91 protein-coding genes, 2 pseudogenes and 2 riboswitches are annotated in these 105,768 nt (G+C 69.9%); of the genes and pseudogenes, 63 read left to right on the top strand and 30 right to left on the bottom strand.

All coding sequences use genetic code 11. The annotated features are described in order from the left end of the window. Positions 1-626 precede the first annotated feature (626 nt). Positions 627-902, top strand: coding sequence for a hypothetical protein (locus AB0H21_RS37630; RefSeq protein ID WP_358526378.1), 276 nt, complete (start codon positions 627-629; stop codon positions 900-902). A 42-nt stretch (positions 903-944) separates the two neighbouring features. Here the strand turns inward: AB0H21_RS37630 and AB0H21_RS37635 are convergent, their stop codons facing one another. Next, the gene (locus tag AB0H21_RS37635) at positions 945-1,673 is read right to left on the bottom strand and encodes a LysR family substrate-binding domain-containing protein (protein WP_358526379.1); all 729 of its coding nucleotides are present in this window, start codon (positions 1,671-1,673) and stop codon (positions 945-947) included. Between the two features lie 55 nt (positions 1,674-1,728). Here AB0H21_RS37635 and AB0H21_RS37640 point away from each other — a divergent pair, with 55 nt between their 5' ends. The 5 genes from AB0H21_RS37640 (at position 1,729) to AB0H21_RS37660 (ending at position 6,712) form a co-directional block, all read left to right on the top strand. Next, positions 1,729-2,100, top strand: a complete 372-nt coding sequence (locus tag AB0H21_RS37640) for a DUF5997 family protein (protein ID WP_358526381.1) — start codon at positions 1,729-1,731, stop codon at positions 2,098-2,100. 527 nt (positions 2,101-2,627) lie between these two features. Beyond that, positions 2,628-3,395 (top strand): hypothetical protein, encoded by a 768-nt coding sequence (locus AB0H21_RS37645; protein ID WP_358526383.1) that lies wholly within the window; start codon positions 2,628-2,630, stop codon positions 3,393-3,395. Positions 3,396-3,947: 552 nt separating this feature from the next. After that, positions 3,948-4,793 (top strand): peptidoglycan-binding protein, encoded by an 846-nt coding sequence (locus AB0H21_RS37650; protein ID WP_358526384.1) that lies wholly within the window; start codon positions 3,948-3,950, stop codon positions 4,791-4,793. A gap of 40 nt (positions 4,794-4,833) precedes the next feature. Then, positions 4,834-5,727 (top strand): peptidase inhibitor family I36 protein, encoded by an 894-nt coding sequence (locus AB0H21_RS37655; protein ID WP_358526386.1) that lies wholly within the window; start codon positions 4,834-4,836, stop codon positions 5,725-5,727. A gap of 34 nt (positions 5,728-5,761) precedes the next feature. Then, positions 5,762-6,712, top strand: a complete 951-nt coding sequence (locus AB0H21_RS37660) for a SpoIID/LytB domain-containing protein (RefSeq protein ID WP_358526388.1) — start codon at positions 5,762-5,764, stop codon at positions 6,710-6,712. A 60-nt stretch (positions 6,713-6,772) separates the two neighbouring features. Here the strand turns inward: AB0H21_RS37660 and AB0H21_RS37665 are convergent, their stop codons facing one another. Both AB0H21_RS37665 and AB0H21_RS37670 read right to left on the bottom strand, forming a co-directional pair. Beyond that, a complete protein-coding gene (locus tag AB0H21_RS37665; RefSeq protein WP_358526389.1) occupies positions 6,773-7,828 on the bottom strand; it encodes an NBR1-Ig-like domain-containing protein in 1,056 nt (351 codons plus the stop codon). 444 nt (positions 7,829-8,272) lie between these two features. Further along, the gene (locus tag AB0H21_RS37670; protein ID WP_358526390.1) at positions 8,273-9,292 is read right to left on the bottom strand and encodes a serine hydrolase domain-containing protein; all 1,020 of its coding nucleotides are present in this window, start codon (positions 9,290-9,292) and stop codon (positions 8,273-8,275) included. 942 nt (positions 9,293-10,234) lie between these two features. Between AB0H21_RS37670 and AB0H21_RS37675 the strand changes: the two are divergent. Then, positions 10,235-11,464, top strand: a pseudogene (locus AB0H21_RS37675) (BTAD domain-containing putative transcriptional regulator); the annotation flags it as partial. A 1,689-nt stretch (positions 11,465-13,153) separates the two neighbouring features. Here the strand turns inward: AB0H21_RS37675 and AB0H21_RS37680 are convergent. Continuing rightward, positions 13,154-13,990 (bottom strand): ABC transporter permease, encoded by an 837-nt coding sequence (locus AB0H21_RS37680; protein WP_358526392.1) that lies wholly within the window; start codon positions 13,988-13,990, stop codon positions 13,154-13,156. Further along, on the bottom strand, positions 13,987-15,012 hold the full coding sequence (locus AB0H21_RS37685; protein ID WP_358526394.1) for an ATP-binding cassette domain-containing protein: 1,026 nt from the start codon (positions 15,010-15,012) through the stop codon (positions 13,987-13,989). The genes AB0H21_RS37680 and AB0H21_RS37685 overlap by 4 nt, the downstream gene beginning before the upstream one ends. A 441-nt stretch (positions 15,013-15,453) precedes the next feature. On the opposite strand from AB0H21_RS37685, the gene AB0H21_RS37690 reads away from it, so the two are divergent. The 3 genes from AB0H21_RS37690 (at position 15,454) to AB0H21_RS37700 (ending at position 18,328) form a co-directional block, all read left to right on the top strand. Beyond that, the gene (locus AB0H21_RS37690; RefSeq protein ID WP_358526396.1) at positions 15,454-16,908 is read left to right on the top strand and encodes an MDR family MFS transporter; all 1,455 of its coding nucleotides are present in this window, start codon (positions 15,454-15,456) and stop codon (positions 16,906-16,908) included. 10 nt (positions 16,909-16,918) lie between these two features. Next, positions 16,919-17,149, top strand: coding sequence for a hypothetical protein (locus tag AB0H21_RS37695; RefSeq protein ID WP_358526397.1), 231 nt, complete (start codon positions 16,919-16,921; stop codon positions 17,147-17,149). Positions 17,150-17,266: 117 nt separating this feature from the next. Beyond that, a complete protein-coding gene (locus tag AB0H21_RS37700) occupies positions 17,267-18,328 on the top strand; it encodes a mechanosensitive ion channel family protein (protein WP_358526399.1) in 1,062 nt (353 codons plus the stop codon). Between the two features lie 277 nt (positions 18,329-18,605). Here AB0H21_RS37700 and AB0H21_RS37705 read toward each other — a convergent pair whose 3' ends face one another. Continuing rightward, complete coding sequence (locus AB0H21_RS37705; protein ID WP_358526401.1) at positions 18,606-18,812, bottom strand: hypothetical protein; 207 nt, start codon at positions 18,810-18,812, stop codon at positions 18,606-18,608. 211 nt (positions 18,813-19,023) lie between these two features. Here AB0H21_RS37705 and AB0H21_RS37710 point away from each other — a divergent pair, with 211 nt between their 5' ends. Continuing rightward, on the top strand, positions 19,024-21,150 hold the full coding sequence (locus tag AB0H21_RS37710) for a prolyl oligopeptidase family serine peptidase (protein ID WP_358526403.1): 2,127 nt from the start codon (positions 19,024-19,026) through the stop codon (positions 21,148-21,150). 16 nt (positions 21,151-21,166) lie between these two features. Here AB0H21_RS37710 and AB0H21_RS37715 read toward each other — a convergent pair whose 3' ends face one another. Next, positions 21,167-21,838, bottom strand: coding sequence for a hypothetical protein (locus tag AB0H21_RS37715; protein ID WP_358526405.1), 672 nt, complete (start codon positions 21,836-21,838; stop codon positions 21,167-21,169). A 206-nt stretch (positions 21,839-22,044) separates the two neighbouring features. Between AB0H21_RS37715 and AB0H21_RS37720 the strand changes: the two genes are divergently transcribed. From AB0H21_RS37720 to AB0H21_RS37730, 3 genes are all read left to right on the top strand, one after another. Next, positions 22,045-23,223 (top strand): HupE/UreJ family protein, encoded by a 1,179-nt coding sequence (locus AB0H21_RS37720; RefSeq protein WP_358526406.1) that lies wholly within the window; start codon positions 22,045-22,047, stop codon positions 23,221-23,223. 118 nt (positions 23,224-23,341) lie between these two features. Beyond that, on the top strand, positions 23,342-24,901 hold the full coding sequence (locus AB0H21_RS37725; protein ID WP_358526407.1) for a metallophosphoesterase family protein: 1,560 nt from the start codon (positions 23,342-23,344) through the stop codon (positions 24,899-24,901). A gap of 157 nt (positions 24,902-25,058) precedes the next feature. Further along, entirely contained in the window at positions 25,059-26,096 is a 1,038-nt protein-coding gene (locus AB0H21_RS37730) for a DUF916 domain-containing protein (RefSeq protein ID WP_358526408.1), read from the top strand. Between the two features lie 88 nt (positions 26,097-26,184). Here AB0H21_RS37730 and AB0H21_RS37735 read toward each other — a convergent pair whose 3' ends face one another. Then, the gene (locus tag AB0H21_RS37735; RefSeq protein ID WP_358526409.1) at positions 26,185-26,424 is read right to left on the bottom strand and encodes a hypothetical protein; all 240 of its coding nucleotides are present in this window, start codon (positions 26,422-26,424) and stop codon (positions 26,185-26,187) included. A gap of 233 nt (positions 26,425-26,657) precedes the next feature. Here AB0H21_RS37735 and argG point away from each other — a divergent pair, with 233 nt between their 5' ends. Continuing rightward, positions 26,658-28,106, top strand: coding sequence for an argininosuccinate synthase (argG, locus tag AB0H21_RS37740; RefSeq protein ID WP_358526411.1), 1,449 nt, complete (start codon positions 26,658-26,660; stop codon positions 28,104-28,106). Between the two features lie 128 nt (positions 28,107-28,234). On the opposite strand, the gene AB0H21_RS37745 is transcribed toward argG, so the two are convergent. From AB0H21_RS37745 to AB0H21_RS37760, 4 genes are read right to left on the bottom strand one after another with little or no spacing between them, the layout of a single operon-like run. After that, a complete protein-coding gene (locus tag AB0H21_RS37745; protein WP_358526413.1) occupies positions 28,235-30,202 on the bottom strand; it encodes an ABC transporter ATP-binding protein in 1,968 nt (655 codons plus the stop codon). After that, complete coding sequence (locus AB0H21_RS37750; RefSeq protein ID WP_358526414.1) at positions 30,199-30,483, bottom strand: hypothetical protein; 285 nt, start codon at positions 30,481-30,483, stop codon at positions 30,199-30,201. The genes AB0H21_RS37745 and AB0H21_RS37750 overlap by 4 nt, the downstream gene beginning before the upstream one ends. Continuing rightward, on the bottom strand, positions 30,480-31,277 hold the full coding sequence (locus AB0H21_RS37755) for a hypothetical protein (RefSeq protein WP_358526416.1): 798 nt from the start codon (positions 31,275-31,277) through the stop codon (positions 30,480-30,482). The genes AB0H21_RS37750 and AB0H21_RS37755 overlap by 4 nt, the downstream gene beginning before the upstream one ends. A gap of 5 nt (positions 31,278-31,282) precedes the next feature. Further along, a complete protein-coding gene (locus tag AB0H21_RS37760; RefSeq protein ID WP_358526417.1) occupies positions 31,283-32,185 on the bottom strand; it encodes a hypothetical protein in 903 nt (300 codons plus the stop codon). A 663-nt stretch (positions 32,186-32,848) separates the two neighbouring features. Here AB0H21_RS37760 and AB0H21_RS37765 point away from each other — a divergent pair. Together AB0H21_RS37765 and AB0H21_RS37770 are read left to right on the top strand one after the other, a co-directional pair. Then, entirely contained in the window at positions 32,849-33,796 is a 948-nt protein-coding gene (locus AB0H21_RS37765) for a DUF2218 domain-containing protein (protein WP_358526418.1), read from the top strand. A 429-nt stretch (positions 33,797-34,225) separates the two neighbouring features. Next, the gene (locus tag AB0H21_RS37770; protein WP_358526420.1) at positions 34,226-34,951 is read left to right on the top strand and encodes a hypothetical protein; all 726 of its coding nucleotides are present in this window, start codon (positions 34,226-34,228) and stop codon (positions 34,949-34,951) included. 121 nt (positions 34,952-35,072) lie between these two features. Here AB0H21_RS37770 and AB0H21_RS37775 read toward each other — a convergent pair whose 3' ends face one another. From AB0H21_RS37775 to AB0H21_RS37785, 3 genes are read right to left on the bottom strand one after another with little or no spacing between them, the layout of a single operon-like run. Further along, positions 35,073-36,680, bottom strand: a complete 1,608-nt coding sequence (locus tag AB0H21_RS37775) for an ABC transporter permease (RefSeq protein ID WP_358526422.1) — start codon at positions 36,678-36,680, stop codon at positions 35,073-35,075. After that, the gene (locus tag AB0H21_RS37780; RefSeq protein ID WP_358526423.1) at positions 36,677-37,588 is read right to left on the bottom strand and encodes an ABC transporter ATP-binding protein; all 912 of its coding nucleotides are present in this window, start codon (positions 37,586-37,588) and stop codon (positions 36,677-36,679) included. The genes AB0H21_RS37775 and AB0H21_RS37780 overlap by 4 nt, the downstream gene beginning before the upstream one ends. After that, complete coding sequence (locus tag AB0H21_RS37785; protein ID WP_358526425.1) at positions 37,581-38,288, bottom strand: TetR family transcriptional regulator; 708 nt, start codon at positions 38,286-38,288, stop codon at positions 37,581-37,583. The genes AB0H21_RS37780 and AB0H21_RS37785 overlap by 8 nt, the downstream gene beginning before the upstream one ends. Before the next feature lie 339 nt (positions 38,289-38,627). Here AB0H21_RS37785 and AB0H21_RS37790 point away from each other — a divergent pair, with 339 nt between their 5' ends. Next, the gene (locus tag AB0H21_RS37790; protein WP_358526426.1) at positions 38,628-39,155 is read left to right on the top strand and encodes a DUF1697 domain-containing protein; all 528 of its coding nucleotides are present in this window, start codon (positions 38,628-38,630) and stop codon (positions 39,153-39,155) included. Positions 39,156-39,185: 30 nt separating this feature from the next. On the opposite strand, the gene AB0H21_RS37795 is transcribed toward AB0H21_RS37790, so the two are convergent. After that, entirely contained in the window at positions 39,186-39,566 is a 381-nt protein-coding gene (locus tag AB0H21_RS37795; RefSeq protein WP_358526428.1) for a hypothetical protein, read from the bottom strand. Positions 39,567-40,010: 444 nt separating this feature from the next. On the opposite strand from AB0H21_RS37795, the gene AB0H21_RS37800 reads away from it, so the two are divergent. Continuing rightward, the gene (locus AB0H21_RS37800; protein WP_358526429.1) at positions 40,011-42,545 is read left to right on the top strand and encodes a germacradienol/geosmin synthase; all 2,535 of its coding nucleotides are present in this window, start codon (positions 40,011-40,013) and stop codon (positions 42,543-42,545) included. Between the two features lie 108 nt (positions 42,546-42,653). On the opposite strand, the gene AB0H21_RS37805 is transcribed toward AB0H21_RS37800, so the two are convergent. Continuing rightward, on the bottom strand, positions 42,654-43,586 hold the full coding sequence (locus AB0H21_RS37805) for an NADP-dependent oxidoreductase (RefSeq protein ID WP_358526431.1): 933 nt from the start codon (positions 43,584-43,586) through the stop codon (positions 42,654-42,656). A gap of 95 nt (positions 43,587-43,681) precedes the next feature. Between AB0H21_RS37805 and AB0H21_RS37810 the strand changes: the two genes are divergently transcribed. Then, positions 43,682-44,122, top strand: a complete 441-nt coding sequence (locus AB0H21_RS37810) for a helix-turn-helix domain-containing protein (RefSeq protein ID WP_358526433.1) — start codon at positions 43,682-43,684, stop codon at positions 44,120-44,122. A 116-nt stretch (positions 44,123-44,238) separates the two neighbouring features. Here the strand turns inward: AB0H21_RS37810 and AB0H21_RS37815 are convergent, their stop codons facing one another. Then, the gene (locus AB0H21_RS37815; protein WP_358526508.1) at positions 44,239-45,138 is read right to left on the bottom strand and encodes a LysR family transcriptional regulator; all 900 of its coding nucleotides are present in this window, start codon (positions 45,136-45,138) and stop codon (positions 44,239-44,241) included. A 184-nt stretch (positions 45,139-45,322) separates the two neighbouring features. Here AB0H21_RS37815 and metE point away from each other — a divergent pair, with 184 nt between their 5' ends. Then, entirely contained in the window at positions 45,323-47,650 is a 2,328-nt protein-coding gene (gene metE, locus AB0H21_RS37820; RefSeq protein ID WP_358526434.1) for a 5-methyltetrahydropteroyltriglutamate--homocysteine S-methyltransferase, read from the top strand. Here metE and AB0H21_RS37825 read toward each other — a convergent pair. Beyond that, positions 47,620-47,877, bottom strand: coding sequence for a hypothetical protein (locus tag AB0H21_RS37825; RefSeq protein ID WP_358526435.1), 258 nt, complete (start codon positions 47,875-47,877; stop codon positions 47,620-47,622). The two genes, metE and AB0H21_RS37825, sit on opposite strands and share 31 nt — an antisense overlap. Positions 47,878-48,130: 253 nt before the next feature. Between AB0H21_RS37825 and AB0H21_RS37830 the strand changes: the two genes are divergently transcribed. From AB0H21_RS37830 to AB0H21_RS37855, 6 genes are all read left to right on the top strand, one after another. Then, on the top strand, positions 48,131-49,741 hold the full coding sequence (locus AB0H21_RS37830) for an ATP-binding cassette domain-containing protein (RefSeq protein WP_358526437.1): 1,611 nt from the start codon (positions 48,131-48,133) through the stop codon (positions 49,739-49,741). Between the two features lie 105 nt (positions 49,742-49,846). After that, positions 49,847-50,668, top strand: coding sequence for an FxLYD domain-containing protein (locus AB0H21_RS37835; RefSeq protein ID WP_358526438.1), 822 nt, complete (start codon positions 49,847-49,849; stop codon positions 50,666-50,668). A gap of 98 nt (positions 50,669-50,766) precedes the next feature. Next, a complete protein-coding gene (locus tag AB0H21_RS37840; RefSeq protein ID WP_358526440.1) occupies positions 50,767-51,873 on the top strand; it encodes a saccharopine dehydrogenase in 1,107 nt (368 codons plus the stop codon). Between the two features lie 413 nt (positions 51,874-52,286). Beyond that, positions 52,287-53,852: a sigma-70 family RNA polymerase sigma factor gene (locus tag AB0H21_RS37845; RefSeq protein WP_358526442.1), complete on the top strand. Its 1,566-nt coding sequence runs from the start codon at positions 52,287-52,289 to the stop codon at positions 53,850-53,852. 15 nt (positions 53,853-53,867) lie between these two features. Further along, a complete protein-coding gene (locus AB0H21_RS37850; RefSeq protein ID WP_358526444.1) occupies positions 53,868-54,518 on the top strand; it encodes a hypothetical protein in 651 nt (216 codons plus the stop codon). A gap of 57 nt (positions 54,519-54,575) precedes the next feature. Next, positions 54,576-55,220, top strand: coding sequence for a C40 family peptidase (locus tag AB0H21_RS37855; RefSeq protein WP_358526446.1), 645 nt, complete (start codon positions 54,576-54,578; stop codon positions 55,218-55,220). Here the strand turns inward: AB0H21_RS37855 and AB0H21_RS37860 are convergent. Next, positions 55,166-55,696 carry an inorganic diphosphatase gene (locus tag AB0H21_RS37860; RefSeq protein WP_358526447.1) on the bottom strand — a complete coding sequence of 177 codons (531 nt, stop codon included), beginning with the start codon at positions 55,694-55,696 and terminating at the stop codon, positions 55,166-55,168. The genes AB0H21_RS37855 and AB0H21_RS37860 overlap by 55 nt on opposite strands. Positions 55,697-55,794: 98 nt before the next feature. Here AB0H21_RS37860 and dacB point away from each other — a divergent pair, with 98 nt between their 5' ends. The 11 genes from dacB to AB0H21_RS37915 all read left to right on the top strand — a co-directional run bounded on the left by dacB (position 55,795) and on the right by AB0H21_RS37915 (position 65,832). Continuing rightward, entirely contained in the window at positions 55,795-57,204 is a 1,410-nt protein-coding gene (gene dacB / locus AB0H21_RS37865; RefSeq protein ID WP_358526448.1) for a D-alanyl-D-alanine carboxypeptidase/D-alanyl-D-alanine-endopeptidase, read from the top strand. Between the two features lie 28 nt (positions 57,205-57,232). Then, positions 57,233-58,324 carry a zinc-dependent metalloprotease gene (locus AB0H21_RS37870; protein ID WP_358526450.1) on the top strand — a complete coding sequence of 364 codons (1,092 nt, stop codon included), beginning with the start codon at positions 57,233-57,235 and terminating at the stop codon, positions 58,322-58,324. Between the two features lie 151 nt (positions 58,325-58,475). Further along, the gene (tilS, locus tag AB0H21_RS37875) at positions 58,476-59,453 is read left to right on the top strand and encodes a tRNA lysidine(34) synthetase TilS (RefSeq protein ID WP_358526451.1); all 978 of its coding nucleotides are present in this window, start codon (positions 58,476-58,478) and stop codon (positions 59,451-59,453) included. 13 nt (positions 59,454-59,466) lie between these two features. After that, positions 59,467-60,024, top strand: coding sequence for a hypoxanthine phosphoribosyltransferase (gene hpt / locus AB0H21_RS37880; protein WP_358526452.1), 558 nt, complete (start codon positions 59,467-59,469; stop codon positions 60,022-60,024). Between the two features lie 277 nt (positions 60,025-60,301). Then, entirely contained in the window at positions 60,302-62,323 is a 2,022-nt protein-coding gene (gene ftsH / locus AB0H21_RS37885) for an ATP-dependent zinc metalloprotease FtsH (RefSeq protein WP_358526453.1), read from the top strand. A 3-nt stretch (positions 62,324-62,326) separates the two neighbouring features. Continuing rightward, a complete protein-coding gene (gene folE, locus AB0H21_RS37890) occupies positions 62,327-62,914 on the top strand; it encodes a GTP cyclohydrolase I FolE (protein WP_358526454.1) in 588 nt (195 codons plus the stop codon). Between the two features lie 97 nt (positions 62,915-63,011). Further along, positions 63,012-63,869, top strand: coding sequence for a dihydropteroate synthase (gene folP / locus AB0H21_RS37895; RefSeq protein ID WP_358526455.1), 858 nt, complete (start codon positions 63,012-63,014; stop codon positions 63,867-63,869). Next, positions 63,866-64,306: a nuclear transport factor 2 family protein gene (locus AB0H21_RS37900; protein ID WP_358526456.1), complete on the top strand. Its 441-nt coding sequence runs from the start codon at positions 63,866-63,868 to the stop codon at positions 64,304-64,306. Before folP ends, AB0H21_RS37900 begins: the two co-directional genes overlap by 4 nt. After that, on the top strand, positions 64,299-64,661 hold the full coding sequence (gene folB, locus AB0H21_RS37905) for a dihydroneopterin aldolase (protein WP_358526457.1): 363 nt from the start codon (positions 64,299-64,301) through the stop codon (positions 64,659-64,661). Before AB0H21_RS37900 ends, folB begins: the two co-directional genes overlap by 8 nt. Continuing rightward, positions 64,658-65,164, top strand: a complete 507-nt coding sequence (gene folK, locus AB0H21_RS37910) for a 2-amino-4-hydroxy-6-hydroxymethyldihydropteridine diphosphokinase (RefSeq protein ID WP_358526458.1) — start codon at positions 64,658-64,660, stop codon at positions 65,162-65,164. The genes folB and folK overlap by 4 nt, the downstream gene beginning before the upstream one ends. A 203-nt stretch (positions 65,165-65,367) precedes the next feature. Continuing rightward, a complete protein-coding gene (locus tag AB0H21_RS37915) occupies positions 65,368-65,832 on the top strand; it encodes a DUF3180 domain-containing protein (protein ID WP_358526459.1) in 465 nt (154 codons plus the stop codon). Positions 65,833-65,898: 66 nt separating this feature from the next. On the opposite strand, the gene AB0H21_RS37920 is transcribed toward AB0H21_RS37915, so the two are convergent. Continuing rightward, positions 65,899-67,071, bottom strand: a complete 1,173-nt coding sequence (locus AB0H21_RS37920) for an NADH-quinone oxidoreductase subunit D (RefSeq protein ID WP_358526460.1) — start codon at positions 67,069-67,071, stop codon at positions 65,899-65,901. 17 nt (positions 67,072-67,088) lie between these two features. Then, entirely contained in the window at positions 67,089-68,381 is a 1,293-nt protein-coding gene (locus AB0H21_RS37925; protein WP_358526509.1) for an aminotransferase class V-fold PLP-dependent enzyme, read from the bottom strand. A 98-nt stretch (positions 68,382-68,479) separates the two neighbouring features. Further along, positions 68,480-68,595: riboswitch (SAM riboswitch) on the bottom strand. A gap of 320 nt (positions 68,596-68,915) precedes the next feature. On the opposite strand from AB0H21_RS37925, the gene fxlM reads away from it, so the two are divergent. The 10 genes from fxlM to AB0H21_RS37975 all read left to right on the top strand — a co-directional run bounded on the left by fxlM (position 68,916) and on the right by AB0H21_RS37975 (position 79,899). Then, entirely contained in the window at positions 68,916-70,136 is a 1,221-nt protein-coding gene (gene fxlM, locus AB0H21_RS37930) for a methyltransferase, FxLD system (protein ID WP_358526462.1), read from the top strand. 37 nt (positions 70,137-70,173) lie between these two features. Beyond that, positions 70,174-70,308: a hypothetical protein gene (locus AB0H21_RS37935; RefSeq protein WP_358526463.1), complete on the top strand. Its 135-nt coding sequence runs from the start codon at positions 70,174-70,176 to the stop codon at positions 70,306-70,308. 87 nt (positions 70,309-70,395) lie between these two features. Beyond that, a complete protein-coding gene (locus tag AB0H21_RS37940) occupies positions 70,396-73,302 on the top strand; it encodes a lantibiotic dehydratase (RefSeq protein WP_358526465.1) in 2,907 nt (968 codons plus the stop codon). After that, positions 73,299-74,447, top strand: coding sequence for a lanthionine synthetase C family protein (locus AB0H21_RS37945; protein WP_358526511.1), 1,149 nt, complete (start codon positions 73,299-73,301; stop codon positions 74,445-74,447). Before AB0H21_RS37940 ends, AB0H21_RS37945 begins: the two co-directional genes overlap by 4 nt. Before the next feature lie 16 nt (positions 74,448-74,463). Continuing rightward, positions 74,464-75,249: a thiopeptide-type bacteriocin biosynthesis protein gene (locus tag AB0H21_RS37950; protein ID WP_358526467.1), complete on the top strand. Its 786-nt coding sequence runs from the start codon at positions 74,464-74,466 to the stop codon at positions 75,247-75,249. An 81-nt stretch (positions 75,250-75,330) separates the two neighbouring features. Further along, positions 75,331-75,519 (top strand): hypothetical protein, encoded by a 189-nt coding sequence (locus AB0H21_RS37955; protein ID WP_358526468.1) that lies wholly within the window; start codon positions 75,331-75,333, stop codon positions 75,517-75,519. 12 nt (positions 75,520-75,531) lie between these two features. Beyond that, complete coding sequence (gene hisS / locus AB0H21_RS37960) at positions 75,532-76,821, top strand: histidine--tRNA ligase (protein ID WP_358526470.1); 1,290 nt, start codon at positions 75,532-75,534, stop codon at positions 76,819-76,821. A 5-nt stretch (positions 76,822-76,826) separates the two neighbouring features. Continuing rightward, positions 76,827-77,630 carry an FkbM family methyltransferase gene (locus AB0H21_RS37965; RefSeq protein ID WP_358526472.1) on the top strand — a complete coding sequence of 268 codons (804 nt, stop codon included), beginning with the start codon at positions 76,827-76,829 and terminating at the stop codon, positions 77,628-77,630. 238 nt (positions 77,631-77,868) lie between these two features. Next, on the top strand, positions 77,869-78,639 hold the full coding sequence (locus tag AB0H21_RS37970) for a TerC family protein (protein WP_358526473.1): 771 nt from the start codon (positions 77,869-77,871) through the stop codon (positions 78,637-78,639). Between the two features lie 57 nt (positions 78,640-78,696). Further along, a complete protein-coding gene (locus tag AB0H21_RS37975; protein WP_358526474.1) occupies positions 78,697-79,899 on the top strand; it encodes a cytochrome P450 in 1,203 nt (400 codons plus the stop codon). A gap of 64 nt (positions 79,900-79,963) precedes the next feature. Here AB0H21_RS37975 and AB0H21_RS37980 read toward each other — a convergent pair whose 3' ends face one another. After that, positions 79,964-80,869, bottom strand: a complete 906-nt coding sequence (locus AB0H21_RS37980) for an SAM-dependent methyltransferase (RefSeq protein ID WP_358526476.1) — start codon at positions 80,867-80,869, stop codon at positions 79,964-79,966. Positions 80,870-81,105: 236 nt separating this feature from the next. Here AB0H21_RS37980 and AB0H21_RS37985 point away from each other — a divergent pair, with 236 nt between their 5' ends. The 5 genes from AB0H21_RS37985 (at position 81,106) to AB0H21_RS38005 (ending at position 87,182) form a co-directional block, all read left to right on the top strand. Continuing rightward, entirely contained in the window at positions 81,106-81,996 is an 891-nt protein-coding gene (locus AB0H21_RS37985; RefSeq protein ID WP_358526512.1) for a DUF2520 domain-containing protein, read from the top strand. Between the two features lie 88 nt (positions 81,997-82,084). Continuing rightward, positions 82,085-82,960, top strand: a complete 876-nt coding sequence (gene panC / locus AB0H21_RS37990) for a pantoate--beta-alanine ligase (RefSeq protein ID WP_358526478.1) — start codon at positions 82,085-82,087, stop codon at positions 82,958-82,960. Positions 82,961-83,071: 111 nt separating this feature from the next. Then, complete coding sequence (locus AB0H21_RS37995) at positions 83,072-85,651, top strand: L-aspartate oxidase (RefSeq protein ID WP_358526479.1); 2,580 nt, start codon at positions 83,072-83,074, stop codon at positions 85,649-85,651. Next, positions 85,651-86,433, top strand: a complete 783-nt coding sequence (locus AB0H21_RS38000; protein WP_358526480.1) for a type III pantothenate kinase — start codon at positions 85,651-85,653, stop codon at positions 86,431-86,433. Before AB0H21_RS37995 ends, AB0H21_RS38000 begins: the two co-directional genes overlap by 1 nt. A gap of 584 nt (positions 86,434-87,017) precedes the next feature. Further along, positions 87,018-87,182, top strand: coding sequence for a LuxR C-terminal-related transcriptional regulator (locus AB0H21_RS38005; RefSeq protein WP_307837838.1), 165 nt, complete (start codon positions 87,018-87,020; stop codon positions 87,180-87,182). A gap of 205 nt (positions 87,183-87,387) precedes the next feature. Here AB0H21_RS38005 and AB0H21_RS38010 read toward each other — a convergent pair whose 3' ends face one another. Next, positions 87,388-88,455, bottom strand: coding sequence for an NlpC/P60 family protein (locus AB0H21_RS38010; protein ID WP_358526482.1), 1,068 nt, complete (start codon positions 88,453-88,455; stop codon positions 87,388-87,390). Between the two features lie 5 nt (positions 88,456-88,460). Next, positions 88,461-88,662: riboswitch (cyclic di-AMP (ydaO/yuaA leader) on the bottom strand. A 403-nt stretch (positions 88,663-89,065) separates the two neighbouring features. Between AB0H21_RS38010 and AB0H21_RS38015 the strand changes: the two genes are divergently transcribed. The 6 genes from AB0H21_RS38015 (at position 89,066) to AB0H21_RS38040 (ending at position 96,957) form a co-directional block, all read left to right on the top strand. Next, positions 89,066-89,611, top strand: a complete 546-nt coding sequence (locus AB0H21_RS38015) for an amino-acid N-acetyltransferase (protein WP_358526484.1) — start codon at positions 89,066-89,068, stop codon at positions 89,609-89,611. Positions 89,612-89,727: 116 nt separating this feature from the next. Continuing rightward, the gene (locus tag AB0H21_RS38020; protein ID WP_358526486.1) at positions 89,728-91,008 is read left to right on the top strand and encodes an RDD family protein; all 1,281 of its coding nucleotides are present in this window, start codon (positions 89,728-89,730) and stop codon (positions 91,006-91,008) included. Positions 91,009-92,170: 1,162 nt separating this feature from the next. Further along, positions 92,171-92,314: a hypothetical protein gene (locus tag AB0H21_RS38025; protein ID WP_358526488.1), complete on the top strand. Its 144-nt coding sequence runs from the start codon at positions 92,171-92,173 to the stop codon at positions 92,312-92,314. A gap of 117 nt (positions 92,315-92,431) precedes the next feature. After that, positions 92,432-92,764, top strand: coding sequence for an Lsr2 family protein (locus AB0H21_RS38030; protein WP_358526489.1), 333 nt, complete (start codon positions 92,432-92,434; stop codon positions 92,762-92,764). A gap of 308 nt (positions 92,765-93,072) precedes the next feature. Then, a complete protein-coding gene (locus tag AB0H21_RS38035) occupies positions 93,073-95,628 on the top strand; it encodes an ATP-dependent Clp protease ATP-binding subunit (protein ID WP_358526490.1) in 2,556 nt (851 codons plus the stop codon). A 384-nt stretch (positions 95,629-96,012) separates the two neighbouring features. Then, positions 96,013-96,957 (top strand): TIM barrel protein, encoded by a 945-nt coding sequence (locus AB0H21_RS38040; protein ID WP_358526492.1) that lies wholly within the window; start codon positions 96,013-96,015, stop codon positions 96,955-96,957. Positions 96,958-97,131: 174 nt separating this feature from the next. Here the strand turns inward: AB0H21_RS38040 and AB0H21_RS38045 are convergent, their stop codons facing one another. Continuing rightward, positions 97,132-98,001: an A/G-specific adenine glycosylase gene (locus tag AB0H21_RS38045; protein ID WP_358526494.1), complete on the bottom strand. Its 870-nt coding sequence runs from the start codon at positions 97,999-98,001 to the stop codon at positions 97,132-97,134. Positions 98,002-98,148: 147 nt separating this feature from the next. Between AB0H21_RS38045 and AB0H21_RS38050 the strand changes: the two genes are divergently transcribed. Beyond that, positions 98,149-98,856 carry a hypothetical protein gene (locus tag AB0H21_RS38050; RefSeq protein WP_358526496.1) on the top strand — a complete coding sequence of 236 codons (708 nt, stop codon included), beginning with the start codon at positions 98,149-98,151 and terminating at the stop codon, positions 98,854-98,856. A gap of 83 nt (positions 98,857-98,939) precedes the next feature. Here AB0H21_RS38050 and disA read toward each other — a convergent pair whose 3' ends face one another. The 5 genes from disA to AB0H21_RS38075 all read right to left on the bottom strand — a co-directional run bounded on the left by disA (position 98,940) and on the right by AB0H21_RS38075 (position 103,070). Next, positions 98,940-100,028 carry a DNA integrity scanning diadenylate cyclase DisA gene (gene disA / locus AB0H21_RS38055; RefSeq protein ID WP_358526498.1) on the bottom strand — a complete coding sequence of 363 codons (1,089 nt, stop codon included), beginning with the start codon at positions 100,026-100,028 and terminating at the stop codon, positions 98,940-98,942. A gap of 77 nt (positions 100,029-100,105) precedes the next feature. Then, positions 100,106-101,539: a DNA repair protein RadA gene (radA, locus tag AB0H21_RS38060; RefSeq protein WP_358526499.1), complete on the bottom strand. Its 1,434-nt coding sequence runs from the start codon at positions 101,537-101,539 to the stop codon at positions 100,106-100,108. Positions 101,540-101,600: 61 nt separating this feature from the next. Then, the gene (gene trxA / locus AB0H21_RS38065) at positions 101,601-101,915 is read right to left on the bottom strand and encodes a thioredoxin (RefSeq protein WP_358526501.1); all 315 of its coding nucleotides are present in this window, start codon (positions 101,913-101,915) and stop codon (positions 101,601-101,603) included. Beyond that, positions 101,912-102,292: a MerR family transcriptional regulator gene (locus AB0H21_RS38070; protein WP_358526503.1), complete on the bottom strand. Its 381-nt coding sequence runs from the start codon at positions 102,290-102,292 to the stop codon at positions 101,912-101,914. The genes trxA and AB0H21_RS38070 overlap by 4 nt, the downstream gene beginning before the upstream one ends. 79 nt (positions 102,293-102,371) lie before the next feature. Continuing rightward, positions 102,372-103,070, bottom strand: coding sequence for a methyltransferase domain-containing protein (locus AB0H21_RS38075; protein WP_358526504.1), 699 nt, complete (start codon positions 103,068-103,070; stop codon positions 102,372-102,374). A 105-nt stretch (positions 103,071-103,175) separates the two neighbouring features. Between AB0H21_RS38075 and AB0H21_RS38080 the strand changes: the two genes are divergently transcribed. The 3 genes and pseudogenes from AB0H21_RS38080 to AB0H21_RS38090 form a co-directional block, all read left to right on the top strand. Continuing rightward, on the top strand, positions 103,176-103,991 hold the full coding sequence (locus AB0H21_RS38080; RefSeq protein WP_358526505.1) for a sugar phosphate isomerase/epimerase: 816 nt from the start codon (positions 103,176-103,178) through the stop codon (positions 103,989-103,991). A 16-nt stretch (positions 103,992-104,007) separates the two neighbouring features. Next, positions 104,008-104,640: a TetR family transcriptional regulator gene (locus AB0H21_RS38085; RefSeq protein ID WP_358526507.1), complete on the top strand. Its 633-nt coding sequence runs from the start codon at positions 104,008-104,010 to the stop codon at positions 104,638-104,640. 190 nt (positions 104,641-104,830) lie between these two features. Next, a pseudogene (locus AB0H21_RS38090) lies at positions 104,831-105,768 on the top strand (Fe-S oxidoreductase); the annotation flags it as partial.

Consider the following 105,768-nt stretch of genomic DNA (forward strand, 5'->3'; position numbering starts at 1 on the left):
GAACAAGAACAATCCAAAGAACGACCCTCAAGATCATGGACAACGGCGATGTCGCCGTACGCCTCCTACGTACTCAACCTGAGTGTCGTCCTACAGCAGGGGGACGACTTCCGGTGGGCGGTTTCCCTACGGTGTGCGCGATATCTGAGCTCACCATGAGGGGGTGGCCGATGCGACGCATCGCGGAGCGGGGAACGTGGCTGGCGGTCGGGGCCGTGCTGGGAGTGCTGGCCAGTGGCGTGGGAGTGGCCGTCGCCGTGACCGATCGCGCAACGGAGATCGTGGCCTGCGTGGGGCCGGACGGGGTGTTCCGGTTTCCGGAGGAGCCCGGAGAAACCTCGCTCACCGGCGTGGCCGTGCCGACGCCGACCGGCCGGCTGCCCACCCCGGATGTGTGCCCACTGGGATCACGCGAGCTGTCCTGGAACCAGGTCGGCCCACGCGGGCCGGTCGGACCGACCGGAGCCACCGGAGCCCAAGGACCGGCCGGACTACAGGGACCCGCCGGCCCTGAAGGCCCCGCCGGGCCTTCCGGACCCCCCGGACCTACCGCAACCCCCGGTCCCGCCAGCCCTACCGCAACCCTCGGTCCCAGCCCTACCGCAACCAGCGGCCCGCCCGAACCCATGAGCGGCCCGGAGCAGATCACCGATGTGCGGGTCATCCCCCCGAACAACGGCATCAGCATCGGTTTCGCGTGCCCGCTCGGAAAGTTCCTGGTCCACGGCGGCCACAGCATCGACTCCAAGACGGACCGGATCAACCCGAACGACATCTCGTGGGGCCAGTACATGGCCATCAACGGCAGCACACTGAACAACTACTACCGGCTCCACCTGCCGATGAACACAACCAACTCCACCCTGACCATCACAACCACGATCGTCTGCGCCAAGGCCTGACGGCAGGGCCCTAAATCCGAACCGGAGGTTCGGGGCTGCAGGTCACCGAGACCGGTAGCCCTTCCTCTTACGGCTGGCTGGCACGGCCCGGCGACCGGAGCCATTCTGCGCGGGTTTTTGTGCCTGCCGCCGTGCTGGTTTCTCTGCGGGGGAGGCAGGGGCACGGCCCCGTGAGCTGTTCACCGTCCGGCCGCGGACGACGCCGATGAAATCTTCCACCAGGTCAGTGGTCGCGTCCGTGGGCCAGGTCAGCGCGACCTGAGACTGCGGCGCGTCCAGCACCGGCCGGTAAGTGAGATCCCTACGGTGGTAGAGGCGTGCCAGCGACTGTGGAACCAGGAGAATCCCAGTGCCGGCCGCTACCAGCTCGACCGCGTCCGCCGTTGTGGCTGGGCGGGTGAACGCGCGCAGTCCGGGCCGGACCGTCCACTCGATGGTGTCGTCCAGAGGATGGAACACCTCGTCGTCGATAAGGTCGGCGATGGACACCTCGTCGACGGCGGCCACCGCGTGGTCCTTGGGTACCACGACCACCGTGGTCTCCACGTAGAGAGGAATCACGCTGAGCTCGTCCCGGTCGACCGGCAGCCTGGCGAATCCGGCGTCGGCACCGCCATTTCGCAGGAGTCCCACCACCTCGGCGGCGGGAACCGCGACCAGGGTGACCGGCACGTCGGGCATCCTCTCGGTCCAGATGTTGACCCATTTCGCGGGTGTCACCCCGGGCACGTACGCCAGCCGAAACACCCTGCCGGTCTCTCCATCAGTCACTTCCTCAGGCTACCGATGTCATGGAACCCGTTCCGACTGACTACTCTTGACGTTCATGACCTCGCCCAAACCGAAGACCATCCAGACGATGAAACCCGCGACCGCGGCCAAGAAGCTGGGTGTCCTCCTCTCGGCCACTCCCGCCGAGTTCCAGGCGGGTGTCGTCTCCAGGGATGAGCTGAACGAGTTGCAGTCGACGCCACCCGCCTGGCTCGTTGACCTGCGCCGCAACGGCCCGCACCCCAAGCAGGTCATCGCCGCGAAGCTCAAAGTCTCCATTTCTGGCCTGATCAGAGGTGGGATCACCGGACCGCTCACCACCGCTGAGATCGATGCGCTGAAAGCGGAGAACCCGGCGTGGCTGGAGCACGAGCGGTCCATCCAGGCCGAGGTCCGCAAAGAAGCACTCCGTCTCAAGCAACGCTAGACAGCTGAGATCCTGCACGTCTCCAACCCCAGACGCGTCTCCAGGCTGCCGCCACCCTCGCGCACCCGACCGGGGACGCGCCGCCGCCGCGCAGGCGCAGCCATACGGTTGGGTGCGATGGCTGCGCCGTGTGCGAGCTCCGGCATCAGAGGGCGTACACGGTTGGCCCTGGGGATGTGGAGGGCCTCGGCCGGCAGCGAGGGCGGACCGTCATCCCTTCAAGCCTGTGTGCGCCAGCCCTCGATGAACTGGCGCTGGGCCAGGACGAACACGACCAGGATCGGCAGTGCCGTCAGCGAGGCCGCGGCGAGCTGGATGTTCCACATGGGCCCGCCGTAGGCGTCGACGAACTGGGTGAGGGCCTGGGGCCGCGATACCGGCCTCGGCCGGCCGCTCCGGCAGCGGGCCGGTCCGTGGCGGTGGTGAAGGTGTCGGCCAGGTACGAGATGGGCCAGGTGGGGCGGTATGACTCACACTGGTAACCGTCCAATTTTTCTGACACCCGCGATTGATCGGCAGCCGCTTACATGAGCAACGAAGATTCCAGGCCGCAGTCCACATATGTGTGGGAGTCCGCCACGGTGCGCTGCCTGGGTGGACCGCTGCTCGTCTGTGAGGTCGACTCCTTCTCGGACTGGGGCGGTGCGGTGCACAGCCCTGACTACGAACTGGATCCTGCCTGCGACTATGCCCGTGCCTGGTCGGCGGTCCACCCGGACGACGATGACCTCGAAGCCGCGTTTGTGCGTTTCGGCGAGCATAAGGAACATGCCGGCCTCATCTGGGAAATGGACCGAGAGGGCAGCGCGGAGATTGCCTACGCCCGGTACCAGAAGGGCCTTGTCGGTGACGACGACAACTTTCTGATGCGCTCATGGATCCCCCACGGTAGGACGGATGCGCCACGTCGGCGCGCAGCCGGGGCGTCCGCGGCCGAAGAACAGGAAGTAGGAGAGCTTGAGCTCCGCAGCGGCCGGGTCGTTGTCGTCTGGGCAGCAGTAAACGCTCATGAGACCGGCTCGTACGCGACACCGCAGGAAAGAGCCGCGTCAATCAAGGCCTTGGCCCGGCTGAATCCCCCTGTCCAACTCAACCTGGACGGCCAAGGAGGCCTCGGTACGGTGCTGTGGGTCAGGCCCGGCACGTATCGTGTCACCTGCGGATGGCACGAAGGAACTCGGGGACAGTACATGTCCACGGAAGAGATGTACGGACCAGCACAGTCATATGCGGACGACGACTGGAGCTGTCGCTGGGTCCGCTTCACCCGGTCCGACGACTCCGTAGAGGCGTGAGCCCACGTACGAACGGCGCGCGATCGTTGACGGCTTCTTCGGGCCGTAGCCCAGCGAAGTACAGCGTTGCGAAGAAGGGCATGAGCAAGGGGCGCTTGGCTTGCGCTTCTCGATGGCGCTGAGCAGGGCGCGGGTTTGCTCGGGGTTCACGACCGAACGGCGGTCCACCTGAAACGTGGCCTTCGACGGGTTCCACTTCAGGTCCGTGATCGGGTTCTTCTCAAGCAACTTCAGTTCTACGGCGTACGCCATAGCGCTGGACACGATGACACGGTGACGCTGGTTCGAGCCCGCGGTTACGCGCTTGCCAGCAATCCGGACGTAGCCGTGCTGAGGAGCGCTAGCGCGTCGACCTGCCCAAATACCGCCCTGCGCCGTTGCGGGGTGTGCGTTTCGCTCGCCATCGGATGACCTGTCAGGCGGCGCGTACGCCTGTACGGGGAGCCTGTCGGACAGGCTGACAACACGATCTTGTTGTGGACAGCGTGAGCGATCCGAAACCGTGGATTCCGCCGCAGGAATCACCCCCAGCATCCGAAACCAGGAGAAACGATGAAGCTGCCTTCATGCGCCGCTGCCCTCGTGGCGGCCACCCTGCTCGCTTCCTTGACCGAAGCGTCCGGGATGTCGGCGGCACAGGCGGCCGACGCCAGGGCCCTTCCGAGCGTGAACATGGAGGCCACTGTCAAGGCGGCCCAGATCGACCCGCGGCGGTCTGACGGCGAGCTGACCCCGGGCGCCAAGGCCGGCGTGCTTCTCGTTGAGCGGGCGTTGCACGACCGGCACCTGCTCGACGCGAAGTGGGTGGACGGTTACTTCGGCTCCACAACGGTCGCCGCCTTCGCGAAGTTCCAGAAGTCGCTCGGCCTCACGGGTCTCGCCGCCAACGGACTGCCGGGCAAGGCGTCGCTCGCCAGGCTCGGAGCCGGCCGCTTCAGGGTCACCCACATCATCGGCCCGGGTGCCCGGGTGTCCGCCGGCGGCGTCGTCATCGACACCCGTACGCGGAGCATGCTGGCCGAGGCGAAGCGGCTGCTCCGCCGCGACCTGGTGCTGTTGCAGGGTTCGTACAACCGCGGCGGTGACCCCACGTCCGCGGGCACCCACGACGGCGGGGGCGTCGTCGACATCTCGGTCAAGGGGATGAATTCCGCCACCCGCACCGCGGTCGTCCGCGCGTTGCGACGTGTCGGCTTCGCGGCATGGGTGCGTAGCCCAGATCAAGCGGACTGGCCGTGGCACATCCACGCCGCCGCCATCAACGACACCGACCTCTCCAGCCAGGCCCAGCACCAGATCGGTGACTACTACCTCGGGCTGAACGGGCTCGCCGGCCGTGGCCCGGACGACGGCCCGAAGGTGACCATCCGCACCTGGGAGGAGTATCAGCGCCGCTGACCATCCGAAACCCAGGCCGCACTGACACAAGGAGAACACCATGAGAACGCTCGACAAGATCCTCGCCGTGGCCGCCGCGATGGTGGTCGGCGGGACGGTGCTCGCCACCGCCTCGCCCGCCTCGGCGGCCGGCCGCAACGGTGTCTGCGAGACCGGCGAGTTCTGCTACTACTTCAACAGCAACAACCAGGGATCGCTCTCCGACTTCACCGGATCGGCCGGCGACTACGGCACCAAGCAGCCCTCCTGCTTCGACTTCAAAGGACCCGGCGCCGGCAAAGGTAAGTGTGTCAAGAACTCCGCCGCCTCCGTCTGGAACCGCACCGGCAACACCGTCCGGGTCTACTTCAACAGCAACTACGGCGGCAGCATCTACCAGGACTTCAAACCCGGCGCCAAAGGCAACCTCATAGCCGCCCTCAAGAATCAGAACGCCTCGCACCAGTTCGGCCCGTCGTCTTCGGCGCGCGTCAACATGTCGTACGCGCTGTACAAGACCGGCGGCGGCCACATCAGCTGCGCCTTCGACGGTTACACCCACACCCCCGGCCGGCATGAGGGCATCGACTTCGCCCGCACAGTGGGCTCGGATGTCCACGCCCTGCTGAGCGGTCAGATCATCTACCTCGTGCACGGGCGCAACGGCGGCTCGGGGCTGTCCACGATCTCCATCTACAACGCCTCGTTGAACAAGACGATCATCTACCTGCACTCCGCTCCGCTGTCCTCCCTGCGCGTGGGCCAGCAGATCTCGCGCGGTCAGACCATCGCGGACGAGGCGTGGCACGGGGTGTCGTCCAGGAAGGCCGCGCACACCCACGTCGAGATGCGCCCTGGACGGCAGAAGCTCGCCGCCAAGAGCGTCGGCGATCCGACTCTGAGCAACCCGAACCCGAACTCGTTCTGGATCTCCCAGGGCTACAACGTCCGCTAGCGCACCGCGGCCTCGGACGAAGAGGAAGGCAACTGTGTCTCCACGAACTGCACGGCTGATTTCGCGGTTCGCCGCCGTGGCCGCCGCGATGGTGGTCTGTGGGACGGTGCTCGCCACCGCCTCGCCCGCCTCGGCGGCCGGCCGCAACGGCGTCTGCGAGACCGGCGAGTTCTGCTACTACTTCAACAGCAACAACCAGGGATCGCTCTCCGACTTCACCGGATCGGCCGGCGACTACGGCACCAAGCAACCCTCCTGCTTCGACTTCAAAGGACCCGGCACCGGCAAAGGCAAATGCGTCAAGAACGCCGCAGCCTCCGTCTGGAACCGCACCGGCAACACCGTCCGGGTCTACTTCAACAGCAACTACGGCGGCAGCACCTACCAGGACTTCAAGCCCGGCGCCAAAGGCAACCTCAAGGCCGGCCTCAAGAACCAGAACGCCTCGCACCAATTCCTGAGCTCCACCCCGTCGACCGGGTGCAAGACCGACGGCACGCACAGCAAGCTGCCCACGACGATCCTCGTCTACCGGAAATCCCTCAATCGCGTGGACCGGGTCGAGTTCAAGACCTACATCAAGAACGTCCTGCCCAACGAGTGGCGGTCGCACTGGCCGAGGGAGTCCCTCAGGGCCGGGGCGATCGCCGTCAAGAACTTCGGCTGGTACTGGGCGCTGCGTTCGGCGAGCAAGACGCCGAGCGGCCAGTGCTACGACGTCTCCGACCACACGTCCAGCCAGGTGTACAAGCCCGGCTCCGCGACGGCGGCGACGAACGCCGCGGTGGACGCGACGTGGGGCATCCGGATGACGCGCGATGGGAAGATCTTCAAGGCTCAGTACTGCTCCACGACGACGGCGTGCGGTCACTGGGTCACCGGCGACTGGATGTCGCAGACCGGCTCTCGCGATAAGGCCAATGCGGGCTGGAGCTACTCCAGGATCCTCAAGTACTACTACAAGGGGATCGTTCTCAAATCCTGAACCCCCGGAGACCGTCCGTCCCTGGTTCCCCGCCGTCTGACGCACGGCGGGGAACGGGCGTCAGCCGACGATGACCTGGAAGTTGAGCGGCCGGCCTCCGGGGAATGCGACCCGTCCCGAACCATCCATCATCTTGAACCGCACGTAGCACAAGCCTGGGTTCCTTGGCGTGGTGATGTCGGTCCGGATGTCGACGAGCTCTCCGGGTCGCGTGTCCTTGATCGGTACGTCGGAGATGGTCTGGCATTGATCAGGTTGCTGCGGGAGGTCGAGGCGATGCAACGAATATCCCTTCCACGGCACGGTTCCAGCGTTCTTGAGCCGCCATACCTTGGGCTTGGTCTGGCCGGGGCCCACGCGTGTGCAGTCTGGCAGCGTGATGTCGCCGATGAACACTGCCGAATCACCCTCGTTCGCAGCCGGAGCCCACGGCGGGTTGGTCGCACGCACCGGGCAGTCGGCTGCCGACGGCGCGGCCTTCGATGGGCCGCCGGACGGGTTCAAGCCGCGCCCGTCGGTCCCGGAGCCGCGATCGACGGCGGTCATGATGAAGGCCGCTGTCCCCACACCGACGGCCGCTGCCGCGAGCGCGGCCGCAGCCGGGCGGGTCAGTCGGAATCGCCCTCGGCCCCCCGGCGCAGGGAGGACCGGCTGGACGTCGCCCGCGATCTCGTCGGGCGGTGGCGGCGGCGTAGGCACAGATGCCGAGATCTCACCAGCCGACGATGGCGCTTGCGACCCGACGGCGCTGTCCACGGTTCGACCCTCCGCGGCGCCTGGGGCGGAGGTTGCGAGTCCACCAGGCGGACGGGCCACCAGGGTGCCTGCGCGGATCGAAGGATCTCCGGCGTTCGCCGATCTGACCGCCAGGTTCGCCCTCTCCCAGCGTTCGCGGTACGCGGCCGGGTCCGCGCCGCACGCCTTGACGAACTCGACGGTGGTCTCCCAACTCGGGAGCCGGTTACCCTTCGTGGCTTCGTGCAACGTCGTGTGCGAGATCGCCCCCGACCGGCCAGACATCTCCCGGAAAGGTGGATTGCCGACCGATTTGCGAAGTTCTCGCAGCGCCGCCGCGAAGTCCTCGATCGCCTCCGCCCGTGCAGGCAAGTCGTCCACCGGGTGACGCTAACAGCACACACGGTATTCACTCAAGCTCGAACCCACAGTGGCGGGCGAAGTCAGGCGAGCCGGTAATTCTGGGCCAGAAGATCGTTTGGGGATCTACGGATCAGAAGGTTAGGGGTTCGAGTCCTCTCGGCCGCGCCACAGGCCAAGGGCCACTCCCGATCATCGGGAGTGGCCCTTGGCGTGTTTCCGGGACGCTCTGTGACTTGAGGTGCCGGTTACTCCATCCTTCTCGCAGACGGGCTCATGCGCATGCCATGCATTTGCTCAGGAAGCCGCATGTCGGCCTGATATGGGGCTTTCACAAGATCCCCAGCGGGCGCCGGGCTTGAGGCGGCCTCATCACAGCACCTTGCCGAGTCGGCACCTCTACCCCATGTCCGTCGACTTGTACGGCGAGGTCGTGGGGCCGCGAGGTGGGGTTTCGCGCTGCACTCATGAGGCGCACTCGGAAGACTCGAGGGCCATCGTGGCGAGGTGGCGGGCGATGGCGTTGGTGTCGGTGTTCTGCACGTTGCTGAGCACGACCACCGCGATGTCGTCATTGGGCAGGTACATGTTGCTCGCGGCGTAGCCCTGGAGAAGACCTGGGTGGTAGCGGAGTCGGTGCCCGTCGAGCCGGTCGACGAGCCAGCCGAAGGCGTACGCGGTCGACGGCAAGTTGAGGCAGCCATTGGAGGGGCACGCGGCCTGTGGCGTGAACGCCTGCTTGACGGTGGCGGGTGGCGCGACCAGGTGCGCGCCGAACGCCCGGTCCCAGCGGGCGATGTCGTCGACGTTGGAGTAGATGCCGGTCGCGGAGAACGCCTGGGAGCCACTGATGGGCGGGGCCGGTGTTCCCACCGTGAAGTAGCCCTTCGCGTACCCGTCGGGCGGGTTCCCCCTGCTGTAGCCGGTGTGCTGGAGGTCGAGCGGGCCGGCGATCATCTCCTGCAGCACGGTGCCGTACGGCTTGTGGGTCACCTTCTGGATGATCGCCCCGGCCAGGATGTAGCCGGAGTTGCTGTACTGCCAGCAGGTGCCGGGCTTGAAGTTCAGTGGCTTGTGCACGAACCGCTGGATGAGCGCCCGCGTCGTGGTCGGTTCCGAGAGCTTGGCATAGTAGTCGGGAAACTCCTGGATGTTGGGGATGCCCGAGGTGTGGATGAGGGTCTCACGGATCGTGATGGGCCCCCACGCCTTCGGGCAGGTCTTGATGTATGTCGGGACGAGATACTGGCAGACCGGGTCGTCCAGGCCGAGCAGTCCACGGTCGCGCAGCTTCAGCACGATCATCGAGGTGAACTGCTTGGTGACCGAGGCGATCCGGAAGACCGTGTCCGGCTGGTTGGGGATGTGTTTCTCCTCGTCGGCCTCGCCGGCGGCGAAACGCACCAGCACCTCTCCGCGTCGTACCGCCAGCACCGAGCCGGTGAACTCCTTCTTCGCGGCCAGATCTTGCAGGTACTCCCGCATCGCCTTAGCGGTCTCATCGTCCTGCCGTGCTGGTGAGGTGGCCGGCGGGTCCGATTTCTGGGTGGTCGCGCCGCGATCGACAGCGAGGCCGGTCGCGACGGTGTCCCCGGCGGTTACGGCGTTGGCAGGAGTGGCCGAGGGTATGGAGCCGCCAGTCAACGCGGCGCTGATCACAAGAAACTTGACAACATTAGGACACTTGGGCATTTCTCTCCCTTGAACGTACCGCTGCCCCGAAATTCCGGCATTTCTTCGAATCGAGTGAGTCTCGTTCGAGAACGCCCCAGCGGCCATTCTTGTGAGGTCTGCCTTCCGTTCCTCAGAGTCACAAACGGTGATCGACGCCTTTTTCCTTACGTATATCTCTTTGTTGACACTGCTCGGTGATCGCTGGCCACATCGGGCAAAATGACGGCATTTTCCGGGCTCGGTCGCAGCCGCCCGAAATCACGCGCTACGGAAGATTCGACTCGTCGGCGTAGTCGGCCTCCTTGAGGAGAGGGCGGAGGACGGCGTATAACTATCGCAAGGGGTGGGAATCTCGTCGCCGTAAGACTCGTCGAAGTTCTCCGAACCTGATCGCGCGGTCGAACGGCTGCGGCTTGACCGCGGCCGCGTGGGCTTCGATCCACTCGCCGAGATACACCGAGATGTACATGGTCACGCTCCTCGACTGCCACCCGTCCGTAGGCTGACAGTGTGTCCCCCGCACTCGTCCTGCTCGACGGCGTCCGCTGGCAGGGTGCGCGCGTGGTCGGCGAGCGCGCGCAGACCCTGCTGGCCGTGCTCACCATGCTCGCCATGCACGGGCGTGCGGGGGTCGGTGACGAGCGCCTGGTCGAGGAGTTGTGGCCCGACGAGGCGCCGGCCAACCCGACGAAGGCGCTGCAGGTGGTCGTCTCGCGGACCAGGGCGGCGACCCGCGCCGACGTCGTGGTGCGGATGCCGCGTGGTTACCGGCTCGGGCTGCCCGCCGGTCAGGTGGACGCGCTGCTGCTCGGCGCGCTGGTGGAGCAGGCACGGGCCGCACTGGGCGAAGACGACATGGCGCTCGCGGGTCGCCGCGCCGAAGAGGCCATGGGTCTCGCGGCCGGCGGCTTGGACGGTGCCACGGGCCCACTCGCCGAACTGAGGAGCGTCGCCGGAGGGTGGGTGGCCGAGGCGCGACGGGTGGCGGCGATCGCGCGGGGCCGGAGCGGCGCTCACGAGGGCGCGCTGCCGCTGCTGGAGGAGGCGGCGGCCGATCGGCCGCACGACGAGGAACTGCTCGCCTGCCTGCTGCGCAGCGAGGCCGCCGTACGAGGCGTCGCCGCCGCTCTGGAGCGCTACGGGCGGTATCGCGCGGGTCTGGCCGAGCGGCTCGGCACCGAACCAGGGCCTGAGCTCGCCCGCGTGTACGCCGGACTCCTCGCCGCCGATCGGCCGGTGCGCGAGGGCATCCTGTTCGACGGTTCCTCGCTGCTCGGCCGCGACGGCGACATCCGTGCGGTGCACGCCCTGGTGCAGACCAACCGGGTGGTCTCCATCATCGGCCCCGGCGGGCTGGGCAAGACGCGGCTGGCTCACGTCGTCGGCAGGAACGCCGCGCAGCCCGTCGCCCACTTCGTCGAACTCGTCGGCGTCTCCTCGCCGGAGGGCGTGGTGGGCGAGGTGGGCTCGGCGCTCGGGGTCCGGGACTCGGTCCGCGGGCGTCGTGCGCTGACCGCCGCGCAGCGCTCCGACGTTCGCGCCCGGATCGCCCAGCATCTCGACCAGGCTCCGGCGCTGCTGATCCTGGACAACTGCGAGCACGTGGTCGAGGCCGTCGCCGATCTGGTGGCGTTCCTGTCCGTGACGACCCGCGACCTGCGGGTGCTGATCACCTCGCGCGCCCCCTTGTCGATCCCCGCCGAACGCGTCTACCTGCTTGGCGAGCTGCCCACGGGGGACGCGGTGGAGTTGTTCCGCCAGCGCGCCACGGCCGCCCGCCCAGGTGTCCGGATCGACGAGGATGTGGTCGAGGGGGTCGTCACCCGCCTCGACGGCCTGCCGCTCGCGATCGAGCTGGCCGCGGCCAAGGTGCGGATGATGTCGGTGGAGGAGATCGCGCGGCGCCTGGCGGACCGGTTCGCCCTGCTGCGCGGCGGGAACCGTACGGCCCCCGACCGGCACCAGACGCTGCTCGCGGTCATCGACTGGTCGTGGAATCTGCTGGACGAGCCGGAACGGCAGGCGTTGCGGTGGTTGTCGCTGTTCGGCGATGGTTTCACGCTGGCCGCGGCCGAGCACGTACTCGGCCCGGAGGCCCTGCACGCCGTGGACGCGCTGACGGAGCAGTCGGTGCTGAGCGTCCGCGAGACGACGTACGGCCTCCGCTACCGGATGCTGGAGACCGTCAGGGAGTTCGGGCGGATGCGGTTGACCGAGTCCGGCGAGGAGGCGCCCGCCCGGGCGGCGCAGCGGGCCTGGGCGACGGCGTACGCCCTTGACCAGGCCTCCCAGCTGTTCGGCCCGGCGCAGTTCGCGGCGGTCGACGCGTTGCGCGTCGAGGAGGGCAACCTCGCCGATCTGCTCCGGCAGGCTCTCGGCGAGCCCGATCCCGTCACGACGGTCCAGTTGCTGGCCGGCGTCGGAGCGCTGTGGTCGATCCGTGGCGACCACTCCCGGATCCTCGTTCACTGGGACGCGATCACCCAGGTGATCTCCGGCTGGGTGCCGCCGCCGCACGTCGTCGAGGTGGCCAGGGCCGCCATGCTGATCGCCCTCATGAACAACGTGTTCATCACCGATCGCCGCAGCGATCCGTTGCGTGACCTCCTCCGTACGCTGCCCACCAGTGACGCGACGGATCCCCGCGTGGCGGCGACGGCCACCGTGATGCTCGCGTGCGACGTGACCGACGGCGCCGAGGTGCGCCGTCGGCTGTCGGAGTTGTGCCGGAGCACCGACCCTGAGATCGCCCTGGCGGCGACGCAGATGAGCGTCCACGTCCTGGAGAACGGGGGAGACGTGACCGGGGCGATCGAGGCCGCCGAGCGGACCCTGGCGATGTTCCGCGAGGACGAGGGGCCGTGGCTCCCGGCGATCATGCACGCCATACTGGCCCACTTGGTCATGCGGCTCGGCGACCGCCGCCGGGCGGTCGGGCACGCGCGGACCGCCATCCCGGTGCTGAGCCGGCTAGGCGCCACCGACGACGAGACCCAGCTACACGCGGTGCTGTTCACCGCCGCGCTCGCCGATGGCGATCTTGACACCGCGGAGGCCGAGCTCGCCGAGATCAGCCGGATCAACGACACCGAGGCGGTGTTCGGCGGGAGGGCGATCGTCTCGTTGTGCGCGGCCGAGCTCGCCCTCGCCCGCGGCGAGACGGCCGCCGCGCTCGCGGACTACCGCCTGGCCGTCCAGCGGGCCCGCGATCTGCGCCTGCCCGGGGTGCCGCGCGCGGAGCTCACGCCGTGGACGGTGATCGCGGTGTCGGCCACGTTGACGGCGTACGCGTACCACGCCACGCCGGAGGACGTCCGGTACGGCGAGGATTTGTTCTCCGCCGTCCGGAGTTACGACCTGCTGGCCGCGGAACACCCCCTCCTCGACTACCCGGTGTGTGGCTCGATGCTGTTCGGGCTCGGCGCCTGGGGGTTGCTGCGGGGAGCCGTGGCCCCCGGCGACGCGATCAGGTTGCTGGTGCTGGCCGAGCGGTTCTCGTACAACAGCGGCATGCCCAGCATGACCTTCGAGCGGATCGAACCGTACGCGGAGCGGGCCGCGCCCGGGATGATCGCCGCCCTGAGGGCCGAGTACGGCGATCGACGCGGCTCCGACCTGCTCGACGAGGCGCGGAGCCTCGTCGAGCGGGTTTCCGGCCGCGACGGACGGAGGTCACATGTGCCGTTTGTAGCTGCGTACCGACAGCGGCGCGAAGATCGCGATGACGATCAGGCACGCCAGGAGCGTCCAGGCCACCTCTCCGCTGACGAGGGCTCTGTTGGCGAGGTCGCGGGTGGCCGTGACCAGGTGTGAGACCGGGTTGATCCGTACGAACGCGGCCAGCCAGCCGGGCAGGGTCTCGACGGGGACGAACGCGTTCGACAGGAACGTCAGCGGGAACAAGATCATCATGGACATGCCCTGCACGGCCTGGGCGCTCCGGCCGATCGTGCCGATCCAGGTGAAGACCCACGCCAGCGACCAGCCCGTGAAGATCGCCAGCAGGATCGCGGCGAGCACGCCGCCCGCTCCTCCGCCCGGGCGGTAGCCCATCACCAGGCCCATGGAGAAGGTCAGAGTGGTCGCGATCGTGTAGCGCAGCAGGTCGGCCACCATCGGGCCGGCGAGCGGCGCGATCCGGGCGATCGGCAACGACTTGAACCGGTCGAAGACCCCCTTCTCCATGTCCTCGCGGAGTTGCGTGCCCGTGGCCATGCACGACGTCAGCACGGTCTGCGCGAGGATGCCGGGGATCATCAGAGGGAGGTAGCTCCCCACGTCGCCGGCGATGGCGCCGCCGAAGATGAAGGCGAACATCACGGTGAACAGGATCGGCTGCAGCGCCACGTCGAAGAACTGCTCCGGGTTGCGGCGCATCTTCTTGACCGCCCGCCACGCCATCATCAGGGTCTGGCCGAGCGTCTCCCCGATGGAGACGCGCCGCCGGGCGGCCGCCACGCGGTCGGTGGCCCGGACCGCCTCGCGGGCGGGTGCGATCATGGTGCTCATCGGTTCTCCTCCGTGCCGGTCTCGTCGTCCCCGTCCGTCTCGTGGCCGGTGAGGGCGAGGAACACCTCGTCAAGGCTGGGCTTGGCCACGCTCACCGAGGAGATCGACACCCCGGAGGTGCGCAGCGCGATCAGTACGTCCGCGGCCAGGTCGGCCTGGTCGAGGGCGACGTTGAGGCGGCCCTGCTCCGGGCTGAGGACCGGGTCGGAGCCGAGGACGCGCCGCACGACCTCCACGGCGGCGGGCACCTGGCCCGGCTCGGCGAGCAGCAGCTGGAGGGTGGAGTCGCCGACCGCGGTCTTCAACTCGTCGGGGGTGCCCTCGGCGACTTTGCGGCCGTGGTCGATGACGGCGACGCGGCCGGCGAGCTGGTCGGCCTCGTCCAGATACTGCGTGGTCAGCAGCACCGTGCAGCCGTCGGCGACCAGACCGCGGATGGTGTCCCACATCTGGCCGCGCGTGCGCGGATCGAGGCCGGTGGTCGGCTCGTCGAGGAAGATCAGCGGTGGCCTGGTGATCAGGCTGGCCGCCAGGTCGAGGCGCCGGCGCATGCCGCCGGAGAACTGCGCGATCGGCTTGTCGGCGGCGTCCTCCAGGCCGAACTGGCCCAGCAGCTCGGTGGCGATGCGCCGGGCGCGCGGCGCGGCGATGCCCTGCAGGCGGCTGAAAAGCCAGAGGTTCTCGCGGGCGGTCAGGTTCTCGTCGACCGACGCGTACTGTCCGGTGACGCCGACGAGCTGGCGGATCACGTGCGGGTTGCCGGCCACGTCGACCCCGAAGATCTCGGCACGGCCCGCGTCGATCTTCAACAGGGTGGCCAGCATTCGTAGCGTGGTGGTCTTGCCGGCGCCGTTCGGGCCGAGGACGCCGAAGATCTCGCCTGGGCGTACCTCCAGGTCGATGCCGTCGACGGCGCGGTGCTCGCCGAACGTCTTCACAAGCCCTTCCGCACGTACGGCCGGATCGGTGCCCCCGCCGAGGGCCGGGCCGCCCCCGGTACGTCCGAGTTCTGTGATGCTCATGGCTTCACTCTCGGTGGCGCCGGTTTCACGGCACCCTCGACCGGGTTTCACCGATTGCCGGGAACCACCGGGAACCACCGGGAACCACCGGGAACCACGCGGACGCGCGATCGCGGTTCAGCCCGTCGCGTAACCGAGAGAACGCACCGACGTCGAGCACGTGGACGAACCGCGGGGACCATCCATCATGCGGTACCCCACGGGGACGCCCATCCTCAACGAGCGGATCCGTATTACCGCAGGTAACGGGGTAGATGGGGTTGTCAGTGCACATCGTAAAATCGGGTGACATTTCGTATCGCCGGCCGGAAGGCTGGGCATGAACCATCAGTTTTGTCGGTGGCGCCTGTCAGTCTTCCCGTGACCGCAACTTCTCGTGAGACCCACGGCTGGGACGCCAGCCATGACCACGTCTAATCCGATGACCCCGATCGAGGTGCCGTGTCCGTCCCACAGCTCGACTCACCCGCCAAGCCCGCGACCGTCGTTTCAGGTCGTACCCCGGTCGTGATCCGGCTGCTGGTGCTCGCCACGTTCGTGGTCATCCTCAACGAGACGATCATGATCAATGCGATCCCGCGGCTGATGGGCGCGCTGCACATCACCGAGCAGACCGCGCAGTGGCTCTCGACCGCATTCATGCTGACCATGGCCGCTGTCATCCCGATCACCGGATGGTTCCTGAAGCGGGTGTCCACCCGCCGCGCGTACACCGCCGCGATGGCTTTGTTCCTGCTCGGCACGGCGTTGGCCGCCGTCGCGCCGACGTTCGAGGTGCTGCTGGGCGCCCGCATCATCCAGGCGTCCGGGACGGCCGTGATGATGCCGTTGCTGATGACCACGCTGATGCAGGTGGTGCCCGAGACAGACCGGGGCCGCGTGATGGGCAACGTCTCGCTGGCCATCTCGGTCGCGCCCGCGATGGGCCCGACGATCTCGGGGGTGATCCTCCAATTCGGGTCCTGGCGCCTGCTGTTCGTCGTGGTGCTCCCCATCGCCGCCGTGATCACATGGAGTGGACTGAAGCAGCTCAAGAACGTCGGCGAGCCCGAGTTCAGCACCATCGACTGGTTGAGCGTGGTGACCGCCGCCGCCGGCTTCGGCGGCCTCGTCTACGGGCTCAGCCTGTTCGAGGGCGGTGACGTCGGCGTTGCCGCGGCGATCGTGGCGGCCGGCCTGGTCGCCATCGCCGTCTTCGTCCTCCGCCAGCTGTCGTTGCAGAAGCGCGGCGTGCCGCTGATGGACCTGCGTACCTTGCGCAACCGCACCTACACGGTCGCGCTGACCCTGATGTCGGTGGCCTTCATGGCGATGCTCGGCTCGATGATCTTGCTGCCGCTGTACCTGCAGAACGTCCGCGCGCTCAGCCCCCTGGAGACCGGGCTCCTCGTGATGCCGGGCGGCCTCGCGATGGGGCTGCTCGGCCCGACCGTCGGCCGCCTGTTCGACCGGTTCGGCGGCCGGGTTCTGGTCATCCCCGGCGCGATCGGGATCACGCTCGCGCTCGTCGGCTTCACCCAGGTCACGATGACCATGCCGTTCTGGCAGCTCCTCGGTCTGCACGCGCTGCTGATGGTGAGTCTGGCCGCGACCTTCACCCCGGTGTTCACCCTCGGGCTCGGAGCGGTTCCCCCGCAGCTCTACTCCCACGGCAGTTCGATCCTGAGCACGCTGCAACAGGTCTCCGCGGCCATCGGCACCGCGCTCGTGATCACCGTGATGAGCGCGCGAGCCGATGCCGTGAGATCCGCAGGGGCCACGGAGGCGCTCGCCCTCCTTGACGGCATGCGGCTGGCCTTCATCATCGGCGCGGTGCTGTCCGTGGTCGTGGTCGTCACCGCCTTGCTCCTACCGGCCCGAGCGGACAGCGCCGGCGAGTTCGGGGGACACGGCTGATGAAACCGGCGTGACGGCGGTGGAGTGGGACGCTGTAGTTGCTTTGTCGCGCGGGTTGTGCCTGCCCGACGGCCGGCGGATCAAGTTCGCCGCCGCATATAACGGGCGGACCGTGACCATCTGGGCCGATGCCCGCAGATCATGGCCGCAGGTGCGGGTGGCGGTGCGGGTGCTGTCGATGGGGCGTCTGGTCGTCCTGGTCGTCGGTGGTCGTTCGGTTGATATGATCATGCTTCCGTGAACATCGACAGAAGTCGCATTCAAGCACGGATACAGGCATTCGGACGGGCTGCCGGCATCTCTGACGGCCTCGGCTCAAAGATGCGGGAAGGCTCGCGGGTGACCGCCGGGATCGCTGATGGCTGATCGAACCGACCTCGCATCCATTGCCATCGCGGTCGGTTGCATCGTGGGCGGTGTTCTCGTCGGCCTCGCACTGCGTGCCATGTTCAGCCGCCTTGCACGGCGGGCGGCCGGTACGGCGACGTCGTGGGACGATGTGTGGTGGGATCTCCTGAAGGGCGTCGCACTGCCGGCCACGGCTATCACCGGTGTGTGGTGGGCGGCGGAGGTTCTGCGGCTGCGATCGCCGGTCCGCGAGTTCGTGGAGCGCATCCTCCTCGCGGTGATCGTGCTCACGGTCGCGTTGACCATCGCCAGCCTGGCCGCGAGCCTGGTCCGCTCGATCACCGTCTCCCGGTCAGGGGTCGCGCAGTCGGCGAGCATCTTCGTCAACGTGACCCGGGTGATCATCCTCGGTGTGGGCGTACTGGTGCTCCTGCAGAGCATCGGAATCTCGGTCACCCCGGTGCTGACCGCGCTGGGCGTGGGCGGCCTCGCCGTCGCGCTCGCCCTGCAGGACACCTTGGGCAACCTGTTCGCCGGCATTCAGATCCTGGCCTCCAAGAAGGTCCAGCCAGGTGATTTCGTCCGCCTGTCCAGCGGCGAGGACGGTTATGTCGTAGACATCAACTGGCGGAACACGACGGTCCAGCAGTTGGCCGGAAACATCGTGATCGTGCCCAACTCCCATGTCGCCGACGCGATTCTCACCAACTACCACCAGCCTCAGCAGGACACGTCCGTGCTGGTACAAGTCGGCGTCGGCTACGACAGCGATCTCGAACAGGTGGAGCGGGTCACCATTGAGGTGGGATGTGACGTGATGCTGACCGTGGAGGGTGCCGTGCCCGACCACGAACCGGTCGTCCGCTACCACACCTTCGGCGAGTCCGGGATCAACTTCTCGGTGATTCTGCGGGCAAGCGAATACACCGCCCGGTACATCATCGTCCACGAGTTCATCAAGCGCCTGCATGCGCGTTACCGCGCCGAAGAGATTGAGATTCCCTCCGCGGTTCGCACGATGCTCTTCCCCAACGGGGGCAAGGACCAGGACCGGCTCTCGGCGACCGCGTGATCGGCGGTTGATCGTGTGACGTTCCGGCCTGGGTGTTCGGGCCGGGAGGTCGCACTCGTGGAGCCTCCGGCTACGGGATGTCGATCGACTCTTCGCGGTTGACGGCGGAGCCGGTTTCCGGGCCGTCGTCGCAGGTGCCACGGCCGCAGGCCCCCGCGAAGGGCATGCCGCCGAGGGGCCTGCGGGAGCCCGCGATGGGTCGGTGGCAGTTGATTGCTTTCGGTCTTGCGATTCGAGAACTTCGCCTGACCTGGGATCTATCTCGAAAGGCCCTGAATTACTTTCGCGCCGGAGCGATCTCCGTGTGGCATTCCGGCGCGCTTTCTTCTCTTGCATGAAATTTTGTCAGGAGGATGACCGATATGCCGGCCGCCCCTGCGGCCCGGATATGCCGATGATTCAGGAGGATTGACGCCCGCCGCCGGGAGTCGCGACCACGTTTATCGATCGTCAGCGCGGTGATAGGGTTCTCGTAATCGCTCATTCTGGGCGAATCGATGGATCCGGGAGGCAGACATGAACGGATTCCTACCGTATACCGCATCCGGTCCGGCTGCCCGCGTTGGGGGCATCCGCGGCTGGCAGGCGGACATTCTCCGCGGCGAGTCGTAGCCGAGTGAGCTGAGGTACTGCGGTCCGAATAGGCCGCAGTGCCTCGACCTGTGGCAGGTGGAGTAATTCATCGGGGGGCGTTCGTGGCGCGATTGTTCTACCCTGCCGCTTGGCGCAGCGATATGGTGGAGGATCTTTTCGGATTCCCGGTTTCCGATCCCTACCGGTGGCTGGAAGACGGCGATGACGCGCGCGTGCGGAACTGGGCCGCGGCCCAGGATCGTCTCTTCCGCGCGTGTCGCGACGGATGGCGTGAGAAGCGATCGTGGGCGTCGCTGCTGGACCAGATGTCGTCTTTCGGCGTGTCGGAGCCGCCGATGGCGCGTGGCCAGGTCATGTTCCTCGCCGAGCAACTCCGTGGGGACGAACAACGGCGCCTGCTCGTCGTCGACGCCCAGGGGAACAGGCGGGTGCTGGTCGATCCGGTGCAGGTCGATCCGTCCGGCCATACCGGGCTGTACGCCTGGTGGCCGTCGCGCGAGGGCGAGCGTGTGGCCGTCCAGATGGAGGTCGCCGAGCAGCCCGGCAGCGACATCTTGGTGCTGGACGTGCGCACCGGCGAGACGGTGGACGGGCCGTTGCCGCGCGCCCGTAACACTTCGCTCGCCTGGCTGCCGGGAGGGGACGCGTTCTACTACGTCAGCCGTGTCGCTGACGAGGAACTGGACCCCGGCGACAAGCGTTTGCAGCGGCGGGTGAGGTTGCATCGGATCGGTTCGGCCTGGCAGGCCGACGCGGTGGTGTTCGGCGGCGACGATGCGCCGGACCACTACTACGGGCTCACGGTCAGCGCCGACGGCCGTCACCTGGCGATCACCGCGACGGCCGGGCCCGCCTCACAGAATGATGTGTACGCGGCCGAGCTCGTCGATCCGGAGGCCCCGCGATTCGTCAAGATCGTGGACGGAGCCGCCATACGCGCCCGTGTTCTCCCACGCTTCCTCGCGGACAACGATCTGCTGCTGGTCACCGACTACCAGGCCCCGTGCGGTCGCGTCTGCGTGGCGCGCCGGCACGATGCCGACCCGGCAGCATGGCGCACGCTGGTAGCCGAAGATCCCCAGGCCCCGTTGGACGAGTGTCTGGTCCTGGACGACCCGGCACTTCCGCGGCCTCTCCTGCTGGTGGCTCGCACCCGCCACGGCGCCTCCGACCTGACCCTGCACGACCTGGACAGTGGCCGGCCGCTCACCGGCCTGCCCCTTCCCGGCGCGGGCGTCGTGTCATCTCTGCGCACGAACAACCCACACGGACGTCACGCGTGGTTCAGCTACTGCGACGCGACCACGCCCCCCACCATTTATCGCTACGACGCCGGCAGCGGGAAAACGGAACTGGAGACCGGCGCCACAATAGCGGGGCGTACCCCCGAAATCCGCAGTCGCAGCGTTCGCTATCCCGCCGGCGACGGCACCGAGATCACGCTGTTCCTGTTCACCCCCGCTGAAGAACATCAGGGCCCCCGCCCCACCCTCCTTTACGGCTACGGCAGCTTCGGCATGCCGATGCGCCCGTGGTTCTTCCCCATGGCGGCCGCCTGGGTCGAAGCCGGCGGCACGTACGCGGTCGCCTGTGTGCGCGGAGGCGGCGAAGAGGGCCGACACTGGCACGACGCCGGCCGCGGACCACACAAACACCGTGCGATCAGCGACTTCAACGACGCCGCCACCTGGCTCATCGAAACCGGCCGGACCACTCCCGGCCAACTGGCGATCTTCGGCCAGTCCGGCGGCGGGCTGCTGGTCACCGCAGCCGCCACACAGCGTCCAGACCTGTACGCCGCGGTCATCGCCGAAGGTCCCCTGTGTGACATGGTGCGCTACGAGCATTTCGGTCTGGGATGCACCTGGACGGAGGAATTCGGTAGCGCCTCCCAACCCGAACAACTCCAATGGCTGCTCGCATACTCGCCCTACCACAACATCACGCCCGGAGCTTCCTATCCCGCATTCCTGCTCACCGGCGCGGTAACCGATCTGCAGACCGGAGAGGCGCACGTCACCAAAATGTGCGCGGCGCTCCAACACGCCACCAGCGGCGACCGGCCGATCCTCATGCGGCGTGAACCCGACACCGCCCACGCCGCCTTTCCCGCGAGCAAAGAACGCGCCCTGGCCGCGGACATCCTCGCATTCGCCGGGCAATACACCGGTCTGTCACCGGAAAAGACGACCACGCGTTCTCGCGAAACCGCCGCGGAACCACATTGAGAACGCGGAAGCCCGGCTAGTCGAGCCAGATCACGATGCCGGTCATGCCGTGCAGCACGGCGGCCACGCCCGCGCGGACGGCCCGGCCGGCGCGTTCGGGGGTGAAGGTGGCGGGGTCGTACGCCGAGGACATGCCGAGTCCCTCGCCGCGGAAGGCCGCGCCGGTCCAGTCGGCGGCGGTGACGTTCGCCGTGGGCTCGGCCAGCTCGGCGCCGATCACGAGGAACTGCCGGCCGAGGTGGTTGGCGGTGACCAGGGCCAGGGGGTCGATGAGGTCGTTGCCGGCGCTGATGACGAGGTCGGGCGCCAGGTCGATCGCTTCGCTGATGCGCGGGATGTACTGGCTCGGTGCCGTGGCCGTGATGGTCTTGAGGCTGACCTGCTCCTCCTCGGCCCACTTCGTCACGGCGCTCACGAGCGTCCTGGTCTGGGGGTCTGATCCCGCGGTGAGCAGCACCACGCGGTAGTCCTCCGGCGGGTGGACCCCGTCCCAGGAGCGGGGGCGCGGGGTGATCGTCGACTCCGGGGCGGGCGACGTGGAGGGGAAGAACCCCGGGCCGAGGGCGCCGACGGGGGTGGGCTTCGCGTGCGGCGCGGACCAGTCGTCGCCGGAACTGCATCCGCTGACCAGTACGGCGGTCGCGACTGCCGCGGCCAGCATGCCGGCGGGCAGGAGTCGGGAGCGCATAGAGATCGTCCTTCGAGGGCGGGCGGGACGTGCGCCCACTTTCTACCTCATTGCCTGCGGTTTTCCACTCGCGGGCGGCATCCGCCCGGTTTGGTTCCTCATTGGTTCGCGTGCGGGTCACATTTCGTTCATCTGGGCCGAGCAGATTTGGGCGCCTGTTGAAGAGGAGTCATATGTCCCGCTTTGCCCGGTATGGTGCCGGCGTTGTGGCCGCCGCCATAGCCGTGGTGGCCCTGCTCGGTGCCGCCCCCGCCTTCGCACATGGGTTCACCTCGACCGTGTACGTCGACCTGACCTCGCCCGCGACCGGGCACGTCCGCGCTGCGCTGGGCCTTGAGTACGACCTGCTCGTCGTCTCCGCCGCCGACGCCGAGAAAGATGATCCGCTCTTCCGGACGGGCGACGCGGCGTTCAAGGCGGGCGACACGGCTCGGCAGGCCGCCGCGCTCGACGCGCACGCCGATTCAGTGGTCGCGTACGTGACCGGGCGCTTCGGCGTCACGGCCGAGGGGAAGGCGTGCACGCCGGTCCGGGACGGCGGCTTCACGATCGAGCAACGCGAGGACGTCCCGTACGCGCTGCTGGTCCTCGACTACCGGTGTCCGGAGTCCGCCGAGTCGCACGAGGTGCGCAGCGGGCTGTTCCCGGACTCCGAGAAATACGTGCGCGACACCAAGACGGTGGTCACCTACGACCTCGACCTGACGTCCGGGAGCGCCGCTCTCGACGCCCGGCAGCCGTCGTTCTCGACGCAACAGTCCTGGGCCGAGCGGTTCTGGGAGTTCTTCCGGCTCGGAGCCGAGCACCTGCTCACCGGCCTGGACCACATCCTGTTCCTGCTCGCGCTGATCGCGGGATCACGCCGCCTGCGCGAGATCGTGCTGGCGGCCACGACGTTCACGCTGGCCCACTCGGTGACCTTCATCCTCGCCGCCCTCGGCCTCGTGCAGGTGCCCGCGTCGTTCGTCGAGCCGGTCATCGCCTTCTCGATCGCGGTCGTCGCGGGCTGGCATCTGTGGCGGATCTGGCGGCGCCGATCGCACGCCACCGATCTCGATCTGGCCGGTCACGGCCACCTCAGCCTGGATTCCGCCGGCTGGGCGCGGCTCGCGGTGGTCTTCTGCTTCGGCCTCGTGCACGGACTCGGCTTCGCCTCGGCGCTGGGCATCGAGCAGGCCCTGTCGTGGAAGCTCCTGTGGTCGCTGCTCGTGTTCAACGTGGGCATCGAGGCCGTCCAGCTGGCGATCATCATCGTCGTGTTCCCGCTGCTCGCCCTGCTGCGTCACCGCCGGCCCGCCGCCGGGCTGTGGACGACCGGGGCGATCGCGGCGGGGGTGTCCGTCATGGGCCTGGTGTGGTTCGTCCAGCGGATTCTCGGGATCTGAGACCGCATGACAACTTTTGGCAAGCGCAACGGCGCCCCCGCCTCACGTTCATCTCGCGGACATCAACCTCCGAAACCGTGACAAAGCTCCTCATCACCCTCAAACGGATGGAAACCCGATGAAGTTCGACAACCGGGCCGAGGGCTCCGGGCTTGTTCGACGCCGGGCGGCCGTGGGCGCCACCGCGGCGGTCATGGGCCTCAGCGCAGTGTTCGGCAGCGGCCTGATGACGGCCGCCCACGCGGACAACGGCGCCACGCTCACCGGCATCGTCCTCGGCGTGGGTGCGACCGAGTCGCAGCGCGTCGTGTCGTGGTACGCCTCGGCCAACACCGCGCAGGTGGTCGAGATCGCGCCGACGAACAAGCTCGTCAAGGGCCAGTTCCCCGAGCACACCACCACCTTCCCGGCCGCGGTCGCCGCGAACAAGGTCAGCGGCGGCTTCAACGGCCACGCCACGATCGACGGCCTGAAGAAGAACACCACGTACTCCTACCGCGTCGGCACCGAGGGCAACTGGTCCCCGACGTACTCCTTCAAGACCCAGGACTTCAAGGGCAACTTCGACTTCCTGTTCTACGGTGACCCGCAGATCGGTTCGTCCGGCAACGTGGCGAAGGACGGCGCCGGCTGGGCCGACACCCTGAACGTCTCCCTCGCCGCCAACCCGAAGGCCGAGCTGCTGGTCTCCGGCGGCGACCAGGTCGAGACCGCCAACACCGAGACGCAGTGGGACGCCTTCCTCGCGTCCGACAAGCTGCGCCAGTACCCGTGGGCCGCCACCATCGGCAACCACGACGTCGGCGGCAAGGCGTACGAGCAGCACTTCTGGACGCCGAACACCGACCGTTCCGCGGCGTTCTACACCGGCGACGCCAACACCCGGTCGGGCGGTGACTACTGGTACATCTACAAGGGCGTCCTGTTCATCGACCTGAACAGCAACGCCTACGCCGCCGGGGCCGACGCCGCGCACATCGGCTACATCACCGACGTCGTCAAGAACCACGGCCGCGACGCCAAGTACACGGTGCTCGTGTACCACCACGCGATCTACTCGCCGGCCGACCACGCGAACGACAGCGACAACAAGCAGCGCCGTCAGGACTTCCCGACGGCCTTCTCGAACCTCGGCGTCGACCTCGTCCTTCAGGGTCACGACCACAGCTACTCCCGTAGCTACGTGATCAAGAACGGCCAGAAGGCGAACAAGGACGAGCAGCCCGGTGCCGCCCAGGTGGTGCAGGGGCCGGGCGGCGTCATCTACGTGACGGCGAACTCCGCGTCCGGTTCGAAGTACTACGACCTCACCGCTCCGGACATCACCAAGGACCCGAACTTCGGTCCTGACCCGCTGAACCCGAAGAGCCACTGGGCCAACTCGGTCGAGAACCAGGAGCACGTCCGCACCTACGTCAAGGTCCAGGTGCGCGACGACAAGCTCGTCGTCGAGAACATCCGCAGCAGCACCTGCGCCGCCCCCAACGCCGCGGTGGAGCTGGGCAAGGTCAAGTGGTGCGGGCCGGACAACGGCGCCAGCGCCGCCCAGCCGGTCGGCTCCAAGGTCGACAAGGTTGTGATCCGTCCGTACGGTCACGGCGACCACGATGACCAGGGCGATGACCACGATGAGCAGGCCGGCAAGGGCCACGGCGGCAAGTCCGGCTGGCTTAAGTAGACCTTCAGTAGAAGACCCGGGGTCGTGCCGGGGACCCTCACGCTCACCGCGCTGAGCTGATCCGGCCCGCTCCACTCGGTGGGGTGAGCACCGTCGGGTGCCCACCCCACCGCACGTTTTTCATCCCGCGACCTCCAGACCGCCCGAGGATCACCAGATGCGCCCGTCCAGACCGCGTACGACCACAGCCCTCGCCCAGGCCACTGTCGTGGTGCTGCTCGCCGCGCTCAGCCTCCTCGGAGCGGGGGCCGGACCCGCCGCGGCGGCGGACGGCGACGTCTCCTGGGCGATCACGACGGCCTCCAACGACTTCGGGTCCGGACGGCAGAACTACAGCTACACCATCGACCCGGGCGGGCACGTCTCGGACGGTCTCGTCGTCGCCAACAACGGCACGACACCGCTGCGCCTCTCCGTGTACGCCGCCGACGGGTTCACCGCCAAGGACGGGCAACTCGACCTGGTCGCCAAGGACGCGAAGTCGACCCGGGTGGGCGCCTGGGTCCACACGGACCGGCCGGAGGTGACGGTCAGGCCCGGCGAGTCGGCCGAGGTGCCGTTCACGGTCACTCTTCCGGACGACGCCGCGCCCGGCGAGTACATGGGCGGCATCGTCACCTCGCTGACGGGGACCGGCGAAACGGGCGGGACCGGCGCGGACCAGCGTCGAGGCATCCGGATCCGTCTGCGCGTGGGCGGAGCGCTCAAGCCGAGCCTCTCCGTGGAGGACGTGCGGGTGGACTATTCGGGCACGCCCAATCCGTTCGGTAAGGGTGACGCCACGGTCACGTACGCGATCCGCAACACGGGCAACGCCATCCTCACCGCACGGCAGACGGTGTCCGTGACGGGCCCCTTCGGGCGCTGGGGCGCTCGCGCGGGACAGGTCGACGACTCGCCCCAACTGCTCCCGGGCGAAACGTGGAAGGTCTCCGTGCCGGTGCACGGAGTGGCTCCCGTGCTGAGCTTGACGGGGACGGTGTCCGTCGTCCCCCTGCTCACCGACGCCTCGAACTCGGTCGCCCCCCTCGCCAAGATCGAAACCACGACGCGCGCCTGGACCATCCCCTGGTCCCTGCTACTCGCCCTCGCGGCCCTCTGCGCACTCACCGCCGCAGCCCTGATCTTCCGCCGCCGCCGGGGCAAGGCCCACAAGGATGCTCGCCTCCAGACTCAGGTGGACGGGCGGGCTTGATCGGCGGAGGTCGTCATGCTGCTCGAGACCCGGCCTGACGCGAAGGAGATCCAGGTCGAGCGCTTGGTTTCCCGTGATGCGGCGACGGTCAGCGGAAGGGGTTTCGTGCCGTGGCCGTCAGGTAGAGCGGGAAGAACACGGCCCACAAGATCAGGCAGCCCAGGAACCACGACTCGGGCGTCTCGACCCTGAGGGATCCGAGCGAGAAGGCGACACGGTCGCCCCGCTTCAGCCGCCCCTTGGCGTCCGCGTAAACCCAGGCGTCGGCGGCCAGCAGCAGGAACAGGACGAGAATCGGCACCATCGCGGTGAGGGGGAGGCCTGTCATCGCGCCGCACTTCCGATCGGCAAGGTCACGTGGTCGTCACCGACATGGTACCCAGCGAGGAATTCCGCCATCCCGGGTCCGCGCCCTAAGGTCCTCCGGATGGCGGCCGGGTGGCCGGCACGCGGTCACCTGGCTCGCCGCCTCTCGGCGGACTTGACAGAGTAGATCCGAGTGAAGAGTGCCACCTGAGATGTATTGCATGCTCATGCACTCCTGTGTATATAGTTCTACTCGTGTCCAAGGTGCTCACCTCCCTGCCTGTCAGTCAACGAGTCGGGATCGCCTTCTCCGGGGGTCTCGACACCTCGGTCGCGGTCGCGTGGATGCGCGAGAAGGGTGCGGTTCCCTGCACCTACACCGCCGATATCGGCCAGTACGACGAGCCTGACATCGCCTCGGTCCCCGGGCGTGCCCAGGCGTACGGCGCCGAGATCGCGCGGCTGGTCGACTGCCGAGCGGCCCTCGTAGAGGAAGGGCTCGCGGCCCTGGCCTGCGGGGCGTTCCACATCCGGTCCGGCGGCCGCACCTACTTCAACACCACCCCGCTCGGGCGGGCCGTCACGGGCACCCTGCTGGTGCGCGCCATGCTCGAGGACGGCGTGCAGGTCTGGGGCGACGGCTCGACCTTCAAGGGCAACGACATCGAGCGGTTCTACCGCTACGGTCTGCTCGCCAACCCTTCCCTGCGCATCTACAAGCCGTGGCTGGACGCCGACTTCGTCAGCGAGCTCGGCGGTCGCAAGGAGATGTCCGAGTGGCTGCTCGCCCGCGGCCTGCCGTACCGGGACAGCACCGAGAAGGCCTACTCCACCGACGCGAACCTCTGGGGCGCGACGCACGAGGCCAAGTCTCTGGAGCACCTCGACACGGGCATCGAGATCGTCGAACCGATCATGGGCGTGCGGTCCTGGGACCCCGCCGTCGAGATCGCCACCGAGGACGTCACGATCGCCTTCGAGCAGGGACGCCCGGTCAGGATCAACGGCAAGGAGTTCCCCTCCGCCGTCGACCTGGTGCTGGAGGCCAACGCCATCGGCGGACGGCACGGTATGGGCATGTCCGACCAGATCGAGAACCGGATCATCGAGGCCAAGAGCCGCGGCATCTACGAGGCGCCGGGAATGGCGTTGCTGCACGCGGCGTACGAGCGGCTGGTCAACGCGATCCACAACGAGGACACCCTCGCCAGCTACCACAACGAGGGACGGCGCCTTGGCAGGCTGATGTACGAGGGCCGCTGGCTGGACCCGCAGGCGCTCATGCTGCGCGAGTCGCTGCAGCGCTGGGTCGGGATGGCGGTCATCGGCGAGGTGACCCTGCGGCTGCGCCGCGGTGAGGACTACTCCATCCTGGACACGTCCGGACCGGCGTTCAGCTACCACCCGGACAAGCTGTCCATGGAGCGGACCGAGGACTCCGCCTTCGGGCCGGTCGACCGCATCGGCCAGCTCACCATGCGCAACCTCGACATCGCCGACTCCCGCGCCAAGCTGGAGCAGTACGCCCAGCTCGGCATGGTCGGCAGCCCGCAGCCGATGTTGATCGGCGCCGCGCAGGCGGCCTCGACCGGGCTCATCGGCGCGATGCCCGAGGGTGGGGCCGAGGCCATCGCCTCCCGCGGAGAGGCCGCGGAGGACGACGAGCTGCTCGACCACGCCGCGATGGAGTCCGGCACCGACTGACCGCCTCGCCACAGCCACCCGGGGCCGCACCACACGTCAAAGGGCCGCTTCCGCTCACCGGAAGCGGCCCTTTCGCCGTCTGTACAGCCGCTAACTCCACGACCTGGAGCACGGTCCGCCGAGGGCGGTCATGGCGGGCCCGGGGGGCGGGGAACGGGAGGGCCGGGAAGGGGTGGGCGTCGCGCGCCGTCGCTCCCGTGGACGTCCGCGGGGCGGCGGTGCTTTTCGGCGAGCCGGGCGAACAGGCCGCCTGCGTCCCTGAGCTGCCCGTAGGTGCCCCGCTCGGCGATCGTGCCGCCGTGGAGCACCGCGATCTCGTCCACCTGGCCGAGCGTGCTCAGGCGGTGCGAGATCATGATCACGGTCCGCCCGACGGTGAGCCGCTCGATGGCGTCCATGACCTCCGCCTCGGCCTCGACGTCGAGGTTCGCGGTCGGTTCGTCCAGGATCAGGATCGGGGCGTCCCTGAGGAAGGCGCGCGCGATGGCGATCCGCTGCCGCTGCCCGCTGGAGAAGTTCCTGCCCTGCTCGTACACCGGCGTGGCGTACCCGTTCGGGAGCGCGGCGATCATCTCGCGCAGCGACGCCTGGTCCACCGCCGCCTGGATCTCGCCGGCGGTGGCGTCCGGCCGGCCGAGGGCGATGTTCTCCCTGATCGTGCCCTCGAACAGCATCGAGTCCTGCATGACGAAGCCGATGTTGCGCCGCAGCACCGCGAGCGGCCAGTCGCGGACGTCGACCCCGCCGATGGTGATGCCGCCGTCGCACAACTCGTAGAAGCGGGGGAGCAGCCTGACGAGGGTGGTCTTCCCGCTGCCCGACAACCCGACCAGGGCCAGGCGGGTGCCGAGCGGGACGTCGAGGTCGACCCCGCGCAGAACCGAGCCGCGGCCGTAGCCGAAGACGACCCCCGAGAAGACGACGTCCCCGCCGGGCGTCCGCGCGGGGACGCCCGGCGTCCGCGGCCTCCGCGCCACGGATTCGTCGGGAGCGGGCGCGGCGAGGGCCCGGAGCGGCTGTTCCACGGGTTCGTCGATGATCTCCTGGATGCGTTCCGCCGCCCTGGCGCCGGTCGAGGCCAGCAGCATGAGCTTGGAGAGGTTCCGCATCGGCTGGTACAGCAGCTTGGAGTAGGCGAGGAAGACGGTGAGCGAGCCGATCGTCAGGCTGTCGGTGGGGATCGTGAGGAAGCCCACCGAATAGGACATCGCGTGCCCGGTCGCCACCCACGCCCCCGCGGTGATGATCACCGCGTTGCTCACCGCGATCAGCACGGTCACCAGGGGATTGAACTCGGCCTGCCGGAGGCCGGCGCGCAACCCCGAACGCCGTTGCCGCTCGGACTGGTGGTCGAACGCGTCGGCCGCCCACTTCTCGAGCGTGAACGCCTTGATCTCGGCGATGGCGTTGACGCTCTCCGTCCCCACCTGGGCGACCTGACCGGCGGCGCGGGCGGTCTCCTTGGACGCCAGCTTGATCCACCGCGTGTACAGCACCACGATGACGAACAGCGGCGGCGCGATGCACATCGACAGCAGGGTGAACTGCCAGTTGATCGCCAGCATCACGATCAGGATCCCGAGCAGGGTCAGGATCCCCGAGAGTAAGTTGACGAGGCCGTCCGTCACGAGTTTCTCGATCTCGGTGACGTTGCCACTGATGCGCTGGACGATGTCGCCCACCCGCTGCCTGCCGTGCCAGCGCAAGGGGAGGTGCTCCAGGTGGACGAAGAGCCGGCGGCGCAACCGGGCCCCGAGGTCCTGCCCGACGAACGCGCCGATGCGGAGCTGGACGAACGAGACGGCGGCACCGACCACGCCGAGGGTGAGCGCCATGGCCCCGGCGAAGAGGATGACCCCGAGCTGCGTGTGCCCGGTCGAGGCCGGCCCGTCCGGGGAGCCGAGCCGGTCGAAGGCGCTGATGAGGGTGCCGGCGAGCGGGAGGTCGGGATCCCGGTGGTCGACCACCTTGTCGAGGACCAGCTTCAGCGGGATCGCCATGAGGACATCGGCGGCCACCGCCGCGAACGTCAGGACGATCGCGGCGGCGATGATCAGGCGCCGCCCCTTGAGGTTGGTGAACAGAAAGCGGATCACGGCCTGGTCCGCCCCCTCGTGAAACGCCGCAGGCAGACGTCGATCTCGCCGAGCACGCGGGCCGGCTCCCCCGGACGTGGACCGTTGAGCCGGTGGACCCGGCGCGACGCGATCTCGAGGAGCGCCGCGGCCTCGAAGACCAGGTGGCCGGGTTTGAACGACCCGTGCACCGGCACGAGCCACGGGGGATGGCTGCGCTGGAGCGCCACCGCGAGGGCATCGGCGGCCGTGGCGAGCTGCGCGGCGAAGGCGGGCAGATGCCCCGCGAGTATGTGAGTCACGGGTCCACCAGCGCGGCGAGCGCCTCGGGAGCGCCGCGCGCACCACGGCACCCGGGGAACGCGTTGACATCGACGATCATCGGCCCGCGGTCGGTGGGGAACATGTCGACCCCGTACACCTGCAGGTCGAACAGCCCGCCCACGGACCTGATCATGTCGAGCCAGCCGGGTGGGAGGTCGTCCATGTCGACGGGGATCGTCGCGGCGAGGGCCTCGGGCTCCAGCGGGGTGCGCCGCAGGCCGACGAAGACCTCGTCGCCGACCACCCACACCTTGTGGTCCCAGCCGTCGTTGGGCACGTGCTCCTGCACGACCACGGGCTCCCGTCCCCAGACCGGCCGTAGCGCGGACAATCCCTCGGGACCGTCGACCCTTCGGACGAGATCCCGACGGCGGCTGTGCCGGCTCTTGACGACCATGGGGAAGCCCGGGGGCCGTGAGCCGGTGGCGGAGGCGATCAGGCCGGACAGGGACGCGAACTCGTAGGTTTGCGGGAAGGGCAGGCCGCCCGCCTGGGACCGTTCGGCCATGCGCGCGCGGTCCCGGCAGAACTCCGTCGGCGCCGCGCCGTTGACCACCCGGGCACCGCGATCCTCGGCCGCGCGCGCGAGCGCCAGGGCGCGCGGCGAGTGGCTCTTGAGCAGGTACACGTCCGCCGGGTCGGCGGGTTCCGCCGGAGCCCGGGGCTGGGCGGCCGAGTCGATCAGGTCGACCCGGTGCCGGGTCCTCAGCAGTTCGGCGGCCGAGACCAGCAGCGGGTGGAACGGATCGTCGGCCAGGACGCGGACCCTCATGGCGCCTACCCCGTGCGATGCGTCGCCGCGCGTGCGTCGGGTTCACGGACCCGGCCCGGTGCCCTGGCCGTGTCCACGTCGAGCGGAGGGTACGCCACCGAACCGTCACGGTCGGCCAGGCGCAGGACGGTGCGCGCCACCCGGGCCGGCGCGTCGGGGACCCAGGTGAAGCTCGGGAAGTCGTTGACGTCGACCACGGCCCACCCGTCCGGCCCCTCCACGACGTCGACGCCGTAGAGGTCGAGACGGAAGACCGCTCCGATGAAGGCGACCAGCCGGGCGAGGTCGGGGGAGAGCGTGATGAGCCGCCCCTCCACCGGCTTGTCGGGGTGCAGCGGCGACCGCTGGACGGTGGCGTACAGCCCGTCGCCGGTGTTGTAGACCTTGATGTCGACGCCTGGGTTCGGCACGTACGTCTGGGCGAGGAGCCAGCCGTCGCCCATGGTGCAGCACTGGAGGTCCTCGGGCGTGGACACCAGGCGGACGCTGCGGCCGGAGTTGCCGTTGGCCGGTTTGACGACGAGCGGGTAGTGCTCGGGCGGAACGGTGCGCAGGAGGTCCGGGACGGCGGCGAAGTAGGTCAGCGGGAACGGGAGGCCGTGGCGCCGGGCGACCGCCGCCGCGACGGCCTTGTCCCGGACCGCGGGGATCGACCGGGCGTCGTTGATCGTCCTGAGGCCGCTGGCCGCGGCCGCTTCCAGCAGGCTCAGCCCCGGACCGCCCGAGACGGACTTGAGTACCCACGCGTCGTGGTCGCTGTCGCGGAACAGGTCGGACACCCGGGCGATGGAGTTCGTCGGTTCGAGGATGTCGACGTCGTGTCCCCATTCGATGAGGCGCTGCGCGACCGCGAGAGGCATGTCGTCGTGGCGGTAACAGTCCTCGAGGACGAAGCAGAGCTTCTTCATGTCGATCCCCCAGACCCCGACCTCTAACGCCAGGTTAACGACGGCCGCCGCCGACGGCCTAGAAGTCGTTTCCCGGGTTTCCTAACACTGGGCGTCTGGTTGATAGCGATTTGTGTGGACCGTGGCGATCTGAGGAAGACGATGGGGGAACGGCTGGATGCGTGATTACCACCCAGCGGGACAAAGGCCCTCCGGGATCATCTGGAGGGCCTTTGTCCCGCGAGTCGGTGGCCTTACCGCCCGGTATCCGGCGCGCCCGGTCTGTTTCCGACGTGGCAACCGTTCGCTGGGGCTTCGTGCCGTCCGCAACAGTCCCGCGGAGATCGCTAAGAGCGCGTTGATCGACCTACAACGCGAAGTAAAGTCGGCGCAGGGGTTCGTCGAGGGCGTGGGGATGCGGGCGCAGACGGAGCGCGAAGCGCTGCTGGAGGCGGCGCGGGCGGGCGACTCGGTGGCCTTCGGGCATCTGGTCGAACCGCTACACGCCGAGTTACGGGCGCTCGTGTGCCTTCGCCGGACTGGAGCGGATGATCCAGAAGTGGCGGAGCGCGGTGTGCTCGGCCTTACCGGGGCCGGGGGCAGCATGTTTGCGATACTTGCGAGCAGGGCGTACCTGCAGGCTGGTTCGTCCCGGGAGTCATAGCGCCTAGCCGAAGGATCTATATGCCTTACACGACGGCACATGTCGCAACCGCCCGTCCATCTCGCTATATCAAGCAGCTCCTCTCCCACATGGGGAAGAAGATCCCCGCCGAGCTCGCCGGCGACGGCCGGGGGACGCTCACGTTCGCCCAGGGCACCTGCGTGTTCACGCCGTCCCGGGGCCACCTCGACATGATCATCACGGCGGTGGACGCCGAAGGGCTCGCGACCGTCCAGGACGTCGTCACCAGCCACCTCGTGCGCTTCGCCACGCAGGAGGAACTCAAGGTCGAGTGGACGGAACCCGCCGCGGGCGACTCCATGAACATCGTCCACCCCGTCGCGAGCGACTACGTGCTCACCCACTGCACCCCGGCGGACGACGTGCTCCAGGAGCTGGTCGTCAGAACGCGGGAGGCCACCGGAGACGCGTCGGGGATGCAGGTCTCCCACGACGAGGGCGCCTTCCTGACCATGCTGGTCCGGATGGTCGGCGCCCGCCGCGCCGTCGAGGTGGGCGTGTTCACCGGCTACTCGTCGATCTGCATCGCCCGAGGGCTCGCCGAGGGAGGCCGCCTGCTCGCCTGCGACGTGAGTGACGAGTGGACGACCATCGCCAGGGAGTACTGGGAGCGCGCCGAGGTCGCCGACCGCATCGACCTGGAGATCGGCCCGGCGATCGACACGCTGCGCGCCCTGCCGGACGAGCCGTCCATCGACATCGCCTTCATCGACGCCGACAAGGTGAACTACCCGGTCTACTACGAGGAGATCGTGCGGCGGCTGCGCCCCGGCGGGCTCGTCGTCCTGGACAACGTGTTCCTCGGCGCGCGGGTGTTCGACCCGGCGTTCCAGGAGGAACACCACATCGAGATGCGCCGCCTGAACGACCTCATCGCGCGGGACGAGCGGGTCGAGTCGGTGATGCTGCCCGTACGCGACGGAGTCACGCTCGCCCGCAAACGCTGACCGCGCCCGCGCCGGCACGCTCCTGGCCCACCCGCGTTCCGGGCGCGGGTGGGGCCGGCCTCGGTCAGCTCGCCTTGCCGAGGAACCGGTCAGCAGGAGCAGCGGCCCCGGCCCGCGGACCTTGTGGTAGAGGCGCGCCGCCGGGACGTCGAGGGTGTTGCTCGTCATATCGGCGGTCGGCATTTCGAGGGCGTCCTTTCGCTGTGCCGCGCGGGCGTCGAACGGGACCGGTCGCCGTTCACCCGGTGGTCGGCACTTTAGAAGATACGACCGACATTTTTTCGAGTACCGCGCCTCACGCGGGAGTTCACGCCGGCGACCACACGTAACGACGAAGTCTTCTCAGACGGGTATCGGCGCCGGGTATCGGCTATAAACGACATGTGAAACAGACAATCCCCGTCTTCAGTAATACGGTAGGAATGAAGGGTGGATAACGGGGATCTGTGGCACTTCCTGCGCTGGGTCGGTTTCGGGATCCGACTGGCACTTCTGCTGCTCCTGCTCGCGGGTGCTTTGATCACCTGCGCGAGCCTTGTGCCCTCCGAGCGAACGGTCGCCGAGTTCCGCGCGGCCGTCGCGGCCGGAGAGGTCGACCGCGTGAGCTACCAAGCGGCCGGTGGCGGGGACCCGGTGGCCCATCCGCGGGAGCTGATACGCCTGGAATGGTCGGAGTCGCCGCTGATCTGGCACGAGGTGCGGCGGGAGATCGTCGACGACGCCTATCGTGGCTACACGGTCGACCAGCTCATGGCGGACGTGAACCGAGCCCCCGTCAGGGCGTCCGTGGTGTACGACTCCGAGCCGGATTCCGGAAGGAACCCCTTCCCCGACTGGCCGTTCAAGCTCCCCGGCGGCTCGAACCTGTGGTGGCTGGCCGCCGCCTGGGTGGTCACGTTCGTCATCATGCTGGGTTCGGTGCCTCGCCTGGGCAACCGGTGGGCGTGGTTCTGGATGTTCACGATCGGGCAGGTCGGGGCGATCCTGTTCCTCATCCTGGAACCGAGGCCCGTGTGGAGAGGGCTCGGCGAGGTGCCCGTGCCGGAAAAGCGGGTGATGGGCGGGAACGGCTGCCTGATCTCGATCGGGCTGTCCATCGTGTCCATGGTGCTGGCCGGGGGCGTCGGGCAACTCGTCGGCGTGGTGCTGGGCTGAGTGGCCTGAGTGGTGTTGGGCTGAGCGGGCCGAGTGCGCGGGCCGGGTGGTGTTGGGCTGAGCGGGCCGGGGCGCCCACCGGCGGGTCCGGCCTTCGGGAAGGCCGGACCCGGGTGGGACGTCAGGCGGCCGGGATGTCCCGGCGGCGGAAGGCGGTGAGGCCGGCCGTGGTCAGGGCCGCGGCGATGAGCGTCAGCCAGATCAGCGGGGCCGCGGTGACCTCGCCTCCGGGGATCTTCGGGAGGTGGGTGAAGGGCGAGACCTCCAGAACCCGCTCGTCGAGCCCCAGGGCGCTGCCCACCAGGCCGAACAGCAGGCAGATCACCAGCGCGCCCCAGCTCACGGCCGCGAGCCGCGGCAGCAGGCCGAACATCACGATCGCGACCGCGGACAGGATCCACACCGCGGGCAGTTGCACGATCGCGCCCGCCACCGCCCTCGGCAGCTCACGGCCGACGTCCCCGGTGTTCAGCCCGTGGGCCAGCCCGGTGGCGGCCCCGGCGACGGCCAGGACGGCGGCCGGGCCGAGCAGCGAGAAGACCATGTGGCCGCCCACCCAGCGGACGCGGCCGACGCCCGTGCCGAGCACCGGCTCGGCGTGGCCGCTGGTCTCCTCGACCCGCGCGCGCAGCGTCGCCTGGATGGCGTACCCGCCCGCGATCAGGCCGAACAGCCCCATGATGGAGGCGAGATAGCTGTCTATCAGCCCGGACGCGCCGCCGAGGTTGGCGAACACCTCGTTGAGTTGCCGGTTGTCGCGCACCAGGTCCCCGACGCCCGCGGCGAGGTAGCCGAGCACGACTCCGAGGACGGCGAACCCGGCGACCCAGCCGGCGAGCAGGCCGCGGTGCAGGCGCCAGGCCAGCGCCAGGGGCGAGCGCAGGCCGGGCGCCGCCGAGGCGGGGCCGAGCCGGGGCGGCAGGAGGCCGGCGCCGACGTCGCGGCGGGCGGAGAGCACGACGGCCGTCACGGCCAGCACCGCGCCGAACGCGACGGCGAGCAGGGCGGGCCACCAGTGGTCGCCGCCGTAGGGGAGCATGCGCTGGACCCATCCGAACGGGGACAGCCACGTCAGCCAGGCGAGCGTGCCGTCGCCGATGCCGCTGATGTCGCCGACGACCCGGAGCACGAAGGCCGCGCCCAGCGTGGTGATCGCGATGCCGCGCGCGCTGCCCGCACTGCTGGTGAGCTGGGCCGCCACGCCGCCGACCGCCGCGAAGACCCACCCCGAGGCGGTCAGCTCCATGCCGAAGGCCCACGAACCGGCGGCGGGGAGGCCCTGGCCGATCATGCCCACGGCCAGGATCACCCCGAGGAGGAGCGTCGCGGCGAAGGTGGTGAGCAGCGCGGCCGCCAGGCCCGCGTGCCGGCCGGTGACGGTCGATCCGAGCAGCTCGCGGCGGCCGCTGTCCTCCTCGGTCCTCGTGTGCCGGACGACGGTGAGGATGCCGAACAGCCCGACCACGATGGGCAGGAAGCCGGCGCGCCAGGCGACGAGCTGGCCCAGGCTGTCGCCGAACAGGCGGCCGTACAGCGCGACGAAGGCGGCGTTGTGCTCGCTGGCCGCGAAGTAGCCGTGCCGCCCGGCGTCCGTGGGGAAGAGTTCGTTGATGGAGACGACGTAGGAGAGGGGGATGAGGCCGAGGAGCAGCACCCACAGCGGGAGCAGGACGCGGTCGCGGCGCAGGATCAGCCGGGCCAGCCCGCCCGTGCCGGTCAGGGTGTTCATCGCGACACCTCGGCGGCCCGCTGGGTGCGGTCGTAGTGCTGCAGGAACAGCTCCTCCAGTGTCGGCGGCCGGCTGACGAGGCTGCGCACGCCGACGGCGGTGAGGTGGCGCAGCGCCGGGTCGAGGGCGTCGGCGTCGACGTCGAAGCGCACCCGGCCCTCCTCCACGTGCAGGTCGTGGACGCCGGGCAGCTCGGCGAGGCCGTTGGCGGGGGCGGCCAGCTCGGCCTGGATCGTGGTGCGGCCCAGGTGGCGCAGGTCGGCGAGGGTGCCGGTCTCGACGGCGCGGCCGTCGCGGATGATGGTCAGCCGGTCGCACAGCGCCTCGACCTCGGAGAGGATGTGGCTGGACAGCAGCACGGTGCGGTCGCCGCGGCGCATCTCTTCGCGGACGGCCTCGCGGAAGACCTCCTCCATCAGCGGGTCCAGGCCGGAGGTCGGCTCGTCGAGCAGCAGCAGCCGCACGTCGGAGGCCAGCGCGGCGATCAGGGCGACCTTCTGCCGGTTGCCCTTGGAGTAGGCGCGCCCCTTCTTGCGGGGGTCCAGGTCGAAACGCTCCAGCAGGTCGGCGCGGCGCTTCTTGTCCAGCCCGCCCCGCATCCGCCCGAGCATGTCGATCACCTCGCCGCCGGACAGGTTCGGCCACAGGGTGACGTCGCCGGGCACGTACGCGAGCTGCTTGTGCAGGGTGGTCGCGTCGGCCCAGGGGTCGCCGCCGAGCAGCCGCGCGGTGCCGGAGTCCGCGCGCATCATGCCGAGCAGGATGCGGATGGTGGTGCTCTTTCCCGCGCCGTTAGGGCCCAGGAAACCGTGGACCTCCCCGGTGCGCACAGAGAGGTCGAACCCGTCCAGCGCCCGGGTGGCGCCGAACGTCTTGACGAGCCCTGTCACCGAGATGGCGTCAGTCATCGTTTTGCTCCTCGAATGCGCGGATCACGGCATCGCGGTCCGCTGGGGGTTGTTTGCTCCAGACGGTGTCGAGGGCGTCGCGCGCGGTGGCGGCATCGTCCGGAGTGATCAGCGCGTGCGAGTAGAGGTCGATGAGGGCGTAGGCGACCTCGCGGTCGCCCTCCGGCGTGAACATGTCGGCGCCGATGCTGCGGGACACGTGCTGGTGCAGGACCGGGACGGCCATCGCCATCGCGGTGAGCACCGTCGCCCGGGCCTTGCGGCTCGCCGCCGGGGGGTCGCCGGCGCGTTTCTCGTCGGCCCTCGCGAGCCACTCCTCGGTGATGTCGACCATCTGGTCGAACAGCGCCGCGGCGGTCCCGTCGGCCAGGGCCCGTGCCAGGTACTTCTGGTACGGAAGCAGCACGGCGCGTGCGGCGGCCAGGTGGTTCAGGTCGCCGAACGCGCCGTGTACGAGACCGGCGCGGGCCTGGTCGCTGAGTTTGCGGACCGTCCGGTACATGAACTCGTCGCACGCCTCGCGCAGCTCCTGCTTGGAGCCGAAGTGGTGGCGTACCAGCCCCGACGAGACCCCGGCGGCCTTGGCGATCTCGCGGATCGTCGCCCGCTCGAACCCGTGTTCGCCGAACTGCAGGAGCGCCGCGTCTCGGATGCGGGCACGGGCGGTGAGGTCCTCGGGGTCCGGTTGGGTCGTCGCCACTTGCTCTCTTCCTATCCGGGCGTGTAGCCCGCTACTCGCGCGGACAGGACGCTATACGCGTGTGTAGTGACTGTCCAGGCCGCGTCATGGATCCATACGCTTTCTTGACGCCGGTGGGGGTGTGCGCACGCCCGTCCGGCCGATCCCCGTTGTAGCCCATGGCGGTGTGGTCCATGTACGGGAACGACCACTGGCGCCCGTCGAGGTCGCGGAGGCCGCACCGTCCGGACGGCGGCGCCCAGGTCGGTGGTCCTGATCGCGTCCGTGAGGGTGACATCTCCTGACAGGTATGGGGCAGTAGCGTCACCTGGTACTCGCCGATGGGACAGGTGATTTCCGATGCGCTACGTCGCGCTGCTGCGCGGTATCAACATCAACCCCCGTACAAGGGTCGCCATGGCCGACCTCCGCGCCCTGCTGGAAGAGCTGGGGTACACCGGGGTCCGCACGCATCTGCAGAGCGGAAACGCCCTGCTCACGGCCGACGGCAGGTCTCCGGAACAGGTCGCGGACGAGGTCGGGCGGCGGATCTCCGAGGTCCTGGGCATCTCCCCGGCGGTGATCGTCCGGACGGTGCCGGAGCTGCGCGCGGTGGTCGAGGAGAACCCGCTGGAGGTCCGCGACCCGGTGAAGTTCGTGGTGGTCTTCCTGGCCGGGGCCCCCGACAGGGCCGTCCTCGAAGGCATCGACCCGGCGGAGTACGCGCCGGAGGAGATGGCCGTCGGCAGGCGGGAGCTCTACATGTACTTCCCGGACGGCCTGCGCCGTCCCAAGCTGCCGCCTCTGCTGGAGAAGCGGTCGAGCGCCCCGGCGACGATGCGCAACTGGAACACCGTCACGCGGCTGCTGGAACTGACGGAGGCCTGACGCGGCCGGAACCGGGCCGCGTGGAGACGTCTAGCGGGACCTGTGGCGGCTGTGGTTCATTTTCTGGAACTGCCAGATTCTGCAGACACGCAGCTTCTTCCTGCAGAAGGCGGCCTGGGAGGGCGCGCTGCCCTGGACGGCTGCGTTGGACTTGTGCTGGATGCCGCGCATGAAGGTCGGGCTGTTCACCTGCAGGTACAACGAGTTGTACTTGCCGTTGCCGAACTTGGACTGCCCGTGGTCGCCCGAGCCGGTGCTCACGGAGACGGCGTGGCCCGCCGCGGACGCCCAGGCTTCGGCCGGTGACGACGCGACGGCCCCAACCAGCCCGATCAGGAGCACGGCGGTCGCGAGCCGCGTCGTGGACCAGGCCAGGGATACGAGCGGATCGTCCGCGCGGTGACGGGTCATTTCGTCGCACACCTGCCTTCAGGTCGTCCGGTACCTGTCTTCAGGTCACCAAGTAGCCGCCTTATGTCCGTCTCGCCTCGGCGACACCGCATCCATACCCGCTCACCATGTGCGCCTCTCGTTCCGAATGATCGACGGCCCGTATGCTTACCGGCTTTTTGTCGTACCGCCGACGAGGGGAGTAGCGGATGTCTGTTCCGACATCGCCCTCCCATCCGAATCCACATAATTTGACCGGATGGGTCATGTAGAGCGAAGAATGCGCAGGATGTGCGGTTGAGGGGATATTGCGGAATTCGCCCGGAAATCGTGGTGCCGGGTCGGGCGGACAGAATTTCGCGGGGTATCGCTGAGGTCAAAGTTGCGGCAAACTACTCCAGGTGTCAGGGGATTCACCGATGGTGAGACCCGCGATCGGCTCGGCTCACGAGAGTAGGCACGCTCATGCAGGCTTTCACGCTGCCGGACTTCTACCTGGCCTATCCCGCCAGGCTCAACCCGCATCTGGAGCGCTCCCGGGCGCACAGCGAGGCCTGGGCCGCGCGCATGGGCATGCTGGACGCGACCAAGCCGTCCGGCGGGGTCGTCTGGGACGCCGAGGCGCTCGCCGCCATGGACTACGCCCTGATGTGCGCGTACACCCACCCCGACTGCGACGGCCCCACGCTCGACCTGATCACCGACTGGTACGTCTGGGTGTTCTTCTTCGACGACAACTTCCTGGAGCTGTTCAAGCACTCCCGCGACCTCGCCGGCGCCAAGGCCCACCTGGACCGGCTGGAGCTCTTCATGACCGCGGACGGCGAGACGCCGCCGGAGCCCGAGAACGCCGCCGAGGCCGGGCTCAAAGACCTGTGGGAACGCACGGTGCCGGCGATGTCCGACGGGTGGCGCAGGCGGTTCATCGCCAGCACGCACAACCTCATGGTCGAGTCGATGTGGGAGCTCGACAACATCAACCGCGGCCGCATCGCCAACCCCATCGAGTACATCCAGATGCGGCGCAGGGTCGGCGGCGCGCCCTGGTCGGCCGGCCTCGTCGAGTACGCCGTCCACGCCGAGGTCCCGGACTCCCTGGCCGCCACCCGGCCGATGGAGGTCCTGGTCGACACCTTCTCCGACGCGGTCCACCTGCGCAACGACCTGTTCTCCTACCAGCGGGAGGTCCGCGAGGAAGGCGAGAACTCCAACGCCGTGCTGGTCTTCGAGCGGTTCTTCGACTGCTCCACGCAGGAGGCCGCCGAGATGGTCAACGACCTGCTGACGTCCCGCATGGAGCAGTTCGAGACCACGGCGCTCTTGGAGGTGCCGGCGCTGCTCGCCGAGCACGCCGTCCCGCCGCACGAACAGGCCGCGGTCGCCGCGTACGTCAAGGGTTTGCAGGACTGGCAGTCCGGCGGCCACGAGTGGCACGCCCGGTCCAGCCGATACATGAACGAGGGCGCCGCCTCCCGGCAGGGCGGGGTGCTCGGCGGGCCCACCGGGCTCGGCACCTCCGGCGCCGCGCTGACGCCCTCGTCGCTCGCGCCCGGGGCGCGGCGCAGGGCGCGGCAGCATTCCCACGTGCCGTTCACTCCGGTGGGGCACCTCCGCCTGCCCGATGTCCCGATGCCCTACGCCCTGCGCACCAGCCCGCACATCGACGCCGCGCGCGACCACACGGTCGAGTGGGCACGGCGCATGGGCTTCCTCGACGCGACGCCGGGCGTCGAGCTCGGGGGCGTCTGGGACGAGCGGCGCTGCCGGGTCTACGACCTCGCCCACTGCGCCGCGATGATCCACCCGGACGCCACCCCCGAGCAGCTCGACCTGTCGGCCGACTGGCTGAGCTGGGGCACGTACGCCGACGATGTCTACCCGGTCGTGTTCGGCGTGTCCCGCGACCTCGCGGGGGCGAAGCTCTGCAACGACCGGCTCGCGGCCTTCATGCCGCTCGACGCCGGCGAGACGCCTGAGCCCGCGAACACCCTTGAGCGCGGGCTCGATGATCTCTGGCGGCGCACCGCCGGGCCGATGACGCCCGACGCCCGGCGCCACCTGCGCGACGCGGTCGAAGAGATGACCGCGAGCTGGCTGTGGGAGCTGATCAACCAGGCCGAAAACCGCGTTCCCGACCCGGTCGACTACGTCGAGATGCGCCGTAAGACCTTCGGCTCGGAGCTGACCAAGAGCCTGGCGCGCTTCGCGCACGCCGACGTCGTCCCGGCCGAGATCTACCGCAACCGGGTGATGCACGAGCTGGAGACCGCCGCCGAAGACTACGCCTGCTTCACCAACGACCTGTTCTCGTACCAGAAAGAGATCGAGTTCGAGGGCGAGCTGCACAACATCGTCCTGGTCGTCGAGAACTTCTTGGGGGTCGACCGCCACCAGGCCCGTGACATCGTGGCCGACCTCATGGCGGCGCGCATCGAGCAGTTCGCGCACCTCGTCGAGACCGACCTGCCCGCCATGTGCGACGACCTCGGGCTGGAGGAGCCGGTCCACCGCGCCCTCGTCGACTACGCCGAGTCCCTGCAGAACTGGATGTCCGGCATCCTCGAATGGCACCGCAAGTGCGGCCGCTACACCGAGGCCGAGCTCCGGCGCCACCGAAGCTCCAGCGTCTCGCACGGCTTCTCGTTACTGCCCACCGGCCTCGGCACCTCGGCCGCACATGTCACGGGCATCCCAGGCGAAACCGCCGAGCAGGCCGCCGGAGCCGGCGCACCCCCCGTCACGGCCCCGGTCGGAGTGGTCCCCTCGATCTCGACACTCCTCGCACTTCGCGACACCGCGGAGACCGGCGCGGCGACCGTTCCCCACGCGACCGCCGAAGCCGGCTCCGTCCCGGCCACTGGAAGCGGTTCCGTTCCGGTGGCCGAGCTCGGTGATGGCGCCGGGACCTCCGGGCCGCTTCCTCAATGGACGGGGATGTCCGCGGACCTGTCCGCGCTGCTCCGAGAGCGACCGACCGAGACGGAGGCCGTCACAGGGTGAGGACGGACGACGGAGTCGGTCACGGCGTGAGGCGGAACAACGGACGCTGTCACGGCGTGAGGACGGACGCGGAGACCGTCACGGCGTGAGGACGGACGATGGAGGCCGTCACGGGGTGAGGACGACCTTGCCGGTGGTGCGGCCGGAGGAGATGAGTTCGTGGGCCTTGGCCACCTCGGCGAACGGCAGGACGTGCTCGACGTGGACGGTCAGCCGTCCCGCCTCGGCGAGTGCGGTCAACCGGGCCAGGTCGGCGGCTGAGGGACGTACGGAGACGGCTTCGAGCCCGATCCCGCGTTCGGCGGCCTGCTCGGGCGTGATCCCGAGGTTGGCGCCGAGCGCGCCGACGAGCAGGCCCCCGGGCTTGACGACGGCGGCCGAGAGTGCGCCGTACTCGCCGCCGACCAAGTCGAACGCCACGTCCACCGGCCCGGCCTCCGTGACGAAGTCCTCCGTCGTGTAGTCGATGAGCGTGTCCGCGCCGAGCTCGCGCAGCAGGGCGTGCTTGGCGCGGCTCGCCGTCCCGACGACGTGCGCCCCCCGGGCCTTGGCGATCTGGACCGCGAGGTGGCCCACGCCGCCGGCGGCCCGGTGGATCAGCACCCGCTGCCCCTCGCCGAGCCGCGCGATGCCGACCAGCGCCTGCCACGCGGTCAGCCCGGCGAGCGGCAACCCCGCCGCCTGCTCGACCGTCAGCGCGGCGGGCCTGCGGACGATCTCGTTCGCGGACGCGAGCACGTACTCGGCGTAGGCGTTCCCGGCGGCGGGGAAGGCGAGCAGGCCGAGCACCTCGTCGCCGGGTTCGAAGGCGGACACCCCGCTCCCGGCGTCCTCGACCACACCGGCGACGTCCCAGCCGAGGGTGAACGGCGGCTCGCCGAGCAGGGGGTAGAAGCCCGCGCGGACGGCGACATCCACGGGGTTGACCCCGGCCGCCCCCACCTTGATCAGCACTTGCCCGGGTCCGGGCCGAGGGCGGTCGACCTCGGCGAATTCGAGCACCGACGTGTCGCCGAACGACGACTGGGTGATGGAACGCATCTGGTCCTCCATAGGTCGTGCTTACTGCCGCGACCATCGTGCGGGACGTAACTATCACTGGGAAAGTCGGCACCTTTGAGATATATAGGTACCTCATGGATACCATCGCCGACCGGCGTGAATCGTTCTCGGTCAACGCCTACCTGCGTGACTGCGCGTCCCGTACCGTCCTGGAGGCGATCGCCAACAAGTGGACGTGCCTGCTCGTGGACGCGCTGCGCCTCGGCCCCGTGCGGTTCGGCGTGCTGCGCCGCCGCCTCGACGGGATCACCCAGAAGAGCCTCACCCAGGCCCTGCGCAACCTGGAGCGGGACGGCATGGTGATCCGCACGGTGTACCCGACGATCCCGCCCCGGGTGGAGTACGAGCTGAGCGAACTCGGGCAGAGCGTGGTGTCGCTGATGGAGGGCATCAAGCGCTGGGCGGAGGACCACGTCCCGGAGATCGTCGCGTCCCGCGAGGACTTCGACCGCCGCGCCGCCGAACCTCCCACCCCCGTCACCGGCCCCCCGAACCCTCCGCACGCGCGCACCTGAGCGAGCGGAGCGGAACGAACCGGCTGCTGATCGACGAGGTGGAGACCCCGGCCCACCACCGCACCCAGGTGGCCATCGCGCCCTGACCAGGGCGCAGTACCGGTTCGCCTGGGCGGTCACCGGGTCCACAGGACCTCTTGGACGGCCTGGATCAGCGTCATCAGCTCGGGGGTGACGCGGTCGCGGGACCACACGAGGCCGTACGTGATGCGCAGGTCGCCCGCGTCGAAGGGGACGAACCGGATGTCGTCCCGGCGGACGGTCGAGGTGAGCAGGCGGGGGACGGGCAGCAGGCCTGCGCCCGCGGCCACGAGGTCGAGGGCGGCGGCGAAGTCGTCGATCTCGTCGGCCACGACGTTGATCTGGTGGGGACCGCGGAGCCGGGCGGCCAGCCGCTCCCACATGCCGCCGGGTGGCCGCCGGCGCGGCATCAGGATCTTGTGCCGGGCGAGTTGCTCGGGCCGCAGCGGCGCCCGGGCGGCGAGCGGGTCCCCGGCCGGGAGGGCGAGGTGGCCGACCGTCACGTGGAACCGCGTGCCCGTCGTCATCCGCAGCGGGAAGGGCGAGGCGAGGATGGCGGCCGGCAGCTCGCCCTGTTCCAGGAGCTCCGTCGCGGCCCGCCGTCCCATCGGGCTGAGGTCCACGCCGATGGGCGGGACGCGGTGGGCGAGCCGCCGGGCCGCGCGCGCGGCGAGGGATCCCACCAGCGGTGGATAAGCGAAGCGAATGGACGGCCGCTGGGGGACGGCGAGCCGCGCAGCCTCGGACGTGAGCGCGGCGAGCGTGTCCAGCGCGGTCTCGGCGTACGGCAGGAGGGACTCACCGACCGGGGAGAGGCGGACCTCGCGGCTGGTGCGAGTGAACAGGCGGACGCCGAGGACGCGTTCGAGACGGGCGATGGCCTGGCTGACCGCGGGTTGCGACATGCGGAGCTCGGCCGCCGCCGGCGAGAAGCCGTTGTGACGGGCGACGCTCACGAAACAGCGCAGGTCGCGCGGGTGCGGGCCGTGATCCATGCTCAAGTATGGCCGCCTCGGCGCGGTGGGCGGCGCATCCATCCATAAGGGGCGCCAATAGATCGGGGCCGGGGGTCGCGTAGGCGGGCAGGGTAGGTCCGGCCCGTCCACTCGTGAAGGAGTCCACGTGCCCGCCGTCCGCGGGCAGGCCGGGTCCGACTCGTCCGTCCGTGAAGGAGCCCGCATGCCCGCCGTACACACCTCGCCGTTCCCCGCCTCGACGATCCTCGGCTACCCGAGGATCGGGCCGGACCGGGAGCTGAAACGGGCGCTGGAGCGGTATTGGGACGGCGGCTCGACCGCCGACGATCTGCGGGCGGCCGGCGCGCGCATTCGCGAGCGCACCTGGCGCCGCCTGGACGCCCTGGGCCTCGCCGCGTCGCCGTCCAACACGTTCTCGTACTACGACCAGGTGCTCGACACGGCGGTGACGCTGGGCGCGGTTCCCGGGCGGTATCGCGGCGCGTCGGCGCTGGACACGTACTTCGCGATGGCGCGCGGCACCCGCGACGTGCCCCCTCTGCGGATGACCAAGTGGTTCGACACGAACTATCACTACATCGTCCCGGAAATCGGGCCGGACACCGTCTTCACCCTGGATCCGGGCAAGCCCGTCGCGGAGCTGCGCGAGGCGCGGGCGCTCGGGTTCGAGACGCGGCCCGTGCTGGTCGGCCCGGTGACCTTCCTGCTGCTGTCCCAGCCCGCGCCGGGCTCCTCGGAGCGGTTCGCCCCGCTGGACCGGCTGGCCGACGTGCTGGACGTCTACGAGCGGCTGCTCGCCGCGCTCGCCGCCGAGGGCGCCGCCTGGGTGCAGCTCGACGAGCCCGCCCTGGTCGCCGACCGCACCGGCGCGGAGCTGGACGCCGTCCGGCGGGCGTACGAGCGGCTGGGTTCGCGCGCGGACCGGCCGGGGCTGTTCGTCGCCTCGTACTTCGGCGACCTCGGGGAGGCGCTGCCGGTCCTCGCGGGCACGCCGGTCGAGGCCGTCGGCGTGGACCTCGTGCGCGGCCGTACGCCCGTCGAGGCCCTCGGGGACGCCCTGGCGGGCAAGACCGTCGTCGCCGGGGTGGTGTCCGGGCGCGACGTCTGGCGCGCCGACCGCGACCGCGCCCTCGGCAGGCTGCGCGCCCTGCGCGAGCGCGTGGAACGGGTCGTCGTCGCCACCTCGTGCTCGCTGCAGCACGTCCCGCACAGCCTGGAGCGCGAGACCGGCCTGGACCCCGCGCTGGTGGCGCGCCTGGCGTTCGCCGACGAGAAGGTCACCGAGGTCGTCGAGCTGGCCGCCCTGCTCGCCACGGCCCCGCCCACCGTCCGGAGCGAGACCGTCGAGACCGGCATAACCGGCGTAACCGGCGAGGCCGGGAAGGCCGGGGAGACCGGCGAAACCGGAGAGGCCCAGGCCCCGCCCGCCGTGGCGCCGCCGGTCTGGGAGAGCCGCTCGCCGTACGCGGTGCGCGCCGCCGCGCAGGCGGAGCACCTGGGACTGCCCCCGCTCCCGGTCACCACGATCGGCTCGTTCCCGCAGACCGGCGAACTGCGCGCCGCCCGCGCGGCACTCGCGGCGGGCGAACTGGACGAGGCGGCCTACGAGGAGCGCGTCCGCGCCGAGATCGAGCGGGCCGTCCGCGTCCAGGAGCGCCTCGGCCTGGACGTGCTCGTGCACGGCGAGCCGGAGCGCAACGACATGGTGCAGTACTTCGCCGAGCACCTCGACGGCTTCGCCGTGACCCGCCATGGCTGGGTGCAGTCGTACGGCTCGCGCTGCACGCGCCCGCCGATCCTGCACGGCGACGTCGGCAGGCCCGCGCCGATCACCGTGCGCTGGGCCGGGTACGCGCGGTCGCTGACCGGCAGGCCGGTGAAGGGCATGCTCACGGGCCCGGTGACCATCGTCGCGTGGTCGTTCGTCCGGGACGACCTGCCGCTGCGCGAGGTGGTGTTCCAGGTGGCCGACGCGGTGCGGGCCGAGGTGGCCGACCTGGAGGCCGCGGGCGTCTCGATCGTGCAGGTCGACGAGCCGGCGCTGCGCGAGCTGATGCCGCTGCGGCGGGCCGAGCAGGGCGCGTACCTGCACTGGGCCGTGGCCGCTTACCGCAGGGCGACCTCGGGGGCGGCCGACCGCACGCAGATCCATACCCACCTGTGCTACTCGGACGCCGATCAGATCCTGACAGCGATCGACGCGCTGGACGCGGACGTCACCAGCGTCGAGTCGGCCCGGTCGCGCGGGCGCATCCTCGGCGAGCCCGTGGTGCGCGACTTCGCCCGGGGCCTCGGGCCGGGCGTGTACGACATCCACTCACCGCGCGTGCCCGGGCCGGAGGAGGTCGGCGGCCTGCTGGACGCGGTGCTCCGCGTCCTGCCCGCCGAGCGGGTCTGGGTCAACCCGGACTGTGGCCTGAAGACCCGCACCTACGAGCAGGTGGAGGCGGCGCTGGCCAACGTGGTGGCCGCCGCGCGCCGCGTGCGCGGGACGCTTGCTCAGTCCTCTTCCTCGTCGTCGCCGGTGTAGGCCTCGAACAGCTCGCGGCGCAGCAGATCGGTGCGGACCATCAGCGCGCCGAGCAACTCCTCGTCGTTCAGCCCGTCCGTGCGCCGGAACGCCCACGACGAGCGGCCCTCGTCGTCGAAGCACTTGACCAGGATGATCGCGCCCAGGGCCGTCCAACCCTCGGGGAGCGGCGAGACGGTGAGCCCTGACAAGGCCTCGCCCACCGAGACGTAGTCATCGTCTTCCACTGTCGCTACTCCCAAGCACTCCGCAGGTAGGGCACCCACTTTATGGTCCTGCGCGGGGCCGCGACGCCCGCGGCCCCGTATCCGCCGCAGGGGCCGCGGCTAGGATCGGTCCTTGGCTCCGGACGCCTTAGACGGGCCCGGCGCCCCGTCCGCGGCGAGGGTCCGTCACGCGCCGCCATGGCCACGGCGGATATCCAGATGCGGGAAACGTCCCCGCTGGATACCTTCTGCGGGAAGGCTGGGAGGGAACGTCGTGGGCCATGTCGAGGTAGGTCGTCTGACCTATGTGCTGCCCGATGGGCGTCCGCTGCTCAACGAGGTGTCCTTCCGCGTCGGTGAGGGACTGAAGGCCGCGCTGGTCGGGCCGAACGGCGCGGGCAAGACCACGCTGATGCGGCTGATCGCGGGCGACGTCAAGCCCGTCGAGGGCAGCGTGGTCTCCTCCGGCGGGCTCGGGGTGATGCGCCAGTTCATCGGCAGCATTCGCGACGGCCGCACGGTGCACGAGCTGCTGCTGTCGGTGGCCCCGGACCGCGTCCGCGAGGCCGCGCGCAGGCTCGACGAGAGCGAGCTCGCGATGATGGAGCGCGAGGACGAGAAGACGCAGATGCGCTACGCGCAGGCCATCACCGACTACACCGACGCCGGCGGCTACGAGATCGAGGTGCTCTGGGACACCTGCACGATGGCCGCGCTCGGCGCCCCGTACGACCGGGTCAAGTACCGCGAGGTCAACACGTTGTCGGGTGGCGAGCAGAAGCGGCTGGTGCTGGAGGCGCTGCTGCGCGGCCCCGACCAGACGCTGCTCCTCGACGAGCCGGACAACTACCTCGACGTCCCTGGCAAGCTGTGGCTGGAACAGGCGCTCAGGGAGACGCCGAAGACCGTCCTGCTCGTCTCGCACGACCGGCAGCTCCTCGCCAACGCCGCCGACCGCATCGTCACGGTCGAGTCCGGCAATGTCTGGGTGCACGGCGGCGGCTTCGCGACGTACGCGGAGGCGCGCCGCGACCGCAACGCCCGCCTGGACGAGCTGCGCCGCCGCTGGGACGAGGAGCACGACAAGATCAAACGCCTGGTCGTGATGCTCAAGCAGAAGGCCAAGTACAACGACGGCATGGCCGCGGCCTACCACGCCGCCCAGACGCGCCTGCGCCGGTTCGAGGAGGCCGGGCCGCCCGAGGAGGCGCCGAAGGACCAGTTCATCTCGATGCGCCTGCGTGGCGGCCGTACGGGCAAGCGGTCCGTGATCTGCGAGAACCTCGAGCTCACGGGCCTGATGAAGCCGTTCGACCTGGAGGTCTGGTACGGCGAGCGGGTGGCGGTCCTGGGCTCGAACGGCTCGGGCAAGTCCCACTTCCTGCGGCTGATCGCGGGCGAGGACGTCCGGCACACGGGCGTGGCGCGGCTCGGCGCCCGGGTCGTTCCGGGGCACTTCGCGCAGACGCACGCCCGGCCGGAGCTCCAGGGCCGGACCCCCTGCCAGATCGTCATGACCGAGCACGCCCGGCTGAAGAACGAGGCGATGAAGGCGCTGGCCCGCTATGAGCTGGCGGGCACCATCGCCGAGCAGCGGTTCGAGACGCTGTCCGGCGGTCAGCAGGCCCGGCTGCAGATCCTGCTGCTGGAGCTGTCGGGCGCGACGCTGCTGCTGCTCGACGAGCCGACCGACAACCTCGACCTGGCCAGCGCCGAGGCGTTGCAGGACGGCCTGAACCAGTTCGACGGGACGGTGGTCGCGGTCACCCACGACCGCTGGTTCGCCGCAGACTTCGACCGGTATCTGGTGTTCGGCGCCGATGGCCGGGTGTACGAGCCGTCGGAGCCGGTCTGGGACGAGGCGAGGGTGGCGCGCGAACGCTGAGATCGGTGCGCGCAGGCGCGGCGCGGGTGTGCCGCCGTTAAAGACTTCGTACGAGTTGCGCGTGTCGGAGGAATCACCCCCGACTAACCGGGCTATGACGGCCTTGTGACCCAGCGTAGTCGAAACACGACAGCACTAGGACTCGCTCTCGGGGTGGTGGCGGCCGCCTCGCTCGCCGGGTGCGGCGGCGACGAGCCGCGGCGCGAGCAGGCGCTCAAGCCGCTCATGATGAAGGAGCAGACCTCGTCGGTCGCCCAGGGGACCGGCGGCTACGTGGTGACCTGGGCTGGTGTGATCACCAACCCGAACCGGTGGCACTTCGGCGAGAACGTCGCCGCCACCGTGGTCGGCAAGGACGCCTCCGGCAAGGAGGTGGTGCGCATGGAGCAGCCCCTCGACGCCGTGCCTCCTGCCGGGTCGCTCAAGTTCACCGGCCAGGCCACGGCCTCGGCCGCGCCGGTCGACGTCAAGGTGACCTTCCGGCCCGCCCGCTGGCGGCAGGCGGGGCGGATCCCGTCGGCGTTCGTGCCGTTCCCGATCACGACGCCCATCACCGAGAAGCTCGGCAACGGCTCGTACCTCGTGACCGGTGCGGTCGGCAACCCGTACCAGAAGGCGGCGACCAGCCTCGTGATCACCGCGCTGCTGCGCGACAAGGACGGCAAGCTGATCGGCGGCGCCAGCACGTACGTGGACGACGTGCGCGCCGGCTCGCCGCGCCGGTTCGTGCTCACCGTGGACAGCCTGAGCAGTGCCGGCCCGGTGGCGCGCACGGACATCGCCGCGCGCACCTGGGGGTCGAGCGCGCGGCCGTACGAGGAGCTGGCCATGAGCGGGGCGATGCCGCCGAGCACGGACAAGCCGAAGACCCCACCGTTCGCCCGAGACCGCGGGTATCAAGCGATGCCCGTCGACAGCCGGCCGTGAGCGCCGGGCTGTCCGCGTCCGCATCCGGACCCGCCCCCGAGGGCGACCGGCCAGCCCCGCTATGGATCTTGAAATCACCCGCGGGTTACGGTACTTACATGACTTCCCCCCGGATAGTCCTCTTCGGTGCCACCGGCTTCACGGGCCGGCTCACCGCCGAAGCGCTCCTCGCCCGCGGCGCCCGTCCGGTGCTGGCGGGACGCGACCCGGCCCGGCTGGAGGCGCTCGCCTCGTCCTTGCCGGTGGAGCTGCCGACGGCCGTCGCCGACGTCGGGCGTCCCGCGACGATCCGGCGGATCGTCGAGCCGGGCGGCGTGCTGATCTCCACGGTGGGCCCGTTCGCGCGGTGGGGGGAGCCCGCCGTCGAGGCGGCGATCGAGGCAGGGGGGGTCTACCTCGACTCCACGGGCGAGCCGGCGTTCATCCGGCGCATCTTCCAGCGGTACGGCCCGGCGGCGGCCGCCTCGGGGGCGACGCTGCTCACCGCCTTCGGACACGACTACGCGCCGGGGAATCTGGCGGCGGAACTGGCGCTGCGCAAGGCCGGGCCCGCGGCGGTGCGCGTGGACGTCGGGTATTTCACGCAGGGCGACATGCTCCGGCGCGCGAGCGCGGGCACACGGGCGTCCGCGCTGGGAATGGTGCTGGAGCCGATGTACGGCTTTCGCGAAGGCCGCATTCTTCGCGAACACGGGCGTACACGGATTTTCTCCGTGAACGGCCGGCGCAGGCACGCGCTCTCCGTGGGAGCCTCGGAACATTTCGCGCTGCCGAGAACGCACGCCGGCCTGCGCGAGGTGAACGTCTACCTGGGCTGGTTCGGCGGGCTCACCAAGGCCGCCGCGGCGCTGGCCAGGGCCACGCCCTTCATCGCGGCGATCCCGGGCGCCAAGCGCGTCACCGAGGCCATCGCCGACCGCGTGATCCACACGGCGGGCCGGGACGCGTCCCCGGGGGAGTCCGGCGAGGAGATCGCCACGCAGGTCGTCGCGGAGGCGTTCGACCGCGACGGTGAGCGGCTCGCCTCCATCGAGCTGCACGGCGGCGACCCGTACGACTTCACCGCGCGCCTGCTGGCGTGGGGCGCGATCACGGCCGGCACCGACGGGGTGGACGCGCAGGGGGCCGTGGGGCCGGTGGAGGCGTTCGGCCTCGAATCCCTGGTGCGGGGCTGTGACCAGGCCGGGCTGCACGCCATCGCCTGATGGGAGTTGCCGGGTCGGCTGGTCGGGCAGACTCGGTGCCTGACCCCTGCCCCGTTCGCCGGGGCGCTTCCCGTGAGTGACCGTCCGGGAAGGCCGGCGTGGGCGACGGCGCCCGTGCCGGAGGCCGCGAATTGTCAAGCCCGGCGGGTGTGAATGAAATTCATATATGAACCGGGATCGCGGTGAAGGGTTGTCCCGGAGTTCTCAGGTAGGCCGCCGCGGGAAAGCGGACCGGCTCCCATCTGTGCGTCCGTTCGGCTCTGCTATCTAGTGATATGTCGAATTTGATGGCCATATGCCGTGCGCAGTACCGCAAACAATCTTGCCGGCGTTCATTACGGTATTAATACAAGGCCGGTCATTGTCCGGGAAACGGTGGAGCAAGCAGTTACGAAGCATTTACTGTCGGTTACATGAACCACAGCGTCCTGGTCGAGGCACTCCGCGCCCGCGATCCTGGTGCCCTCGCTGCCCTTTACGACGACTACGCCGGAGGTCTGTACGCGTACGCCTCGCTCTTGCTCGGCAGCCCCGACGGCGCGCAGGTCGCGCTGCGCGACACCCTGATCGCGGCCGAGGCGCACATCGAGGCACTGGCCGATCCTGAGCGGTTGCGCGCCTGGCTCTACGCCCTGGCCCGCGGGGAGGCCCTGCGCCGGCGCGCGGTGCCCCCGGCCGCCGAGGACGACCCGGACCCCGCACCCGAAGACGACTACGACGGCGACCTGCGGCGCGTGGCCGTCAATGCCGTCGCCGCGCTGCCGGACGACGAGCGCGAGGTCCTGGAGCTCCTGACGCGCCACGGCATCCCCGAGGAGGAGCTCCCTTTCGTGCTCGGCACCACGCCCGGCCACGCCGAGGAGCTCCACGAGGCCGCACGCGCCCGCCTCCAGGACCTCGTCGCCACCGAGATCCTGGCCCGCGACACCGCGCAGGAGTGCCCGGACAGACGGGACATCCTCGCCGGGTTCGGCGACGTCCTGGACGACGAGACCCGTGAGCGGCTGATCGAGCACGCCGGTCACTGCCCGATCTGCGGCCCCTACCGCGAGCGCCAGGTGTCGGCGGCCAAGGTCTTCGACCAGCTTCCCCGGCCCGCGCTGCCCCAGACCCTCCGCGTCCGGGTGATGAGCTGCTTCATCGACCCCGAGCTGGTCCCGTACCGCCAGTTCGTCGCGCGGCGCACCGGGCTGCTCGGCGCCGACGGCTTTCCCTTACAGGACGTCAAAGGGCCTCGGTGGCGGCCTCAGGTTCTTGCGGGCGGTGTGGCGGCGGTCGCGATGGCCCTCGCCGCCGTAGTGCTGGCCGGCGCGCTGAACGGCCGGGAGGATCGGCTGACCCAGACCGTCTTCGGCGCGTTCCCGCCGTCCGCCTCCCCGCCCGGCGTCTCCGCCCCCTCCGGTACGGTCACGAGACACCCGGGCCCGGCGACGTCCTCACCTGCGGGGCGGATGGCCGAGCAGGACGCGCGGAGCGGCGCGGTCCTCCCCGGGGCCCCGCTGCCGGCGGGCGCGATCCGGCCGGACGGGTCCTCGCGCCCCGCGGGCGGCGTGCCGCCGCGTCCGGCGCCCGCCCCGCCGTCCACGCCCTCTCCTCGGCCGTCGGAGTCCGCGACCCCCTTCCCGCCCCCACCGCCCACCGCGCCCCCGTCACAGCCGCCCTCGCGGCCGCCCGCGCCCACCGCCGTCCCTCCCTCGGTGGGCGCCCCGGAGCCGCCCGTGCGCGGCCCGCACCACCATCCGTCCCCGACGGCGAGCCACCAGCACAAGCCCTGCCGGACGGCCACCCCGCCCGCATCCCCCGCCCCGTCACCGGCGAACCCGCCCGCCGCGCCGTCCGTCCCACCGTCCGCGCCCCCGCAGCCGCCGTCGGAGCCGCCGTCTGAGCCGGGCAGGGCGCGGGTTCCGTGGCACGAGGGCCACGGTCACGGGGGCCACTGGGGACGCGAGGGGTACCCGCTGACGAGAGCCGACCGGTAGCGGCCCGGCGCCCCCGTGTTCACCGCCCGTGACGACGCCCACCTCGGCCGCCGCGTGTTCCCCGAGCCCGTGCCGCCCGAGTTGGCCGCTCTCGTGCCCCGCGTCCACCGGGCCGACTGGCCGGTCTGGCTGGACCCGGGCCCCCGCATGCTGCGCGACCTGCTGGAGCTGTGCCGCCTGCAGACCGCGCGCGGCCTCGCGGTGCTGTCCTGGCTCGCCGCCGGCCGGGCCCCCGAGGACATCGCCTGGCTGTGGCCGGGCCGCCGTCTGACCGGCCCACGGCAGCGGCTCATGTACGACGCGGCGGGCGCGATCCCCGGGGCCGCGCTCGCGCTGGTCGTCGCCAACTGGACGTGGGTGCTCGACACGCGGTTCGCCGGCCAGGTGACGGCGCCGTACCTCGCGGGCACCGCGTACCCCGACGACGGGTACGCCGCGGCGCAGGCCACGATGACCCTGCTGCGCGTCTGGGACCGGCACGCCGAGGCGCGCCCGGCGCTCGGCGCCGCGTGGGCGGCCAGCCGGACGATCGCCGACTGGTGCAAGGCGGGCGAGCTGTGCGCCGCGTACGGGCACGAGGTGCCGGTCTTCACCTATCCGCGCGGCCCGCTGCCCCCGGGCGCGGGGGTTCGCCCGTGGATATCCCGTCTGTTCCGCCTCGGCTGATCACGGAAAGTGACGGCGCGGGTGTGCGTCGTGCGGCCGCGGGGAAATCTGGAGGCTATGTGGCGTGAGATCGTCTTCGCCTGCGCCCTGGCCGTGAGCCTGGGGCACGCCCCCGTGGCCCTGGCGGGTCCCCGTCCGGCGGGCGGTGACCACTGGACTCCGGGGCTGGGCGCGACGGGGGGCGGCCGGTGGACGGGGGCCTGGGCGGGTCGCCGCGCCGCCGCCGCCCGGCTCGGCGACCTGGCGGCCAACTGGGCGCTGACCCAGCTCGGCAAGCCCTACGTCTGGGCCGCCGCCGGCCCCCGCGCGTACGACTGCTCGGGGCTGACCATGCGCGCCTGGCAGCGGGCTGGGATCGCGCTTCCCCACTGGACGGGCACGCAGTGGACTGCGGGCCCGAAGATCGCGCTCAGCTCCCTGCGCCGCGGCGACCTGCTGTTCTTCGGACGCCGGACGCGCGATCCCGGGACGATCCGTCATGTCGGGATCTACATAGGCGCGGGCCAGATGGTCCACGCCCCCAGCACCGGGGACGTGGTGCGCGTCGCGTCCATCTGGCGCCCGCACATGGTGGGCGTGGTCAGGCCCCTCCCGCGAGCAAGGCCGTCACGCCCGCGGTCGCCGGCACTCCTCGCGGGAGGGCGGCGTCAGTGCCCCTCTCCCTTGATCAGCGGGCTCTCCGTGTCGGCGTGCTCCTCGTGATCGAGGTGACGCTTGACCGACCGCTGGATCTCCAGCTCGGCCTCCACCCGGCCGACCCAGTTCGCCCCCTCCACCGACTTGCCGGGCTCCAGGTCCTTGTAGACCTCGAAGAAGTGCTGGATCTCCAGCCGGTCGAACTCCGGGACGTGATGAATGTCACGGATGTGCTCCATGCGGGGGTCCGTGGCCGGTACGCACAGGACCTTGTCGTCCCCGCCCTTCTCGTCCGTCATCCGGAACATGCCGACCGCGCGGCAGCTGATGAGGCAACCGGGGAAGGTCGGCTCCTGCAGGAGCACGAGCGCGTCGAGCGGGTCGCCGTCCTCGCCCAGGGTGTCCTCGATGAAGCCGTAGTCGGCGGGGTACTGCGTGGAGGTGAAAAGCAGGCGGTCCAGGCGGATCCGCCCCGTCTTGTGATCAACCTCGTACTTGTTGCGTTGTCCTTTCGGAATCTCAACGACAACGTCGAACTCCACTGCGGTTCCTCCGCTCAGCCGTCCGGACACTCCGGACGGGCGTTAATGTCTCGTAGACGTATTTCCAGGATGACGCATGTGAGAAAGGGGCCGGCGAGGTGGTACGACGCGAGCGCGTGGCGGCGGTGGCGACTCTCGCCCTGCTGCAGGCGTTCGTCTGCGCCGTGGGCGCGTACCTCCTCGCGTCCGGAGGGCTGAGCGGTGCCACCGCGAGCCCGCCGGTCAAGGCCGCCACGCCGACGCGGGCTCCCGTCGCCATCGTCACCTCGGGTCCCGTCCTACCACCAGCGCCTGAAGGGTCTCTCCCGGGAAAGGGTACTTTGGCCGCCCAGCTCACCCGCGCCATGGGGGACTCGGCGCTGGGCGGCAACGTGGGCGCCGTGGTGGTCGACGTCTCCAGCGGTGCCAGCCTGTTCTCCGGCAGGGCCGACATCGGCATCACGCCCGCCTCCACCACCAAGGTCGTGACGGCCGTCGCCGCGCTCACCGCGCTCGGCCCCGACGCCAAGATCGCGACCCGCGTCCTCCAGGGCAAGCCCGGCACGTTGACGCTGGTCGGCGGGGGTGACCCGACGCTGGTGAGCCCGAAGTCGGACCACGTGCCCGGGTACCCCCGGTTCGCGTCCCTCGCCACCCTGGCCTCCCGGACGGCGCAGGCCCTCAAGGCGGCGGGCGTCACCGCGGTCTCGCTCGCCTACGACGACTCGGTGTTCTCCGGCCCGAGCACGGCGCCCGGCTGGAAGCCCGGGTACATTCCCGAGGGCAGCGTGGCCCCCGTCACGGGACTGACCATCGACGAGGGACGCCAGGACCCGCGCAACGAGAACTCGGCGCGTTACCCCGATCCGCCCCGGACGGCCGCCGAGGCCTTCGCGGTCCAGCTCAAGCGGTACGGCGTCAAGGTCGGCAAGACCGTCAAGCGGGCGAAGGCGGCGGCGGGCGCCACGGAGGTCGCCCGGGTGGAGTCCCCGGCGGTGTACGAACTGGTCGAGCACATGCTGACCGAGAGCGACAACGACCTCGCCGAGGCCCTCGCCCACCACGTGGCGATCAAGGAAGGCCGGCCGGGCGGATTCGCCGGCGCCTCCCAGGCCGTGCGGGCCACGCTGAAGCGGCTGGGCGCAGACGCCGGGGTCGTGGTCAACGACGGCAGCGGCCTGTCCACCCGCAACCGGATCACCCCGGCCGCGCTCGCCCGCCTGATCGCCCTGGCGGCGTCCCCCGCCAACCCCCACCTGCGGGCGGCGATCAGCGGCCTGCCCATCGCGGGATTCACCGGAACCCTCGGCCATCGGTACGCGAAGGGCGAGGCGAAGGCCGCGGCGGGAGTGGTAAGGGCCAAAACGGGCACGTTGAACGGGGTGAACACCTTGACAGGGCTCGCTCGGACCGCCGACGGCCGGCTCGTGGCCTTCGCGTTCATGGCCGACGACGTCCGCGATCCCGACGGGGCCGTGGCGGCGCTCGACAGGCTGGCCGCCCTCGTATCCGGATGCGGGTGCTCATGACGACCCCGGACGACGTACGGTGGTGAACATGCAGGTGATCGACTGGGATCTGGCCGTATCGACCGGTGTCCGTCTAGTCCGTCCTGGCCCGCAGGTGAGCCGGGAGGAAGCAAGGCACGCCGTCGCCGAACTCCGGCGGCTGTCGCGTGAGGCCGAGGGGCACGTACAGGGGTTCGCCCGCATCGACGGCGCGGCCGAGCCGGAGGCCGCCACGGTCGTGGACCGCCCCGGGTGGATCCGCGCCAACGTCGACGGGTTCCGGGTGGTCCTCGAGCCGCTCACCGAGCGCATGAACGCGCGGCGCGCGCAGATCCCCGCGATCGTCGGCGCCGTGGGGTCGCGCGTGACCGGCGTCGAGGTCGGGGCGGTGCTCGCGTTCCTGGCGTCGCGCGTGCTGGGGCAGTACGAGCTGTTCCTCCCGCCCGACCCGAGCGGGCAGGCGCCCACGGGCCGGCTCACGCTGGTCGCGCCCAACATCGTGAACACCGAGCGCGAGCTCGGGGTCAACCCGCGCGACTTCCGCCTGTGGGTGTGCCTCCACGAGGAGACCCACCGCGTGCAGTTCACGGGCGTGCCCTGGCTGCGCGAGTACGTCCGGTCGCAGATGACCGAGTTCCTGCTCGCCTCCGACCTCGACCTCGGCACGCTGCTCGACCGCATGCGCGCCGCGTCCGACGCCGTCGCCGACGCGATCAAGGGCGGAGAGGGCAACCTGATCGACGCCATCCAGACTCCCGAGCAGAAGGAGATCCTGGACCGGCTCACGGCCGTGATGACGCTGGTCGAGGGGCACGGCGACTACGTGATGGACGCCGTCGGGCCGGCGGTGGTGCCGTCGGTGGCCGAGATCCGCGCCAAGTTCCAGCACCGGCGCGAGGGCGGCTCCCGCTTCGACAAGACGCTCAGGCGGCTGCTCGGCGTCGACCTGAAGATGAAGCAGTACGCCGAAGGCGCGTCGTTCGTCCGCAAGGTCGTCGGCGAGGCCGGCATCGACGGCTTCAACCGGGTGTGGGGCTCGCCCGCGACGCTGCCCACCCACGCCGAGATCAAGAACCCCGAGCTCTGGATCAACCGCGTGATCAAGGCCCCCCAACTCCCCACGGCGAACGGCCACGCCTGACAAACCCGCCGGGGCGCGGCCATGGGCCTTCGGGGCGCTGTGCCTATGGCCGCGCTTTCGGCACGGCGGGTTCGGAACACGGCGTCTTTGACTCCTGCAGCGGAGCGGGTCATCGGCACAGCCATAGGCGCAGCCGCTCCAAACTAGGGTTATGGGACCGCATCCCGCTGTCGCGGAGATTCGCCGTGCCGTGCGGCTGTCGCTTGGCGATCTGCCGTCGGGCGCGCTCGTGCTGGTCGCGTGCAGTGGCGGGGGTGACTCTCTCGCGCTGGCCGCATGCCTGGGCTTCGCCGCGCCCCGCATGGGCCTGCGCGCGGGCCTGCTCACCGTCGACCACCGCCTGCAGGACGGCTCCGCCGAGCGGGCGCTCCAGGTCGCGGGCCTGGCGGGGGACCTGGGGCTCGCGCCCGCCGAGGTGCTGACGGTCACGGTGGGGCGCGAGGGCGGGCCCGAGGCCGCGGCCCGCGACGCCAGGTACGAGGCCCTCTCGGCCGCCGCGAGCCGTCTCGGCGCGTCCGCCGTGCTGCTGGGGCACACCCTCGACGACCAGGCCGAGACGGTCCTGCTGCGGCTCGCGCGGGGCAGCGGCACGCGGTCGCTCGCCGGGATGCCGGCGGTCTCGGGCGTCTACCGCAGGCCGATGCTCGGCGTCTCCCGCGCGACCGCCCGGGCGGCCTGCGCGGCGCTGGACCTGTCGCCCTGGGAGGACCCGCACAACGCCGATTCCTCCTACGCCCGCGCGCGCGTCCGGCACGACGTCCTGCCGGTCCTCGAAGGCGCCCTCGGGCCGGGCGTCACCGAGGCGCTGGCCCGTACCGCCGCGCTGTGCCGGGACGACGCCGACGCGCTGGACGACTGGGCGGACGAGGTGTACGGGCAGGTCAGGGGCATCGGGGTCGAGCTGACCGTGGACGGCGTCAAGGACCTGCCCGCCGCCGTGCGGCGCCGGGTGATCCAGCGGGCGGCCCTGGCGGCGGGGGCGAACGCGTCCGCGCTCGCGGCCGTCCACATCGCGGAGGTGGACCGCCTGGTGACGCAGTGGCGCGGACAGCGGATGGTCGAACTGCCCGGGGGGGTGGGAGTGGTCCGGCGATATGGCACCCTGGTGTTCGCCAGCACCCTCTTGTGAAGGAAATCCCCAGGTGGACGCAGCTGACATGGGCAAGGACCTGGAAAAGGTCCTCATCCCCGAGGAAGAGCTCCAAGCGAAGATCAAGGAGCTTGCCGGGCAGATCGACGCGGACTACGCGGGCAAGGATCTTTTAATCGTCGGGGTGCTCAAGGGTGCGGTCATGGTCATGGCCGATCTGGCGCGCGCGCTGCACATCAAGGTCGAGATGGACTGGATGGCCGTGTCGTCCTACGGCGCGGGCACCAAGTCCTCGGGGGTCGTGCGCACGCTGAAGGACCTCGACACCGACATCGCCGGGCGGCACGTCCTGGTGGTGGAGGACATCATCGACTCCGGGCTGACGCTGTCGTGGCTAGTGCACAACCTGCGCTCGCGTAACCCCGCGTCGGTCGAGATCTGCACCTTGCTGCGCAAGCCGGACGCGGTGAAGGTGCCGATCGACGTGAAGTACGTCGGTTTCGACATCCCCAACGAGTTCGTGATCGGGTACGGCCTCGACTACGCCGAGCGCTACCGCAATCTCCCCTTCATCGGCACTCTCGCGCGTCACGTGTACGGCGCCGAGTAAGCCCTGAGCGAAGTTCCGGGTTCATTACCGGTGTGTCCACCCCTTATTCGGTCTCGCCGTGGGGAACACCGGGCCGTCTGACGTACGTTGGTAGGACAAAGCCGGTGTCGCCGGAGCAGTGACCCTGCGCGGCGCCCCGGTGTACCTTCGGATGTCTCGGAGCGAACCACTTTCTCCGGGTTGTCAGTAGGAGCGGTTGGATGCCGCTAACCCCGGGTCCGCCCGGGGTGTCAGGCCGTGTTCAGGAAGGGACGGGCCCGCAGGGGTTCCGCATCGGATGGATCTCAAGCGATTTACACGTGGGCCACTGCTGTGGATCCTGGGCATCGTCGTGCTGCTCCTGCTCGCCTCCACATTCTGGAGCAGCAACAGCAACTATGCCCAGAAGGACACCTCGTTCGTCGTCAGCCAGATCGAAAAGGGCAATGTCGACAACGCGGTGATCGTCGACAAGGACCAGCGCATAGAGATCAAGACCCTGCAGAAGATCAACGGGGAAGATCGCTTCTATGCGTCCTGGGTCGCGGGGCAGGGTGTCGAGCTCCAGAAGCAGCTTCAGGCTCAGGCGAACGCGGGCAAGCTGCCCGGCGGCTACAAGGTCACCGTGCCGACCGAGAACTTCCTCGTCGGCCTGCTGGTGAGCTTCCTGCCCATCGTCGTCATCGTCCTCATCTTCCTGTTCATCATGAACCAGATGCAGGGTGGCGGCTCCCGGGTCATGAACTTCGGGAAGTCCCGGGCCAAGCTCATCACCAAGGACACGCCGAAGACCACCTTCGCCGACGTCGCCGGCGCCGACGAGGCCATCGAGGAGCTCCAGGAGATCAAGGAGTTCCTGCAGGCCCCGGCCAAGTTCCAGGCGATCGGCGCGAAGATCCCCAAGGGTGTGCTGCTGTACGGCCCGCCCGGCACCGGCAAGACGCTGCTGGCCCGCGCGGTGGCCGGTGAGGCCGGGGTGCCGTTCTACTCGATCTCCGGTTCCGACTTCGTCGAGATGTTCGTCGGCGTCGGCGCCTCCCGCGTCCGCGACCTGTTCGAGCAGGCCAAGGCGAACGCCCCGGCGATCATCTTCATCGACGAGATCGACGCCGTCGGCCGGCACCGCGGCGCGGGCCTCGGCGGCGGGCACGACGAGCGCGAGCAGACCCTCAACCAGTTGCTGGTCGAGATGGACGGTTTCGACGTCAAGGGCGGCGTGATCCTCATCGCGGCGACCAACCGTCCCGACATCCTCGACCCGGCGCTGCTGCGTCCCGGCCGGTTCGACCGCCAGGTCGTCATCGACCGGCCCGACCTGGAGGGCCGCAAGGGCATCCTGCGGGTCCACGGGCGCGGCAAGCCGTTCGCGCAGGACGTCGACCTCGACGTCATCGCCCGCAGGACCCCCGGGTTCACCGGCGCCGACCTCGCCAACGTGATCAACGAGGCCGCGCTGCTGACCGCCCGGCAGGACCAGAAGCTCATCTCGATGAACACCCTCGAGGAGTCCATCGACCGCGTGATGGCGGGCCCCGAGCGCAAGAGCCGGGTCATGTCCGACCAGGAGAAGAAGATCATCGCCTACCACGAGGGCGGCCACGCCCTGGTGGCGCACGCCCTGCCGAACTCCGACCCGGTGCACAAGATCACGATCCTGTCCCGCGGCCGGGCCCTCGGCTACACGATGACGCTTCCCATGGAGGACAAGTTCCTCGCCACCCGCTCGGAGATGAACGACCAGCTCGCGATGCTGCTGGGCGGGCGCACCGCCGAGGAGCTCGTCTTCCACGAGCCGACGACGGGCGCGGCCAACGACATCGAGAAGGCCACGTCCATCGCCCGGCGCATGGTCACCGAGTACGGCATGAGCGAGCACCTCGGCGCCCGCAAGTTCGGCACCGGCAACAGCGAGGTCTTCCTCGGCCGTGACATGGGCCACGAGCGCGACTACTCCGAGAAGATCGCCTCCACGATCGACGAAGAGGTCCGCCGCCTCATCGAGTCCGCGCACGACCAGGCGTGGGAGATCCTCGTCCAGTACCGCGACGTGCTGGACAACCTCGTGCTGGAGCTCATGGAGAAGGAGACGCTGTCGCGCGAGCAGGTCCTGGGGATCTTCGCGCCCGTCGTCGTCAAGGAAAAGCGCCCCTCGTACTCCGGGTACGGCAAGCGGCTCCCATCCGACCGGCCGCCGATCCTCACCCCGAAGGAGGTCGCGGGCAACGGCAACGGCGCCGCGCTCCCGGCGGGCAACGGCAACCCGGCCGGCTCCGGCGCCCTGCTCCGGCACGACCACCCGGCGCCCCAGGACGAGGCGTAACGGGTGAGCGTGCACTTCCTGAAGGTCGACTCGGGCCGGATCGAAAAGGCCGTTCGCGAGATCCTCCTCGCGATCGGCGAAGATCCGGACCGGGACGGCCTGGTGGATACCCCCGCCCGGGTCGCCCGCGCGTACGCCGAGCAGTTCGCCGGGCTGGGGCAGTCGCCCGAGGACGTCCTGACCACCGTCTTCGACGCCGACCACGACGAGATGGTCCTGGTCAAGGACATCGAGGTCTTCTCCACCTGCGAGCACCACCTCGTGCCGTTCCACGGGGTCGCCCACGTCGGCTACGTTCCGAACGAGAAGGGGCAGATCACCGGTCTGTCCAAGCTCGCCCGGCTGGTGGACGTCTACGCCAGGCGCCCCCAGGTCCAGGAGCGCATGACGTCCCAGATCGCCGATGCGCTGATGGACGTCCTCGCCCCGCGCGGGGTCATCGTGGTCATCGAGGCCGAGCACCTGTGCATGACCATGCGCGGCGTGCGTAAACCGGGCGCGAAGACGATCACCTCGGCGGTGCGCGGCGATTTTCGCGACAGCGACAAGACCCGCGCCGAGGCGATGGCCCTCATCCTGGGGCACCGCTGATCCACCCGCGCCGATCGCGGGTGGCCTGGCCGATTCGTTATCCACAAGCCGGACCCAAGGCACAGATCGCCCTCGATAACCACCTAGGCTTGACGCCATGACCACATGGACGGTGCCGGGGCTCCCCGACGCGGGGCGCTGCCTGGTGATGGGCGTGGTCAACGTCACCCCCGACTCCTTCTCCGACGGCGGCCAGTGGTTCGACCCCGAGGTCGCCGTCCGTCATGGCCTCGAACTCGTCGAACAGGGCGCCGACATCGTCGACGTCGGCGGCGAGTCCACGCGCCCGGGCGCCGCCCGCGTGTCCCTGGCCGAGGAACTGCGCCGGGTCGAGCCGGTCATCCGCACCCTGGCCGACGAGGGCGTGACCGTCAGCGTCGACACGATGCGCGCCGAGGTCGCCGAGGCCGCGGTGCGCGCCGGGGCCCGGCTGGTGAACGACGTGAGCGGCGGGCTGGCCGATCCGGCGATGCCCCGCGTGGTGGCCGCGTCGGGCGTGGCCTACGTCGTGATGCACTGGCGCGGCCACAGCCACGACATGGACAACCGCGCGATGTACTCCGACGTCGTCGGCGAGGTGAGCGAAGAGCTGCGCAAACGGGTCGACTCCGTGCTCGCCGAGGGCGTCGCCGAGAAGCAGATCATCATCGATCCCGGCCTGGGCTTCGCCAAGAAGTCCGAGCACAACTGGTCTCTGCTCGCGGGCATCGGCGAGCTCGGCCGGCTGGGTTACCCGATCATCATCGGCGCGTCCCGCAAGCGTTTCCTCGGCCGTCTCCTGGCCGACTCCGAGGGCACGCCCAGGCCGTTCAGCGGCAGCGACGACGCGACGCTGGCGGTCACCGCGCTGGCCGCCCACGCCGGGGCCTGGTGCGTGCGTGTGCACCATGTGCGTCCCAACGCCGACGCCGTCCGGGTGGCGGCGGCCTGGCACGGGCGGGAGGAAATCCGATGAGCACCACCGCAGCGGAGATCGAGAAACTCAACGAGGCGTTCTACACCGCCATCGAGAGCGGCGACCTCGACCGCATGACCGACCTCTGGGCCGAGGACGACGACGGCCGGGTCGCGACGTGCGTCCACCCCGGCTGGTCGGCCGTGACGGGCCGGGCCGAGGTCCTGCGCTCCTGGGCGCTGATCATGGCCAACACGACGTACATCCAGTTCGTGCTGACCGACGTCCGCACCACCGTCGTCGGCGACGTCGCCGTGCTCGCCTGCGCCGAGAACATCCTCACCGCGGCCGACACCGACGAAGCGACCTTCGCCGCGGGCCGGGTGGTCGCGACCAGCACCTTCGTCCGCACCACCGCGGGCTGGAAACTCTGGATCTACCACGGCTCCCCGGTCCTGCAGGCCGACGATGACGACGACGAGCCCGCTGATGAGTGACAGCATCAGCCTGGTGGGCCTGCGGGCGCGCGGCCGGCACGGATGTCTGCCCGCCGAGCGCGAGCTGGGGCAGGAGTTCGTCGTCGACGTCACGCTCTTCCTGGACACCGCCCCCGCGGCCGCCGGCGACGACCTGTCCAAGACCGTCGACTACGGCGAGCTGGCCCTGCGGCTGGCCGCCATCGTCGAGGGGGAGCCGGTCGATCTCATCGAGACCCTGGCCGGGCGCCTGGCGGAGGCGTGCCTGGCGAACGAGCTGGTCGAGGAGGCCGAGGTGAAGGTGCACAAGCCCGCCGCGCCCATCCCGCTGCCCTTCGACGATGTTGTCGTGACGATCAGGAGGAGGCGGGGATGAAGGTGGTCCTGGCGCTCGGCAGCAATGTCGGCCGCCGTTTCGACACCCTTCAAGGAGCCGTGGACGCGCTGTTCGACGCTCCCGGGCTCGACTTCGTGGCGGTGTCGCCGGTGTACGAGACCGACCCGGTCGGCGGGCCTCCGGACCAGCGCCCCTATCTCAACGCGGTGGTGATCGGCAGCACGATGACGCTGGGCCCGAAGGCGATCCTCGAACGGGCCCTCGGCGTGGAGGTCGCATTCGGACGGGTCCGCGAGCTGCGGTGGGGGCCGCGTACGCTGGACGTCGACCTGATCATGGTCGGCGACCTGCTGTCGGACGACCCTGAGCTCACGCTCCCGCACCCGCTGGCGCACGAGCGGGCGTTCGTCCTGGTCCCGTGGTCGCAGGCCGATCCGGGCGCGGTGCTGCCCGGCCGGGGTTCGGTGGCGGGCCTGCTCGCCGACCTGGACCAGGCAGGCGTGCGTCTGCGCCCCGACCTGGTGCTCCAGCCCCCCGACTGACCTGTTCGAGGCGCGGCGGTGTTCTGGAGGAGGAGGGAGGAAGGGGTGAGGAACGAGCCCCTTCCGAGTGACGACGGAAGAACGCCGCCTGAAGTGCGCCTCGAATCCGCCGTGCCGGAGGCGCGGCAATAGGTACAGCCGACGCGGGCCGATCGCGCATGGAATAGCCTGCGGGCGCCGGAGGGAACGAGGAGGAGGATCGCGTGAGACCGAGCCGTCCCGGCTTGCTCGTCGTGCTGGTCGTCGGGTTCGCCCTGGTGACGTGGGCCGTGCTCCAGCAGGTCTACTCCGCCCTGCCGACCGTCCCCTGGACGGCGATCCCCACCGTGCTGCTGCTGGCGGTGGGCGAGGCGTACAGCGGGTGGATGACCCGCGCGCGTATCGAGCGCAGGCCCGACACCAAGCCGGTGGAGCCGCTGGCGGTGGCCCGGCTCGCCGCCCTGGCCAAGGCGTCGGCGTACGTGGGGGCGGCCTGCGCGGGCATCTTCGCCGGTTTCGTGCTCTACGTGCTGCCGCTGCTGGACCAGGACAGCCCGCGGCGCGACTTCTTCCTGGCCGGCGGGTCGCTGATCGCCTGTGTGGTGCTGGTCTGCGCGGCCCTGTTCCTCGAACACTGCTGCAAGGTGCCGAAGGACCCGGACGACCGGCCGGGCCCCGCGCGCCCCTGAGCGAGGGCCCTGAACCCGCGTACGACGGTCCCGCCGCGCCCGCGCCTGCTAAAACGGGGAAAATCGTTACTTGTCGATGTCGCCGACGACGAAGAACATCGAGCCCAGGATCGCCACCATGTCCGAGATGAGATGGCCGGGAAGCATCTCCCTGAGCACCTGAACGTTGTTGTACGACGCGCTGCGCAGCTTCAGCCGCCACGGCGTCTTCTCGCCGCGCGACACCAGGTAGTAGCCGTTGAGCCCCAGCGGGTTCTCGGTCCAGGCGTAGGTGTGCCCCTCGGGCACCTTCAGCACCTTGGGCAGCCGCTGGTTGATCGGCCCGGGCGGCAGCGACCGCAGCCGGTCCACGCAGGCGTCCGCGAGGTCCAGCGAGTTCTTCACCTGGTCCAGCAGGACCTCGAAGCGGGCGTGGCAGTCGCCGGCCGAGCGCGTGGCGACCTTGACCGGCAGCTCGGCGTACGCGAGGTACGGCTCGTCGCGGCGCAGGTCCAGGTCGACGCCGGAGGCGCGGGCGATCGGCCCGCTCACGCCGTACTGCATGATCGTCTCACGGTCGAGCACGCCGACGCCGCGCGTGCGGGCCAGGAAGATCTCGTTGCCGTAGATCAGGTGCTCGATGTCGGACAGCCGCCCCCGCACGTCGCCGACCGTCCGCGACACCCGGTCGAGCCAGCCGTCCGGCAGGTCCTCCTTCAGCCCGCCGACCCGGTTGAACATGTAGTGCATGCGCCCGCCGGAGATCTCCTCCATGACGTCCTGCAGCATCTCGCGCTCGCGGAAGGCGTAGAAGATCGGCGTGATCGCGCCGAGCTCCAGGGGGTAGGACCCGAGGAACATGAGGTGGTTCAGCACGCGGTTCAGCTCGGCGAGCAGCGTGCGCGCCCACACGGCCCGCACGGGGACCTCCATGCCGAGCATGCGCTCGACGGCCAGCACCACGCCCAGCTCGTTGGCGAAGGCCGACAGCCAGTCGTGCCGGTTGGCCAGCACGATGATCTGCCGGTAGTCGCGCACCTCGAACAGCTTCTCGGCGCCGCGGTGCATGTACCCGATGATCGGCTCCGCCGCGGCGATGCGCTCGCCGTCCACGGTGAGCCGCAGGCGCAGCACGCCGTGGGTCGAGGGGTGCTGGGGCCCGATGTTGAGGATCATGTCCTCGGTGGCGAGCTCCTTGGCCCCGGCGCCGATTCCCACGACGCGCTCGACGCGCCCGCCTCCGGCGGGAGGTTCGGTCATGGACCTATGCTGTCACGTCAGCGGCGCGACACAAGCTCGGAGAGGGCGGTCACCAGACGCCGGACGTGCTCCTCGGTGGTGCCGATGCCGATGGACGCCCGTACCGCGCCGGCCGTGCCGTCCGCGCAGGTGCCGTCGTCCAGCCGCCCGGCCTCGTCGAGCAGGTGGCGGACGAACGGGTGGGCGCAGAACCGGCCGTCCCGCACGCCGATGCCGTACTCCGACGACAGCGCCTCGGCGACCTCGCGGGCGGTCCAGCCGTCCACGATGAAGGACACGATGCCGACGCGCGGGTGCCCGGGCCCCCACAGCGACAGCTCGCGCACGCCGTCGATGCGGGCCAGCCCATCGCGCAGCAGGCCGACCAGCCGCTCCTCCTCCTTGACCAGCGGGGCCCAGCCGGTGGCGGACAGGGCGTCGCAGGCGGCGGCAAGGGCGATCGCGCCGAGGACGTTCGGCGTGCCGGCCTCGTGCCGCTGCTCGGCGTCGCCGCTCCACTCGGTCGTGATCGGCGCCCCCTCGGCGGCCCCGCCCGTGACGTTCGCGGACGCGCCACCGCCGCGCAGGTACGGGTCGGCGTCCGCGAGCCAGTCCGGCCGGCCGATGAGCACGCCCGCGCCGAACGGGGCGTAGAGCTTGTGCCCGGAGAACGCGACGTAGTCGAGGTCGAGCGCGGTCAGGTTGAGCCTGCGGTGCGGGACGAGCTGGGCGGCGTCCACGAAGATACGGGCGCCGTGGCGGTGGGCGATGTGCGCGAGCGCGGCGATCGGCCACAGCTCGCCGGTGACGTTGGACGCGGCGGTGACGACCAGCAGCTTGGGGCCGTCGATGGCCGCGAGGGTCTCGTCGGCGGCGCGCACGGCCTCGCCGGGGAAGGCGGGCGGCGCGAGCCGGACGGCGCCGGTCCAGGGGAGCAGCGAGGCGTGGTGCTCGGTCTCGAAGACGACGACGGTGGTGCCCTCGGGCAGGCAGCGGGCCAGCAGGTTCGTCGCGTCGGTGGTGTTGCGGGTGAACACGACCGCGTCGTCGCGGCGGGCGCCCGCGAAGGCCCCGACGGTGTGGCGGGCCTGCTCGTAGCGGGCGGTGGTGAGCTGGGAGGCGTACCCGGCGCCGCGGTGCACGCTGGAGTAGGCCGGCAGCGCGGCGGCGACGGCCGCGCTCACCGGCTCCAGACAGGGCGCGCTGGCGGCGTAGTCCAGGTTGACGTACCGGACCAACTCGCCGCCCTTGACGGGAACCTCCAGGTCGGTGCCGAGCACGGTGGGGATGCCGGTCCGGTGCCCTGCGGGGACGGGCTGGGCGGGGACGATCTCGGCGGGGGCGGGGGCGGGGATGGTCAGATCGGTGACAGCGGACAACGCCGGCCTCCTCGGGTAAGGGGCCCTCGGTCATGGCGTTGAGATGACGGAGCCCGCGCTTGCCCGGCGCACCGCGCGCCGGACCTGGTCTTCACCCGGGGCACCCCGCCGCGAGCGCGAGGGTTGCCGGCCAGCGAGCCGGGGCTTGACGCTGGCACTCATGACCTACGTCCGGACTATAACCCAACCTCCCCCCGCCCCCGCAATGTGACAGGCATCACGCCCCCGCCTCCGTTTGTGCCAGCACTGGCGGTGTCGCGTTAAGAGGACTCTGCGCCACCGAGGAGTTCGGTCGGTATGCCCCTGTGGAATCCGGGACAGGATTTGCTTGTCACCGGCGCCGATCCGCGGGCGCCTTGGCTCCATATACGGCACGTTGAACAGGAACACGTCCGCGGGCCCTTCACAATGCGGGCCGATCGTTCGGGGGTTCAGCCCGCCAACGGACTTCTCCGCAGACGGTGGCTCTACCAGAAAGAAGGCAGCATGTTGGACACGATGAGCGCCGATGCGCTTCGGGGTGCGCTGGTCGAACAGGTCGCGGCCCGGCACCAGGCGCTGGGCTTGGTGTTGCCCGCCGAGATCGAGCGGGCGCTGCGGAGAGTCCCCCGGCACCTGTTCACGGGCGACGCCGACCTCCAGGCCGCTTACGAAGACACCGCGATCATCACCAAGCGCAACGAGCGCGGCATCTCCATGAGTTCGGTGTCGGCGCCCTGGCTTCAGGCGATGATGCTGGGACAGGCCGAGCTCAAGCCCGGTGACCGGGTTCTGGAAGTGGGGACCGGTGGCTACAACGCGGCATTGATCCAGGAGGTCGTCGGGTCGACGGGTTCGGTGACCACGATCGACATCGACCCCGAGATCACCGAGCGTGCCGGACGGTGCCTGGCTGATGCGGGATACGCCGACGTGGAGGTGATCTGCGCGGACGCCGAGTTCGCGATCGAGCCGGGCAGGATGTTCGACGCGATCATTGTCACAGTGGGGTCCTGGGACGTGCCTCCGGCGTGGTCGTCGCAGCTCGCTGAGGGCGGGCGGCTCGTCGTCCCACTGCGTACCAAGGGGTTGACCAGGTCGTGGGTCCTGGAGCAGCGGGGCGGCGCCCTGGTGAGCCGGGGCCATCAGACCTGCGGGTTCGTGCCGATGCAGGGAGCGGGAGCCCACAGTGGCGTCGCGATCCCGCTGCTGCACGATGATGCGGTCGGGCTGTGGCTGGACGAACAGGACAGCATCGAGGCGGCGGCGCTGTCGGGCGTCTTGGACCTGCCCCGCGTGGAGGTGTGGACCGGCATCACGGTGGGCGCCGGGATTCGGTTCAGCGATCAGGACCTATGGCTCGCCACGACCCTGCCCGGCTTTAGCTTGATCACCGCGTCGCAGAAGGCGCTTGACGACGACATCGTGGCGCTGCCGTGGCGGTACGGCACCCCGGCGTTGGCGGACGGTCCGAACCTCGCCTACCGCACCAAGCCTCGCACGGTTGACGGTGGGAGATACGAGTTCGGCGTGTTCGCACACGGCCCGCAGGCGGACCACTCCGCGCGGCAGCTGGCCGAACAGATCGCTGCGTGGGACCGGGCGGGTCGTCCGACGCCCCGCCTCTCGGTCCACCCGGCAGGCACACCAGACGATGAGCTGCCGGACGGGTACGTGCTGGACAAGAAGCACTGCCGCCTCCTGATCGCCTGGTCGACGGCCAGGTAGCACGATCACCCTTCCCAATCGAAAGGATCATCCTGTGATGCAGCAGAGCGATTTCAGCCTGGACGTCCGCCTCGTGAAGGCTGGACCCGCGATCACCGGAGTCGACACCGAGGACTGCACCAGCGACAACTGCGGTGACACCCCGGGCAGCGCCGGCATAGCCAACTGCTAGACACCCCTGGTTGGTTCCCGGTCGCGCAGACCGGGCCGGGAACCTCTTTCCGGAACGGAGGATCGGCACGTGCATCGCTTTCGAGCCGTGGACGCCGCCGTCATTCGGGTCGCTGCCTACCCCGACAACCTGGTCTTGCCGCCGTGGCCCGACCTCAGCAACGATGATGTTCGCAGTGCGGTCAGTTGGATCGGTGAGGTCTGGCCGTTGGCGGGGGTAGCCGACGCTGTCAACATCGCGAGCCCTGATCTAGCTCGCGTCCTGACCGCGTTGTGTGAGGCCCCAGGCGGGTTCCGGCCGCGTCAGATCCGTCGCGCGGCCGAGGCCCTGATGCGCTATCTCCTGCGGTGGACGAGCCGTGCCACACCATTCGGCCTGTTCGCCGGACTTGCCCCCGTTAGCATGGCTCCGACCACATCCGTTGCTTTCGGCGATCGACATGTCGCTGTAAGCCAGCCGGATTCCACATGGCTCACAGACCAGATCAGCGCTCTGGAGAATCAGCCGGAACTGCTGCGGATGCTGCCGGTCATGACGAACAACCTGGGGTTCGTGCGGGGCGCAGACTGGGTGCTGCCCTGCCAGCCCTGCGCCGAGGGACCGGTGGCGGACGTGTCCGTGCGCTACACCGCAGCGGTCCGCATGGTCCTGCAGGAGGCCAGAACCTCGGTCCTCTTTGGCGATCTCCTAGCGAAGCTGGCCGCGGAGTCTCCCCGGACACCGGTCACAGTCATTGAGGACATGCTCACCGAACTGGTGCGCCGACGGATCCTGCTCACGAGCGTGCGACCGCCGATGACCGTCACCGACCCCCTCACCCACATCGCCGCCCAGTTGGCGGGGCTGGAAGCTGGCCCCGTCAGCCCTGTCGCCCTTGACCCGAGTCCGCGTCTGGCGGTCGGTCTGCGGCTGGACTGCTCGATCAGCCTGCCGCCCTGCGTGATCGGTGAGGTCGAGGCGGCTGCCGCGATCCTGGTCCGGTTGGCCCCGGGGCGCCCCGCCTGGCAGGCTTACCACTCCGCGTTCGTCGACCGTTATGGTCCAGGAGCTCTGGTGGGGATACGGGAACTCCTTGACCCCGATCGAGGGCTCGGCTACCCGGCCGGGTTCCGAGGTTCGCTCTACAGCAGCGACCCCGCGCTGACGCACAGAGATGCGACGTTGGCGGCCCTGGCCCAGAGAGCCGCCCTGGATGGGTGCGCCGAGTTGGTCATCACCGAGGACCTAGTGGCCGAACTGGAGATCGGCGGCGCCGCAGGGCCGGTGCCTCACACGGAGCTGCGGGTCAGCCTCAGCGCCCCCACCCTTGCCGCAGTGGACGCCGGCGAATTCACCATCATCGTGATGTGCGCGTCGCGGCACGCCGGGACCTCGGTTGGCCGGTTCCTGCATCTTCTCGAAGCCGGTGACCGGGACCGTATCAGCGCGGTCTACCGAGGACTTCCGGCCACCACGGCTGGCGCGATGGCCGTACAGCTGTCGGTCCCTCCCCTTTTCGCCCGCACGGACGGTCTCGCCCGCACTGCGGACGTCCTGCCGGTGCTATCACTGGGGGAACATCGTCAGCCGGACTCGGAGATCGATCTCGACGACCTGGCGGTCACCGCCGACGCCCGCCGCCTTGTCCTGGTGTCGCTCACGCGTGGGTGCGCGGTCGAGCCGTTGATGTTGAACGCGCTCGACTTGCGTCACGGCGTCCCCCCGCTGGCCCGGTTCCTGTGCGAAGTCAGTACTGGAACGTCGGCGCCGTGCAGTACGTTCGTCTGGGGTCCGGTCGCCGACCAGTTCGCATTTCTTCCGCGTGTTCGCTACGGCCGTACGGTGCTCAGCCCGGCGCGGTGGAACCTCACCGCCACGACCCTGCCCGACTCGACCGCCACCACCCGGGAATGGGTGAAAGCGTTCCGGGAACGACTGCACTCCCACCATATTCCGGATGTGGTGCGATTCGGCGACGATGACGTGCGGATCCGGTTGGACCTGACCGAGAGCGCGCACCTGGCGCTTCTGCGCGGCCACTTGGACCGGGTCGGCAGGGCGAGGCTGACCGAGGACGGAATCGACGATGGCTGGATCGGAGGGCGCCCCCACGAGATCGTCGTCCCCGTCGCGTCCACCACCCCGCCCCGCCCATTGGCGCGACCGCTGCGGCCGGAGCGGATCCACCAGGGTCCTGGTTGTCTGCCCGGGGCCTCACCGTGGCTTTACGCGAAACTGTTCGGGCACCCGGCCCGGCAGAGCGATCTGCTCACGACCTTTGCGTCGGCTTTGCTCGCCGACTGGGATCATGGCGCCCCCGACGACTGGTGGTTCATCCGCTACGACGCCCCCGCACCGCATCTGCGGGTCCGGTTGCGCCTATATGACAGCGACCGGTACGGGGCGGCCGCCCGTTCGTTCGGGCAGTGGGCACGCACCGTTCACCGTGCGGGGTTGCTCCGTGATGTCTGCCTGGAGACCTACCGCCCCGAGACCGGCCGGTTCGGCACCGGTCCGACCCTGGCCGCCGCGGAAGATCTGTTCGCCGCCGACTCGGCGGTCGCGGTCGCGCAGCTGCGCGGCATGGTGAACGCTCCGGCCGCGACCGCGGCCGGTCTGGTCGGCCTTGCGACTGGTTTCCTGGGCGTCGGCGGGCCGAGCTGGTTGGTGGAGCACATCGCTCACGGCGGGGGCAGCGCGCTTGATCGAAGCGTCGTGGAGCAGGCCCGGCACCCACTGAAGGTCCCGATCGAGTTACTGGATCGGTGGCGGAAGGCGCTGTCCACCTACCGGGCACTGCTCGACGCCGACACCGTCAACGTCGCCCACGATGTGAATGTCGTCCTGGCCGACTTGCTGCATCTGCACCACGCTCGCATGATCGGGATCGATGCCGAGTCGGAGCGGACCTGTATGCGGCTGGCCCGGGCCGTGGCCCAAGGCATGATCGCTCAAGGAGAAAGGAGCGGCACATCGACATCCAGCAGCGGGCCCGTCACTGTGCCGACGACATAGCCCGGCAGCTCAGGACACCTCATCCGGCTGGGCCATCGGTCCAGTCACTCAGCGGTGGAGCGGTCGGGATCGCGCTCTTGCACATCGAGCGGGCCACCGCAGGCATCACTGGGTGGCAGGAGGCACACGAGTGGCTGACGGCCGCGGCCGGTGACGAACTCACCACCGGTACCAACGCCTGTCTTTACCACGGGGCGCCTGCGCTTGCGTTCGCACTTCACCCCGCACGCCACCCTGGATATCGGGCCGCACAGGCGGCCCTGGACGAGGGTGTCGCGGCCATCACCCGGGATCGGCTCGCCGCAGCCGGGCACCGTATCGCGCGGGGCGAGCGGCCCGCCCTGGCCGAGTTCGACCTGGTCAGCGGCCTTGCCGGTCTGGGCGCGCACCTATGGAGACGTGACCCCGGCGGCGACCTGGTCAAGGGCGTGCTGGCTTACCTCGTCCGGCTCGCCGAACCGATGGACGGCCTACCGGGCTGGTGGACCATGTCATCGGCCAGGCGCACCATGCGACCCCCGCGTGGCGGGCACGGCAACAACGGGGTGGCACACGGCATCTGCGGGCCGCTGACACTGCTGGCTCTGACCGCCCGAGCTGGCCTGGTCGTGCCCGGTCAGATGGAGGCAATCGGCCGGATCTGCGCCTGGCTGGATGATTGGCAGCAAGACCAGTTCGGCGCCCCCTGGTGGCCCGAAACGATCACCCTCGCCGAGATCCAGCAAGACGGGACCACCCAGCCCGGGCCACTGCGCCCCTCCTGGTGCTATGGCACCCCTGGCATCGCGCGCGCCCAGCAACTGGCCGCTCTGGCGACCGGTGACACCGCCCGCAGGGCCACCGCTGAGTCCGCCCTGGTCGGCTGCCTCAACGACCCGCGCCAACTGCGGCGGATCGTCGACCGTGGTGTGTGCCACGGCGCCGCGGGACTGTTCATGACTGTGACCGCCTTCGCGGCTGACGCGATCGCGCCCGACGACCTGCCGCTCGCTCGGGTCGCTGAGCTCGTCCTGGACGGCCCCGCCGCGGCCAGCACGCCACCGGGGTTCCTGACCGGGCACGCCGGTTACGCCCTCGCGCTCCACGCCCTCGCCGACAGCACTCCACCCACTACCACCTGGGACGCCTGCCTTCTGCTCCGCTGACTGAAATGAGGTGCCTGTGCAGCCTGGACCTTGGCGGCAAGCCAACGTCACCTTCGCCGACCGCAGCGCCGCCTCACGTGTCGGCCCGATCCTTCAGGATGCCGAGGACCACGGGCTCGTGTCGGCCTGGTTCTTCATCCGCAAAGCGCAGTGGCGGTTTCGATGGCTACCCACTAGCCCTGCCGCAGCCGACACGGTCCTTCACGCGCTGACCCAGGCCGACGAGTCGATGTCATGGACCTCTACCGTCTGCGAGTTCGAGCCTGTCGCGTTCGGCGGGCAGGCGGGCATGGACGTCGCGTGCGCCCTCTTCCACGCCGACAGCCGCCACCTGTTGCGCTGGCTGAGAAGCGACCGGCGGCTTTCACAACGGGAGACCTCGATTCTGCTGTGCAGCACTCTGCTGCGCGGTGCCGGTCTGGACTGGTTCGAGCAGGGCGATGTATGGGCCAAAGTCGCCGATCTACGACCGCACGAGACCGCCATTCCCACCGACCCCGAGCGCGCCTGCCAACTAATCGACGCGATGCGCACGCTTATGACTACTGACGCCCAAGGGTTGTGCGACCCTGGGAAAGGTGAGCCTCTGTCCGGGTTTCACGCGTGGATCACGGCCTTCGACACAACCGGCCAGGCTCTCACCTGCCTGAACGACCACGGCGAGCTGGAACGCGGCCTGCGAGCTGTTCTCGCCCACCACCTAATCTTCCATTTCAACCGTGCGGGCCTAACCGGTGTGGACCAGGCCACCATGGCCGCTCTCGCACTTCAGGTCGTCTTTCACAATCCCAGAACCCTCTGAACAGCCGAGCTGGATCACCGCTCACACTGCCCGGGCCGTTCGACCTGGCCGAACGGCGCTAGGCGGGTGTGGGGCATCCGGATGATCGCCGACGTTGACGTCATCCCGCGGATGGACGCGGCCGCAGGATATCGTGAAGCTGCCGGAATCGGGCCAAGCGCCGCGCCGCCGGGCGCGCGGTGGACATCTACCTGGGCGATCCTGCTCAATGAGGTCGCCTATGCCACGGCACGCGGCATCCCGCAAACCCAGACCGTCACCGAACGCTGAGGAAACCTACCGGTGAAGACCGACAACAGCCCGCCAAGGGGCACCCGTGATCTGCTCCCCGCCGTCGTCGCTCTCCGCGACCATGTCCTGGGGCAGATCGCGTCGGTCTACCATCGGTACGGCTACCAGCGCATCGAAACGCCCTGTCTGGAAGACATCGCCCGCCTGGTCGGCGGCCAGGGCGGCGAGAACGAAAAACTGATCTTCAAGGTGTTGCGGCGTGGCCTGCCCGACCAGATGGAGCAGACCACCGGGCTGGCAGATCTGGTCGACCTGGGTCTGCGGTTCGACCTGACCGTCCCGCTGACCCGGTTCTACGGTCACCACCACGCTGATCTGCCGATGCCGTTGCGGTCCTTTCAGTTCGGGCCGGTCTGGCGGGCCGAACGCCCGCAAAAGGGCCGCTACCGGCAGTTCTACCAGTGCGACATCGACCTGATCGGCGAACCCAGCGTGCTGGCCGAGATCGAGCTCATCGAGGCCACCACAGAAGCCCTGGACGTCCTTGGTCTGACCGGAACCACCGTTCGGCTCTCAGATCGCCGCTTCCTGTCAGCCCTCGCCCACGCCGCTGGACTTCCCGACCAGGCGCAGAACGGATTCTTTATCGGCCTGGACAAACTCGACAAGATCGGGTGGGACGGGGTTCGTCGCGAACTCATCGACGATCGACAACTGCCGGCTGAGGTGGTGACCAACGCCCTGACCAAGATTGAGAACCTGCAAGGGTTGGACGCGCAGAAGGTCGCCGATACCGTCGCAGACGAGGTACCCGGACTCGACGATCAGGTCATCGCTGATCTGGCTACCACCACGACCGGGCTGGACCAGATCGCTCGCGAGCGAGGGCTGCGCTGGGAGTTCGACCCGACCCTGGTGCGCGGTATGGGTTACTACACTGGGCAGATCTTCGAGGTCGTTCACCCCCAGTCCACCTCGTCGGTGGCAGGCGGTGGACGGTACGACCGGTTGATCGGGCGCTCGTTGGGGACGGACGTTCCGGCGTGTGGCTTCTCCATCGGGTTCGAGCGGATCGTCGACCTGCTGGGCAAGGCTCCACACCGTGAGGCGGTCGCCGTGTTGTTCGACGCCGACGTCCCCGCCGCCGAGGCTCTCACGCTGGCTCGCCAGTTGCGCACCGAGGGTCGAACCACATCGGTGATCCGCCGCGGTGGCAAGTTCAGCGCTCAGTTGAGCCGTTTGGAGTCATCAGGATTCACCTCGTTCGTTCATCTGCGTGCAGACCATGCCCCTGGCCTCCGGCCCGACGAGCGACCATTGGGCCGCCAGACCCTCGCTTAGGAGAGATGTTGGATAGACGAACCGCTCCGTGGGGAGACACCATCTGGTTCGAGCCATCCGACATCAGTCTTGATCCGCAATTCCTGGAAACCGGGGTGAGCTGGCCGCGAGAGCTGGACGCTCTGGCCGCCATAGTGCGCCCCGGTGACCTGGTCATCGACGCGGGTGCCAGCCTCGGCTACCTCACCTGCTATCTCGCTCACCTGGCGGGTCCTTCGGGCCGGGTGCATGCGATCGAGCCGTCCACCGCCATGGCTGACCTGCTCGAACGCAACGTCACCGGTAACGGCTACAGCAATGTCACTATCGCTCGCCTGGCCCTTGGCGCCCGTGACGGACACGTGGATCTGTGGCTCAGTAGCTCCAACCTGGGAAGGCATTCTTTCTATCCGGCCAATGTGCTCAACCTAGGCGGATCCGAGCTGGTCGAGCAGTTGACCGCCGACCAGTACTGGCGACAGCGGCTCGCCTGCCGCCCGGTCGGGCTCCTCAAACTCGACGTCGAAGGTGCCGAGCAGGTCATCCTCGGCTCGGCCTCCGGCCTGCTGTCCGCCTGTCGAGAGGTGTGGATGGAGTTCTGGCCCGAAGGGATCGCCGCCGCTGGAGGGGACCCCTACGACGCGCTCACGCTCCTGCTGCGGTCCGGGTTCGCTCTGACCGGATGGGATCTGGTTACCGGTGAACACCAGCCCGTCAGTGATCCTCGCGACCTCGAAGCGGTCTTCACCCGTCTCGCCAGGTGGGTTATCGAGGACGGCCAGGACTTGTCCCCAATCCTTTACATTCATGCTCACCGTAGCAGAGAGTAACGGCGTGCTCGCCGCCCTTTGACGGGGACCTCCAGGTCGGCGCCGAGTACGGCGGGGATGCCCGTCCGGTGCCCTGCGGGGACGGGTTGGGCGGGGACGATCTCGCCGTCTCCGCAACCTCGGATGTCCGGACCGGGGGTCGTGTCCGGGGCGAACTCCGGTGGGGTCTCGTGCGTTGGACGGGGAACGGCTCGTGACCCCGGCGTGTCGTGACGTGCGCGGATCTGGAGGAGTGTTCATGGATTGGGTTGCCGACCCCACGATCTGGATCGGGTTCTTCACCCTGGTCGCCCTGGAGATCGTTCTGGGCATCGACAACATCATCTTCATCTCGATCCTCGCCGGGAAACTACCGCCCGAGCAACGCGACCGGGCCCGCAAGGTGGGCCTCGGGTTGGCGCTGCTCAGTCGTCTGGCGCTGCTGCTGGCGCTGTCCTGGGTGGTGCGTCTGACCACGCCGCTGTTCGAGGTGTTCGAGCACGGGATATCCGGGCGAGATCTGATCCTGATCCTCGGAGGGCTGTTCCTGCTGGGCAAGAGCGTGTTCGAGATCGGCGACAGCCTGGAGGGCGCCTCTGGGCACTCCAGCGGCCGGGTGGCGGCGTCCTTCGGGGCCGTGATCGTGCAGATCATGCTGCTGGACGTAGTCTTCTCGCTGGACTCGGTGATCACGGCCGTCGGTATGGTGGACCAGCTCGGCGTCATGATCGCGGCGGTCATCGTCGCGGTGATCGTCATGCTCATCGCGGCCCGGCCGATCAGCGAGTTCGTCGAGCGGTATCCGAGTATCAAGATGCTCGCGCTGTCGTTCCTGGTGCTGATCGGCGTCGTGCTGATCGCCGAGGGTTTCGAGCAGCACATCTCCAAGGGGTACATCTACTTCGCGATGGCGTTCTCGCTGGTCGTGGAGCTGCTGAACATCCACGCGCGCAGGCGGGCGGGGCGGCAGCGCCCGGTGGAGCTGCGCGAGCGGTACGAGGAGGCGCCGGAGCCGGAAGGGCGGGCCTGAGGCGGCAGCCGCCTGAGCTGGATGTTTTGCGGGAAATTTCGCGTTTACGATGGCTTCGTGCAGTTCGACCCATGGAACCCCGAGTTCGTCGCCCACCCGTACGACGTCTACCGCGAGCTCCGCGCGACCGCGCCGGTCAGCTTCTTCGAGCCCACCGGCCAGTGGCTCGTGGCCCGCCACGAGGACGTCAACGCGGCACTGCGCGACCGCCGGCTCGGCCGGTCCTACCTGCACGTGGCCTCGCACGAGGAGTTCGGCCGGGCGGCCGAGCCGGAGTTCCAGGAGCCGTTCTGGCGGGTCGTCCGCGCCGGGATGCTGGACGTCGAGCCGCCCGTCCACACCCGGCTGCGCCGCCTGGTGTCCAAGGCCTTCACGCCGCGCATGGTCGAGGAGCTGCGTCCCCGCGTCCGGCGCATCGCCGGGGAACTGGTGGACGCCTTCGTCGAGCGCGGCGGCGGCGACCTGATCGCCGAGGTCGCCGAGCCGCTGCCCGTGACCGTCATCGCCGAGATGCTGGGCGTGCCCGAGTCCGACCGCCACCTGCTGCGCCCGTGGTCGGCGGACATCTGCGGCATGTACGAGCTGAACCCGTCGGACGAGGCCGCCCACACGGCCGTCCGCGCGGCGTCGGAGTTCTCCGACTACCTCGCCGGGCTCGCCGCCGCGCGCCGGGCGAACCCCGGGGACGACCTGATCAGCGCGCTCGCGCAGGTCGTGGACGAGGGCGACCGGCTCACCGAGGAGGAGCTGATCGGCACCTGCGTGCTGCTGCTGAACGCGGGGCACGAGGCCACCGTCAACGTGACCGGCAACGGCTGGTGGTCGCTGTTCCGCAACCCCGCCGAGCTCGAACGGCTGCGCGCCGACCTCTCGCTGCTGCCCTCGGCGATGGAGGAGCTGATGCGCTACGACACCCCGCTGCAGATGTTCGAGCGCTGGGTGCTTCAGGACATCACCATCGGCGGGGTGGAGATCCCCAAGGGCGTCGAGGTGGCGCTGCTGTTCGGCTCGGCCAACCGCGACCCGGAGGTGTTCGCGGACCCGGACCGGCTGGACGTGGGCCGCACGGACAACCCGCACATCTCGTTCGGGGCGGGCATCCACTTCTGCCTGGGCGCGCCCCTGGCCCGCGTGGAGCTCGCCGAGTCGTTCGGCGCGCTGCTGCGGACGGCTCCCAAGCTGGAGCTCGTGGAGGAACCGGCCTGGAAGCCGAACTACGTCATCCGCGGCCTGGAGTCGTTGAAGGTCACCACGGGCTGAGAGGGCTCCGGAGGCGGTCGAGCGTACCGAGGCCGGCGGCCCGGTCGAGTTGGCTGGGGGCCGGTCAGGTCTTCCACTGGCCCAGCCAGCCGAAGCCCCCGAGGCCGTCCGGGTCGATCAGCTCGGCCTCCTCGGACGCGCGGGCGAGCGCCCGCAGATAGCCGCCGGGGTCGGTGCCCGCGAGGCTGAGCGGGGGCCGGGCTCCGGTGACGCCCAGATCGCGCAGGGCCTGTCGTTGCGTGGTCAACGTTGTGGACATCGCGCCGGCCCGCTCGCCCGCCGCCGCGCACGCGTCCAGCGCGACGTGTGCGGTGATATCGCAGGACCCGTCGGGTATGGCGGGTACGCAAGCCCCGTCGCGGTACCCGGCCAGCGTGCCCAGGGGCGGACGGTTATCCACAGGGTGTGCATAATCGACGGCCACCGCGAGCCCGCGCGCGAGCCGGCTCACGACCGCCGCCCACGCCTCGTCGCGCGGCCTGCCGATCTCGGCGCGCAGGCCCGTCGAGCCGAGCGGCCACCACCGCTCCAGCCAGAGCCGGTCGGCTTCCTCCGGCGGGCCGTCCAGCCGCTCCGCACCCGTCCGCGGGTCGACGAGGACGAGCCGCGGGCCCTCGGGCGTCTGCTCGGCGATGTCGACGGGCACGTTGTCCAGCCACTCGTTCGCGATCGCCAGCCCGGTGACGGTCTCGGGGAGCACGGCCGTCCAGGTGATCTCCTCGGGAAGGCCCGCGGGCCGCGATGAGAGGTCGACGGCCGTGACGCGCAGGCGCGCGGCGAGCTCCGGCTCGGCCACGCGCAGGATCTCGGCGACGAGCAGGCCGTCCCCCGAGCCGACGTCGACCAGGTCGAGCCGGTCGGGGCGGCCCAGCCGGGCGTCCACGGTGATCAGCAGGCGCAGCACCGCGGCGGCGAACACGGGAGAGGCGCCGACGGACGTGCGGAAGTGGCCGGAAGGGCGCTCTCGCATGTAAAAGCCGTCTTCGCCGTAAAGCGCCCGCTGGAATGCCTCCCGCCACGTCACCCACACGGCACTGGACGCTACCAAGATTGACGGCGCGCTTTGACCGACCTCTTGGCCGCCTTGATCGACAGGGGTGATTCGCCCGGAAAAGCGGCCAAGAGGAGCCGAACCACGGCGGCCTGGGGCGTGCCCGTTACGCTGGACGACTGGGTTTCGATACGTCGAGGGTGAACGGGAACGTGATGCGGACAAGCGACCGGCCGGGACGCCTCGCCGTCGGCGTGCTCGGCGCCGGGCGGGTGGGCTCGGTGCTCGGTGCCGCGCTCGAGCAGGCCGGGCATCACGTCGCGGCCGCCGCCGGGGTGTCCGAGGAGTCGCGCCGCCGGGCCGCCGACCGTCTCGGCGTCGGCCTGTCCCGGCCCGAGGACGTCATCCACCAGGCCGACCTGGTGCTGCTCACCGTCCCGGACGACGTGCTGCCCGGCCTCGTCTCCGGCCTCGCCGCCACCGGCGTGGACCTGCGCGGCAAGATGCTCCTGCACGCCAGCGGCGCGTACGGCCTCGGCGTCCTCGAACCGGCCACGGCCGTCGGCGCGCTGCCGTTCGCGATCCACCCCGTGATGACCTTCACCGGCAGGGACGACGACCTGCGCCGTCTCGTGGGCTGCTCGTTCGGCGTCACTGCGCCCGAGGCGCTCAGGCCCGTCGCCGAGGCCCTGGTCATCGAGATGGGCGGCGAGCCGGTGTGGGTCGCGGACGAGGACCGCGCGCTCTACCACGCGGCCCTGGCCGGCGCCGCCAACCACATGGTCACGCTGATCGCCGAGTCGCAGGAACTGCTCAGGAAGATCGGGGTGGAGCACCCCGGCCGCATGCTCGGGCCCCTGCTCGGCGCGGCCCTGGACAACGCGCTGCGCCTCGGCCTGTCCGGGCTCACCGGGCCGGTCGTGCGCGGCGACGCGGGCACCGTGCGCAAGCACGTCGACGCGCTGATCCTCGCCGCGCCCGAGGCCGCGGACGCGTACATCGCGCTGGCCCGGCTCACCGCCGACCGCGCTCTCGCGGCCGGGTTGCTGAAGCCCGAGGCCGCCGAGCGCCTGCTCGACGCGCTCGGCGGCAACACATGGACGTGACCCCCGGCACGCCCGGCTCGGCCGGGAGAACCGCAGAGACCCCCGCGGCAGGGCCGGGCGCCCGGCCGCAGACCCCTGGAGGTGACGCGTGGACGTGATCGTCGCGCATGACCGTTCCGAGCTCCTCGCGGCCCGTGCGGCGCTCGGCGTCGGAGCCGAAAGCACCTCCGAGGGGTCTCGGACGCTCGCGCTGGTCCCCACGATGGGGGCGCTGCACGAGGGGCATCGCTCGCTGATCCGTCTCGCCCGCGAGCGCGCCGGGCACGTCGCGGTGAGCATCTTCGTCAACCCTCTGCAGTTCGGCCCGAACGAGGATTTCTCCCGCTATCCCCGGACGTTCGACGCCGACCTGGAGGTGTGCGCGGCCGAGGGCGTCGAGCTGGTCTTCGCCCCGGCGGCCGACGAGATCTACCTGCCCGACCGGCAGGTCGGCATCTCGTCCGGCCAGATGGGCACGATCGTCGAGGGCGCGTTCCGGCCGGGCCACTTCGACGGCGTGCTGACGGTCGTCCTCAAGCTGTTCAACCTGGTCAGGCCCGACGTCGCGGTCTTCGGGCAGAAGGACGCCCAGCAGCTCGCGATGATCCGCCGCATGGTCGCCGACCTCGACCTGCCGATCACCATCGTGGGCGCGCCGACGGTCCGGGAGCCGGACGGGCTCGCCCTGTCCAGCCGCAACCGCTACCTTTCGCCCGCCGACCGCGCCACGGCCCTGGCGCTCTCGGCGGCGCTGCGCGAGGGCGCGGCGCACAAGCGTCCCGAGGACGTCCTCGGCGCGGCGCGGGCCGTGCTGGACGCCGCGGCCGTGGCCGACCCTCCGCTGGCGCTGGACTACCTGAGCCTGGTCGACCCGGCGACGTTCGCCGCCGTCGGCGCGGACCACGAGGGGGAGGCGATCCTCGTCGTGGCCGCCAAGGTGGGGGGCACCCGCCTCATCGACAACGTCGTGCTCACCGTCCCCTAGTCCGGTACTTTGGGCTTTCACCTGCGATAACACCTTTTGTCCCACCCCCTCTGCCTCGCCTTCGTGCCTCGTCCTTTATCGTCATCTTGACGAATATGAGGGGAGCGATCCATGTCCCACCCGCCCATCCCCCGGCGGCTCACCGCGCCCGCCCCCGGCTGGACCGTCCACGCCGACGTCGTCGTTGTGGGGTCCGGCATCGCCGGTCTCACCGTGGCGCTCCACCACGCCGAACTGGCCCCCGGCGCCCGGGTGCTGGTTGTCACCAAGGACGTGCTGTCCGCAGGCTCCACGCGCTGGGCGCAGGGCGGGATCGCCGCCGTGCTCGACCCCGCCGACTCCTCCGACGAGCACCTCGGCGACACGCTGGTCGCCGGGGTCGGCCTCTGCGACCCGCGCGCCGTCCATACCCTGGTCACCGAAGGGCCGGACGCGCTGCGCCGCCTCATGCGGCACGGCGCGCGCTTCGACCGCGACCCCGGCGGCAGGCTGCAGCTCACCCGCGAGGGCGGCCACCACCGCGACCGCATCGTCCACGCCGGCGGCGACGCGACCGGCGCCGAGGTCCAGCGGGCCCTCGTCGAGGCCGTGCGGGCGGCGGCGCCGGGGCCCGGTGAGTGCGGCGGCATCGAGATCATCGAGCACGCGCTCGTCCTGGACCTGCTCAAGGACGCATCCGGCGCCGCCCGCGGGATCACCCTCCACGTGATGGGCGAGGGCGCCAGGGACGGCGTGGGCGCGGTCCGCGCGGGCGCCGTCGTGCTCGCCACCGGCGGCATGGGCCAGGTCTACTCCGCCACCACCAACCCGCTGGTCTCCACGGGCGACGGCGTGGCGCTCGCGCTGCGCGCCGGGGCGGTCGTGCGGGACCTGGAGTTCGTCCAGTTCCACCCGACGGTCCTGTGGCTGGGCGAGGACGCGACCGGCCAGCAGCCGCTCATCTCCGAGGCCGTGCGCGGCGAGGGCGCCGTCCTGGTCGACGCCACGGGCGAGCGGTTCATGACCGGCGTCCACGAACTCGCCGAGTTGGCCCCGCGCGACGTCGTGGCCAAGGCGATCATGCGCAGGATGCTGGAGACCGGGGCGCTCCACGTCCACCTCGACGGGCGGCACTTCGGCGAAGAGAAGTGGCGCACGCGCTTCCCCACGATCTACGCGATCTGCCTGGAACACGGCATCGACCCCGCGCGCGAGCCCATCCCGGTCGCGCCCGCGGCCCACTACGCCAGCGGCGGCGTCCGCACCGACCTGCGCGGCCGCACCAGCGTCCCCGGCCTGTACGCCTGCGGCGAGGTCGCCTGCACGGGCGTGCACGGCGCCAACCGGCTCGCGTCCAACTCGCTGCTGGAGGGCCTGGTCTTCGCCGAGCGCATCGCGGCCGACCTTGCCGCCGAGGCCGCCGAGGCCGCCGAGCGTCCCGCGCCCGGCGAGCCGGTGGACGACGGCCGCGCCGCCGGACTGGTCGACCCCCGGGCGCGCGCCCGCGTCCAGGGCCGCATGAGCGCGGGCGCGGGCGTGCTGCGCGGCGCCGCGAGCCTGGCGGAGGTCGCCCGCGGCCTCGTGGACGCCCGCTGGACCCCCGTGACCGTCGAGCCGTGCACCGAGTCCTGGGAGACCACGAACCTGCTCACGGTGGCCACCGCGCTCGTCGCGGCGGCCGGGGCCCGCGAGGAGACGCGCGGCTCCCACTGGCGCGAGGACCACCCCGAGCGCGACGATGCCGGATGGCTGGGGCACCTGGACGTGACCCTGGGCGAGGAAGGACTGAGCATGACGTACCGGCGGCACGAAGGCGGGCCCGGGGAGACGGCCATCTCCGGTCACCTGGAGGCGGACCTCACCCTGGCCGGCCTCGACCCGGCGGCGGTCGCCGCGGTGATCGACGCGGCCCTCGCCGAGGACCTCGCCCAGGAGGGCGACGTGACCACGATCGCCACCATCCCGGCCGGTCAACCGGCCGTCGGCGACCTCGTGGCCCGCGCGGACGGCGTGGTGGCGGGCCTCGCCGTCGCCGAGGCGGTGTTCCTCGCCGCGTCCCAGGGACGCCTCACGGCCGAGCGCCGCGTGAAGGACGGCGAGCGCGTCGCGCGCGGCGACGTCCTGATGACGCTGACCGGCCCGGCGCGCGACCTCCTCACGGCCGAGCGCACCGCGCTCAACCTGCTCACCCACCTGTCCGGGATCGCCACGCTCACCAACCGCTGGGTCCGGGCCGTGAACGGCGCGAAGGCGCGCGTCCGCGACACCCGTAAGACCCTCGCCGGCCTGCGCGCCCTGGAGAAGTACGCGGTGAGGTGCGGCGGCGGCGTGAACCACCGGATGTCCCTTTCGGACGCGGCCTTGATCAAGGACAATCACGTGGTGGCGGCGGGTGGGGTCGCCGAGGCGTTCCGCGCGGTGCGGGCGGCGTACCCCGGCCTGCCCATCGAGGTGGAAGTCGACCGGATCGACCAGCTCGAACCCGTGCTGGCGGAAGGGGCGGAGGAGATCCTGCTGGACAACTTCACCGTCGAAGAGCTCGCACTGGCCGTGCGCCTGGTGGACGGCAGGGCGCGCCTGGAGGCCAGCGGCGGTCTCAGCCTGGAATCGGCGCGTGAGGTCGCCGAAACCGGGGTCGACTACCTTGCTGTGGGGGCGCTGACCCACTCCGCGCCCGCACTCGACATCGCTCTGGACCTACGGGGGGCTTGATGCTGCTCACGATCGACGTCGGCAACACCCACACCGTGCTCGGCCTCTTCGAAGGCGAGGAGCTGATCGAGCACTGGCGCCTCGCCACGGACGCGAGGCGCACCGCCGACGAGATCGCGGTCGTCCTCCAGGGGCTGCTCGGCCAGAGCCCCCTGCTCAAGGGCGCCGACATCAGCGGCATCGCCATCTGCTCCACCGTCCCGTCCGTGCTGAACGAGATGCGTGAGATGTGCCGGCGCTACTACGGCGACGTCACGGCCGTCATCGTGGAGCCCGGCGTGCGCACCGGAGTGCCGGTGCGCATGGACAACCCCAAGGAGGTCGGCAGCGACCGCATCGTCAACGCGCTCGCCGCCATCACGTTGTACGGCGGGCCGTGCGTGATCGTCGACTTCGGCACGGCCACCTCGTTCGACGCCGTGTCCGCCAAGGGCGAGTACGTCGGCGCGGTCACCGCCCCCGGCATCGAGATCTCCGTGGACGCCTTGGCGGCCGCGGGCGCGCAGCTCCACAAGGTGGAGCTCGTGCGCCCGCGCTCGATGATCGCCAAGAACACCGTCGAGGCGCTCCAGGCCGGCATCATCTACGGCTTCGCCGGGCAGGTGGACGGCATCGTCGAGCGCATGGCGCCCGAACTCGCCGCCGACCCGGACGACGTCACGGTCGTGGCCACCGGCTCGCTCGCCTCCCCCGTGGTGGACGAGGCGCGCTCGATCGACGTGCACGAGCCGTGGCTCACGCTCATCGGATTGCGGCTCATCTACAACCGCAACACCAGCTGACCCATTCGCCCGCGCGGGCGCGCATCGGCCGAGATCCATATCGAAGCGCCCGCGCCGATTACGCGGCCGGGCGAGGTCCAAAGCGTCTAAAGCCGGTCCCGGGGACACCTTCCGTACGCGGGCGAGTTCGGCCGAAAAAGGTCGGAATGGGCCAGTGATTTCACGGATAATTACGGGCGGAGACGCGTTGATCTTATATGCGCGGCGGGGGTGATCCCACCGTACGCGCCGCCGAACCCGTCGTCGACCAGCATCGCGGGCGTCCGGGGCCGCGTCCCCGGACGGTGCCCTCCTCGATCTTCACGCCTGTCGGCCCCCAGCCTACGGGTTCGCGAACATGTCATGAGTAGTTCACATATGCACTGGTATGTCAATCAAGAAGGGAACGCCTATGGAGGGTCGGAGCTTGACGACCTTTGAACGTGGCGTTTACCGTTCCTGACGGGCGAGCCAGAAGCATTCCAGTATGTTGCCGAGTTCGTCGTGGGGGAGGACACCCGATGGCGTATCCGGATCTGGTTTCCCGAGGGAATGACATTCCCCCGGGATCAGACGGCGTGGGGTTGAGTGACGATGATCTTCTCTTGCTCGCCGAGCTGGCCAAGGGCGTGACCGTCGACCGTGTGGGTCGGCGGCTCGACGTCAGCGGCCGTACGGTCCGGCGCCGCCTCCGGGGCATCTGCGACCGCATCGGCGTCGCCACCGCCATCGAGGCCGTGGCATGGGCGGCCCGCCGCAGGCTGATCTAGCCGATCCAGCCCGCGAGAGCCGGCCACCCCGGGAACCGGTCGCCCACCACCCGGGGTGCGCCTGTGTCAGTCGATCCTGTGTCGGCCTGTGCATCGGCGTCGGCCCGTGTATCGGCCCGATGTCGGCCGCCCCGGCCGGACTCGGTCGGCCCGGCCAGGTCGGCACGGTTGGTTCAGTCGGCCCGGCCAGGTCGGTTCGGTCGGCTCAGTCGGCGATGCGCACGGCTCCGGCGAATGGACGGTTGCCCAGCGGGACGACCCGCACGACGTCACCCGTGCGCGGGGCGTGCACCATCATTCCGCCCCCGATGTAGAGGCCGACATGGTGCAGGTCGCCGTAGAAGAACACCAGGTCGCCCGGGCGCATGTCCTCCCGGTTGATGTGCGTGCCCGCCGTCCACTGGTCGCCGGTGTAGTGCGGCAGGCTGATGCCGACCTTCTGGTAGGCCCACATCACCAGGCCGGAGCAGTCGTAGGTGCTCGGGCCCGCCGCGCCCCACACGTACGGCTTGAGCTGCTGGGTCATCGCCCACCTGGCGGCCTCGGCGGCCTTGCCCTGGCCCGGGATCGGGATGTCGATGCGGGTGGCCCGCCCGTATGTCTGCCCGGCCTGCGACAGCGCCCGCTTGAACAGCGTGCTCTCGGTCTTGGCGACCAGCTTGCGGATCTTGTCGCGCTGTGAGGACAGATCGGCGACGAGCTTCTTGACCTCGCCTTCGCGCGCCTTGGCGCTTTCCTTCGCGCGTTCGGCGATGTCCATGGACTTGGTGATCTGGGAGACCTCCTCGCCCTGCTGCAACTGGAGGGCGTAGGTGGTCGCGGCGCGGTCCAGGTAGCCGTCGGGGTCGCCGGACATCGCCAGCGCCAGGGAGGAGCCCACACCGCCGGTCATGTACGCGTCCTGGGCGTACAGGGCCGCCTGGCGGCGCTTCTCCTCCAGGTCGGTCTCGCTGCGCGTGAGCGTCTTCTTGGCGAGCTCGGCCGAGCGCTGCGCCTGCTTCAGGCGTTCCTTCTGGCCGTTGTACTGCTCGGTGAGCGACTCGATCTGCTCGTAGAGGCTCTCGACCTGGTTCTTGAGGTCCTTGAGGCTCGGCTTCGGCTCGGCGGTCGCCGACACGAGCGGCGAGCCGAACGTCAGGACGGTCAGGGCGGCGGTGACGAGCGCGATCCGGCGGGAAAGACGCTTGGTGACTCCGCCGGCTTGGGCGCGCTCCGTACGTTTGGGACGGGCATGCCTGCCCGCGCTTCTACCAGGCGTGCGCCTAGGCTGCACCAACGAGCTCCTCTCCTCGGCCGCCTACCGGGTTAGCTGACGGGTTCGGGCCGGAGTAGCCCTACCGAGCGCGCGACCACAGAGGACACGTCCATGCCCTCCCTCTCGGATTCACCCCGGGATGGCGGCCCGCCGGGGGCGTGCCCCCTGCGTGCGCCGTTGGGTCCCCGGTTCCCGCCGCTTACGGGGGTGCGGCCGGGATTCGGCGGCGCGGCCACCGCTGTGCGATGACCGGTATCGACGCTGGACACTAGTGCAGCTCAGGTTCCGCCTCAACCGGAACTGCGGATTCTGTTGAGATTTCACAACCGAGACATCACAGGATGATCACGCTCAAAGTGCTGGCAGCGCGGCATTACCCTGCGTTTACGCGTTTTTGACCCCATGTCGGGCGCGTGTGGCGCAGGTCCGCGACTGTGCGGAACGTCATATCCCGCCGAAGCGGATGGCGCCGCCGTCCCTTTGACGCCACGCGTTCACTCCGTCACCATCCGCCACACCGATATCGAGGGGGCGGGGTTTCGGGCAGCCCGATATCGCGATCGATCCCGGAATCGATGCGGTAACGCCGGCGGCGGCGGACCCGCGCGGGAGGATACCCTGGCGCTTCATGGAGCAGGTCGTGGAGTCCGTGCCCTCCGGCAGCACGGTGGTGGTGCGGCGAGCCCGCACGCCCGACGTCCGGGCCATCAGGCGGCTCGTCGACACCTACTCCGGCGACGGCCCGCGCCTGCTGCGCAAGTCGACGGTCACCCTTTACGAGGACGTCCAGGAGTTCTGGGTCGCCGAACGGGACGGCGCGGTCGTCGGATGCGGGGCGCTTCACGTCCTCTGGGAGGATCTGGCCGAGATTCGCACCGTTGCGGTCGATATCGGCTGCCGTGGCATGGGAATCGGGCATATGATCGTCGGCGCGCTCATCGACGCGGCTCGCGATCTGGGGCTGCGGCGGGTCTTCTGCCTGACGTTCGAGGTCGAATTCTTCGCCAGGCACGGTTTCGCCCCCATCCAGGGCACTCCGGTGTCTCCTGAGGTGTACGCCGAGTTGCTCGACTCCTACGATGAGGGCGTAGCCGAGTTCCTCGATCTGGAACATGTCAAGCCCAACACCCTCGGCAACACGCGGATGCTCCTCCATTTGGTCCCCCGATCTTGACCCTCGCGATGACCTGGTGGAAAGGTGACTGTTGATGCGGCTGTCGCTACGTTGGGCAACACCACTGCATGCGTGTCTGACATATGCCGCATGCGAAGCCGAAGTGAGGTGACACGGTGAGCACCGGACAGCCGCCGTACCCCCGCGACGAACCGGACGGCCACCAGCCGTCGTCCGGATCTCCGCAATACGGGCATCAGAACGCAGATCCTGAGGTGACGGTCGTCCACCGTCCTCAGCCGACATCGGAACACCCCAACCAGTACGGCCAGCAGCAGGGCTACGGCCAGCAGTACGGCCAGCAGCCGCAGTACGGCCAGCAGGGTCAGCAGTACGGTCAGCAGCAGGGCTACGGCCAGGCGGCGGCCGGTCAGGGCTATGGTCAGCAGAGTCAGCAGGGCTACGGCCAGCAGGGCTACGGCGACCAGGGCTACGGCGACCAGGCGTACGGGCAGCAGCAGGCGTCCTATGGTCAGCAGGGCCAGCAGGGTCAGCAGGGCCAGCAGTCGTACGGGCAGCAGCCGCAGTACGGCCAGCAGGGCCAGCAGCAGGGCTACGGCGACCAGGGCTACGGTCAGCAGAGCCAGCAGCAGGGTTATGGCCAGCAGGCGGGGGGTTACGGCCAGCAGCAGGGCTACGGTCAGCAGTACGGCCAGCAGGGGCAGCAGGCCCAGCCGGGGTACGGCGACCAGGGCTACGCCCAGCAGGGGTACGGCCAGCAGCAGCAGAGCTACGGCGAGCAGTACGGCCAGCAGCAGGCGCAGTACGGGCAGCAGAGCTACAACCAGCCTGGGCACTCCCCGCAGGGCTACGGCCAGCAGGGGTACGGCCAGGCGCCCGGCTACCAGCAGTCGTACGGTGCCGCCGCCGCAGGCCCGGTCCCCCCGGGCGCGCCGGCGCCGCTGGCGGAGTGGTGGCAGCGCCTCGTCGCCCGCATCATCGACGCCGTGATCCTCGCGATCCCGACGTTCATCCTCACCGCGGTCATCGCCGCCATCTTCGTCACCTCGCCGAGCTTCGACGCGAGCACGGGGACGATCACCGAGGGCGGCGGTGCCTTCATCGCCGGGCTGCTCGGCGCGATCATCATCGGCGTGGCCTACGTCGCCTACGAATTCCTGATGCTCCGGCAGCGCGGCCAGACGATCGGCAAGATCGCCATGGGCATCAAGGTCGTCCCGGTGGGCGGCTCCGTGCAGTCGCCGCTCGCCACCGACGTGGTGGGCAAGCGCGCGCTCGTCCTCTACGGGCCGAGGTTCCTCCAGTGGATTCCGTTCCTCGGCTGGATCGCCAGCCTCTTCGCGCTCGTGAACGTCCTGTGGCTGTTCTGGGACAAGCCGCTGCAGCAGACCCTTCACGACAAGGTCGCGAACACGGTCGTCGTCAAGGTCAAGTAGTTACGTCGCCGTATCAGGGCCGGGGGGTGCTCCTCCGGCCCTGACGCGTGTCCGGGGCCGGCCGCCGCCCGGGCGGGGCGGGACCCCGGACTTCGCGATCGGTGACGCCAACATCGGCGAATCGGTAACGGACAGACCTGTATATGCGATAGGACCTTGCACGAACCCGAATCCACCTTCGCTTGTCGCGAAAGGCGATCAGATGACCGCAGAACCGCCCCGAGTCGGTCACCCCAAGCATCCCCCTCCGGATCGCGCCGGAGCGCGTCACGTCCCGCAGAGCGGCGCGCACGGCCGCGCTCACGCCGACCGGGGTCCGCACGGGCCCGTGTCCCTTCTCGCGGGCCGTGCCGCCCGCCCGTCGGACGCCGCCGGCTCGCCGCCGCGCGCGTCCGCGTCCATCTCTCCGGCCCTGCCGTTCGGCGGTGATAGCGGCCCCGCGTAGCCGATCCCGGCATCGCTCCTGACGCCGATCGCCGGCGCCTCTCGTCTTCTCCGATGGAAATCCCCGCCGACCCTGACGCGGCGGTCATCGGCGTGCCTTCTGGTTCTTGGTGCGGTCATTACGTTCGGTGTGTACACAGTCCGGCGGCTTTGAGACGCATTCCCTGTACGGAGTGACACCCGGCGAAGAAGGCGACGAAGATCCGTCTTGCGGCGGACCGGCGGAGGGCGCCGCCGTTTCCGCCGCGGCGATGAAGCGCGAGACCGACTTCCCGCGGCCCGTGGTTCTCAGCGGCATTACCGCCTCCGGATGGCCCGCCGTCATCTTCGGACGCGTCCCGGCGCGCTAATCTCCGCCTACAAGGTGTCGGACAGGCGACGCGCGACAAGACCGAGGCGTGTGGTTGTCGTCACCGGATCCCCGTCTACATCGGCATTATCGACACGGACGGGCCCGCCGTGGCGGGCTCCGCCGGTGTTTTCGGGGGTTCGCCATTCCTGGGGCATCCGGTAAGGGGACTGATGAGATCGGGAAAGCTGTGGAACGGTCCTTCGCCGGGGTTTGGCGCCCGCCCCGCAACCCGTGCTGACCTCCTGTGGGGATAGAGTCGGTCCTGACTCCCCTGATCAGGCGACCGCGGTACGGACCTGCGGGGTACCGTGTGACAATTAGCGTAGGGGGCGGTGAATGCCGCCCCCCGCGTGGAGCTGAGGATCAATGAGCGATGTATTGTCCGCGTTGATACCGCCCGGCGTTGTGGCTGCGGTGGTCATCGTGGCCGTGGTCAAGCTACTTCGTTCCGAAGCGGCGGGCCTGCGGCAGGCGGCGGAACCACAGGAGAAGTCCGGGGCTTCCGACTGACCCCGACGGGTCGGTCCCCCCTTCCATCAATCGACACCGCCCTTGAATTGTCAACAAGGGTTAGTGGGTATATGTTTAGCAGACGAATCGAACATTGCTCTGCGAAAGGATTGCCAGATGGCCACGCAGATCCAGAAGATACTCATCGACGACCTCGATGGCGGCGAGGCCAATCAGACTGTCAACTTCGCGATTGATGGCTCCGCCTACGAGATAGACCTGAGCGACGACAACGCGAAGAAGCTGCGCGAGGCGCTGTCCTCTTTCGTCTCGGGCGCGCGTAAGGCCGAGGGTGTGCCTGTGCGGGGCCGTAAGCGTGGTGGCGGGCAGCGTCCGTCCCGGGAAAAGAGCTCGGAGATCAGGGCCTGGGCCAAGGCCCACGGCATCTCCGTGAGTGAGCGCGGTCGTATTGCCTCCTCCGTCGTGGAGCAGTACGAAGCGGCACACTGACGGCTCTTTGTGATCGGTCGGCTGTGGCGGTGATGGACCAATCGCCGCCATAGCCGCATGATCGCGTTATGCGTGAGTGATCGTCCCGGTGCGCGGCCGGGGCGCTCGCGTATATCAGCGGTGTTAAACGTCGTTCGCTTCGGGCGTAGCGGGAACACGCGGCCGCCTAACAGTAGTTGGATGGAGCGTGAACGCCCTGCTCTCGGGGAACGTCTGGTGTATAGAGCGGTCACCGGTCGGGGCTAGCATGCGGATGCGGCGGGCCCGGATATCCCGAGCTGCCTGACCGCTCTGTGAGGAGCGACGAGATGTTCGAAAGGTTCACTGACCGCGCACGGCGGGTTGTCGTCCTGGCCCAAGAAGAGGCCCGGATGCTCAACCACAACTACATCGGCACTGAGCACATTCTTCTTGGCTTGATCCATGAGGGAGAAGGCGTTGCCGCCAAGGCTCTTGAGAGCCTGGGCATCAGTCTTGAAGGTGTGCGCCAGCAGGTCGAGGAGATCATCGGCCAGGGCCAGTCCGCGCCATCGGGGCACATCCCCTTCACCCCGCGCGCCAAGAAGGTCCTCGAGCTGTCGCTCCGAGAAGCCCTGCAGCTGGGCCACAACTACATCGGCACCGAGCACATCCTCCTCGGCCTCATCCGCGAGGGCGAGGGCGTGGCCGCTCAGGTGTTGGTGAAGCTTGGCGCCGATCTCAACCGGGTCCGGCAGCAGGTCATCCAGTTGCTCCACGGCTACCAGGGCAAGGAGCCCGCGGCGGCAGGTGGGCCTCAGGAGTCCGCTCCGTCGACCTCGCTCGTGCTGGACCAGTTTGGCCGCAACCTGACCCAAGCGGCCCGTGAGGGCAAGCTCGACCCGGTGATCGGGCGCGACAAGGAGATCGAGCGGGTCATGCAGGTCCTGTCCCGCAGGACCAAGAACAACCCCGTTCTGGTCGGAGAGCCCGGCGTCGGCAAGACGGCCGTGGTCGAAGGGCTGTCCCAGAAGATCGTCAAGGGCGAGGTTCCCGAGACGCTGAAGGACAAGCAGCTCTACACCCTCGACCTCGGCGCCCTCGTCGCCGGCTCGCGCTACCGCGGTGACTTCGAAGAGCGCCTGAAGAAGGTTCTCAAAGAGATCCGCACCCGCGGCGACATCATCCTGTTCATCGACGAGCTGCACACGCTGGTCGGAGCGGGCGCCGCCGAGGGCGCGATCGACGCCGCCAGCATCCTCAAGCCGATGCTGGCCCGCGGTGAGCTCCAGACCATCGGCGCCACCACGCTGGACGAGTACCGCAAGCACCTGGAGAAGGACGCCGCCCTGGAGCGCCGCTTCCAGCCCATCCAGGTCGCCGAGCCCTCGCTCAGCCACACGATCGAGATCCTCAAGGGTCTGCGCGACCGTTACGAGGCCCACCACCGCGTGACGATCACCGACGCCGCCCTGGTCGCCGCCGCGCAGCTCGCCGACCGCTACATCAGCGACCGGTTCCTGCCGGACAAGGCGATCGACCTCATCGACGAGGCCGGCTCGCGCATGCGCATCCGCCGCATGACCGCCCCGCCGGACCTGCGCGAGTTCGACGAGAAGATCGCGCAGGTGCGCCGCGACAAGGAGTCCGCGATCGACGCGCAGGACTTCGAGAAGGCCGCGGCCCTTCGTGACCAGGAGAAGCAGCTCCAGCTCAAGCGCGACCGGCGCGAGAAGGAGTGGAAGGCCGGCGACATGGACGTCGTGGCCGAGGTCACCGAGGAGCTCATCGCCGAGGTCCTCGCGACCGCCACCGGCATCCCGGTCTTCAAGCTCACCGAGGAGGAGTCCCAGCGGCTGCTCCGCATGGAGGACGAGCTCCACAAGCGCATCATCGGCCAGGACGACGCGATCAAGGGTCTGTCCCGGGCGATCCGCCGCACGCGCGCCGGTCTGAAGGACCCGCGCCGCCCGGGTGGCTCGTTCATCTTCGCCGGCCCGTCCGGCGTCGGTAAGACGGAGCTGTCCAAGGCGCTCGCCGAGTTCCTCTTCGGGGACGAGGACGCGCTGATCATGCTGGACATGTCCGAGTTCATGGAGAAGCACACCGTCTCGCGGCTGTTCGGCTCCCCGCCCGGCTACGTCGGGTACGAAGAGGGCGGCCAGCTCACCGAGAAGGTCCGGCGCAAGCCGTTCTCCGTGGTCCTGTTCGACGAGATCGAGAAGGCCCACCCGGACATCTTCAACTCACTGCTGCAGATCCTGGAGGACGGTCGCCTGACCGACGCCCAGGGCCGGGTCGTCGACTTCAAGAACACCGTCATCATCATGACGACCAACCTCGGTACCCGTGACATCTCCAAGGGCATCGGGGTCGGGTTCGCGAAGTCGAACGACGTCGAGGGCAACTACGACCGGATGAAGGCCAAGGTCCAGGAAGAGCTGAAGCAGCACTTCCGGCCCGAGTTCCTCAACCGTGTCGACGACACCGTGGTCTTCCACCAGCTCACGCCCGCCGAGATCATCCAGATCGTCGATCTGATGCTCGCCCAGGTGGACCAGCGCCTGAAGGACCGCGACATGGGCCTGGAGCTCACGCAGGAGGCCAAGCAGCTGCTGGCCGACCGCGGCTACGACCCCGTCCTCGGCGCGCGCCCGCTGCGCCGCACCATCCAGCGCGAGCTGGAGGACGCCCTGTCCGAGAAGATCCTGTACGGCGAGCTGCGTCCGGGTCAGATCGTCAAGATCGCGATCGAGGGCGAGGGCGAGAGCGCCACGTTCACCTTCACGGGTGAGCAGAAGTCCCAGCCGGAGATCCCGGACTCGGCGGCGGCCATCGCCGACGCCGCGACCGCCGGCAGCCGCGCCGGCGCGTCCGCCGGTCCGGTGGACCGGACGCACCCGTAAGGCGGCCGCTCGGCTGAAATTTCCGCCGAAGACCCCCCGTGAGCAGGCTCACGGGGGGTCTTTCGCATTTCGTGAGATCACTTTGACGGGATTCGCTATGACACCACCGAAGGTAGTACTACACTCCGTAGAGCGAATCGGGCCAAGTCTCGACCAAGTGGTTCACAAGATCCACTGAGTACGGTGCGGCAGATCGAGATCCGCCCGCCGACGTAGCGGCGGATCCGCTGCCGGGTGGACGCGCCAGGTGGCGCGCCCCGGGCAGACTCGGGCGGGCCAGGCCGGATTCCCGGCAGGCAGGAGATCACCGCCGCGCCGCGCGACCCCACCGGGTCGTGCGAGGCGACGGAACCCGCGACGAGTAGTACGCCTGGGAGGCACGCAATGCGTCTGAGCCATGAGGACGGCACGCTCGTTCACGTGTCCTACAACGCGGGCGTGCACCCCGCGGAGGACCTCGAGAACCTCATCGCGCACCTCACCCGCTACGCCGTGCCGGTGCGCAGGCGGCTCGGGGTCGACCGGCTCGGCATCGGCCTGTGGCTGGCCCCCGCGGTCGCCGACCATCTGACCGCCGACCGCATCGAGCTGGTCCGGCTGCGCCGATCGCTGGAGGAGCGCGGCCTGGAGGTCGTCAGCCTCAACGGCGCCGGCGGACGCGGCATGGGCCAGGACAGCCCCGGCCCCGACTGGGCCAAGCCCGAGCGGTACCGGTACACCATGGCCCTGGCGAAGATCCTCGCCTTCCTGCTGCCGGAGGACGTCCGGTTCGGCAGCATCTCGACGATTCCGATCGGCTGGCGGCGCGACTGGCCCGCCGACCTGCACGCCATCGCCTCCCGGCGCCTGGACCGGCTCTCGCGCGAACTGCGCGGCCTGCACAGCGTCACGGGCAAGACGATCAGGGTCGGCTTCCAGCCGTGGCCGGGCTGCGTCCTGGAGACGACCGAGCAGGTCGTGCGGCGCGTGTGCGGCATCGACTCCGAGTACCTCGGCGTCTGCCTGGACGCCTGCCACCTGACCTGCGGCGTCGAGGAGCCGGGCGCCGCGCTGCGCGGCGTGGCCGACGCCGGGGCGACCGTGGTCAAGCTGGGCCACGTCCACAACCACACCGGCGAGGTTCCCGGCACCGAGTCGATCCTGGAGAACACGCTGGCCGCCATCCTGGCCGGTCCGGGCAGCGGCGGCGCGCACATCGAGGTCGAGGCCCACGGCCTGGCGGCCCCCGCCAAGGGCAAGGGCCCCGCCGCCCTGGTCGCCACCCTGGCCGACGAACTCGACTGGACCCGCCGCAACCTGACGGCCTTCGGCCTCAAACTCGCCGCCTGACCGCGCCGCCGGCTGTCGTCGGCTGAGAAAGCCCGTGAAACCGTCGTAATGGGATCGGTCGATCGAGCTCTCTTCAAGGACTTGAGGGTCTTCGGGAGAGGTGGGTCGCATGGCGAGAACCCGGCCGCCGTCGAGCGCCTCCGGGGGCGATGAACGGTCGCCGGCGCGCGACGGTCAGGCCGGCAGACGGTAGGTGCCGTCGGCGAGCGGCTCGGCGAGGCCGTCGGCCACGAGGCCGTCCAGGGCGCGCTCGCGCTGCACCGGGTCGGCCGTCCACACCGCGTCCAGGGCCGCCTTCGGCACGGGGCCGTGCGCGTCCCTGAGGACCGCCAGGAGCCGTCCGCGGCATTGGCGGTCGGTGCCCGCGTACGTCTGCCCGCGTCGCTCAGGGCCCTCGTACGGCGGCCGTCCCGCCAGGCGCCAGGCGCAGGAGGCGGCCACCGGGCAGTCGGCGCAGCGGGGCGTGCGCGCCGTGCAGACGAGCGCGCCGAGCTCCATGATCGCGACCGCCCACCGGGGCGCGCCCAGGGGCGGGATCAGCGACTCGGCCAGCTTCCGCTCCGCCGCCGTGGTGGCCGTCGGCGGGTACTCCTCGCCCCGGACGGCCCGCGCCAGCACCCGGCGCACGTTGGTGTCCAGGACGGCGTGGCTGCGGCCGTACGCGAAGCTCGCGACCGCCGCGGCCGTGTAGTCGCCGATGCCGGGCAGCGTGCGGAGCTCCTCGTACGTCGAGGGCACCTGCCCGTCGTGGTCGGTGGTGATCGCGCGGGCGCACGCGTGCAGGTTCAGGGCGCGGCGCGGATACCCGAGGCGCCCCCAGTGGCGGACGGCCTCGCCGGGCGGCTCGGCGGCGAGGGCGGCGGGCGTGGGCCAGCGGTCCATCCACTCCTCCCAGATCGGCTGGACGCGGGCCACCGGGGTCTGCTGGAGCATGATCTCGCTGACCAGGATGCCCCAGGGAGTCGCCTCGGGCCGCCGCCACGGAAGATCCCGCGCGTTGCCCGCGTACCAGTCGAGGATGGCCGTATGAAGTCCGTTTCCCACGCGCTCGAGCCTAGAACCTGGCGCGGCCCCCCATGAGCGTTCACCGGGTGGGGGTTTTGGCGGATATGGCGGTGGGTTTCAGGGTGGGGTTTTGGGGGATCGGCGGGTCGACACACCCGGCGGCTCACAACTCTCCATACTGTGAGTATGGATCCGGATACGTTCCGTGGCGACGTCGGTGTAGAGGGGCCGGAGGTCTACTGGCGCCGCAGGGTGTCGGTGCTCACCGGCGCCCTCGTCGTGGTGGCCGTCGTGGCATGGGCCTGCACGAGCGCGTCCGGGGGGTCGGGGTCGAACTCGGGCGGGCGGCAAGGCGGCGCGGCCCAGAAGGGCGGCCCGCCGACGGTCACCGCGACCCCGTCCACGACCGCGACCACTCCGGCGCCCGCCGCCAAGGCCGCCGTCCCTTCACCCCCGCCCGTGACGCCGAAGCCCTCGCCCACCCGCACCCGCAGGCCCGGCGACCCGTGCGAGAAGTCCGACCTCGTGCTCAGCCTTCGCGGCGAGTCGGAGGTCTACCACCGCAAGGGCACGCCGAGGTTCCTGCTCGCCGTCGTCAACACCGGCCGCGTCGACTGCTCGGTGGACGTGGGGCCGCGTGCGGTGGAGGTCCGCATCACCTCGGGCGACGACCGCGTCTGGTCGACGGCCGACTGCCTGAGCGGCGAGCGCAGGGAGGTCCGCCGGTTGCGGCGCGGCGTGCCCCACGTGCGCATGGTCGACTGGGATCGCCGCCGGTCCGCGCCGGACTGCCGGGCCTCACGCCCGAAGGCGCACGACGGCACGTACGTCGCCACCGCCCGCATAGGCACCCTGCACAGCCCCCGGGTGGTCTTCCACCTACGCCACCCCTGAACCCATGAGTTCGGGGCGCCCAAAAGTGCCCAAAAGTGCGCCCCGAACCGCCGCGCCGGAGGCGCGGCCATAGACAGAGCCATTTACACGTATCTCTCCAAGATGGATGCTTCGGCCAGGCGGGAGAGGCCCTCGCGGACGTTGCGGGCGCGGGACTCGCCGACGCCGCCCACCGACTGCAGGTCGTCGGTGCTGGCCGCCAGGAGCTTCTGGAGGCCGCCGAAGTGGTCGACGAGCCGGTCGACGACGCTGCCGGGCAGGCGGGGCACCTTGGCGAGCAGGCGGAAACCGCGCGGGTTGACCGCTTTGTCCAGTGCCTCGGAGCCGTCGTGGCCGAGGACGTGCGCCACCGCCGTGAGGTCGAGCAGGTCGCCGGGGGACAGCCGGTCCAGCTCGGCGAGCGAGTCGGTGACCGAGCGCGGGCGCCGCCCGCCCTGGGCCGGAAGGTAGTCGCGCAGGATCAGATCGCGGTCCTCCTCGACCCCGGCCACCAGCTCGGCGAGCTGCAGCGACAGCAGCCGCCCGTCGGTGCCGAGCTCGACGACGTAGCCTTCGATCTCGCCGGCGATGCGGCGCACCATCTCCAGCCGCTGCACCACCACCGAGACGTCGCGCGCCGTGACCAGGTCCTCGATCTCCAGGGCCGACAGCGTGCCGGAGACCTCGTCCAGGCGCATCTTGTACCGTTCGAGCGTGGCGAGCGCCTGATTGGCCTTGGAGAGGATCGCCGCGGACTCCTCCAGGACGTACCGGACGCCGTCGAGGTAGAGCGCGATGATGTGCATCGATTTGCTGATGGAGATCACCGGCGAGCCGGTCTGCAGGGCCACGCGCTGGGCGGTGCGGTGGCGGGTGCCCGACTCGTTGGTGGGGATGGTCGGGTCGGGGACGAGGTGGACGGCCGCCCGCACGATCTTGCCGGTCGCGGAGTCCAGGACGATGGCGCCGTCCATCTTGGCCAGCTCGCGCAGGCGCGTCGCGGAGAACTCGACGTCGAGCGTGAACCCGCCCGTGCAGAGATCTTCGACCCCGCGGTGGTATTCGAGGACGATGAGCGCACCCGTGTGCCCACGGAGAATGCGCTCCAGGCCGTCGCGGAGCTCGGTGCCCGGAGCGAGGGCGGCAAGGGTGGATCGTCGGCGATCGTCGATGCCCTTGGAGTTGTTCGCCACATGACCCCCGATGGTCGCTGACCTCGCCCAGTTTAGCGGCGATATGCCGCCGCGGGCCGGGAGCGCGGCGGCGAGGCTCATGTGACGTGCGTCAACGCGTCCCAGACGTTCTCTGCTTCTGTGACGTCGAAACCCTGGGAGAAGTTCGTCGTGCGGATGGGCGACCGCGCCACCGGGACGGGCCTGCGGGCCTCGCGCCCGTCCGGGGACGGCAGCGCGGGCGGGTCCTGGTCGAGCGAGCCGGTGGGGACCAGGGCGTGCGAGAAGCCGAGCCGCGCGGCCTCGGCCACCCGGCGCCGGATGTCCCTGACCGGGCGCAGCTCGCCCGCGAGGCCGACCTCGCCGAGGACGATCAGGCCGGGCGGCAGGGGACGGTCGCCCGCCGCGCTGGCCACGGCGAGCATCACCGCGAGGTCGACCGCCGGGTCGTTGAGCCGGATGCCGCCGACGGTCGCGGTGAAGACATCACAGCCGCTCAGCCGGGCGTTCAGCCGGCGCTCCAGGACGGCGAGGATCATCGTCACGCGGAAAGGATCGAGGCCGGAGGTCGAGCGGCGCGGCTGCTGGGCCTCGGTGGGGCCGACCAGCGCCTGGACCTCGGCGGGCAGCGGCCGGGTGCCCTCGACCGTGACGGTGACGCACGTGCCGGGGACGGGCTCGGAGCGGCGCGAGACGAACAGGCCGCTCGGGTCGGGCAGCCCCTGGATGCCGCGCTCGTTCAGGTCGAAGCAGCCGACCTCGTCGGTGGGGCCGAAGCGGTTCTTGATGCACCGCACCATGCGCAGCCGCGAGTGGCGGTCGCCCTCGAAGTGGAGCACGACGTCGACGAGGTGTTCCAGGACGCGGGGGCCGGCGATCGAGCCGTCCTTGGTGACGTGGCCGACCAGGACCGTGGACAGGCCGCGCTCCTTGGCCAGGCGCACCAGATTGCCCGTCACCTCGCGGACCTGCGTCACGCCGCCCGGGACCCCCGTGGCCTGAGCGGAGCCGATGGTCTGCACGGAGTCGACGATCAGCAGCCGGGGCTGGACCTTCTCGACATGGCTGACCAGGGCGGCGAGGTCGGTCTCGGCCGCGAGGTAGAGGTGCTCCTGAATGGCGCCGATGCGGTCGGCGCGCATGCGGACCTGGGCGGCGGACTCCTCGCCCGTGACGTACAGGACGGTCTCGTGGCGGGCCATGCTCGCCGCGGCCTCCAGCAGCAGCGTGGACTTGCCGATGCCCGGCTCGCCGGCGAGCAGCACGACGGCGCCGGGGACGAGCCCGCCGCCGAGCACGCGGTCGAGCTCGCCGACGCCGGTGGTGCGGGCGCGGGCGAACTCGGCCTTGACCTGGCCGATCGGCAGCGCGGGGGAGGTCACGGCGCCCCCCTGGACGACGTGGACGCCGGCGCGGGCCTCCTCGGCGTCGACCGTGCCCCATGCCTGGCACTCGCCGCAGCGGCCCACCCATTTGGAGGTGCGCCACCCGCACTCGGCGCAGCGGTACCCGGCCTTCTGCGTCTTGGTCATGGGGGGCACGTTATCGGCCCGCGCCGACAATTCACATCGGCCGCGCGCCCGCCCGGAGGCGCTAGAACTGCCCTTCCAACTCGGCCAGCAGCAGCCGCTTGGGCTTGGCGCCGACGACCTGGCGCACCACCTCGCCGTGCCGGTAGAGGTTCATCGTGGGGAAGCCCATCACGCCGTACCGGGAGGCGATCTCGGGGTAGTCCTCGGCGTTCAGCTTGGCGACGGTCAGCCGGTCGGCGTACTCGCCCGCGATCTCCTCCAGGATCGGCGCGACCATGCGGCACGGCGGGCACCACTCCGTCCAGAAGTCCACGAGGACGGGCTTGTCGCTCTGGAGGACCTGCTCGGCGAAGTTCTCGGCGGTCAGCGTGATCATGTCGTTCCTCCGGTTCTCAGCGCGCATCCCGGGCACGCCTCGGCGAGTTGGGCCGCCACCTCGGCGCGGCGGCCGAACAGGGTGCGGATCTGCTCGTCGATCTCGGCGAGCTTGCGGCGGTAGACCTCGACGGACTCGGGGCAGGCGTTCCCGGCGTCGTTGCCGGCGCGCAGGCACTCGACGAACGGCCGCGCGTCCTCCAGGGTGAAGCCCACCGTGATCAGCGAGCGGATCTCGGCGACCACCTTCACGTCGGACTCGTCGTACTCCCGGTAGCCGTTGGACGTCCTCCTGGCCGCCAGCAGCCCCTGCTGCTCGTAGTAGCGCAGCGCCCGGGTGCTCACCCCCGCCCGCCTCGCCAGCTCGCCGATCCGCATCGGTCCTCCCTGATCCGCGTTCACGCTAAGCCCTGACGTCAACGTCAAGGTCAAGCCCGCGCATCCCGGAAGAGGGACGTCAGAACAGGCGCCAGCGCAGGATGTTGGGGTAGGCGACCTCCAGGCCGGGCGTGCGGGCGATGGCCTCCTCGGCGACGTCGGGCGCGAACTCGATGCGCAGGACGGCCTCCAGGTCGGCGCGGGTGGAGAAGACCATGCGCAGGTCCAGCTCCCGGCGCTGCCAGCCCTGCCGCGACCAGAACGCCTCCACGGCCGCCGCCGAGTAGGACGGCACCGTGCGGCTGAACCAGGCACCGAAGTCGCCGCGGCTCGCGTCCAGGTCGATGACGAACGCCGCGCCGCCGCGCCGCACCACCCGGGACAGCTCGCGCAGGCCGGGCTCGCAGCCGGGGCCGAAGAAGTACGCCCACCGGGCGAAGGCGATGTCGACCGAGGAGTCGGGGACGGGCAGCGCCTGGGCGGTCGCCGTGCGGACGAACACGCGGGGCAGCGCGCGGCAGCGTTCGGCGGCGAGCGCGGCGAGCGCGGCGTGCGGCTCGACGCCGATGACCGTGCGCGCCGTGGCGGCCAGCCCCGGCAGGTGGTAACCGGTGCCGCAGCCGATGTCGAGGACGGCGCCTCCCGTCCAGGGGCGGATCGCCGACATCGCGGCCTCGGCGGCGCCGTCCGGGTCGACGGCCCGGTTCTCCAGCTCGTAGGTCCGGGGTGAGTTCCATATATTCGGGCTGGGAATGGCCCCATCGACGATCCGCGCCATGGGGCATACGCTAGACCAGGCACAACGCGAACAGGCGCGTGTGATCTCCGTTGCATCCGGGTTGCGCTACGCGACCTGGGCGCGACCCGGCTTAGGCTGGCAGATGTGACCGACGTCATCCGTGTCCCGAACGCCAAGATCGCATTGTCCACCGCGTCGGTGTATCCCGAGCGCACTCCGGACGCCTTCGAGCTGGCCGCCCGCCTCGGTTACGACGGTGTCGAGGTCATGGTCGGCGCCGACCCGATCAGCCAGGACATCGACGTGATCGAGCGCCTTTCGGACCACTACGGCATTCCCGTCCTGGCCGTCCACGCCCCCTGTCTCCTCGTCACCCAGCGTGTCTGGGGCCGTGACCCCTGGGCCAAGCTCGTCAAGGCGCAGAAGGCCGCGGAGCGGCTCGGCGCGCGCACGGTCGTCGTGCACCCGCCGTTCCGGTGGCAGCGCGACTACGCCCGCGACTTCGAGACCGGCCTCGCCCGCATGCGCGACGAGACCGACGTCGTCTTCGCGGTCGAGAACATGTTCCCCCTGCGCGCCCGCGGCGCCGAGGTCGTGCCGTACTCCCCGGGCTGGGACGTCGTCGACTACGACTTCCCCCAGGTCACCCTCGACCTCTCCCACACGGCCGTGTCGGGGTCCGACGCGCTGCAGATGGCCGAGAAGCTCGGTGACCGCCTCGCCCACCTGCACCTCGCCGACGGCGTGGGCACCACCAACAAGGACGAGCACCTGGTGCCCGGACGGGGGAGCCAGCCCTGTGCCCGCGTCCTGGAGAAGCTGGCCACCGCCGGGTACGGCGGCCTCATCGTCCTGGAGATCAACACCCGTAAGGCGTCCGGGCGCAGCGAGCGCATCGACGACCTGGCCGAGGGGCTGGCCTTCGCCCGGCTGCACTTCGCGGCGTCCTCCTCGACATGATCGGGTCTTTGTCGGCATGATCCGATCCGAGACCGGCGATGACGGCGCGGAAGGCGGAGGGGTGACGGCGGAAAGACGGCGTCCAGGGAGGCGCCCGGGTTCGGCGGACACGCGCGGCGAGATCGTCGTCGCGGCCCGCAAGATCTTCGCTGAGAAGGGTTTCGACAAGACGACGATCCGGGGCATCGCCCGGGAGGCCGGGGTGGACCCGGCGCTCGTCCACCACTATTTCGACACCAAGGAGGGCATCTTCGTCGCGGCCCTTCATCTGCCCGTGGACCCCTCGAAGGTGATCCCTCTGATCCTGGAGGGGCCGCGCGAGCAGGTCGGCGAGCGGGTCACCCGGTTCATCCTGACGTTGACGGCCGACCCGACGGCCCGCGAGCCGATCATCGCCCTCATGCGCAGCGCGATGACCAACGAGCGGGTGGTCGCGATGATCCGCGAGTTCATGACCCGGGCGATCCTGGAGCGGGTGGCGGCCGGCCTGGACATCCCGCCGATCCGCATGGAGGCGGCGTTCGCGCAGATGTTTGGCGTGGTCTTGCTGCGGTACGTCCTTCAGGTGGAGCCGGTGGCGTCCGTCGACATCGAGGAGCTCGTCGGCCTTCTCGCGCCGACGGTCCAGCGTTACCTCGGCGCCGACTGATCGAACCCGGGCCGAGACCTTCACAGAGCATTGTTCTAGCCAGTGCGGCCGAAGGGTCGCACCTGTGCATGGCCATAAGTTACTGGCGGGTACTATTCGGAGTGGCTTCGCCGTCACGGTGGACGACCGGTGTGTCCTGCTGTGTCTGCTGTGTCTACGCTGGGCAGCAACGCCCTAGTTTGGAGGACCCGTGCTCCTTGTAGCGATCATCGGGCTCGTGATGACCGCCATCGCGGTCACCCTCGCCGGTCGCCGCGCGCACTGGCTCTACAACCTCGCCACGAGCGGCCAGCCCGCTCCCGAACGCGTGGAGTACGCCAAGGAGAACGCCGGCGCCGAGCTCAGGGCGCAGGTGGTGGAGGTGTTCGCGCAGAAGAAGCTGTTGAAGTGGACGCCGTCGGGTGTGGCGCACTTCGTGGTGTTCTGGGCGTTCGTGATCTTGGCAACGGTGTATCTGGAGGCCTACGGCGCGCTGCTCCAGGGCGCGATCACCGGGACCCCGGACTTCCATATCCCGCTGGTCGGGACCTGGCCGGTGCTGGGGTTCCTGCAGGACCTCATCGCGGTGGCGTGCCTGCTGGGCCTGGTGGGTTTCGCGGTCATCCGGGTCAAGAACTCGCCGAAGAAGCTCGGCCGCGGCTCGCGGTTCTCCGGCTCGCACCTGGGCGGCGCCTGGCTCATCCTGTTCATGATCTTCAACGTGCTGTGGACGATGTTCCTGTTCCGCGGCGCGGCCGTCAACACCGGCAACTTCCCCTACACCTCGGGCGCGTTCGCCTCCGAGGCGGTGGCCAAGGTGCTGCCCACCAGTGAGGCGCTGGAGTCGGTGGGGCTGCTGCTGCACATCGGCGTCATGCTGGTGTTCCTGGTCATCGTGGTGAACTCCAAGCACCTGCACATCTTCCTGGCGCCGCTGAACGTGCTGTTCTCACGGCGTCCCGACGGGCTGGGCGCGGTGCCCCAGATGCGCAGCAACGGTACGGTGCTGGACTTCGAGGAGGCCGACCCCGACACCGACGTGTTCGGCCGCGGGAAGATCGAGGACACCACGTGGAAGGGGTTCCTGGACTTCTACACCTGCACCGAGTGCGGCCGCTGCCAGTCGCAGTGCCCGGCATGGAACACCGA

This window comes from Sphaerisporangium sp. NPDC051011 (genome assembly GCF_040653595.1).
Taxonomy (GTDB): domain Bacteria; phylum Actinomycetota; class Actinomycetes; order Streptosporangiales; family Streptosporangiaceae; genus Sphaerisporangium.

What these genes read in the sequence shown, in the direction of transcription:
- AB0H21_RS37735 (WP_358526409.1), bottom strand. Translation starts at nt 26,424, where the DNA reads ATGACAGGCCTCCCCCTCACCGCGATGGTGCCGATTCTCGTCCTGTTC.
- radA (WP_358526499.1), bottom strand. Translation starts at nt 101,539, where the DNA reads ATGACCAAGACGCAGAAGGCCGGGTACCGCTGCGCCGAGTGCGGGTGG.
- AB0H21_RS37780 (WP_358526423.1), bottom strand. Translation starts at nt 37,588, where the DNA reads ATGACTGACGCCATCTCGGTGACAGGGCTCGTCAAGACGTTCGGCGCC.
- AB0H21_RS37670 (WP_358526390.1), bottom strand. Translation starts at nt 9,292, where the DNA reads ATGCGGGAGTACCTGCAAGATCTGGCCGCGAAGAAGGAGTTCACCGGC.
- AB0H21_RS37870 (WP_358526450.1), top strand. Translation starts at nt 57,233, where the DNA reads ATGCAGGTGATCGACTGGGATCTGGCCGTATCGACCGGTGTCCGTCTA.
- folP (WP_358526455.1), top strand. Translation starts at nt 63,012, where the DNA reads ATGACCACATGGACGGTGCCGGGGCTCCCCGACGCGGGGCGCTGCCTG.
- metE (WP_358526434.1), top strand. Translation starts at nt 45,323, where the DNA reads ATGCCCGCCGTACACACCTCGCCGTTCCCCGCCTCGACGATCCTCGGC.
- AB0H21_RS38040 (WP_358526492.1), top strand. Translation starts at nt 96,013, where the DNA reads ATGCGTCTGAGCCATGAGGACGGCACGCTCGTTCACGTGTCCTACAAC.
- AB0H21_RS37800 (WP_358526429.1), top strand. Translation starts at nt 40,011, where the DNA reads ATGCAGGCTTTCACGCTGCCGGACTTCTACCTGGCCTATCCCGCCAGG.
- AB0H21_RS37680 (WP_358526392.1), bottom strand. Translation starts at nt 13,990, where the DNA reads ATGAGCACCATGATCGCACCCGCCCGCGAGGCGGTCCGGGCCACCGAC.
- AB0H21_RS38035 (WP_358526490.1), top strand. Translation starts at nt 93,073, where the DNA reads ATGTTCGAAAGGTTCACTGACCGCGCACGGCGGGTTGTCGTCCTGGCC.
- AB0H21_RS37920 (WP_358526460.1), bottom strand. Translation starts at nt 67,071, where the DNA reads ATGACCGAACCTCCCGCCGGAGGCGGGCGCGTCGAGCGCGTCGTGGGA.
- AB0H21_RS37840 (WP_358526440.1), top strand. Translation starts at nt 50,767, where the DNA reads ATGACTTCCCCCCGGATAGTCCTCTTCGGTGCCACCGGCTTCACGGGC.
- AB0H21_RS37715 (WP_358526405.1), bottom strand. Translation starts at nt 21,838, where the DNA reads ATGCGCTCCCGACTCCTGCCCGCCGGCATGCTGGCCGCGGCAGTCGCG.
- AB0H21_RS37730 (WP_358526408.1), top strand. Translation starts at nt 25,059, where the DNA reads ATGCGCCCGTCCAGACCGCGTACGACCACAGCCCTCGCCCAGGCCACT.
- AB0H21_RS37630 (WP_358526378.1), top strand. Translation starts at nt 627, where the DNA reads ATGAGCGGCCCGGAGCAGATCACCGATGTGCGGGTCATCCCCCCGAAC.
- AB0H21_RS37765 (WP_358526418.1), top strand. Translation starts at nt 32,849, where the DNA reads ATGCCTTACACGACGGCACATGTCGCAACCGCCCGTCCATCTCGCTAT.
- AB0H21_RS37845 (WP_358526442.1), top strand. Translation starts at nt 52,287, where the DNA reads ATGAACCACAGCGTCCTGGTCGAGGCACTCCGCGCCCGCGATCCTGGT.
- AB0H21_RS37755 (WP_358526416.1), bottom strand. Translation starts at nt 31,277, where the DNA reads ATGAGGGTCCGCGTCCTGGCCGACGATCCGTTCCACCCGCTGCTGGTC.
- AB0H21_RS37725 (WP_358526407.1), top strand. Translation starts at nt 23,342, where the DNA reads ATGAAGTTCGACAACCGGGCCGAGGGCTCCGGGCTTGTTCGACGCCGG.
- AB0H21_RS37935 (WP_358526463.1), top strand. Translation starts at nt 70,174, where the DNA reads ATGCAGCAGAGCGATTTCAGCCTGGACGTCCGCCTCGTGAAGGCTGGA.
- AB0H21_RS38030 (WP_358526489.1), top strand. Translation starts at nt 92,432, where the DNA reads ATGGCCACGCAGATCCAGAAGATACTCATCGACGACCTCGATGGCGGC.
- AB0H21_RS38025 (WP_358526488.1), top strand. Translation starts at nt 92,171, where the DNA reads ATGAGCGATGTATTGTCCGCGTTGATACCGCCCGGCGTTGTGGCTGCG.
- AB0H21_RS37815 (WP_358526508.1), bottom strand. Translation starts at nt 45,138, where the DNA reads ATGGATCACGGCCCGCACCCGCGCGACCTGCGCTGTTTCGTGAGCGTC.
- AB0H21_RS37795 (WP_358526428.1), bottom strand. Translation starts at nt 39,566, where the DNA reads ATGACCCGTCACCGCGCGGACGATCCGCTCGTATCCCTGGCCTGGTCC.
- AB0H21_RS38050 (WP_358526496.1), top strand. Translation starts at nt 98,149, where the DNA reads ATGGATCCGGATACGTTCCGTGGCGACGTCGGTGTAGAGGGGCCGGAG.
- AB0H21_RS37700 (WP_358526399.1), top strand. Translation starts at nt 17,267, where the DNA reads ATGGCTGATCGAACCGACCTCGCATCCATTGCCATCGCGGTCGGTTGC.
- folB (WP_358526457.1), top strand. Translation starts at nt 64,299, where the DNA reads ATGAGTGACAGCATCAGCCTGGTGGGCCTGCGGGCGCGCGGCCGGCAC.
- AB0H21_RS37970 (WP_358526473.1), top strand. Translation starts at nt 77,869, where the DNA reads ATGGATTGGGTTGCCGACCCCACGATCTGGATCGGGTTCTTCACCCTG.
- AB0H21_RS38075 (WP_358526504.1), bottom strand. Translation starts at nt 103,070, where the DNA reads ATGGCGCGGATCGTCGATGGGGCCATTCCCAGCCCGAATATATGGAAC.
- AB0H21_RS37790 (WP_358526426.1), top strand. Translation starts at nt 38,628, where the DNA reads ATGCGCTACGTCGCGCTGCTGCGCGGTATCAACATCAACCCCCGTACA.
- AB0H21_RS37775 (WP_358526422.1), bottom strand. Translation starts at nt 36,680, where the DNA reads ATGAACACCCTGACCGGCACGGGCGGGCTGGCCCGGCTGATCCTGCGC.
- AB0H21_RS38085 (WP_358526507.1), top strand. Translation starts at nt 104,008, where the DNA reads ATGATCCGATCCGAGACCGGCGATGACGGCGCGGAAGGCGGAGGGGTG.
- AB0H21_RS38015 (WP_358526484.1), top strand. Translation starts at nt 89,066, where the DNA reads ATGGAGCAGGTCGTGGAGTCCGTGCCCTCCGGCAGCACGGTGGTGGTG.
- ftsH (WP_358526453.1), top strand. Translation starts at nt 60,302, where the DNA reads ATGGATCTCAAGCGATTTACACGTGGGCCACTGCTGTGGATCCTGGGC.
- trxA (WP_358526501.1), bottom strand. Translation starts at nt 101,915, where the DNA reads ATGATCACGCTGACCGCCGAGAACTTCGCCGAGCAGGTCCTCCAGAGC.
- AB0H21_RS37810 (WP_358526433.1), top strand. Translation starts at nt 43,682, where the DNA reads ATGGATACCATCGCCGACCGGCGTGAATCGTTCTCGGTCAACGCCTAC.
- AB0H21_RS37640 (WP_358526381.1), top strand. Translation starts at nt 1,729, where the DNA reads ATGACCTCGCCCAAACCGAAGACCATCCAGACGATGAAACCCGCGACC.
- AB0H21_RS38070 (WP_358526503.1), bottom strand. Translation starts at nt 102,292, where the DNA reads ATGCGGATCGGCGAGCTGGCGAGGCGGGCGGGGGTGAGCACCCGGGCG.
- AB0H21_RS37645 (WP_358526383.1), top strand. Translation starts at nt 2,628, where the DNA reads ATGAGCAACGAAGATTCCAGGCCGCAGTCCACATATGTGTGGGAGTCC.
- AB0H21_RS37900 (WP_358526456.1), top strand. Translation starts at nt 63,866, where the DNA reads ATGAGCACCACCGCAGCGGAGATCGAGAAACTCAACGAGGCGTTCTAC.
- tilS (WP_358526451.1), top strand. Translation starts at nt 58,476, where the DNA reads ATGGGACCGCATCCCGCTGTCGCGGAGATTCGCCGTGCCGTGCGGCTG.
- AB0H21_RS37705 (WP_358526401.1), bottom strand. Translation starts at nt 18,812, where the DNA reads ATGAGCGATTACGAGAACCCTATCACCGCGCTGACGATCGATAAACGT.
- AB0H21_RS37855 (WP_358526446.1), top strand. Translation starts at nt 54,576, where the DNA reads ATGTGGCGTGAGATCGTCTTCGCCTGCGCCCTGGCCGTGAGCCTGGGG.
- AB0H21_RS37995 (WP_358526479.1), top strand. Translation starts at nt 83,072, where the DNA reads ATGTCCCACCCGCCCATCCCCCGGCGGCTCACCGCGCCCGCCCCCGGC.
- fxlM (WP_358526462.1), top strand. Translation starts at nt 68,916, where the DNA reads ATGTTGGACACGATGAGCGCCGATGCGCTTCGGGGTGCGCTGGTCGAA.
- AB0H21_RS37955 (WP_358526468.1), top strand. Translation starts at nt 75,331, where the DNA reads ATGATCGCCGACGTTGACGTCATCCCGCGGATGGACGCGGCCGCAGGA.
- AB0H21_RS38000 (WP_358526480.1), top strand. Translation starts at nt 85,651, where the DNA reads ATGCTGCTCACGATCGACGTCGGCAACACCCACACCGTGCTCGGCCTC.
- AB0H21_RS37655 (WP_358526386.1), top strand. Translation starts at nt 4,834, where the DNA reads ATGAGAACGCTCGACAAGATCCTCGCCGTGGCCGCCGCGATGGTGGTC.
- AB0H21_RS37760 (WP_358526417.1), bottom strand. Translation starts at nt 32,185, where the DNA reads ATGAAGAAGCTCTGCTTCGTCCTCGAGGACTGTTACCGCCACGACGAC.
- AB0H21_RS37980 (WP_358526476.1), bottom strand. Translation starts at nt 80,869, where the DNA reads ATGCGAGAGCGCCCTTCCGGCCACTTCCGCACGTCCGTCGGCGCCTCT.
- folK (WP_358526458.1), top strand. Translation starts at nt 64,658, where the DNA reads ATGAAGGTGGTCCTGGCGCTCGGCAGCAATGTCGGCCGCCGTTTCGAC.
- AB0H21_RS37650 (WP_358526384.1), top strand. Translation starts at nt 3,948, where the DNA reads ATGAAGCTGCCTTCATGCGCCGCTGCCCTCGTGGCGGCCACCCTGCTC.
- AB0H21_RS37805 (WP_358526431.1), bottom strand. Translation starts at nt 43,586, where the DNA reads ATGCGTTCCATCACCCAGTCGTCGTTCGGCGACACGTCGGTGCTCGAA.
- AB0H21_RS37965 (WP_358526472.1), top strand. Translation starts at nt 76,827, where the DNA reads ATGTTGGATAGACGAACCGCTCCGTGGGGAGACACCATCTGGTTCGAG.
- AB0H21_RS37685 (WP_358526394.1), bottom strand. Translation starts at nt 15,012, where the DNA reads ATGAGCATCACAGAACTCGGACGTACCGGGGGCGGCCCGGCCCTCGGC.
- AB0H21_RS37985 (WP_358526512.1), top strand. Translation starts at nt 81,106, where the DNA reads ATGCGGACAAGCGACCGGCCGGGACGCCTCGCCGTCGGCGTGCTCGGC.